The sequence below is a fragment of the Streptomyces sp. NPDC027189 genome (assembly GCF_055566975.1).
Genome location: NZ_JBVHRI010000011.1, coordinates 152,082 through 264,373, shown reverse-complemented (window position 1 = coordinate 264,373; position 112,292 = coordinate 152,082). Strand labels below are relative to the sequence as shown.

100 protein-coding genes, 1 tRNA gene, 1 pseudogene and 1 riboswitch are annotated in these 112,292 nt (G+C 70.6%); of the genes and pseudogenes, 44 read left to right on the top strand and 58 right to left on the bottom strand.

Annotation, left to right across the window (positions count from 1 at the left end; translation table 11 throughout):
- Positions 1-102: 102 nt before the first annotated feature.
- The gene (gene manB / locus ACZ4RZ_RS26605; protein ID WP_467748192.1) at positions 103-1,185 is read right to left on the bottom strand and encodes a mannose-1-phosphate guanylyltransferase; all 1,083 of its coding nucleotides are present in this window, start codon (positions 1,183-1,185) and stop codon (positions 103-105) included.
- Positions 1,186-1,345: 160 nt separating this feature from the next.
- Positions 1,346-2,947: a peptidoglycan recognition protein family protein gene (locus ACZ4RZ_RS26600; RefSeq protein WP_467748190.1), complete on the bottom strand. Its 1,602-nt coding sequence runs from the start codon at positions 2,945-2,947 to the stop codon at positions 1,346-1,348.
- A gap of 128 nt (positions 2,948-3,075) precedes the next feature.
- On the opposite strand from ACZ4RZ_RS26600, the gene ACZ4RZ_RS26595 reads away from it, so the two are divergent.
- The 4 genes from ACZ4RZ_RS26595 to ACZ4RZ_RS26580 all read left to right on the top strand — a co-directional run bounded on the left by ACZ4RZ_RS26595 (position 3,076) and on the right by ACZ4RZ_RS26580 (position 9,213).
- Positions 3,076-3,831, top strand: a complete 756-nt coding sequence (locus tag ACZ4RZ_RS26595) for a TIGR03089 family protein (protein ID WP_467748188.1) — start codon at positions 3,076-3,078, stop codon at positions 3,829-3,831.
- A 254-nt stretch (positions 3,832-4,085) separates the two neighbouring features.
- Positions 4,086-5,363, top strand: coding sequence for an LCP family protein (locus ACZ4RZ_RS26590; RefSeq protein ID WP_467748186.1), 1,278 nt, complete (start codon positions 4,086-4,088; stop codon positions 5,361-5,363).
- 245 nt (positions 5,364-5,608) lie between these two features.
- Positions 5,609-7,342: an LCP family protein gene (locus tag ACZ4RZ_RS26585; protein ID WP_467748185.1), complete on the top strand. Its 1,734-nt coding sequence runs from the start codon at positions 5,609-5,611 to the stop codon at positions 7,340-7,342.
- A 125-nt stretch (positions 7,343-7,467) separates the two neighbouring features.
- Complete coding sequence (locus ACZ4RZ_RS26580; RefSeq protein ID WP_467748184.1) at positions 7,468-9,213, top strand: LCP family protein; 1,746 nt, start codon at positions 7,468-7,470, stop codon at positions 9,211-9,213.
- A gap of 63 nt (positions 9,214-9,276) precedes the next feature.
- On the opposite strand, the gene ACZ4RZ_RS26575 is transcribed toward ACZ4RZ_RS26580, so the two are convergent.
- Positions 9,277-10,320 (bottom strand): glycosyltransferase family 2 protein, encoded by a 1,044-nt coding sequence (locus ACZ4RZ_RS26575; RefSeq protein ID WP_467748183.1) that lies wholly within the window; start codon positions 10,318-10,320, stop codon positions 9,277-9,279.
- A gap of 127 nt (positions 10,321-10,447) precedes the next feature.
- Between ACZ4RZ_RS26575 and ACZ4RZ_RS26570 the strand changes: the two genes are divergently transcribed.
- A complete protein-coding gene (locus ACZ4RZ_RS26570) occupies positions 10,448-11,920 on the top strand; it encodes an LCP family protein (protein WP_467748181.1) in 1,473 nt (490 codons plus the stop codon).
- A gap of 34 nt (positions 11,921-11,954) precedes the next feature.
- Here ACZ4RZ_RS26570 and ACZ4RZ_RS26565 read toward each other — a convergent pair whose 3' ends face one another.
- Positions 11,955-12,503, bottom strand: a complete 549-nt coding sequence (locus ACZ4RZ_RS26565) for an acyl-CoA thioesterase (protein ID WP_399087128.1) — start codon at positions 12,501-12,503, stop codon at positions 11,955-11,957.
- A gap of 119 nt (positions 12,504-12,622) precedes the next feature.
- Between ACZ4RZ_RS26565 and ACZ4RZ_RS26560 the strand changes: the two genes are divergently transcribed.
- Complete coding sequence (locus tag ACZ4RZ_RS26560) at positions 12,623-13,936, top strand: LCP family protein (protein ID WP_467748179.1); 1,314 nt, start codon at positions 12,623-12,625, stop codon at positions 13,934-13,936.
- Between the two features lie 97 nt (positions 13,937-14,033).
- On the opposite strand, the gene ACZ4RZ_RS26555 is transcribed toward ACZ4RZ_RS26560, so the two are convergent.
- Complete coding sequence (locus ACZ4RZ_RS26555) at positions 14,034-14,396, bottom strand: four-helix bundle copper-binding protein (protein ID WP_467748178.1); 363 nt, start codon at positions 14,394-14,396, stop codon at positions 14,034-14,036.
- Between the two features lie 244 nt (positions 14,397-14,640).
- Between ACZ4RZ_RS26555 and ACZ4RZ_RS26550 the strand changes: the two genes are divergently transcribed.
- On the top strand, positions 14,641-15,276 hold the full coding sequence (locus tag ACZ4RZ_RS26550; RefSeq protein WP_467748176.1) for an HAD family hydrolase: 636 nt from the start codon (positions 14,641-14,643) through the stop codon (positions 15,274-15,276).
- A gap of 79 nt (positions 15,277-15,355) precedes the next feature.
- Here ACZ4RZ_RS26550 and ACZ4RZ_RS26545 read toward each other — a convergent pair whose 3' ends face one another.
- Genes ACZ4RZ_RS26545 through ACZ4RZ_RS26520 form a run of 6 tightly spaced genes read right to left on the bottom strand, consistent with a single transcriptional unit; the run spans position 15,356 to position 20,741 of the window.
- Complete coding sequence (locus tag ACZ4RZ_RS26545) at positions 15,356-15,886, bottom strand: CbrC family protein (RefSeq protein ID WP_467748175.1); 531 nt, start codon at positions 15,884-15,886, stop codon at positions 15,356-15,358.
- Between the two features lie 41 nt (positions 15,887-15,927).
- Positions 15,928-16,875: a hypothetical protein gene (locus tag ACZ4RZ_RS26540; protein ID WP_467748173.1), complete on the bottom strand. Its 948-nt coding sequence runs from the start codon at positions 16,873-16,875 to the stop codon at positions 15,928-15,930.
- A complete protein-coding gene (locus ACZ4RZ_RS26535; protein ID WP_467748171.1) occupies positions 16,872-18,269 on the bottom strand; it encodes a PP2C family serine/threonine-protein phosphatase in 1,398 nt (465 codons plus the stop codon). The genes ACZ4RZ_RS26540 and ACZ4RZ_RS26535 overlap by 4 nt, the downstream gene beginning before the upstream one ends.
- 43 nt (positions 18,270-18,312) lie before the next feature.
- Positions 18,313-18,981 (bottom strand): vWA domain-containing protein, encoded by a 669-nt coding sequence (locus tag ACZ4RZ_RS26530; protein ID WP_467748170.1) that lies wholly within the window; start codon positions 18,979-18,981, stop codon positions 18,313-18,315.
- 21 nt (positions 18,982-19,002) lie between these two features.
- Positions 19,003-19,482, bottom strand: coding sequence for a hypothetical protein (locus ACZ4RZ_RS26525; protein ID WP_467748168.1), 480 nt, complete (start codon positions 19,480-19,482; stop codon positions 19,003-19,005).
- Positions 19,479-20,741 carry a hypothetical protein gene (locus tag ACZ4RZ_RS26520; RefSeq protein WP_467748166.1) on the bottom strand — a complete coding sequence of 421 codons (1,263 nt, stop codon included), beginning with the start codon at positions 20,739-20,741 and terminating at the stop codon, positions 19,479-19,481. The genes ACZ4RZ_RS26525 and ACZ4RZ_RS26520 overlap by 4 nt, the downstream gene beginning before the upstream one ends.
- 203 nt (positions 20,742-20,944) lie before the next feature.
- Between ACZ4RZ_RS26520 and ACZ4RZ_RS26515 the strand changes: the two genes are divergently transcribed.
- Positions 20,945-21,610, top strand: coding sequence for a tellurium resistance protein (locus tag ACZ4RZ_RS26515; RefSeq protein ID WP_467748164.1), 666 nt, complete (start codon positions 20,945-20,947; stop codon positions 21,608-21,610).
- Positions 21,611-21,717: 107 nt separating this feature from the next.
- Here the strand turns inward: ACZ4RZ_RS26515 and ACZ4RZ_RS26510 are convergent, their stop codons facing one another.
- Positions 21,718-22,875, bottom strand: coding sequence for an acyl-CoA dehydrogenase (locus ACZ4RZ_RS26510; protein WP_406169901.1), 1,158 nt, complete (start codon positions 22,873-22,875; stop codon positions 21,718-21,720).
- Positions 22,876-23,089: 214 nt separating this feature from the next.
- Between ACZ4RZ_RS26510 and ACZ4RZ_RS26505 the strand changes: the two genes are divergently transcribed.
- The 4 genes from ACZ4RZ_RS26505 (at position 23,090) to ACZ4RZ_RS26490 (ending at position 27,161) form a co-directional block, all read left to right on the top strand.
- On the top strand, positions 23,090-24,433 hold the full coding sequence (locus tag ACZ4RZ_RS26505) for a UDP-glucose dehydrogenase family protein (RefSeq protein ID WP_467748162.1): 1,344 nt from the start codon (positions 23,090-23,092) through the stop codon (positions 24,431-24,433).
- Between the two features lie 369 nt (positions 24,434-24,802).
- Entirely contained in the window at positions 24,803-25,918 is a 1,116-nt protein-coding gene (locus tag ACZ4RZ_RS26500; protein ID WP_467748161.1) for an AI-2E family transporter, read from the top strand.
- Between the two features lie 99 nt (positions 25,919-26,017).
- Complete coding sequence (locus ACZ4RZ_RS26495; protein ID WP_467748159.1) at positions 26,018-26,575, top strand: hypothetical protein; 558 nt, start codon at positions 26,018-26,020, stop codon at positions 26,573-26,575.
- A 31-nt stretch (positions 26,576-26,606) separates the two neighbouring features.
- A complete protein-coding gene (locus ACZ4RZ_RS26490; RefSeq protein WP_467748157.1) occupies positions 26,607-27,161 on the top strand; it encodes a hypothetical protein in 555 nt (184 codons plus the stop codon).
- A gap of 168 nt (positions 27,162-27,329) precedes the next feature.
- Here ACZ4RZ_RS26490 and ACZ4RZ_RS26485 read toward each other — a convergent pair whose 3' ends face one another.
- Positions 27,330-27,836 (bottom strand): CGNR zinc finger domain-containing protein, encoded by a 507-nt coding sequence (locus ACZ4RZ_RS26485; RefSeq protein ID WP_467748155.1) that lies wholly within the window; start codon positions 27,834-27,836, stop codon positions 27,330-27,332.
- Between the two features lie 94 nt (positions 27,837-27,930).
- Between ACZ4RZ_RS26485 and ACZ4RZ_RS26480 the strand changes: the two genes are divergently transcribed.
- Positions 27,931-28,290: a VOC family protein gene (locus ACZ4RZ_RS26480; RefSeq protein WP_467748153.1), complete on the top strand. Its 360-nt coding sequence runs from the start codon at positions 27,931-27,933 to the stop codon at positions 28,288-28,290.
- A gap of 13 nt (positions 28,291-28,303) precedes the next feature.
- Positions 28,304-28,696 carry a VOC family protein gene (locus ACZ4RZ_RS26475; protein ID WP_467748151.1) on the top strand — a complete coding sequence of 131 codons (393 nt, stop codon included), beginning with the start codon at positions 28,304-28,306 and terminating at the stop codon, positions 28,694-28,696.
- 82 nt (positions 28,697-28,778) lie between these two features.
- On the opposite strand, the gene ACZ4RZ_RS26470 is transcribed toward ACZ4RZ_RS26475, so the two are convergent.
- The 4 genes from ACZ4RZ_RS26470 to ACZ4RZ_RS26455 all read right to left on the bottom strand — a co-directional run bounded on the left by ACZ4RZ_RS26470 (position 28,779) and on the right by ACZ4RZ_RS26455 (position 32,893).
- Complete coding sequence (locus ACZ4RZ_RS26470; protein WP_467748149.1) at positions 28,779-29,897, bottom strand: dipeptidase; 1,119 nt, start codon at positions 29,895-29,897, stop codon at positions 28,779-28,781.
- A 130-nt stretch (positions 29,898-30,027) separates the two neighbouring features.
- A complete protein-coding gene (locus ACZ4RZ_RS26465) occupies positions 30,028-31,206 on the bottom strand; it encodes a dipeptidase (RefSeq protein ID WP_467748147.1) in 1,179 nt (392 codons plus the stop codon).
- 5 nt (positions 31,207-31,211) lie between these two features.
- Entirely contained in the window at positions 31,212-31,736 is a 525-nt protein-coding gene (gene purE, locus ACZ4RZ_RS26460; protein WP_467748145.1) for a 5-(carboxyamino)imidazole ribonucleotide mutase, read from the bottom strand.
- Positions 31,733-32,893 (bottom strand): 5-(carboxyamino)imidazole ribonucleotide synthase, encoded by a 1,161-nt coding sequence (locus tag ACZ4RZ_RS26455; protein WP_467748143.1) that lies wholly within the window; start codon positions 32,891-32,893, stop codon positions 31,733-31,735. The genes purE and ACZ4RZ_RS26455 overlap by 4 nt, the downstream gene beginning before the upstream one ends.
- Before the next feature lie 185 nt (positions 32,894-33,078).
- On the opposite strand from ACZ4RZ_RS26455, the gene ACZ4RZ_RS26450 reads away from it, so the two are divergent.
- The gene (locus ACZ4RZ_RS26450) at positions 33,079-33,615 is read left to right on the top strand and encodes a GtrA family protein (protein ID WP_467748142.1); all 537 of its coding nucleotides are present in this window, start codon (positions 33,079-33,081) and stop codon (positions 33,613-33,615) included.
- Positions 33,616-33,657: 42 nt separating this feature from the next.
- Here ACZ4RZ_RS26450 and ACZ4RZ_RS26445 read toward each other — a convergent pair whose 3' ends face one another.
- Positions 33,658-34,935: an ATP-binding protein gene (locus tag ACZ4RZ_RS26445; protein WP_467748140.1), complete on the bottom strand. Its 1,278-nt coding sequence runs from the start codon at positions 34,933-34,935 to the stop codon at positions 33,658-33,660.
- Between the two features lie 221 nt (positions 34,936-35,156).
- Positions 35,157-35,834, bottom strand: a complete 678-nt coding sequence (locus ACZ4RZ_RS26440; protein ID WP_018566970.1) for a response regulator transcription factor — start codon at positions 35,832-35,834, stop codon at positions 35,157-35,159.
- A 491-nt stretch (positions 35,835-36,325) separates the two neighbouring features.
- On the opposite strand from ACZ4RZ_RS26440, the gene ACZ4RZ_RS26435 reads away from it, so the two are divergent.
- Complete coding sequence (locus ACZ4RZ_RS26435; RefSeq protein WP_467748138.1) at positions 36,326-37,831, top strand: oligopeptide:H+ symporter; 1,506 nt, start codon at positions 36,326-36,328, stop codon at positions 37,829-37,831.
- Between the two features lie 198 nt (positions 37,832-38,029).
- Here ACZ4RZ_RS26435 and ACZ4RZ_RS26430 read toward each other — a convergent pair whose 3' ends face one another.
- From ACZ4RZ_RS26430 to ACZ4RZ_RS26405, 6 genes are all read right to left on the bottom strand, one after another.
- Complete coding sequence (locus ACZ4RZ_RS26430) at positions 38,030-39,352, bottom strand: hypothetical protein (protein ID WP_467748137.1); 1,323 nt, start codon at positions 39,350-39,352, stop codon at positions 38,030-38,032.
- A 38-nt stretch (positions 39,353-39,390) separates the two neighbouring features.
- Positions 39,391-40,467, bottom strand: coding sequence for a hypothetical protein (locus tag ACZ4RZ_RS26425; RefSeq protein ID WP_467748248.1), 1,077 nt, complete (start codon positions 40,465-40,467; stop codon positions 39,391-39,393).
- A gap of 14 nt (positions 40,468-40,481) precedes the next feature.
- Positions 40,482-41,447 carry a COG1470 family protein gene (locus ACZ4RZ_RS26420; RefSeq protein ID WP_467748135.1) on the bottom strand — a complete coding sequence of 322 codons (966 nt, stop codon included), beginning with the start codon at positions 41,445-41,447 and terminating at the stop codon, positions 40,482-40,484.
- Between the two features lie 81 nt (positions 41,448-41,528).
- Complete coding sequence (locus ACZ4RZ_RS26415; RefSeq protein ID WP_467748133.1) at positions 41,529-42,233, bottom strand: LPXTG cell wall anchor domain-containing protein; 705 nt, start codon at positions 42,231-42,233, stop codon at positions 41,529-41,531.
- A 173-nt stretch (positions 42,234-42,406) separates the two neighbouring features.
- Positions 42,407-42,952 carry an ATP-binding protein gene (locus ACZ4RZ_RS26410; RefSeq protein ID WP_467748131.1) on the bottom strand — a complete coding sequence of 182 codons (546 nt, stop codon included), beginning with the start codon at positions 42,950-42,952 and terminating at the stop codon, positions 42,407-42,409.
- 244 nt (positions 42,953-43,196) lie between these two features.
- Positions 43,197-43,565, bottom strand: a complete 369-nt coding sequence (locus ACZ4RZ_RS26405; protein ID WP_467748129.1) for an STAS domain-containing protein — start codon at positions 43,563-43,565, stop codon at positions 43,197-43,199.
- Between the two features lie 250 nt (positions 43,566-43,815).
- Between ACZ4RZ_RS26405 and ACZ4RZ_RS26400 the strand changes: the two genes are divergently transcribed.
- Together ACZ4RZ_RS26400 and ACZ4RZ_RS26395 are read left to right on the top strand one after the other, a co-directional pair.
- Positions 43,816-44,727, top strand: coding sequence for an RNA polymerase sigma factor SigF (locus ACZ4RZ_RS26400; protein WP_467748246.1), 912 nt, complete (start codon positions 43,816-43,818; stop codon positions 44,725-44,727).
- Positions 44,728-44,924: 197 nt separating this feature from the next.
- Positions 44,925-46,511 (top strand): ricin-type beta-trefoil lectin domain protein, encoded by a 1,587-nt coding sequence (locus ACZ4RZ_RS26395; protein ID WP_467748127.1) that lies wholly within the window; start codon positions 44,925-44,927, stop codon positions 46,509-46,511.
- Positions 46,512-46,526: 15 nt separating this feature from the next.
- On the opposite strand, the gene hutI is transcribed toward ACZ4RZ_RS26395, so the two are convergent.
- The 4 genes from hutI to hutU all read right to left on the bottom strand — a co-directional run bounded on the left by hutI (position 46,527) and on the right by hutU (position 52,151).
- Positions 46,527-47,738 (bottom strand): imidazolonepropionase, encoded by a 1,212-nt coding sequence (hutI, locus tag ACZ4RZ_RS26390; protein WP_467748125.1) that lies wholly within the window; start codon positions 47,736-47,738, stop codon positions 46,527-46,529.
- A gap of 44 nt (positions 47,739-47,782) precedes the next feature.
- Entirely contained in the window at positions 47,783-49,144 is a 1,362-nt protein-coding gene (locus ACZ4RZ_RS26385; protein WP_467748123.1) for a formimidoylglutamate deiminase, read from the bottom strand.
- On the bottom strand, positions 49,141-50,349 hold the full coding sequence (locus ACZ4RZ_RS26380) for an allantoate amidohydrolase (RefSeq protein WP_467748244.1): 1,209 nt from the start codon (positions 50,347-50,349) through the stop codon (positions 49,141-49,143). Before ACZ4RZ_RS26380 ends, ACZ4RZ_RS26385 begins: the two co-directional genes overlap by 4 nt.
- A gap of 137 nt (positions 50,350-50,486) precedes the next feature.
- Complete coding sequence (gene hutU, locus ACZ4RZ_RS26375) at positions 50,487-52,151, bottom strand: urocanate hydratase (RefSeq protein ID WP_467748121.1); 1,665 nt, start codon at positions 52,149-52,151, stop codon at positions 50,487-50,489.
- Positions 52,152-52,312: 161 nt separating this feature from the next.
- Here hutU and ACZ4RZ_RS26370 point away from each other — a divergent pair, with 161 nt between their 5' ends.
- From ACZ4RZ_RS26370 to ACZ4RZ_RS26350, 5 genes are all read left to right on the top strand, one after another.
- A complete protein-coding gene (locus tag ACZ4RZ_RS26370) occupies positions 52,313-53,767 on the top strand; it encodes a type III PLP-dependent enzyme domain-containing protein (protein WP_467748120.1) in 1,455 nt (484 codons plus the stop codon).
- A gap of 302 nt (positions 53,768-54,069) precedes the next feature.
- Complete coding sequence (locus ACZ4RZ_RS26365) at positions 54,070-54,468, top strand: hypothetical protein (RefSeq protein WP_467748119.1); 399 nt, start codon at positions 54,070-54,072, stop codon at positions 54,466-54,468.
- Positions 54,465-55,280 (top strand): hypothetical protein, encoded by an 816-nt coding sequence (locus ACZ4RZ_RS26360; protein WP_467748117.1) that lies wholly within the window; start codon positions 54,465-54,467, stop codon positions 55,278-55,280. The genes ACZ4RZ_RS26365 and ACZ4RZ_RS26360 overlap by 4 nt, the downstream gene beginning before the upstream one ends.
- 64 nt (positions 55,281-55,344) lie before the next feature.
- Positions 55,345-55,863, top strand: coding sequence for a roadblock/LC7 domain-containing protein (locus tag ACZ4RZ_RS26355; RefSeq protein WP_467748115.1), 519 nt, complete (start codon positions 55,345-55,347; stop codon positions 55,861-55,863).
- Between the two features lie 16 nt (positions 55,864-55,879).
- Positions 55,880-56,254, top strand: a complete 375-nt coding sequence (locus tag ACZ4RZ_RS26350; protein ID WP_467748113.1) for a roadblock/LC7 domain-containing protein — start codon at positions 55,880-55,882, stop codon at positions 56,252-56,254.
- Between the two features lie 18 nt (positions 56,255-56,272).
- On the opposite strand, the gene ACZ4RZ_RS26345 is transcribed toward ACZ4RZ_RS26350, so the two are convergent.
- The 3 genes from ACZ4RZ_RS26345 to ACZ4RZ_RS26335 form a co-directional block, all read right to left on the bottom strand.
- A complete protein-coding gene (locus ACZ4RZ_RS26345; RefSeq protein ID WP_467748112.1) occupies positions 56,273-56,842 on the bottom strand; it encodes a hypothetical protein in 570 nt (189 codons plus the stop codon).
- 102 nt (positions 56,843-56,944) lie between these two features.
- A complete protein-coding gene (locus ACZ4RZ_RS26340; protein WP_467748110.1) occupies positions 56,945-57,805 on the bottom strand; it encodes a MurR/RpiR family transcriptional regulator in 861 nt (286 codons plus the stop codon).
- Positions 57,802-59,367, bottom strand: a complete 1,566-nt coding sequence (locus ACZ4RZ_RS26335; protein WP_467748108.1) for an aromatic amino acid ammonia-lyase — start codon at positions 59,365-59,367, stop codon at positions 57,802-57,804. Before ACZ4RZ_RS26335 ends, ACZ4RZ_RS26340 begins: the two co-directional genes overlap by 4 nt.
- A gap of 142 nt (positions 59,368-59,509) precedes the next feature.
- On the opposite strand from ACZ4RZ_RS26335, the gene ACZ4RZ_RS26330 reads away from it, so the two are divergent.
- The 4 genes from ACZ4RZ_RS26330 to ACZ4RZ_RS26315 are packed head-to-tail and all read left to right on the top strand — an operon-like array spanning position 59,510 to position 62,809.
- On the top strand, positions 59,510-60,553 hold the full coding sequence (locus ACZ4RZ_RS26330) for an ABC transporter ATP-binding protein (protein ID WP_467748107.1): 1,044 nt from the start codon (positions 59,510-59,512) through the stop codon (positions 60,551-60,553).
- Positions 60,550-61,191 (top strand): ABC transporter permease, encoded by a 642-nt coding sequence (locus ACZ4RZ_RS26325; RefSeq protein WP_467748105.1) that lies wholly within the window; start codon positions 60,550-60,552, stop codon positions 61,189-61,191. The genes ACZ4RZ_RS26330 and ACZ4RZ_RS26325 overlap by 4 nt, the downstream gene beginning before the upstream one ends.
- Positions 61,191-61,862 carry an ABC transporter permease gene (locus tag ACZ4RZ_RS26320; protein WP_467748243.1) on the top strand — a complete coding sequence of 224 codons (672 nt, stop codon included), beginning with the start codon at positions 61,191-61,193 and terminating at the stop codon, positions 61,860-61,862. Before ACZ4RZ_RS26325 ends, ACZ4RZ_RS26320 begins: the two co-directional genes overlap by 1 nt.
- A 14-nt stretch (positions 61,863-61,876) precedes the next feature.
- Positions 61,877-62,809 (top strand): ABC transporter substrate-binding protein, encoded by a 933-nt coding sequence (locus ACZ4RZ_RS26315; RefSeq protein WP_467748103.1) that lies wholly within the window; start codon positions 61,877-61,879, stop codon positions 62,807-62,809.
- Positions 62,810-62,903: 94 nt separating this feature from the next.
- Here the strand turns inward: ACZ4RZ_RS26315 and ACZ4RZ_RS26310 are convergent, their stop codons facing one another.
- Both ACZ4RZ_RS26310 and ACZ4RZ_RS26305 read right to left on the bottom strand, forming a co-directional pair.
- Complete coding sequence (locus ACZ4RZ_RS26310; protein ID WP_467748102.1) at positions 62,904-63,254, bottom strand: DUF1330 domain-containing protein; 351 nt, start codon at positions 63,252-63,254, stop codon at positions 62,904-62,906.
- 125 nt (positions 63,255-63,379) lie between these two features.
- Positions 63,380-64,384, bottom strand: coding sequence for a LacI family DNA-binding transcriptional regulator (locus tag ACZ4RZ_RS26305; protein WP_467748100.1), 1,005 nt, complete (start codon positions 64,382-64,384; stop codon positions 63,380-63,382).
- 187 nt (positions 64,385-64,571) lie between these two features.
- Between ACZ4RZ_RS26305 and ACZ4RZ_RS26300 the strand changes: the two genes are divergently transcribed.
- The 6 genes and pseudogenes from ACZ4RZ_RS26300 to ACZ4RZ_RS26275 all read left to right on the top strand — a co-directional run bounded on the left by ACZ4RZ_RS26300 (position 64,572) and on the right by ACZ4RZ_RS26275 (position 69,555).
- Positions 64,572-65,462, top strand: coding sequence for an amidohydrolase family protein (locus ACZ4RZ_RS26300; protein ID WP_467748099.1), 891 nt, complete (start codon positions 64,572-64,574; stop codon positions 65,460-65,462).
- A gap of 43 nt (positions 65,463-65,505) precedes the next feature.
- The gene (locus ACZ4RZ_RS26295; RefSeq protein WP_467748098.1) at positions 65,506-66,006 is read left to right on the top strand and encodes a cysteine dioxygenase; all 501 of its coding nucleotides are present in this window, start codon (positions 65,506-65,508) and stop codon (positions 66,004-66,006) included.
- Positions 66,007-66,045: 39 nt separating this feature from the next.
- Positions 66,046-66,330: pseudogene (locus tag ACZ4RZ_RS26290) on the top strand (cytosine permease); the annotation flags it as partial.
- Between the two features lie 103 nt (positions 66,331-66,433).
- Positions 66,434-67,120: a carbonic anhydrase gene (locus tag ACZ4RZ_RS26285; RefSeq protein WP_467748096.1), complete on the top strand. Its 687-nt coding sequence runs from the start codon at positions 66,434-66,436 to the stop codon at positions 67,118-67,120.
- A 361-nt stretch (positions 67,121-67,481) separates the two neighbouring features.
- Positions 67,482-69,107 (top strand): SulP family inorganic anion transporter, encoded by a 1,626-nt coding sequence (locus ACZ4RZ_RS26280; RefSeq protein WP_467748094.1) that lies wholly within the window; start codon positions 67,482-67,484, stop codon positions 69,105-69,107.
- 10 nt (positions 69,108-69,117) lie between these two features.
- Positions 69,118-69,555, top strand: a complete 438-nt coding sequence (locus ACZ4RZ_RS26275) for a hypothetical protein (protein ID WP_467748093.1) — start codon at positions 69,118-69,120, stop codon at positions 69,553-69,555.
- Positions 69,556-69,945: 390 nt separating this feature from the next.
- On the opposite strand, the gene ACZ4RZ_RS26270 is transcribed toward ACZ4RZ_RS26275, so the two are convergent.
- Positions 69,946-71,340 carry a cystathionine beta-synthase gene (locus tag ACZ4RZ_RS26270; RefSeq protein WP_467748091.1) on the bottom strand — a complete coding sequence of 465 codons (1,395 nt, stop codon included), beginning with the start codon at positions 71,338-71,340 and terminating at the stop codon, positions 69,946-69,948.
- Between the two features lie 143 nt (positions 71,341-71,483).
- Here ACZ4RZ_RS26270 and ACZ4RZ_RS26265 point away from each other — a divergent pair, with 143 nt between their 5' ends.
- From ACZ4RZ_RS26265 to ACZ4RZ_RS26255, 3 genes are all read left to right on the top strand, one after another.
- Complete coding sequence (locus tag ACZ4RZ_RS26265; protein WP_467748089.1) at positions 71,484-72,503, top strand: SGNH/GDSL hydrolase family protein; 1,020 nt, start codon at positions 71,484-71,486, stop codon at positions 72,501-72,503.
- 380 nt (positions 72,504-72,883) lie between these two features.
- Complete coding sequence (locus ACZ4RZ_RS26260) at positions 72,884-74,104, top strand: acetyl-CoA C-acetyltransferase (protein WP_467748087.1); 1,221 nt, start codon at positions 72,884-72,886, stop codon at positions 74,102-74,104.
- A 285-nt stretch (positions 74,105-74,389) separates the two neighbouring features.
- Positions 74,390-75,172: a hypothetical protein gene (locus ACZ4RZ_RS26255; RefSeq protein ID WP_467748086.1), complete on the top strand. Its 783-nt coding sequence runs from the start codon at positions 74,390-74,392 to the stop codon at positions 75,170-75,172.
- A gap of 114 nt (positions 75,173-75,286) precedes the next feature.
- Here ACZ4RZ_RS26255 and ACZ4RZ_RS26250 read toward each other — a convergent pair whose 3' ends face one another.
- Positions 75,287-75,598 carry a hypothetical protein gene (locus ACZ4RZ_RS26250; protein ID WP_467748084.1) on the bottom strand — a complete coding sequence of 104 codons (312 nt, stop codon included), beginning with the start codon at positions 75,596-75,598 and terminating at the stop codon, positions 75,287-75,289.
- Positions 75,599-75,702: 104 nt separating this feature from the next.
- On the opposite strand from ACZ4RZ_RS26250, the gene ACZ4RZ_RS26245 reads away from it, so the two are divergent.
- Positions 75,703-75,933, top strand: a complete 231-nt coding sequence (locus ACZ4RZ_RS26245; RefSeq protein ID WP_033323288.1) for a DUF4287 domain-containing protein — start codon at positions 75,703-75,705, stop codon at positions 75,931-75,933.
- 168 nt (positions 75,934-76,101) lie between these two features.
- On the opposite strand, the gene ACZ4RZ_RS26240 is transcribed toward ACZ4RZ_RS26245, so the two are convergent.
- From ACZ4RZ_RS26240 to ACZ4RZ_RS26230, 3 genes are all read right to left on the bottom strand, one after another.
- Entirely contained in the window at positions 76,102-77,004 is a 903-nt protein-coding gene (locus tag ACZ4RZ_RS26240) for a Bax inhibitor-1/YccA family protein (RefSeq protein WP_467748082.1), read from the bottom strand.
- Between the two features lie 210 nt (positions 77,005-77,214).
- A complete protein-coding gene (locus ACZ4RZ_RS26235; protein WP_467748080.1) occupies positions 77,215-78,390 on the bottom strand; it encodes a 4-hydroxybenzoate 3-monooxygenase in 1,176 nt (391 codons plus the stop codon).
- 146 nt (positions 78,391-78,536) lie between these two features.
- Positions 78,537-78,619: transfer RNA gene (locus tag ACZ4RZ_RS26230), tRNA-Leu, on the bottom strand.
- 426 nt (positions 78,620-79,045) lie between these two features.
- On the opposite strand from ACZ4RZ_RS26230, the gene ACZ4RZ_RS26225 reads away from it, so the two are divergent.
- Positions 79,046-79,816: an ABC transporter ATP-binding protein gene (locus ACZ4RZ_RS26225; protein ID WP_467748078.1), complete on the top strand. Its 771-nt coding sequence runs from the start codon at positions 79,046-79,048 to the stop codon at positions 79,814-79,816.
- Between the two features lie 99 nt (positions 79,817-79,915).
- Positions 79,916-82,447, top strand: a complete 2,532-nt coding sequence (locus ACZ4RZ_RS26220) for an ABC transporter permease (protein WP_467748077.1) — start codon at positions 79,916-79,918, stop codon at positions 82,445-82,447.
- Between the two features lie 84 nt (positions 82,448-82,531).
- Here ACZ4RZ_RS26220 and ACZ4RZ_RS26215 read toward each other — a convergent pair whose 3' ends face one another.
- From ACZ4RZ_RS26215 to ACZ4RZ_RS26175, 9 genes are all read right to left on the bottom strand, one after another.
- Complete coding sequence (locus ACZ4RZ_RS26215; RefSeq protein WP_467748075.1) at positions 82,532-83,824, bottom strand: class I SAM-dependent methyltransferase; 1,293 nt, start codon at positions 83,822-83,824, stop codon at positions 82,532-82,534.
- 271 nt (positions 83,825-84,095) lie between these two features.
- Positions 84,096-85,496 (bottom strand): NAD(P)/FAD-dependent oxidoreductase, encoded by a 1,401-nt coding sequence (locus ACZ4RZ_RS26210; RefSeq protein ID WP_467748073.1) that lies wholly within the window; start codon positions 85,494-85,496, stop codon positions 84,096-84,098.
- Positions 85,497-85,964: 468 nt separating this feature from the next.
- Positions 85,965-86,915 (bottom strand): Ppx/GppA phosphatase family protein, encoded by a 951-nt coding sequence (locus ACZ4RZ_RS26205; protein WP_467748071.1) that lies wholly within the window; start codon positions 86,913-86,915, stop codon positions 85,965-85,967.
- Positions 86,916-87,109: 194 nt separating this feature from the next.
- The gene (locus ACZ4RZ_RS26200) at positions 87,110-87,634 is read right to left on the bottom strand and encodes a DUF501 domain-containing protein (RefSeq protein WP_467748069.1); all 525 of its coding nucleotides are present in this window, start codon (positions 87,632-87,634) and stop codon (positions 87,110-87,112) included.
- A 29-nt stretch (positions 87,635-87,663) separates the two neighbouring features.
- The gene (locus ACZ4RZ_RS26195) at positions 87,664-88,140 is read right to left on the bottom strand and encodes an FtsB family cell division protein (protein WP_467748067.1); all 477 of its coding nucleotides are present in this window, start codon (positions 88,138-88,140) and stop codon (positions 87,664-87,666) included.
- Between the two features lie 158 nt (positions 88,141-88,298).
- Positions 88,299-89,585: a phosphopyruvate hydratase gene (eno, locus tag ACZ4RZ_RS26190; protein WP_362016006.1), complete on the bottom strand. Its 1,287-nt coding sequence runs from the start codon at positions 89,583-89,585 to the stop codon at positions 88,299-88,301.
- Between the two features lie 395 nt (positions 89,586-89,980).
- Positions 89,981-90,664, bottom strand: a complete 684-nt coding sequence (locus ACZ4RZ_RS26185) for a transglycosylase family protein (RefSeq protein WP_467748065.1) — start codon at positions 90,662-90,664, stop codon at positions 89,981-89,983.
- Positions 90,665-90,668: 4 nt separating this feature from the next.
- A riboswitch (cyclic di-AMP (ydaO/yuaA leader) is annotated at positions 90,669-90,832 on the bottom strand.
- Between the two features lie 182 nt (positions 90,833-91,014).
- Positions 91,015-91,968, bottom strand: a complete 954-nt coding sequence (locus ACZ4RZ_RS26180; protein ID WP_467748064.1) for a LysM peptidoglycan-binding domain-containing protein — start codon at positions 91,966-91,968, stop codon at positions 91,015-91,017.
- 199 nt (positions 91,969-92,167) lie between these two features.
- Positions 92,168-93,454, bottom strand: a complete 1,287-nt coding sequence (locus ACZ4RZ_RS26175) for a cytochrome P450 family protein (protein ID WP_467748062.1) — start codon at positions 93,452-93,454, stop codon at positions 92,168-92,170.
- A gap of 272 nt (positions 93,455-93,726) precedes the next feature.
- Here ACZ4RZ_RS26175 and ACZ4RZ_RS26170 point away from each other — a divergent pair, with 272 nt between their 5' ends.
- Entirely contained in the window at positions 93,727-94,938 is a 1,212-nt protein-coding gene (locus ACZ4RZ_RS26170) for a globin domain-containing protein (protein WP_467748061.1), read from the top strand.
- Positions 94,939-95,031: 93 nt separating this feature from the next.
- On the opposite strand, the gene ACZ4RZ_RS26165 is transcribed toward ACZ4RZ_RS26170, so the two are convergent.
- The 6 genes from ACZ4RZ_RS26165 to ACZ4RZ_RS26140 form a co-directional block, all read right to left on the bottom strand.
- Positions 95,032-96,057: a nucleoside triphosphate pyrophosphohydrolase gene (locus tag ACZ4RZ_RS26165; RefSeq protein ID WP_467748059.1), complete on the bottom strand. Its 1,026-nt coding sequence runs from the start codon at positions 96,055-96,057 to the stop codon at positions 95,032-95,034.
- A gap of 238 nt (positions 96,058-96,295) precedes the next feature.
- Entirely contained in the window at positions 96,296-96,955 is a 660-nt protein-coding gene (locus tag ACZ4RZ_RS26160; RefSeq protein WP_467748057.1) for a SurA N-terminal domain-containing protein, read from the bottom strand.
- Positions 96,956-97,196: 241 nt separating this feature from the next.
- A complete protein-coding gene (locus ACZ4RZ_RS26155) occupies positions 97,197-98,024 on the bottom strand; it encodes a glycoside hydrolase domain-containing protein (protein ID WP_467748056.1) in 828 nt (275 codons plus the stop codon).
- Between the two features lie 244 nt (positions 98,025-98,268).
- Positions 98,269-99,771: a protein kinase domain-containing protein gene (locus ACZ4RZ_RS26150; protein ID WP_467748241.1), complete on the bottom strand. Its 1,503-nt coding sequence runs from the start codon at positions 99,769-99,771 to the stop codon at positions 98,269-98,271.
- 17 nt (positions 99,772-99,788) lie between these two features.
- Positions 99,789-100,403, bottom strand: coding sequence for a hypothetical protein (locus ACZ4RZ_RS26145; protein ID WP_467748054.1), 615 nt, complete (start codon positions 100,401-100,403; stop codon positions 99,789-99,791).
- Positions 100,404-100,566: 163 nt separating this feature from the next.
- A complete protein-coding gene (locus tag ACZ4RZ_RS26140; protein ID WP_467748053.1) occupies positions 100,567-102,597 on the bottom strand; it encodes an N-6 DNA methylase in 2,031 nt (676 codons plus the stop codon).
- Positions 102,598-102,814: 217 nt separating this feature from the next.
- Between ACZ4RZ_RS26140 and ACZ4RZ_RS26135 the strand changes: the two genes are divergently transcribed.
- A complete protein-coding gene (locus ACZ4RZ_RS26135) occupies positions 102,815-103,291 on the top strand; it encodes a hypothetical protein (protein ID WP_467748052.1) in 477 nt (158 codons plus the stop codon).
- 43 nt (positions 103,292-103,334) lie between these two features.
- Entirely contained in the window at positions 103,335-104,084 is a 750-nt protein-coding gene (locus ACZ4RZ_RS26130) for a hypothetical protein (RefSeq protein WP_467748051.1), read from the top strand.
- Between the two features lie 79 nt (positions 104,085-104,163).
- Here ACZ4RZ_RS26130 and ACZ4RZ_RS26125 read toward each other — a convergent pair whose 3' ends face one another.
- On the bottom strand, positions 104,164-104,907 hold the full coding sequence (locus tag ACZ4RZ_RS26125; protein WP_467748050.1) for a GNAT family N-acetyltransferase: 744 nt from the start codon (positions 104,905-104,907) through the stop codon (positions 104,164-104,166).
- 179 nt (positions 104,908-105,086) lie between these two features.
- Positions 105,087-105,812 (bottom strand): HNH endonuclease family protein, encoded by a 726-nt coding sequence (locus tag ACZ4RZ_RS26120; protein WP_467748048.1) that lies wholly within the window; start codon positions 105,810-105,812, stop codon positions 105,087-105,089.
- A gap of 161 nt (positions 105,813-105,973) precedes the next feature.
- On the opposite strand from ACZ4RZ_RS26120, the gene ACZ4RZ_RS26115 reads away from it, so the two are divergent.
- Positions 105,974-106,153 carry an antitoxin gene (locus tag ACZ4RZ_RS26115; protein ID WP_467748047.1) on the top strand — a complete coding sequence of 60 codons (180 nt, stop codon included), beginning with the start codon at positions 105,974-105,976 and terminating at the stop codon, positions 106,151-106,153.
- A gap of 141 nt (positions 106,154-106,294) precedes the next feature.
- Here ACZ4RZ_RS26115 and ACZ4RZ_RS26110 read toward each other — a convergent pair whose 3' ends face one another.
- Entirely contained in the window at positions 106,295-107,218 is a 924-nt protein-coding gene (locus tag ACZ4RZ_RS26110; RefSeq protein ID WP_467748046.1) for an SCO6745 family protein, read from the bottom strand.
- Positions 107,219-107,324: 106 nt separating this feature from the next.
- Here ACZ4RZ_RS26110 and ACZ4RZ_RS26105 point away from each other — a divergent pair, with 106 nt between their 5' ends.
- Complete coding sequence (locus ACZ4RZ_RS26105) at positions 107,325-107,909, top strand: TetR/AcrR family transcriptional regulator (protein WP_467748044.1); 585 nt, start codon at positions 107,325-107,327, stop codon at positions 107,907-107,909.
- 124 nt (positions 107,910-108,033) lie between these two features.
- Here the strand turns inward: ACZ4RZ_RS26105 and mfd are convergent, their stop codons facing one another.
- Positions 108,034-111,564, bottom strand: coding sequence for a transcription-repair coupling factor (mfd, locus tag ACZ4RZ_RS26100; protein ID WP_467748042.1), 3,531 nt, complete (start codon positions 111,562-111,564; stop codon positions 108,034-108,036).
- Positions 111,565-112,292 lie beyond the last annotated feature (728 nt).

The following is a 112,292-nucleotide window of genomic DNA, read 5'->3' as shown; positions in this document are numbered from 1 at the left end:
CCGTATCGCGCTTCGCGCTCGTCCTCAAACGCCGGACAGGCTGAAAGATTGCCGGCCGGGGCTGAGTTCTCAGCCCCGGCCGGAGCCGCCGTGCAGCCCTGCCTACTGATCCGACGAGAAGCGGATCGCGCCCCCGGGAATGCGGGCGTCGCACCACACTCGTACATCGGCGCGGAGTTCGTTGTCCGGGCCGATCGTCGCGCCGTCTCCGATGAACGCGCCGGTGAGGATGGAGCGCTCGCCGATGCGGGCGCGGGCGCCGATGAGGGAGTCGGTGATGACGGCGCCGGGTTCGACGACGGCGCCCTCGAGGATCGTGCTGCCCGAGATGCGGGCGCCCTCGCCGACGCAGGCGCCCTCGCCGACCACCGTGCCGCCGGTGAGTTTGGCGTCGGGGGCGACCCTGGCGGTGGGCAGGATCAGGCGGTCGCCGCAGCGGCCGGGGACGGCCGGGGAGGGGGCGCGGCCGAGGACGAGGTCCGCGGAGCCGCGCACGAAGGCCTGGGGGGTGCCCAGGTCCAGCCAGTAGGTGGAGTCCACCATGCCCTGCAGATGGGCGCCGGTGGCGAGCAGGTCGGGGAAGGTCTCGCGTTCCACCGAGACCGGACGGCCCTCGGGGATCGTGTCGATGACCGCGCGGCGAAAGACGTACGCCCCCGCGTTGATCTGGTCGGTGACGATCTCCTCGGGGGTCTGGGGCTTCTCCAGGAAGGCCGTTACGCGGCCGGTCGCGTCCGTGGGGACCAGGCCGTACGCGCGCGGGTCCTCGACACGGGTGAGGTGGAGGGAGACGTCCGCGCCCGTCGTCTCGTGGGTTGCCACCAGAGCCCGGATGTCCAGGCCGGTGAGAATGTCACCGTTGAAGATCAGTACCGGATCGTCGGGGCCCGAGTGGAGTCGCGACGCCACATTGCGGATCGCGCCGCCCGTGCCAAGGGGTTCCTCCTCGGTGACGTACTCGATGTGGAGGCCCAGCGAGGAGCCGTCGCCGAAGTACGGCTCGAAGACCTCGGCCAGGTAGGAGGTCGCCAGGACGATGTGCTCGACGCCCGCCGCTCTCGCTCGCGCCAGCTGGTGGGTGAGGAACGGGACCCCGGCCGCCGGGACCATGGGCTTCGGGGTGTGCACCGTGAGGGGGCGCAGCCGGGTGCCTCTGCCGCCGACCAGGAGGATCGCTTCTGTCACCTGTCGTCTCTGCTTCCTGCCGGGACCGGCCGAACTGTGTTTCGGCCGGCCAGTGTATGCAGACCGTTCGATGGCGCCTTCGATGGCCTTGCGGTGTCCCTCGATGGCCCTCTGTCGACCTCAGGTGATCTCTGCTGCCTCCGGTCGGATCCACCCGTTTCTACCTGCCCTGGTACTCGGCCGCCGCCTTGCGGGCTGAGCCGAGCTTTCCGTACAGGAGTTTTCCTGGGCACTCGGTGGCGAATCCGTCCCGATGGCCGGAGATCACATTCAGTCGTGCGTTCTTTCCCTTTGCGTAGAGATTGCCACCGCCCGACTTCAGGTATGTCTTGCCACGCGGATCCGCTCCGAAGAGGCCGAGCTTCCATGCGGTGAGCCGTGCGATGGCGGTGACTGCGTCGCCGGACGGCTTCGTCTTGGCGAAGCTGCCGAGGACGGCGATCCCCATGCTGTCGCTGTTGAAACCGAGAGTGTGGGCGCCCATGACGGGCTTCGCGACGCCCCCGGCGCGGCCTTCGTAGATGTTTCCGCACTTGTCGACGAGGAAGTTGTAGCCGATGTCGCGCCAGCCGCTGCTCACCACGTGGTAGCGGTAGATACTGCGGATGACCGAAGGGGCTTGGGAGCAGCTGTAGTTGTTGCCCGACGCCGTGTGGTGCACGAAGGCCGCCTTGACCTTCTTCGTGTAGACGAAGCCAGGTTCACGCAGGCTCTCGTCCGCACCCCAGCCGCTGCGCGTGATGATGCGCGGACGTGCACCGATGTACGGCTTCACGCGCTCGTCGCCCCCGCTCGCGGCGATGAATTCGCGCTCCGTCTCCTGCTGGGAGAGCTCGGGGATCTCCCAGGCGCCGAGGGGCGCGAGACCGGCGTTGGCGGAGGACGCGGCGGCGTCCTCGGCGGACATGGCGCCGGCGAGCGTGCCGTCAGCGGGTGTGCCCGTGCCCTCCGGGGGAGCGTCGGTGTCATACATGGGCGCGTTCGCGAGCGGGTCGTCTACGGAAGCGTCTGCGGTCGACTCGCCCCCGGAAGCGTCCGCGATCAGGTCGCCGACGGCAGCAACCGCGGACGACACGGCCATGGAAGCGAGCGCGGTCAGGTCGCCCACGGGCGTGACCGGGGCCGGATCCAGCGGCGGCGCGCCCTCGTGTGCGCTGCCCGTCGGTGCGCTCCCGCGCGCGTCGCTCATCTGCCCGCCGTCACGCGGGGCATCCGCGCCGGGGTCGACGAGTTCGAGGTGGAGCCCCCTGGGGAGCGGTGAGTCGCCCGGGGCCGTCGCCCGTTCGACCCCCTCCGCCCGTTCCGCCTGGACGCGCGCCTCGACGCCGTCCGAGTTCCCCACCCACAGCGGCGCCGTGGAGCCGTGCACCCGGCCCGATTCGCCCTCGGCGGTGTCCGGGTCGGCGGCGTGCTCGTGATTGTGCGTCTCGATGTCCTGCCAGTCGGACCAGTGGCCCGTCCCGACCGCGCGGGTACGGACCTGGACGCGGCCGTGCAGCTCACTGTCCGGGTTGTCCCAGATGACGCCGACCAGCGAGAATGGCCGCACGTCACGTGGGGTGAGCCCCTGTTCGGGCGCGGCGGGCCCGAGGGTGCGCTGGTCGTCGGGCGGGGCGAGCGGCAGGGACTGGGTGCTGCCGGGGACGGCCGGCTCGGACGTCCCCGTCGATGATCCGGCCTGCGCCGGGGCGGGCAGGGCCAGCGGAAGGGCGATTGCGGCCGCGCAGGTGACGCCGACCGAGGAAGCAAGAAATCCATGCATGCCCCTGATCGTGGACATAGCCACACATATCTGTCCATTGGGGATTTGACGGGCCGTCGGGCACGCTCGTCCGAACCGGTGGCGCGGGCAGACCGCCCCGCGCGCCGCCCCCGCGTACGCTTGCGCGCGTGAATGCCACCGACCGCACCCCCGCCGACCTGCTGGGATCCGCGCTCGCCGCGGACCCCGCGCGCCCCTTGGTGACCTTCTACGACGACGCCACGGGCGAACGTGTCGAATTGTCCGTGGCCACCTTCGCCAATTGGGTGGCCAAGACCGCCAATCTGCTCCAGGGCGAGCTGTCCGCCGAGCCCGGCGAACGGGTCGCGCTGCTGCTGCCCGCGCACTGGCAGACGGCGGTGTGGCTGCTCGCGTGTTCCTCGGTCGGCGTCGTCGCGGATGTCGGGGGCGACCCGGGCGCGGCGGACCACGTCGTCGCCGGGCCCGGGCAGTTCGAGGCCGGGCTCGCCTGCTCCGGGGAGCGGGTCGCCCTCTCGCTCGCGCCGCTGGGGCGTCGCTTCCCGACTCCGCCCGCCGGATACGCCGACTATGCCGTCGAGGTGCCGTCCCAGGGCGACCGCTTCGTGCCGTACGGGCCGGTGGACCCGGAGGAACCCGCGCTGATCGTCGCCGGGGCCGAGTACACGAGCGCGGAGGTCGTCGAGATGGCCCGTTCGGAAGCGCCCGCGCTCGACCTGACCGGGCCGGGGTCCCGAATTCTGTCGGCGCTTGCGTACGACACGTGGGAGGGGCTCAGCGCCGGGTTGTACGCGCCGCTCGCGACCGGGGGGTCCGTGGTGCTGTGCCGCCATCTGGAGCAGCTCGGCGAGGACGCGGTCGCCAAGCGGATCGAGAGTGAGCGGGTGACGGCCACCGCTCGCTGACGATTCTCCGGGGAGGCCGCCTGTTGAGTGCTGGCCGCCTCTGACTGGTCGCGCAGTTCCCCGCCCCCCCCCCAACAAGGCCGTCCGACGGCTGCGGGCCATTCGTGGCCGATCGCGCGGTTCCCCGCACCCCTGACGGGGCGCTCATCCCCCATTCGGCCCATCACCGTCCGCCCCCCTCCCCCGCCCCGAGCCATGGTCGTAAGAGCACCGCAGCGCGACATGTTCGTACGCCATGAGGGGTGGATCCGCTCGTGACCGATACCGCAGGCACGCCCCCCGGAGGCCCGGCAGGGCCGGGGCTGGGAGCGTCGCCCACCGGGACCGGTCTCATACGTCGCCGGCGGCGCTGGCTGCGCTGCACGGCGATAGCTGTCGCGGGTGTGGTGCTCGGCGTCGTGGGGGTGGGCTGGGCGGCGTACGAGAAGCTGAACGCGAACATCACGTCGGACGGCGCCGCCGCCGCCGAGCTGGCCCGGTACGAGAAGGAGCGGCCGACCTCGCTGGTCCGTGACGCGCAGAACATCCTGCTGATCGGATCGGACTCGCGCTCGGGGGACGGGAACCGGAAATACGGGCGGGACTCGGGGACCGAGCGGTCCGACACCACGATCCTGCTGCATCTCGCGGCGGACCGGCACAGCGCGACCGCCGTCTCGCTGCCCCGCGACCTGATGGTGAACGTGCCGAGCTGCCGGCGCCCGGACGGCACGCGCACCCGGCCGACGTTCACGATGTTCAACTCCGCCTTCCAGACGGGTGGTTCGGCCTGCACGATCCGGACCGTCGAGCAGCTCACGAACATCCGCGTCGACCACCACATGGTCGTCGACTTCCATGGCTTCAAGGACATGGTCGATGCCGTGGACGGCGTCGAGGTATGTCTGAAGGAACCCATCAACGACAAGGCCGCCAAGCTGAAGCTGCCCGCGGGCAAGGTCATGCTCAACGGCGAGCAGGCCCTCGGCTACGTCCGCGCCCGCAAGAGCATCGGCGACGGCAGCGACACCGACCGGATGGACCGTCAGCAGCGATTCCTCGGCGCGCTCGTCAACAAGGTGCAGAGCAACGACGTCCTGCTCAACCCGACGAAGCTGTATCCCGTGCTCGACGCGGCCACCTCGTCACTCACCACGGACCCGGATCTGGCGAGCCTGCGCGGGCTGTACGACCTGGTGCGCGGCATGCGCGACATCCCCACGGAACATGTGCAGTTCCTGACGGTGCCCCGGACGTCGTACGTCCACAACGCCAATCGCGACCAGCTCGTGGAGCCCGCGGCGACACGACTCTTCACGCGGCTGCGTTCGGACGAGCCGGTGGTGGTCTCGAAGGACCTTCCGGATGATTCAGCTCCAAAGCCGGAGAAATCACCCGTTAAGAGCGCCTCCAAGTCCTCCTCGCTCGACTACGGAGAGGAGTCGCCCAAGGACGGGAAGTCGAACGGAAAGCGCCCCGGCGCACCCGCCGGCACCCCTGATCCGGCGCCGACTTTCCGCGGGAACACCGCGGCCGAGGACGGCTGCGAGTAAAGCGCGCGCCAAGACGGGAACTGCTGCGCTAAGAAGTCTCTGAGAAATAGGGCGGATTGCCCAGTTGTAGGGACGTGGAATTTGTCACCGCCGTCGCCCCACGCTGAACTGGGCGGATAGTGTGAGCGATCCGGTGCACCCGGCCACGAGGTCAATCCTGGGGGTCGCGCACTGCTTGACCGAGACCCGAGCGCCTTCAGAGGGGGAAAGGCGCCGCGTGGCCCCGACGGAGGATTCAGACAACCGTGGACGCGCAAGGCCGTGGGCGGGCGGACAACATCGACCCCGCAGACCAGTGGGTGCTCAACCCGAACACCGGCGAATACGAACTGCGACTGACCCCTTCCGCACCGCAGTCGGGGGTGCCCAGGCCGCGAAGAGGCGCCGGCGCTTCCGCGGGACCGCGTGCCCGTACGGCGCCGGGCCGGGACCGTGCGGCGCCCGGCACCACCAGCGTGCCGGGTCCGCGCCGCCGCCGTACGGAACCGCCGGAGCCGGCTCCCGGGCGGCGCCGGGGGCGTACGAAGCCGAAGAAGTCGAAGGCGAAGAAGATACTGCTGTGGACCGGCGGCACCATGGCCTTCGTGCTGATCGCCGTCTCGGCCGCCGGGTACGCCTACCTCAAGCACCTCGAGGGCAACGTCAACACGACGGACATCGGCAGCGCGGGCAAGAACGGCTTCAGCAAGGACGAGGCCTTCAACATCCTGATCATCGGCACCGACAAGCGCACCGGCAAGGGCAACGAGGGCTACGGCGACAAGGGCAGCGTCGGGCACGCCGACACCAACATCCTGCTGCACGTCTCCAAGGACCGTACGAACGCGACCGCGATGAGCATCCCGCGTGACCTGATCGTCAACGTCCCGGACTGCCCGACCAAGCAGTCGGACGGCTCCGAACAGGTCATCGGGGGCACGCAGAACGTCCGCTTCAACACGAGCCTCGGTCAGGGCGGCCGCAACCCGGGCTGCACCATGCTCACGGTCAAGGAAGTCACCGGCATCGCACCGGACCACTTCATGATGGTCGACTTCAACGCGGTGAAGACGCTGACGTCCGCGGTGGGCGGCGTCGACGTCTGTCTCGCCAAGGACGTCAACGACCCCGACTCGCACCTCAAGCTCTCCAAGGGCAAGCACACGATCGAGGGCGAGCAGGCGCTGGCCTTCGTGCGCACCCGGCACAGCTTCGGCAACCAGGGCGACCTCGACCGCATCAAGGTGCAGCAGCAGTTCCTGGGCTCGCTGATGCGCAAAATGAGCTCCAGCAACACCCTCACCAGCCCCACCAAGCTGATCGATCTGGCCGAGGCCGCCACCAAGGCGCTGACCGTGGACAAGGGGATAGGGAAGGTCAGCACGCTCAAGGACATCGCCCTGGAGCTGAAGAAGGTGCCGCCGAAGAACATCTCCTTCACCACGGTGCCGGTCGTCGACAACCCGGCGGACGGTCTCGTCCACAAGACGGTCATCGTCAACAAGACACTGGGCCCCCAGGTCTTCGACGCGATCAAGAACGACGTCTCCTTCACCGCGGTGAAACAGAAGGAGAAGAAGGAGAAGGCGGCCGTGGCCGCCCGGCTCAAGGGTTCGCGTTCCGCCGCCTCCGAGATCCGCGTCGACATCTACAACGGCGGCGCCAAGTCCGGCTCCGCACAGGAAACTCTTAACTGGCTGCAGAATAGTGAGGGCGTGCTCAAGTCCAGCCAGCTCGGAAACGCTGACGAAACACTCGGCAAGACGACCCTGGAGTACTCTCCCGACCAGGCCGATCAGGCACGCAAGCTGGCGGACCTCATGGGGCTGCCCGCTTCTGCGATGAAGCCCGGCAAGAGCGAGACGAACTCACAGGGTCTGCCCGCGATCGTGCTGACCCTGGGCAAGGACTTCAAGGGCGCCGGGGTGTCGATGAGCACTCCGACGAAGGCGCCGGACGTCGACAAGTCCACGGCGGACAAGACGGTGTGCGCCAGCTGATGACCTAACGGGTCCGTCAGACGTCTGACAGGGCGTGAGGTGTGTCCGGTTCGGGCCGCGCGAGGCGTCCGGTCGGACGCGCGACGGACCCGTTTGTCAGGCGCAGGGTGGGGAGGGGCAGGGAGATGGCGCAGAGCAGTGTGCGTGGGGAGGGAGCACGACCACGCGTCCGGCGAGCCGGTGGGGCCGGTGAACTGGGCTGGGAGGGAGGTCTGTACGACGAGAACGGCGATCCGGTTCACCGGACCGACGACGGTTCCGTTCGGACGGCCGACAGCGAGGGCGTGCGCACGGCAGACGACACGATGCCGCTCAAGCCGCAGGGCCAGGGCCGGCACGGCGGTGGCGGTGGGCGGCGGCACGGGGGCGGGGGGCGCCCGCGTCGCAGACGCCGCATACTGCGCTGGTCGGCGACGGTCCTGGCGGTCCTGATACTCGGCACCGCAGGTGCCGGTTATCTCTACTACCAGCACCTGAACGGCAACATAAAGAAGGACGACTTGAACATCGGCGACGCGAAGGACCGTGCCGCCAAGTCCAAGCCGAACGCCGCGGGCCAGACCCCGCTGAACATCCTGCTGATCGGTTCGGACGCCCGGGACTCCGCGGAGAACCAGAAACTCGGCGGCGCCAAGGACACCTTCGACACGCCGGCGCGCGCGGACGTCCAGATGCTGCTGCACGTCTCGGCGGACCGCTCCAACATGTCGGTGGTCAGCATGCCGCGCGACACGCTGCTGCAGATACCCAAGTGCACCGACCCGGACACGGGGAAGACGTACGCGGCGAGCACCTCGCTCACGATGACGAACGACTCGCTGGGCCGCGGCGGTCCCGGCTGCACGGTCGCCACCTGGGAGAAGCTGACCGACATCCACATCGACCACTTCATCATGGTCGACTTCGCGGGTGTGGTGTCCATGGCGGACGCGATCGGCGGTGTCCCGGTCTGCGTGGACGCCAACATCTACTCGCACACCTCCACCGGCCACGGCTCCGGGCTGAAGCTCGAGGAGGGCACGACGTCCATCAAGGGCAAGCAGGCCCTGCAATGGCTGCGGACGCGGTACGGCTTCGAGGACGGCAGCGACATCGGCCGGACCAAGGCCCAGCACCAGTACATGAACTCGATGGTGCGCCAGCTGCGCGAGAACGCCACGCTCAGCAACCCCAACAAGCTGCGCAAGCTCGCCGAGACGGCCACCGACGCGCTGACCGTCGACGACGGCCTGGGCACGGTGACCAAGCTCTACGACCTCAGCAAAGAGCTGAAGAAGGTCCCGACGAAGCGCATCACCATGACCACGATGCCGTGGGTGTACTCCTCCGACGGCAACCGGGTGCTGCCCAAGCCGACGGACGCGGCGAAGGTCTGGCGGCTGCTGCGCGAGGACATCGCGCTGGACGGCAAGGACAAGAAGAAGACCACCGAGGAGAAGGCCTCGTCGGATCCGGCCGCGGCGGACGACAAGATCGCGGTGCAGGTGCAGAACGGCACGCGCACCAGCACGCTGGCGCCGGTGAGCGGGCGCGCGTCCACGGTGACGCAGCTGCTCGTGGGCAAGGGCTTCACCCAGGCGAGGGCCGACACGACGACGGCTACCGTCGAGGACACGACGGTCGTCCGCTACCCGAGCGCCGATCTGGAGGGCGACGCCCAGCGGGTCGCCAAGGCCCTCGGCATCCCGACGAGTGCGGTGGAGAAGTCGACGAACGTCTCCGGCATCACGCTGGTCGTCGGCGCCGACTGGCGGGACGGCACGACGTACAAGGCACCCGAGGAGGACGACAAGACGCCGAAGTCGGCGGACGCCCTGAACGGCTCGGACAAGTCGGCGTGCATGCATGTGGACCCGGACTACACCTGGTAGCCCGTACATAAGAGTTGGGCCCCTCTCGACTTCGAGAGGGGCCCAACTCTTATGCATGGAGACTCAGTTGGAGCTGAGCACCGCCGGACGCCGGGAGGCGATGACTTTCTTGGCCAGCGCCTTCGGGCTGGTGAGGAAGCCGAAGCCCCACGACATGTGCATCGTGGCGAGGGCGACGGGGATCTGGAGGCGTGCCTTCAGCGGCAGCCCCTTGCCCGCGGGCAGTGAGCCGAGCGCGATGGCCGCGAGGTAGCCGCCGGGGATCAGGAATCCCCAGGGCGTCAGCGCCGCGCCCACGACCACACCCGCCGCGATCGCGCAGACCGCGGTCGGGGGTGCGAGGTAGCGCAGGTTGATGGAGCCCTCGTGGTAGCGGGCGACGACGTGCCGCCAGCGCCCGTAGTTCTTGTACTGCTCGGCGAGAGCCTTGACGGAGGGCCGCGGCCGGTACGACACCCGCAGTTCGGGCGAGAACCAGATGAGCCCGCCCGCCTCCCGGATCCGAAAGTTCAGCTCCCAGTCCTGGGCGCGGATGAACTCCTCGTTGTAGCCGCCCTGCTGTTCCAGGGCCTCGCGCCGGAAGACACCGAGGTAGACGGTCTCGGCGGGTCCGGCCTCGCCGCCCGTGTGGAACGCGGCGTTCCCGACCCCGATCTTCGAGGTCATGGCGGCCGCGACCGCGTGTTCCCAGTCGTTCTCACCCTCGGCGTGCATGACGCCGCCGACGTTCTGCGCGCCGGTCTCCTCCAGGAGGCGTACGGCGGTCGCGATGTAGTTCGGCGAGAGCATGCCGTGCCCGTCGACGCGCACGACGATGGGGTGCCGGGACGCCTTGATCGCGGCGTTCAGCGCGGCCGGGGTGCGCCCGGTCGGGTTCGGGACCGTGTGCACGCGCTTGTTTTCATTGGACGCAGTTTCGCGGACGAGCTCGGCGGCGATCTCGTCCGTACGGTCCGTGGAGGGACCGATGGCGATCACGACCTCCATCTCGCCGTCGTACTGCTGCGCCAGGATCGCTTGGACGGCCCCGCGCAGATGCCGCTCCTCGTTGAGGACGGGCATGATCACAGAAACGGCGGGGGGCCGCACGTCAGACTTCTCGCTCATCGGACGTCACGTTACCGCGAATGGGGGACACGGGCGCGCGCCGCCCGGCCTACGGCCCGGGCCGCAGATCGTATCGGCCTACGGTGCTCAAGGATCCCCACGCCCGGCCTACGCGGAGGTGTCCCCCTTGCCCAGCCCGCCCCGCTCCCCGGCGCGCCCTCAGCGCCACCCGCAGCCGTCCCGCTCGCGGCGGCCCCCCGTACGACCGCCCGTACGGCGCAAGAAGCCGCGCTGGGCCATGCGGGTGGTGACGACCATCTCCGTGGTGGTCCTCGCCTCGGCGGGCATCGGGCACGCGGTGGTCACCAGCCTGGGCGCGGGCATCGCCCGGGTCGACCCCTTCAGGGACATGAAGAACCGCCCCGAGGCCGGCCACGGCATGAACGTGCTGCTGGTCGGCACCGACGGCCGGGACAAGATCACGGAGGCGGAGCGGCGGAAGTTCCGGCTGGGCGGAGCGCCCTGCCACTGCACCGACACGATCATGATCGTGCACATCTCGGAGGACCGGGAGCGGGCCAGCATCGTCAGCCTGCCGCGCGACTCGTACGCCGAGACGCCCGCGCACACCGACGAGACCACCGGCACGCGGCACGGCTCCCACCCGATCAAGCTCAACGCGGCGTACGCGGAGGGCGGCCCGAACCTGACCGTGCGCACCGTCGAGAACATGACCCACGTCAAGATCGACCACTATCTGGAGGTCGACTTCATCAGCTTCATGAAGACCGTGGACGTTCTCGGCGGCGTGGAGATCTGCACCACAAAGCCCCTGAAGGACTCCTACACCGGTCTCGATCTGGCGGCGGGCTCGCACCTGCTGGGCGGCGGACAGGCACTCCAGTACGTACGTGCCCGGCATGTCGACGGAGCCTCCGACCTCGGCCGGATGCAGCGCCAGCAGCGCTTCCTGGCGGCGCTGGTCGGGCGGGCCACCTCGTCCGGGGTGCTGATGAACCCGATGAAGTTCCGCGACGTGACCCGGGCCGTCCTCGGCTCGGTCCGCGCGGACGAGGGCTTCGGCACGGACGAGCTGCTGGACCTGGGGCGGGCCATGAGGAATTTCTCACCCTCCTCGTCCGAGTTCGCGACCGTGCCGATCGGGCAGATGGGATACGTCGTGAAAGGCATCGGTTCGACGCTGAAGTGGGACCCCGCCAAGTCGGCGAAGCTCTTCCAGGCGCTGCGCGACGACAGGCCGATCGCGGTGCACAAGGCGCGGCCCAAGTCCGTCCCCGTCGACGTGGCCCCGCAGCAGATCCAGGTCCAGGTCGAGAACGGGACGGCCACGGCGGGCCTCGGCAAGCGCGTCGACGGCGCACTGGCCGCCGTCGGATTCCGTACGACGCGCCGGCCCACCAGTGCGCCGGCCACGGCCCTCCGGCGCACCGTCATCTCGTACGACCCCCGCTGGGACCGCTCGGCGAAGTCCCTCGCGGCCGCGCTGCCCGGCGCGGAGCTGCGCGCGGTCAAGGGGCGGGGCCCGCTGCTGAAGGTGACCGCCGGGGCGGACTTCAAGCAGGTCAGGCGGGTGCAGCCGGAGGCCCCTCATCAGGGGGAGTTCGGGGCGGTGACGGGGGATCAGGTGATGTGTCCGTAGGACACCGAACCTTGGCCCCGAGCGCTCCGAATGGTCAGTCGTCGAGACCTTCCGCCGCGCGCTTCTCGCGCAGGTCCATGATCGCGCGGCGGCGGGCCAGCCGGTGGGTGCGGCGGATCTGTGCCTCCTGGTAGCGGCGCTTGTCGCGCTCGGTCTCCGGGAGGACCGGCGGAACGCGACGGGGCTTGCCGTCGGCGTCGACGGCGGCGAAGACGAGATAGGCCGAGCCGACCTGCTGGGGTGGCGTGGACTCGTTCCAACGCTCGGCGAGGACGCGGACGCCGACTTCCATGGAGGTACGTCCGGTCCAGTTGACCTGAGACTTCACATGGACGAGGTCGCCTACGCGGACGGGTTCCAGGAAGACCATCTCGTCCATGGAGGCGGTGACGGCGGGCCCGCCGGAGTGGCGCCCGGCCACCGCGCCCGCCGCGTCGTCGACGAGCTTCATGATCACTCCACCGTGCACCGTTCCCAGAAGGTTGGTGTCGTTGTGGGTCATGATGTGGCTGAGGGTGGTCCGGGACGCGGAGGTCGGCTTGCCCGGAATATCGGATTCCGGGTTGGGGGCCTGGTCTGTCATGGCGTCCACCATATGCCGGGCCGTGCAAGGCCTGCTTTGCATCAGCTCTGCAACAGGCGTGACCCAGATCTCCTGACTCTCTTGTAAGACACACAGTGGGGCCCTGCACACTGGTCGGCATGAGCGATTGGCCCGACGGATACGACAACCGCAACAACGGCGGCAACCGCTACGGACGCGGCAGCGCAGGCGCACAGCCTGAGAGCGCGCGCGTGATGCGGCAGGTCCGTCGCGGCCCGACCGCGCCCGGCCCGGGCCAGTCCGCGCCGCCGTACGGCAACGGTGTGCCCCGGCAGCCGTCGTACGTCGACGGCCAGGGGTACGACGACGATGGATATGACAACGGGTACGACTCCGGCTACAACACGGGCCAGGTCTACGGCGGCGGCCGCGGCGGCGGCTTCGTGCCCAACGACAACGATCCCGACCCGGACTACCAGAGCTACCGTGCACGCCCGAACTGGCGGCGGCGCCTCAAGTGGACCGCGATAACCCTGGTCACACTGCTGGTCGTGGTCTCCGTCGGCACGTACTTCTGGGCCGACTCCAAGCTCCACCGTGACGTGGATCTCTCCAAGGTGATCGACCGCCCCGAGACGGGCGCAGGCACGAACTACCTGATCGTCGGTTCCGACAGCCGCGCCGGCATGTCCGCCGAGGAGAAGAAGAAGCTGCACACCGGGTCCGCCGAGGGCAAGCGCACGGACTCGATGATGATCCTGCACGTCGGCGGCAACGGCGACACCCTGATATCACTGCCGCGTGACTCGAACGTCACGATCCCGACGTACCAGGGATCCGCGTCCGGCAAGACCTTCCCGGGCACGGGCCGTCAGGTGAAGCTGAACGCCGCGTACGCGGAGGACGGCCCGACGCTTCTCGTGCGCACCATCGAGTACAACACCGGTCTGCACATCGACCACTACGTGGAGATCGGCTTCGCGGGCTTCGCGAAGATCGTCGACTCGGTCGGCGGGGTCGAGATGACCCTCGACCAGGGCTTCAAGGACAAGTACTCCGGCGCGGACTTCAAGAAGGGCAAGCAGACCCTCAACGGCGAGCAGGCCCTCGCGTTCGTCCGCACACGGCACGCCTTCGCGGCCTCGGACCTCCAGCGCACGAAGAACCAGCAGAAGTTCCTGTCCGCCCTGGCGCACCAGGTCGCGACGCCCTCGACCGTCCTGAACCCCTTCAAGCTCTACCCGACCATGGGCGCGGGCCTCGACAGTCTCACCGTCGACAAGGACATGAGCCTGTGGGACCTGGCCCAGATGTTCTGGGCGATGAAGGGCGTCACCAGCGGCGACGGCAAGTCCATGAACATGCCGATCTCCGGCTCCACGGGCGGCAACCTCGTCTGGGACAAGGCCAAGGTGAAGACGCTGGTGAGCGAGTTGAAGAACGACGAGAAGGTGACGGTGAGCGGCAACTGACGCACCTGCCGCCTCCCGGAACACGGCACAGCCCCCGGAACTCTTCCGGGGGCTGTGCCGTGCCGACTGCTCGACGGGGCGGGCCGGGTCGGGCAGGTCACATCCGTGCGCCCGCCATCGTGCGACACATGTCCGCGCAGCGGCGACAGGACTCGGCGCAGCGCATCATCTGAGGGTCGTCCGGCATGGACATACACGCCTCGGCGCACATGTCGCACGCCTTGGCGCACAGAGCGCACATCTCGGCCGACATGGGCGACCTGCGCATCATCATGTCGGCGCACATGCGGGTCATCTCGGAGCAGTCCATGAGCGCGCGCATGATCTGCATCTGAGCCTGGCCGCCCATCTGCATGCAGGAGCTCATGGTCTCCTCGCACATGCTGTGGCAGGACATGCACGCCTCGACGCAGGCCTGCATCTCCTTGGTCATCGCGGTCATGGTTCCGGGCTGGGTCATGGCTCCTCCTGGGGGTGGTGGGACCCGGGTCGGGCCCCGCGTACGTGTCCTTCCGTGGTACGCCCCTCGGCCGCGCCGCGCCATCGAGCGGATGCCAACAATCCGCTTCATATGCCACACCCCCAAGGCGACAGAAGGACCCGAAATCCCTCCGGGGGGTCCGTCGCCGATACTCCGATCGGGGATCCCCGATCGGTGAGCCCCGGCCGGTGACCGGGCGCGGGCGGGTGTCAGGGTGTTCCCCATGACGCCCTCACCGCACCCGGCATCCGGCAGACCGCCCTTCGACGCGGTGCTCTGCGACATCGACAACGTGATCCGGATCTACGACCCGGCCCCCGTGACCGCGCTGGAACGCGCCGCCGGACTGGCCGAGGGCACCGTCATGAAGGTGGCCTTCGCGCCGGACACGGTGCTGCCGCTGCTGGTCGGCCGGATCACCCCGACCGAATGGGCGTGGTCGGTCGCGCGCGGACTGACCGGTCTCGTCCCCGAGGTCACGGCCTTCGAGCTGGCCAACGCCCTTGTCGACTCCCCCTTTCACGCCGACGAAACGGTCGTGGCCCTGCTTCGCGGGGCCCGCGCGCAGCACGTCCGCCTGATCCTCGTCTCCAACGCGTCCGTCCAACTGGAGGCGGACCTGGAGGTGTTGGGGCTGACGGACCTCGCCGACGACGTCGTCAGCAGCGCGCGGGTCAACATCGCCAAGCCCGACCCGCGCATCTTCGAGATCGCCGTCGAACGGGCCGGTGTCCCCGCCGCCCGGTGCCTGTTCGTGGACGACACCCTGGAGAACGTGGAGGCGGCGGCCGCGCTCGGCATGCGAGCGGTCCACTTCCGCGAACCGGAGGACCTGCGGCGCGCGCTGGGCGGCCGGTGACCACGTCCGGCAAGGCGTCGGCGGGCCACGGCGGCGACGTCACGGGTGCCGGTCCCGACGTCGAGGGGCGTCGGTTCCGTCAGGTGAAATCCGCGTAGGCGAGGTGTCGTTCACAGTGGCGGCAGCGGAAGAGATAGGCCGTCGGCCGGCCCTCGGCGTCCAGGGCGGCGAGGAAGGCCTCCGTGTCGCCGAGTGACCCGAGGTCCTGGCGCAGGGTCTCCATCGCGTCCGGGTAGGGCTCCAGTTCGGGGGCACCCGCGCGGCCGAGGAACAGCGCGGCGTCGCCGCAGTGGGTCAGCCGGCGTTCCTGCTGCCAGGCGGAGAAGCCGGGGGTGCGCTGTGCCACGGCGCGCACGACGTCCATCGGCACCTGGCCGTCCACCTCCGTGAAGAAGGCCTCGAACCGCTCGGCGGCGCTGCCGTCCGCGATGCACCACGGGCAGAGTTCGTCACCGATGTCCGCCACCGTGTACACGGGACCGGCGTAGACGTATCCGCGGCGGCGTCCACAGCTCAGGCACTCGGTGTCCGAGGGGACCACCGAGCCGGTGGCCAGGGGGTCCGGGTGGTAAGGGTAGGGCGGCAGGTCCGCTGTCGTGGGGTCGGTCATGGGGTCAGCCTGCCTCAGGCGCGGCCGCCGCGGTCCGTGGATCAGTCACGGAGGCTGATCCGTCCCCGGCTGCGCGGGCCGTCGAACTTGGTGCGGTCCACAGCCGGTTTCGGCGCCGGTTCGGCGGCGATGAGTTTGATCGTGTCCCGGCCGGCCAGCGCCGTACGCCACTGTCCCAGGTGCGGCCTGCTGCCCCGCGGACCGGCCGCCTGCTCCCACAGCGCAGTGACCGCGTTCTCCCGTCTGTCGTCGAGGACGCCGGGCAGCGGCCGCAGGGGATTGCCGGGGGCCACATAGGCGTCCTGGCTCAGGACGCGCCCCACGACCAGGGCCATTTTGTAGCGATCGCTGTCCACGGTGACCGCGCCCGGCGCCGCCAGCGGATCGTGCCAGTCCGGGGTGTCCGCCTGCTCCAGGACCGGCGGCCGCCCCACCAGACGTACCCCGTCGCAGTCCAGGAGGTAGGGAGCGGGCCCGGGTCGCACGGCCCACAGCACGTTCGCCTGCGACACGTCCCCGACGACGAGTCCCAGCGCGTGCAGCCACTGGAAGAGTTCGACGACGGCGACCACCAGCGCGTACCGCTCGGCCGGAGACGGCTGCGGAACGGCCTGCCAGGCGGCCTTGGGGGCCCGGAGAAGATACGACAGCTCGGTCAGCCGCGCTTCGCCGCGCGACGTCCGCCAGGTCATGGAGTCCGGGGCGCGATACATGAGGAAGCCGGTCACCCGCCCGCCGTTCACGACCCGGCACAGCGGCCACGCCGTCTCCCGGTCCAGGCGGTCCCGGTCGGCGAGGGCGAGCCCCTGACGAAGTGTCACGAGTGCCGCGAGTTGCCCGCCGTCGACCTTCTGCGGCTCGCGGTAGCTCTTGTACAGCAGTCGGCCCGGGCCGTCGACGTCGTACACCTCGCCCTGGCCGCCGTCGCCGACGCGGGCCCCGAGGGTGAGCGAGCCGAGCGGTACGTCGGCGCCGTCACTCGGGCTCATGGCATGGCCTCCCAGAGGACGACCGCGGTGCGGTCGTCGTCGTACGACTTCACCCGGTACTGCAGCTGCCAGAGGAAGTCGGCCGGAGCGGGAACGGCCCCGGTGCCCCATGCGGAACGCAGGAACTCCCGTATCCCGGCGTCCCCCGCCAGCGGCGTGGACAGACCGTCCGTGCACAGGACCAGTACGTCGCCGGGGAGGGCCGGGCCGAGGAGCGAGGCACGGGCACGGTGGCTGTGCGGCAGCGCCGCCGTGCGGGTGTCGATCATGCCGTCGCCGCCGTGCTCGGGATCCGTGAGGGACAGGTTCCACTCGGCGTCGCGCAGCCGGGCGGTGCCACCGTCGCCGACGGCCAGGAATCCGCGGGTACGGACCTCCGGGTCGAGGGGTACGAGCAGGGCGCGCAGCGTGGTGGCGTACGCGGCGGGGTCGTCGCCCCGCTCCTGCGCGTGGTGGGCCAGGAGCGTCGCGACACGCCCCACCTCGGCGTCCACCAGCGCGGCGAACCGGCTGCGGTCGCCCGCGCGCAGCGCCTCGGCGAGCTCCGCGGAGGCGCTGTCCAGCTGCATCGCGGCGAGCCGGCAGGCCTCCTGCGAGCCGACGTGCGAACGGGCCGCCGAACCCACGCCGTCCGCCACCATGAGCAGCAGCAACTCGTCCGGGCCGGGCGCGCCGAGGCGGACCACGGCCAGGGAGTCCTGGCGCGGCTCGCTCTGATAGCGGTGCGAGTCGCCGCGTACGGAGGCCGCCCGTACCGTCAGGGCGTCGTAGCCGGCACCGTCCACCACCATGTCCGGGATCAGCGCCGCGGTCGGGTCGCGCCGGACGGCTGGGACACCACGGGGTTCGGGCGGATACAGCGGCGGCTTCGGTCCGGAGTACGGCGGGACGCCCAAGGCCGGGACCGGGACCGGGACTTCCTGGAGCGCGGGGGGCGCCTCGGCGGGGCCGGGCGGCGGAGTCTGTGGATCGGCGGGCGCCGGGAGGCCCTCGGAGTGCGGTGGTACCTGGACGTACGGGATCGCCGGTGGTGCCGGCTCGTACGAGATCGCGGGTGGTGCCGGCTCGTACGAGATCACCGGCGGTGTCGGCTCGTACGAGATCGCGGGCGGAGCCGGCTCGTACGAGATCGCGGGCGGAGCCGGCTCGTACGAGATCACCGGCGGTGTCGGCTCGTACGAGATCGCGGGCGGAGCCGGCTCGTACGAGATCACCGGCGGTGTCGGCTCGTACGGCGCCACGGGCGGAGCCGGTGCCGGTGGCGGTGCCGGCTCCGGCCCGGTGGCGGGCGCGGTGGGCTCCGCGGGTTCGGCGAAGAACTGCCCGACGCTCTGCCACGTCGCGTCCAGCGGATCGGGCTGCCGCGGGTCGGCGTGGGACGGTCCGGCGTTCATGTGCTCGGCGCTCCTGCGCTGTTCCTGGCCCATCGGCGCGACCTCACAGCTTGTCGAGGGAGACGGTGGAGAACCCGGGCACGGTGTCGTCCACGGCCAGGGTGAATCCGTTGCCGCCGTCCGCCGCGATGCTCCCGGCGGAGCGGACGATCGACCGGGTGAGGCTGGACGCGAATTCGCGGAGCGCCTGGGCCGGTGACACCGTGGAGTCCTTCTGCATGAACGCCCGGAAGTTGGCGACCTGCGCGATCGTGCTCTCCTGCGCCTCGCCTATGCCGAAGGCGATGATCTTCGGGCAGAACCGGGACTGGGTGAGCTCCTTGTACGCCTGCTCCCAGTCCGGTTCGTCGGTGGGAATGCCGTCGGACAGGAAGAAGACCACCGGGCGGTACACCTCGTGGCCCTCCGACTTGAGCGCGGCCACATCGGCTTCGACGCAGCGCAGCAGCGTGCGGAACGCCTCGCCGTACGAGGTGAGCCCGCCGGCGGCCAGCGCGGGTACCGAGTCGATGTCGCTGAGGTCGACGAGCGGTTGCAGCACGGTGGCGCTGTCGGAGAAGCCGATGAGACAGAAACGCGTCTTGTCGGCGACGGTCGGGTTGGTACTGATCTCGTGGTGCAGGTCCGGTAGCGCGCCGTTGATGGCGTCGATCGGCTCACCGATCATCGACCCGGACTCGTCGCAGAGCAGGTAGAAGGGCAGGATCTGCACGGTGTCGTACCTCCGTGTGACTCAGTACGTGTAGAAGTAGATCTCGATGTCGGCGTGGCCCGAGGAGGCCCCGCCCTTCCAGAAGTCGCGTGTGGTGGCGCCGTGGAACATGTCCGGACGTGCCTTCTCCAGCAGGGTGTTGACCTCGTGGGCGTAGCGGCCTCCGGCGCCCGGGTCGGTGTGGCGTCCGAAGGTCAGCACGAATGCGGCCTGCCGCCCCTCGTAGCGTGCCGTCGCCTTGCGCAGGCCGCGCACGATCGCCTTCCTGTCCCCGGCCCGCGCGTCGACGGCCACCTTGACCGGTGTACGGACGACGGCCCGCGGACCTGTGTGCTTGGGCTTCTTGTGCTGCGCCGAGGCCGAGGGGGAGGGCGAGGAGCCGGGGGTCTTCGCGGCCTGCGGGTCTCCCTGGTCGCCCATGGCCACCAGCGCGAGGACGAGCAGCATGTCCGCGAACAGCCACCCCGCCAGGTGCAGTGGCTGGAGCCGGCGGCCCTTCATCGGGCCTCGGTGAGGGACGCCTCGGGCAGCTGCGGTGTCTCCCGTTCGCCGGCCGTCCGCTCCGCCGGATCCGGCCGGTCGGCCGTGTCGGCCCCCCGCCGCGCCCGCTCCACCGGGTCCACCCGCAGTGCGTCGGCGAGCCGCGAGAACTCCTCGGCCGCCACGCGCAACGCCCCCGTCTGGACGCTCAGTTCACGCACCGCCTGCTGGGACTCCTCGACCGCGCGGGCCGTGCCCTCGGCCACGTCGCCCAGCCTGCCGAGCAGTTGGACGGACACGTCCGAGGCCACCTCGATGCCCGTGGTGTAGGCGCGCTGGGACGCGGCCAGCACGGTGACCGAGTCCTCGACGCGGTCGCCGGCGCCCTCCACGGCGAGCCGTACCTCGCCGTTGGCGTCGCGAACGTCGTCGAGCGCCTTGCGGACCTGCGCTCCGCCGTCGCTGACCGCGGCCTCGATACGGCCCGCCGCCACCTCCAGCGGCTTGATGGACGTGTCCACCCCGGCCAGCCGACGCTCGGCGGCTTCCACCGCCCCGCCGACGACCGAGGCTGCAGTGGTCAGGTCCTTCTGGACCCGGACGGCCTTGTTGCCCAGCCGGTTGAGGGTCGTGGCGGCCCCGGTGAGCTCGGCGGCGAAGCGCTGGGGAGAGCTGAGCCGCTGCTGGTTCAGCACCAGTTGAGCGCGGGTCAGCGCCGGTACCAGCGCCGCCATCAGTTCCTCGGCGGTGCGCTCGGCGTCCTCTTCCCGGCGGGTGACGGCGGACCGTCGCAGCCCGTGCACGAGGACCAGGGCGAACAGCACCGCGATGGCGACGGTGGCGCTCATCGCCACGTGACCGAAGGTGAACGCGCCGGTGAGGTGCCCCTCGAAGCCGGACTGCCACAGTTGCAGGAAGGGCCGCGCGGCTGCCTTCGGATCCGCGCCGGTCAGCGCTCCGTACGCGCTCGACGCCCGGGTCAGGCCGTACCAGGTGACCATCAGCGGTACGAAGACCAGTGCGCCCAGCACCGCTTCGGCATAGGACCAGGCCTTGTGCTCCGCCCCCTGGTCTCTCGTCGCCCGGAGACTCTCCGGGCGGGCGTAGGCGGCGAGCAGATCGAGTTCGGACCACGGTTCGAGCGCGGTGACGTCCTGGTCCCGAAGCGCGTCCGCGAGGGCGGTCAGCTCTTCCTTCCGGGTCCCGAGCGCCGGCCGATCCGCCAGATCCTTGATGCTCTGAGCGACCACATGACGGTCCAACAGGGCGCCTGTCGGCATGCCCACCCCCACAACACGACGGACGCGGGGGCGTGTTGACGACACCCTTGGATCCCCACCCGTAGCAAGTGCCCCCGTGCCCCCGCCGGTTCACACGCACCAGACGTGAGACCGAAGGCACAGAGAGTACTCCAGAATCGATGCACCGCGCATAAACTCCCGGCACCCGCCGTTCGCCCGAACGGCGTTGCGAGGGGGCGCAGTTGAGCAACGACGACCGTCCACGCGGCACCATTCGCCTGAGGCCCACGGCCGGCCCGGAGCGCGCCGCCGCACGCGAGACACGGCCACCGTCCGCGCGCGCGGACACCGTGCTGACCAAGACGGTGCCGCAGGCCAGCATCGCGGGGCGCGGCGTTCTGCAGGTGAACCTCAACTGGTCGGCGGCGACCGAGGCCGACCTCGACCTCGGCTGCCTGGTCGCCTGCGCGGACGGTTCGGGCCTGGCCGTGCAGCCGTTGGGCAACGCCTTCGGTGCCCTGTCGCAGTGGCCGTACGTGGAGCTCGACCAGGACGACCGCACCGGGGCCTCGTCCGACGGGGAGACGCTCCGGGTCAACCTGGACCGGCGTGAACACTTTCGGCAGCTGCTCTTCTACGTCTATGTGTACGAGGGCGCGGTGGATTTCCGGCGCCTGGGCGCCACGGCCACGGTCACCGCTCCGGCCGGCGGCTTCCGCATCGCCCTGGACGACTCCCCCGACGGCGCGACGGGCTGCGCCATCGCGCTGGCGTCGCCCGGGCCTGGCGGGCTCACGGTCCGCCGCGAGGTCCGCTGGTACACCGGCACGCAACGGCGTTCGGTCCAGGAGCTGATGGACCGCGCGTACGGTTTCGGCTTCCCGTGGGTGTGGGGGACGAAGGACTGATCCGCACCGTCACCTCGTTGTCACGGGGTGGGAATGGGAAAACGGGGTGGGCAAGGGAAAGGGGCACTCCGGAGAGTGCCCCTCAAGTGCCCTGCCCGAGTGGTGAGTTACGGGAGGTTGCGGGCCATCACGATGCGCTGGACCTGGTTCGTGCCTTCATAAATCTGGGTGATCTTGGCGTCGCGCATCATGCGCTCGACCGGGTAGTCGCGGGTGTAGCCGTAGCCGCCGAGGAGTTGGACCGCGTCCGTCGTGACCTCCATGGCCACGTCCGAGGCGAAGCACTTGGCCGCCGCGCCCTGGAAGGTGAGGTCGGCGTCGCCGCGCTCGGACTTGGCCGCCGCCGCGTACGTCAGCTGGCGGGCCGCCTCGATCTTCATCGCCATGTCGGCGAGCATGAACTGGATGCCCTGGAAGTCGGCGATCGGCTTGCCGAACTGCTTGCGCTCCTGGACGTAGCCCTTGGCGTAGTCGAGGGCGCCCTGCGCGATGCCGAGGGCCTGCGCGGCGATCGTGATGCGGGTGTGGTCCAGGGTCTTCATCGCGGTGGCGAAGCCCGTGCCCTCCTCGCCGATCATGCGGTCAGCGGGTATGCGGACGTTGTCCAGGTAGACCTCGCGCGTGGGGCTGCCCTTGATGCCGAGCTTCTTCTCCGGGGCGCCGAAGGAGACACCCTCGTCCGACTTCTCGACGACGAACGCCGAGATGCCCTTCGAGCGCTTCGTCGGGTCCGTCACGGCCATGACGGTGTAGTACTCGGACACGCCGGCGTTCGTGATCCACCGCTTCACGCCGTTCAGGACGTAGGAGTCGCCGTCGCGGACCGCCTTCGTCTTCATGCCCGCCGCGTCGGAGCCCGCGTCCGGCTCGGAGAGGCAGTACGAGAACATCCCCTCGCCCTTGGCCAGGGGCGTCATGTACTTCTTCTTCAGGTCCTCGGAGCCCGAGAGGATCACGGGGAGCGAGCCCAGCTTGTTCACCGCGGGGATCAGGGAGGAGGACGCGCAGACCCGCGCCACCTCCTCGATCACGATCACCGTGGCCAGCGCGTCGGCGCCCGCGCCGCCGTACGTCTCCGGCACGTGCACCGCGTGCAGGTCGGAGGAGACCAGGGCGTCCAGGGCCTCCTGGGGGAAACGGGCTTCCTCGTCCACCGCTGCGGCGTACGGCGCGATTTTCGCCTCGGCCAGCGAACGGATCGCGTCCCGGAGCATGTCGTGCTCCTCGGACGGGCGGTACAGGTCGAAATCAGCCGATCCGGCCAAGGTCTCTCACGCTCCAAGGATGCTGTGATGGTGGCGCTAACTACCGTTAAGTAACCCAAATTTTAGGGGTACGCCCACCCGAGTGATACGTGAGCTTGGCGACAAAGGGAAAAGCACGGGAAAGACACGGCGAGATCTGCCCGGTGAGGACGCCCGACAGGCCCCGACTATGCTCGGGCACCGCACCCACGGCCGTAAACCTCAGGAGCACCCCATGGCCCTCAAGATCACCGTGATCGGCACCGGCTATCTCGGCGCCACGCACGCCGCCGCCATGGCCGAGCTCGGTTTCGAGGTGCTGGGGCTCGATGTCGTCCCCGAAAAGATCGAGATGCTCCAGCGGGGCGAAGTGCCGATGTACGAGCCCGGGCTCGAGGAGCTGCTGCGCAAGCATGTCGCGGGGATCGAGGGGTCCAGCGGGCGGCTTCGGTTCACCATGGACTGGGCCGAGGTCGGGGAATTCGGCGATGTCCACTTCGTCTGCGTGAACACGCCGCAGAAGCACGGCGAGTACGCCTGCGACATGTCGTACGTCGATGCGGCTTTCGAGTCGCTCGCGCCGCATCTGACGGGGCCCGCCCTCGTCGTCGGCAAGTCCACCGTGCCCGTCGGCTCGGCGGACCGGCTGGCCAGGACGCTCGTCGAGCTCTCGCCCGCCGGTGAGGACGCCGAGCTCGCCTGGAACCCCGAGTTCCTGCGCGAGGGCTTCGCCGTGAACGACACGCTGCACCCCGACCGGATCGTCGTGGGCGTGCGCAGCGAGCGCGCCGAGAAGCTGCTGCGCGAGGTGTACACGACACCGGTCGCCGAGGGCTCGCCCTTCGTGGTGACCGACTTCCCGACCGCCGAGCTGGTGAAGACCTCCGCGAACTCCTTCCTCGCCACCAAGATCTCCTTCATCAACGCCATGGCCGAGGTCTGCGAGGCCGCCGGCGGCGATGTCGCCAAGCTGGCCGAGGCCATCGGGCACGACGAGCGGATCGGGAAGAAGTTCCTGCGGGCCGGGATCGGGTTCGGCGGCGGGTGTCTGCCCAAGGACATCCGCGCCTTCATGGCCCGTGCCGGTGAGCTCGGTGCCGACCAGGCGCTCACCTTCCTGCGCGAGATCGACTCCATCAACATGCGGCGCCGCGGCCAGATGGTGGAGATGGCCCGGGAGGCACTGGGCGGCGGTTCCTTCCTCGGCAAGCGGGTCGCCGTGCTCGGCGCGACCTTCAAGCCGGACTCGGACGACGTAAGGGACTCACCGGCGCTGAACGTCGCCGGACAGATCCACCTCCAGGGCGGCCAGGTCACCGTCTACGACCCGAAGGGCATGGCGAACGCGCGGCGCCTGTTCCCGACGCTCGGGTACGCCGACTCCGCCGTCGAGGCCGCGCGCGGCGCCGACGTCGTACTGCACCTGACGGAGTGGCGCGAGTTCCGTGAGCTGGACCCGGCGGTGCTCGGCGAGGCGGCCTCGGTCCGGGTCATCCTGGACGGACGCAACGCCCTCGACCCCGAGGTGTGGCGCCGGGCCGGGTGGACCTACCGCGCGATGGGGCGACCCACCGCGTAGGTACCGGTCCCACCGCCGTTCCGTCACCGATCGCCATTCCGTCACCGATCGGCGTCCCGTCACCCATCGGCCGACTCCAGGGGGCCGGATGGCGTACGGCCGGGCGTCCCCGGCTCGCCCGGCTCCTCGTACCGACCCACGCTGTCCCTGACGCCCCTTGTGTTCGAAGGTGCCCCTTCGGGAACGCGTAGCAGCGTGGTCCCGCCGACGGGAGGCGGTGACACACAGGTGAGCGACGGATCGCGTCGTTCGCGCCGACGGCCGGACCCGCCCGGCGCGGGTCCCGGCGCGGACCCCGGCTCCCGTCGCGGCGGACGACGGATGCGGTTCGTCGTGCTGGGGAGCCGGCCCGCCCGCGGGGTGGGGGCGGTGGCACGGGCACGTACGGCCGGGGCGGCGATGCGGCGCTCCCGGGGCCGCGACAGCGTCGCCACGACCGTGGGCCACGGACTGCGGGTGGCCGCGGCGTACGCATGGCGGCTGCTGGTAATCGGGGCGGCCGTGTACGCGGGCTTCACGATCCTGGGGCGGTTGCAGCTGGTCGCCGTGGCGGTGTTCCTCGCGCTGGTGGTGACCTCGGTGCTGCGTCCGCTGGCCAATCTGCTGGCGCGGCGGCTGCCGAGGGCCGCAGCGGTCGCGGTGAGCGTCGTGGGGAGCCTGCTGCTGGTGCTGGGGCTGCTGACGCTGGTCGGCAGCCTGGTGGCGGGGGAATCGGGCCAGCTGGGAGAGCAGTTCTCCGGGGGCATCGGGCGGATCGAACGGTGGCTGGAGGGCTCCCCCTTCCATGTGAGCCATGCGGTGGTGTCCGATCTCCAGGGCAAGTTGGCCACGTACATCTCGGAGCACCGTTCCCTGCTGATCAGCAGTGCGCTCAGCGGCGCCGGGCGATTGGTGGAGGTGCTCACCACCGGGGTCCTCGCGCTGTTCTGCTCCCTGTTCTTCATTCATTCCGGAGACAAGTTCTGGTACTGGTTCCAGGAGTTGCTGCCGGCGGGCGCGCGGGACCCGTGGGCGCGCACGGGACGGGCGGCGTGGCGCACGTTCGCCGGGTACACGCGGGGCATCATCATCGTGGCGGCCACCAATGCCGTTCTGGTTGGCATCGCCCTGTTCGCGCTGCGCGTGCCACTGGCCCTGCCGCTGACGCTCCTGGAGTTCTTCCTCGCCTTCATCCCGCTGGTGGGCTCGCCCATCGCGCTGGCCGTGGCCACGGTGGTCGCCCTGGCCTCGCGGGGGCCGGTCGTCGCGATCGCGGTGCTCGCCCTGATCGTGGTCATCGGCCAGCTCGAAGGCCACGTGCTGCATCCGCTGGTGCTGAGTTGGGCGGTCCGGCTGCACCCCGTGGTGGTGGCCGTCTCCGTCATCGCCGGCGGCATCCTGGCCGGCGTGATCGGGGCGGTCGTGGCCGTCCCGATGGTGTCGGTCGCCTGGTCCGTGATCGGCGAGCTGCGCGCCCCGCCCGAGCCCGGGCGGCCGCCGGGATGACGGCGTTCCCCGCATTTCATTATTTCGTTTTAGTCGAAAAGACGGGGGAATTCGGCATCAATAAGGGCATATCAAGCCCCCGAGAGGAGGTTCTGCCCGATGTCAACAGGGACACTTCTGGCGATCATCATCCCCATCGTGGTGGTGATTGCCCTGGCCGCCGTGGCGGCTTCGCTGTTCGTACGCCGCCGGGAGCTGCGCGAGCGCTTCGGTCCGGAGTACGAGCGGACGGTGGAGGACGCCGACAGCCGCACGGCCGGTGAACGCGAGCTCAGGGCCCGCGAGAAGCGGCACGACTCGCTGGACATCAAGCCGCTGGACAGCAGCGTCAGGGATCGGTACGCCCGGGACTGGACCAGCGTGCAGGAGGACTTCGTGGACCATCCGGAGGGCGCCGTGCACGACGCGGACCGTCTGGTGACCTCCCTCATGGACGAACGCGGCTATCCGACCCAGGACTTCGAGCAGCAGCTCAAGGACCTCTCGGTCGAGCACGGCCGCACGCTGGAGCACTACCGGGCCGCCCATGAGGTGGACGAGCTCAGCATTCGGCACCGGGCGACCACGGAGCAACTGCGGGGCGCCATGGTGCACTACCGCGCCCTCTTCCAAGAACTGCTCTCCGATGGAGGCCAAGCCCGCCACGCCCGGGCCTGAGCGGCCCGGCGAACGCAGGAACGGAGAAGAAATGCAGCGCCACGACATACCGGACACCGCCACCGAGAGCGGCCTGTCCACCGACGACATCGCCCAGCCTCGCGACCGGAGGACGGACGACACGGATGACACGGACGACACGGCGAAGACGCGGTCCGAAGTGCCGACCTTCCCTGGCGAGGGCACGACCTCGGCAGGCGAATCCGCCGAACGCGGGGACGTGAAAGCCGAGTCCGGCCCCACGCCCGAGGACACCGCCACCGACTCCGGCACCCGGGACGAGGCCCGCGGCTCGGACGCGGGGGCCGAGGACGAGATTCCCCAACTCCTCAGCGAGGAGGACGAGGAAGGGTTCCGCGCGCGCTGGCAGGAGGTGCAGAGCAAGTTCGTCGACGATCCGCGCGACGCCGTGCACACCGCCGACGCCCTGGTCGCGGACGTGATGCAGAGGCTCGCCGCCACCTTCGCCGATCACAAACAGGAACTGGAGGGACAGTGGAACCGGGGCGAGCAGGCGGACACCGAGGACCTGCGCCTGGCACTGCGCCACTACCGTTCGTTCTTCAACCGCCTGCTGGTCGCGTGACGCGGCGCGGCGACGCGCACGGACGAGACAGGTCCGGCCGAGGCTCAGTCGGCCGAACACGCACGGACGACGCCGGTCCGGCCGAGGCTCAGTCGGCCGGACCGGCGCCAATTGCATTCTGCCCCACTTCGCCGTGCGTGGAGCGGTGACCGCCCGACTCCCGCTGCCCTACGACTCCTTGGCGCGGTACCGCCGCATCTTCGCGCGCGCGCCGCACACCGCCATCGAGCACCAGCGACCCCGGCCGGCCGGGCTGCGGTCGTAGTACGCCCAGTGGCACTCGGGCAGTTCGCAGGCCTTGAGGCGGAGCCAGGTGCCCGCCGTGAGCGCCTCCGCCACGGCCGCGGCGACGCGGGAGAGCAGCGGGCCCGCGTCGGCCGGGGCGAGGGCCGCCGAGCCGTCCCGCTCGTCGACCGCCACGTACAGCGGCGCCCGCGCCAGCAGCTCGCCCAGGGGCGTCACCTCGCGGTGCGGGGCGTGACCGGCGTGCGCCAGACACACGGCCCGCAAGGACTCGCGCAGCTCTCGTACATCGGCCACGTCCCGCTCCGCGACACCGAACGCGGCACGCCCCTCGGCCGTGTCCAGCGTGTCGGCGCCCGACTCCAGGTCCACGGTGTTCACCAGGGCCTCCACGAGGGCCAGTCCCCCGGGTGCGGGCGATCTCTCACTCATGCTTGCGACGTTACCTCCAATGCGAGAGCATGCAGTAACCATAGTTACCGCATAAGGCCTTCTACAGGTAACAAGTGCCGATCAGGAGGAAGTCATGGCTCTCGCCAAACTGGGCGTCGTCGTCCTGGACTGTCCCGACCCGCGTGCGCTCGCCGGGTTCTACGCCGAGGTGCTGGGCGGCACCGTCGAGGGCGACGGAGACTGGGTGGACCTGACGGTGCCCGGCGGGCAGTCGCTGGCCTTCCAGGCGGCACCGGGGCACGTACCGCCGAAGTGGCCCGCGCCCGCCGAATCGCAGCAGTTCCATCTGGACCTGACCGTCGACGATCTGGACACGGCGGAGCTGGGCGTGCTCACCCTCGGCGCGAAGCCGCTGGACGCCGACGACCGGTCGCGCTCCTGGCGTGTGTACGCCGACCCGGCGGGGCATCCGTTCTGTCTCTGCGCCTGCTGACCCTGGAGGACTCATGCCGGCTGTGGCACGTTTTCGTTCCGTCGTGATCGACTGCCCCGACCCGCGCGCGCTCGCCGACTTCTACGCCCAGGTGGGCGGCGGCACACCCCAGGCCGAGGACGACGACTGGGTCGTACTCCGGATTCCGGACGGGCCGCGGCTGGCCTTCCAGCGGGCGGACGGCCACACCCCGCCGGAGTGGCCGCGGGCCGACCGGAACTCGCAGCAGTTCCACATCGACTTCGACGCCGGGTCCACCTGGGCGGAGGTCGACGCGGCCCACGAGAAGGTGCTGGCGCTGGGGGCGCGGCCGCTGGACCTGGAGGACCGGGAGAAGAAGGACTTCCAGGTGTACGCCGATCCGGCGGGGCATCCGTTCTGCCTCTGCAGGATCGAGCACCCGTGATCGGCCACTCCTGATCGACCACCCGTCATGGGCCACCCGTAATCGACCACCGGTACCGGGCCACTCGTGACGGTACGGTCGGCTATCCGTCCAGCTCGGCGATCTTCGACGTCGACGGCTCGCGGCGCTGCTGGGCGGCGCGGGCCGTGAAGTCCGCGCTGCGCAGCACCCGCTGGACATTGCCCCGGGTGAGCAGCGCGAGATCGGTCTCTGACCAGCCGCGGGAGAGCAGCTCGGCGATCAGGTACGGGTAGCAGGACGCGTCGGCCAGATCCTGCGGGTGAGCGGCTCCGGAGTCGTACGTCCCCGAGAGGCCGACGCACTCCGCTCCGGCGAGGGCGCGGACGTGGTCGAGGTGATCGGCGACGTCCCGTACGGACGGGCCGGTCTGCTCGGCCGTGAGCGGGACGAGGCACAGGCCCTTGGCGACGCCCAGTGCGACGAGAACGTCGTCGGGGAGGTTGGCCGGATGGGGGCGCAGCGCCCAGGCCGCGGAGCGGGTGAACAGGACCGGGGACTTGGAGGCCGCGAGGGCACGGCTGATCGTGGCCTCCGAGGTGTCGGAGAGGTCGGCGAGCACGCCCAGGCGGTTCATCTCGCGAAGCACCTCCTCGCCGAACCGGGTCAGGCCCGCCTCGCTCGCCCAGGAGGCACCCGACAGCGTGAGGATGCGCAGGCCGAGCGTGTGCAGGGAACGCAGGATGCCGAGCGAGTCGCCGAGCGCGTCGGCGCGGGCGGGGCCGAGCACGACGGCCACCCGGCCGCAGTGCTGGGCGTCGCTGATCTCGGCGGCGCTGTGCGCCATGCGCAGGCCATCGGGGTGCGCACGGACCACCGTCTTCACCAGGTCCAGCTGCTCCAGGGTGGCGCCGAGGGCCCGCTCCCCGGCGAGCCCCTCGGGCAGGTGCAGCGACCAGAACAGCGCGCCCACGTGCCCTTCCCGCATCCTCGGCACATCCGTGTCCACGGCGCTCTCGCCCAGCTCCAGATCGAACCACGGCAGGTGTCGAAGCGCCCAGGGCAGACCGCTGTAACCGTCGGCGACGGGGTGGCCCGCCAGGAAGGCGTGGGCCCGCTCCAGCGGGTCCGTCCCCGGGGCGGTCTCCGTGGTGTCCAGGCACTCCGCCTCCGGCCAGGCAACGGTCCGGTCGAGCTCTCCCACCTCGGCGGTGGCGTGCAGTTCGTCCTGCAGTTCTGCCATGACAGGCTCCGTGGGGTGGAGTGGACGGTGATCGCAGTACCGCCACCGTTGCACGGAGCCCGCGGGGCTTCCTGGTGGGCGGGGCGTTTGGGGGTACGTCCCGCCCACCAGGTATGCGGCCCTGGGGTACTCAGCCGTCCAGTTGCTCCAGCGTCGCGTTCGACGGGCCCCGCTTCGCCCGGAGATCGCGGGCCACGGCCTCGGCCGCGCCCAGCACTCGTACGGCGTTCTGCCAGGTCAGCTTGGCAACATCGGTGGACGACCAGCCGCGGTCCAGCAGCTCGGCGATCAGGTTCGGATAGCCGGAGACGTCGCCCAGGCCGTCCGGGGTGAACGCCGTGCCGTCGTAGTCGCCGCCGATGCCGACGTGGTCGATCCCGGCGACCTCGCGCATGTGGTCGAGGTGGTCGGCGACCGTCGCCACCGTCGCGACGGGGCGCGGGTACGACTCCTCGAAGGCGCGGTGGACCTTCATGGCCTCGGGGGTGGTGTCGAGGTGGTGGAAACCGTTCGCGCGCATGTTCTCGTCGGCCGCGGCCGTCCAGTCGACCGCCGCCTGGAGGACGAACTTCGGTACGAACGTCACCATCGCCACTCCCCCGTTGGCGGGCAGCCGCTCCAGGACGTCGTCCGGGATGTTGCGCGGGTGGTCGCACACCGCGCGCGAGGAGGAGTGGGAGAAGATAACCGGCGCGACGGAAGTGTCCAGCGCGTCGCGCATCGTCGTCGCGGCCACGTGCGAGAGGTCCACGAGCATGCCCTCGCGGTTCATCTCCCGTACGACCTCACGGCCGAAGGCCGACAGACCGCCCACGGCGGGGACGTCGGTGGCCGAGTCCGCCCACGCGATGTTGTCGTTGTGGGTGAGCGTCATGTAGCGGACACCCAGCGCGTACAGCCCCCGCAGTGCGCCGAGGGAGTTGTCTATGGAGTGCCCGCCCTCCGCGCCCATCAGCGAGGCGATACGGCCCTCCGCGCGCGCCGCCTCCATGTCGGCGGCCGTCAGCGCGGCGCGCAGGTCCGACGGGTGGCGGTCGATCAACTGCCGTACGCAGTCGATCTGTTCGAGGGTGGCCGTGACCGCGCCGGGCAGGTCCGAGCGGACGTACACCGACCAGTACTGGGCGCCCACGCCGCCCGCGCGCAGGCGCGCCAGGTCCGTGTGCAGGTGCGCGCTCTGGTCGGCGGCGATGTCGCGGGCGGCGAGGTTGTAGCGGACCTGCTCGCGCAGTGCCCAGGGGAGGTCGTTGTGGCCGTCGACGACCGGAAAGTCGGCCAGGAGTGCGCGGGCCTCATCGAGGGACGACATCCGCGTCACTTCCCGAAGCCGAAGCCGTTGCCCGCGCCCTCGACCTTGGAGCGCAGCCGCTTTCCCTTCTCGGTGGCCTGGTCGTTCAGTTCCTGCTGGAACTCCCGCATACGGCCGAGGAGCTCCTCGTCGTGCGCGGCGAGCATCCGGGCGGCCAGCAGGCCCGCGTTGCGCGCGCCGCCGACCGAGACGGTCGCGACCGGGACACCGGCCGGCATCTGCACGATCGACAGCAGGCTGTCCATGCCGTCGAGGTACTTCAGCGGGACGGGCACGCCGATGACGGGCAGCGGGGTGACCGACGCGAGCATGCCGGGCAGATGGGCGGCGCCGCCCGCGCCGGCGATGATCGCCTTGAGCCCGCGCTCGGCGGCCTGCTCGCCGTACGCGATCATCTCGTGCGGCATGCGGTGCGCGGAGACGACATCCACCTCGTACGGGATCTCGAACTCGTCCAGCGCCTGCGCGGCCGCTTCCATGACGGGCCAGTCGGAGTCCGACCCCATGACGATGCCTACAACTGGGCTCATTCGGTGATCGTGCCTCTCAGGTAACCGGCTGCGTGGCGGGCACGCTCAAGGACGTCTTCCAGGTCGTCGCCGTAGGTGTTGACGTGGCCGACCTTGCGGCCGGGCTTCACGTCCTTGCCGTACATGTGGATCTTCAGCTGGGGGTCGCGGGCCATGCAGTGCAGGTACGCGGAGTACATGTCCGGGTAGTCGCCGCCGAGGACGTTCGCCATGACCGTCCACTTGGTGCGCGGGCGCGGGTCGCCGAGGGGGAGGTCGAGCACCGCGCGGACGTGGTTGGCGAACTGGGAGGTGATCGCCCCGTCCTGGGTCCAGTGGCCCGAGTTGTGCGGGCGCATGGCCAGTTCGTTGACGAGGATGCGGCCGTCCGCCGTCTCGAAGAGCTCGACGGCCAGGTGGCCGACCACGCCGAGTTCCTTGGCGATGCGCAGGGCGAGTTCCTCGGCCTGGAGGGCGAGCTCCTGCGCTATGCCGGGGGCGGGGGCGATCACCGTGTCGCAGACGCCGTCGACCTGCTGGGACTCGACGACGGGGTACGCGACCGCCTGGCCGTGCGGGGAGCGGACGACGTTCGCCGCGAGTTCCCGTACGAAGTCGACCTTCTCCTCGGCGAGGACGGGGACGCCGGCGCGGAAGGGGTCGGCCGCCTCCTCGATCGACCGGACGAACCAGACGCCCTTGCCGTCGTAGCCGCCGCGGACCGTCTTCAGGATGATCGGGAAGCCGTCGCCCTCGTCGCCTTCGGCGAGGCCTTCCGCCGCGAACGCGGCGACGTCGTCGACGTCGCTCACGATGCGGTGCCGTGGGCACGGCACACCGATCTCGTCGAGCCTCGCGCGCATCACGCCCTTGTCCTGGGCGTGCACGAGCGCGTCGGGCCCCGGGCGGACGGGGATGCCGTCCGCCTCCAGGGCGCGCAGGTGCTCGGTGGGTACGTGTTCGTGATCGAAGGTGATCACGTCGCAGCCCCGCGCGAAGTCACGCAGCGTGTCGAGGTCGCGATAGTCGCCGATGACGACATCGCTGACGACCTGCGCCGCGGATTCCTGAGGGGTGTCACTGAGGAGCTTGAACTTGATGCCGAGCGGGATGCCCGCCTCGTGTGTCATACGAGCGAGCTGGCCCCCGCCGACCATGCCGACTACCGGGAACGTCACGCTCCAAGAGTATCGGCCGCGCCACGGTGGCCGATTTCCGCGCCGGTACGCCACGCCTTCCGAGCCTGTGACCGCCTGTTTTCTTACCTATGAGCCAGTGCACAGGCGTCGGAGAGAGCCGCTGGTTAGCATGGCGGGGTTGACGTATTCGACCGACGTATCCACCGACGGGGGCTGGCGACACCATGGGCAGTGCTTCATCGGGGTCTCATGCGACGTCTCGCAGCGCGGTTCGCCGCCGGTTCGACCAGCTTTTCCGGGAGGTCGCGAAGTTCGGCGCGGTCGGTGGGGCGGGGCTGCTCGTCAACCTGCTCGTGTTCAACCTGGTACGCCATGTCACCGGGCTCCAGGTCGTGCGGGCCAGTGTCATCGCCACCGTCGTCGCGATCATCTTCAACTACATCGGGTTCCGCTACTTCACGTACCGGGACCGCGACAAGGGTGGCCGCACCAAGGAGCTGACGCTCTTCCTGCTGTTCAGCGTGGTGGGGCTGGTCATCGAGAACGGCGTGCTGTACGCCGCGACGTACGGGTTCGGCTGGGACACCCCGCTGCAGAGCAACGTCTTCAAGTTCCTCGGCATCGGGGTCGCGACGCTGTTCCGGTTCTGGTCGTACCGCACATGGGTGTTCCGGGCGCTGCCGGCGCGGGAGGCCGTGGCCAGTGCGGAATCGTTCCTCGACGCGGGGTCGCAGCCTCGGCCGCGAGCCAAGGTGAACTGAAGCGATTTGGCGGCTTCGCGGCCGGCGGCTCTCCACCCGCCGCTACCTGACCGTGTGCTCGTCTTCCTCGGTTGTCGGGGGCCTCTTCAGTGGGGTGCGGGAGAGGAACAGGCCGAAGACCGGCGGCTGGGCCTGGAGCATCTCGAGGCGGCCCCCGTCGGCCTCCGCCAGGTCGCGGGCGACGGCGAGCCCGATCCCCGTGGAGTTGCGGCCGCTGATCGTGCGCTCGAAGATCCGGGCGCCCAGGTCGGTGGGGACGCCGGGGCCCTCGTCGGTGACCTCGACGACGGCCTGGTTGCCGGTCACGCGGGTACGCAGGGCGACGGTGCCGCCGCCGTGCATGAGGGAGTTCTCGATCAGCGCCGCCAGGACCTGCGCGACCGCGCCGGGCGTGCCGACCGCCTGCAGGTGCCGCTTGCCCGAGCTGACGATGGCGCGGCCCGCGCTGCGGTAGGCCGGGCGCCACTCCTCCAGCTGCTGCTTGATGACCTCGTCGAGGTCGAAGGAGACGGCGGAGCCGGTGCGCGGGTCGCGGGCATTGGTGAGCAGGCGCTCGACTACGTCCGTGAGGCGCTCCACCTGCGCCAACGCGATCGTCGCCTCCTCCTTCACCGTGTCCGGGTCATCGGTGAGCGTGATCTCCTCCAGACGCATCGAGAGCGCCGTGAGGGGCGTACGGAGCTGGTGGGAGGCGTCGGCGGCGAGGCGGCGCTCGGCGGTGAGCATCCGCGCGATGCGCTCCGCGCTGCCGTCCAGGACGTCGGCGACGCGGTCCAGCTCCGGGACGCCGTACCGCTTGTGGCGCGGGCGGGGGTCGCCGGAGCCGAGCCGTTCCGCGGTCTCGGCGAGGTCGGTGAGCGGGGAGGCCAGGCGGTTGGCCTGGCGCACCGCGAGCAGGACGGCGGCGACGATCGCGAGCAGGGCGACGGCGCCGATGATCAGGAGCGTGCGGCCGACTTCGCGGGTCACCGACGAGCGCGGCTCCTCGACGGTGACGGTCTCGCCCTCCTCGCCCTTGGCGGTGGAGTGGATGACGTCGCCGATGGGCTCGGTGCCGACCTCGATGGGCGGGCGGCCGGGGATCCTGATCACGGCGTAGCGCTGGTCCGCGACCTGGTTCTTGAAGACCGCCGCGGTGATGTTCTCGTCGCCGAGGATGCGGCTGTCCACGATGCTGGCCAGGCGCAGGGCCTCGGAGTCCACCCGCTCCTGGGCGCTGTTGCTGATCGTGCGGGTCTCGACGATGACGAGGGATACGCCGAAGACGGCGATCACCACGAGCACGACGGCGAGCGTGGACTGGATGAGACGGCGACGCACGGGGTCCTCCGGGCGGGTTGCTTACGGTGACCTAGTGTGCCCCCGGTTGGCACCGCGCCCGGCAATCGGGCTGGTCGGGGGTGGGGTGGCGAGCCCGGCGCCCACGGGGTGCCACTGCGCGCACCCTCCCCCAAGCTCTCGGCTCCGCTCGAGCAGGGGACCCCCATCGCCCCAGCGGCACGACTGCCCGCGGCTGGGACCGTCGGCAGCCCCGGTCGGCCTCAGCTCTTCTCGAAGCGGAAGCCCACGCCTCGTACCGTCGCGATGTAGCGAGGATTCGCCGCGTCGTCGCCCAGCTTCTTGCGGAGCCAGGAGATGTGCATGTCGAGGGTCTTGGTGGACGACCACCACGTGGTGTCCCAGACCTCGCGCATGAGCTGGTCACGGGTGACGACGCGTCCGGCGTCACGGACGAGGACCCGCAGCAGGTCGAACTCCTTGGCCGTGAGCTGGAGTTCCTCGTCGCCCATCCACGCGCGGTGCGACTCCACGTCGATGCGCACTCCGTGCGTGGCGGGCGGCTGCTGCGGCTCGGCGGCGCCGCGCCGCAGCAGCGCCCGTACCCGGGCGAGGAGTTCGGCGAGCCGGAACGGCTTGGTGACGTAGTCGTCGGCGCCCGCGTCGAGGCCGACGACGGTGTCCACCTCGTCGGCGCGCGCGGTCAGGATGAGGATCGGGACGGTGTGGCCCTCGGCACGCAGCCTGCGGGCCACCTCCAGGCCGTCCATGCCGGGCAGGCCCAGGTCCAGAACGACCAGGTCGACGCCGCCCTGCATTCCGGCGTCGAGCGCGGTGGGTCCGTCCTCGCGCACCTCGACCTCGTAGCCTTCCCGGCGCAGTGCGCGGGCCAGCGGCTCCGAGATGGACGCGTCGTCCTCGGCGAGCAGTACACGGGTCATGGGGTGATGGTAGTCCGCCGCGGACGACTGCCGTGGGGTGATCTGCCTCCGTGATTCACACCCGCCACCAGTGTGATTCTTACCTGCGGCTGTGGGATGCGATGCTGTTGAGCACCTTCGAATGGGCGCCCGCGGTTCCATGATCGCCTGTGATCCATATCTCAAGTCCTTCCATATGCGGCATTGACATGTCGTATGGTGACCAGACGCCTGTAGCACCACACCGGGACCTTTGGCGAGTGTTTGACGCTGAAGGTCTCTTTTGTGTGCGGGCTGGTGTTCGCCAGCCTCGAAAGGAATGACCTGTGGCCGGGCCCGAGCGCGCTGACGCGTGAAGGGCGTGGATCCCGGTGGTCGCCGTCCGCCGCTTCGCAATCCGGAGCGGACCTCCCCGTGGGCGTGGGGGCGGACGTCGAATCCGCCGGTGCCGGCCGCCCCCACCGGGCGCGCAACCCCCTCTTTCAGCGCGTCCCGAGCAGCAAGGAACGACCATGGCGTCCAGCCTGACGAAGGACTCGGTTCCCCCGGCCCCTGCGGGTACCTCCGGTTCCGAGAAGACCTTCTTCGGCCACCCCCGCGGACTGGCCACTCTCTTCATGACCGAGATGTGGGAGCGTTTCTCCTACTACGGCATGAAGGCACTGCTCCCGCTGTACCTGGTGGCACCGGGCGGCCTGCACCTGAGCGCGGCCACCGCGACCGCGATCTACTCGGTGTACCTCTCGCTCGTGTATCTGCTCGCCCTGCCGGGCGGCTGGTTCGCCGACCGTGTTCTCGGCCCCCGCAAGACGGTCGCCGTCGCGGGTCTGATCATCATGCTGGGCCACCTCACGCTGGCTCTGCCCACCTCCGGCACCTTCTACGGCGGCCTCGGCCTCGTCGCGATCGGTTCCGGTCTGCTCAAGGCCAACATTTCCACGATGGTCGGCCACCTCTACGACGGCCCGGACGACCCGCGCCGCGACGGTGGCTTCACGCTCTTCTACATCGGCATCAACCTCGGTGCCTTCGCCGCGCCGCTGATCATCGGCACTGTCGGTGAGAACGTGAACTGGCACCTGGGCTTCGCGCTCGCCGCGCTCGGCATGGCCCTCGGCCTCGCCCAGTACCTGCTCGGCGGCCGTCACCTCAGCGCCCGCTCGCACGAGGTCCCCACGCCGCTGTCCGCCGAGGAGAAGGCCGCGACGCTGCGCAAGTCCGCGCTGTGGGCCGCCGTCGCCGTCGTCTTCTACGCGATCGTCGGCTTCTCCGGTCACTACACGCTGAACTGGCTGCTGGTCCCGATCACGCTCGCCGGTCTGATCATCCCGATCATGGTCATCGGCCGCATCAAGCGGGACAAGGACCTGAACCGCGCCGATCAGTCGAAGATGTCCGCGTACATCTGGTTCTTCGTCGCCGCGGCCGTCTTCTGGATGATCTACGACCAGGGCGGCTCGACGATGTCGATCTTCGCCGACTCGTCCGCCGAGAACACCGTCTTCGGCTGGGAGTTCCCGGTCTCCTGGTACCAGTCCGTCAACCCGGTCATGATCATGGCGCTCGCCCCGGTCTTCGCCTGGGCGTGGCTGGCGCTGAACAAGCGCGGCAAGGAGCCGAGCACGGCCACGAAGTTCGCGTCGGGTCTGATCCTGATCGGTGCGTCGTTCTTCCTCTTCCTGGCTCCGCTGACGATCGCCGAGGGCGGTCACAAGGCCGCCGCGATGTGGCTGGTCGCGATCTACTTCGTGCAGACCGTCGGTGAGCTGACGCTCTCTCCGGTCGGCCTCTCCGTCACCACGAAGATGGCCCCCGCGAAGTACGCCTCCCAGATGATGGGTGTCTGGTTCCTGGCCGTCACCGCCGGTGACGCCACGACCGGCCTCCTCTCCATCGCCGAGGTCGACCTCAACAAGACGGGCATCGTCGCCCTGGAGGCCACGCTCGCCGTGATCGCCGGTGTCGCGGTCTGGATGTACCGCAAGAAGGTCAAGCAGCTCATGGGCGACGTCCACTGACGTACGCGTGACACTTGCCCATACGAAGGGCCCCGCACCACTCGGTGCGGGGCCCTTCGGCTCCTGGGGTGGAGATTGCTTCGCCCCCTCCGCCCCTGCCCGTCCCGTACCTGGGCCTGCGCCCCCAGCCCCCCTAAAGGATCGCGCAGTTCCCCGCGCCCCTTTCAGGGGGCGGAGGGGGCGAATAAACCCCCGGGCTCAGCGCAGGCGCCGTCCCGGCAGGAACGTGAAGACCGCTCCGCCGAGCAGGATCACGGTCCCGGAGACCAGCCCGAGCGCCTTGAGCGCGCCGTGGCTGTCGGAGCCCGTCTCGGCCAGACCCCCGCTGGACGACGTACCGCCGGAGCCGGACGAGCCGCCCCCCGACGCGCCGCTCGCCTGTTCCGTGGTGTCCAGGGTCAGGGAGACCTCCGTCTTGGACGGCGTGCACGTCGTGGTCGTACCCAGGGCCTGCACGGTCAGGACGCCCGGGGAGAGGGTCGAACTGCCGCTCGCGCCGGGCTTGTAGGTGCCCGTGAGGTCGGGGATCTCGATCGGGTCGCCCGACTTGATCTCCTTGGCGTTGGTCGGGCCCTCGACATGGACCGTGCCCTTGTCGGAGCCGCCCAGCACGACCTCCATCGACGGCTTGACCGAGTCCGCGGGGATGTCGGCCGGGCTGTCCATCACGGACTTCTTGAACTGGACGGTGAGGTCGAAACTCCCGCCGTTCTTCTTGGCGTTGATCTGCACGGGGGACGTGGCGCTCTTGTCGCCGATGGGCGTCTTGCACTCGTAGGGGATGGAGACTTCCTTGCCGGTGAAGTCCGTCTGCCCGCCGTCGTCGCCTCCGGCCGAGCCGCCCGTGTCACTGCCTCCGGTGTCGCTCGCGCTCGGCGCCGGCGTCGAGGTGCCCGTGGGCAGCTCCGTCGGCAGCGTCGGCAGCCCCGTCGGCAGGGTCGGTGCCCCCGTCGGAAGCCCACCCGTCGTGCCGCCCGAACTCCCTCCGCTTCCCGTCACCTTGATCGTCGCCGCGGACTGCACCGTCTCCTTGGGCGTGCACTTCGTGTCGGTGGACACCGGCTTGCTGACGTTGATGTTGTACGCGTCCGGGGTCAGCGTGACGTCACCCGCCGCCGTCAGCTTCAGCTTGCCCGTCATGTCGGACAGTTTCATGTCGCTGTTCTTGGGGATCGCCGGGTTCGACCGGGGCCCTTCCATGGCGATGTCCGCCGTCTGCGCACCGCCCGCCTTCAGCGTGCCGGTCGGCTTGACCGTGTCCTTCTCCAGGTCGATGACGTCGGGATTCTTCGACGCCGCCTGGACGAACTTCCAGGTGATGGTGACCTCGTCGCCCACCTTCGCCTCGGCGGGCGCGGTGATCTCCACCTTCGTCGTGCCCTCGACCGGGGGGAGCCCGGAGATCGAGGGCGGAACGCACTCCGTCTTGTACGACACCTCGGCGGCCTGCGCCGGGGCGGCGGCCACACCCACCAGGATGCCCGCACCGCCCAGCATCAGCGCGACGCCGGCCGCGCTCACTCTCCGTCCGGCCGCCGGTACCACTCTCCGTTGCGTGCTCACGTATTTCCCTTCGTCGTCGGGCTGTTCTCTTGCGGTGCGGAGAGCTGACCGTTCGCCGTGGTGCCCGGATCACTGTCCGGCGTGAACCACGGCAGGGTCGGGGTCGTGGAGGTCTTCGACGACACCGGCGCGGAGGCCGGTGACGGGCTCAACTTCGGCATGCGCAGGGCGAGTTCGGGCAGGCGCAGACCCCGGTGACGGCCCCCGCGCCCGTTCGACCTGCGCGGCCGCACCCGGTCCACGACGGCCATCCCGATGCGGAACACCGCGCCCGGCACGACCACGCAGAGCAGGATCCAGAAGAGGGTCACGCCCCACGGGCGGCCCACGCCCCACGGCTGCTCGGCGAGCACCTTGCCGCCGTACTTCAGGGAGACCGTGTAGTCGCCGTGCGCACCGGCCGACAGTTCGACCGGGAGTTTGATCTGCGCCTTCCGGCCGGGCGCGATCGTGCCGCGCCACTGCTGTTCCTCCCACTGCGGGGCGAACACCCCGTGGGAGGTGCCGACCCGGAAGACCGGGTTCTTCACGGGAGCGGTGCCGACATTGCCGACGGTGAAGACGAGCTTGCGGGAGGGCGGCGAGCCGAACCAGGTCAGCAGGCCGCTCGACCCGTCGAGCCGGGTGTCCGTCAGCACCGAGAGCCGCCCGCCGCTCTCCTCCTTCGGCAGCGGCTCGACCGAGTGCCCGGCCACCATGAAGATGGCGTCCGCCTCCGCCTTCTCCCCCGTGACCGTAGCGATGTGCACCACGCACGGACACGGCTTGGGCGGCTCGGCGACCGGCAGCCGCTTGCTGAAATTGCCCTTCGCGTCGGTGGTGACGGCCCGGCCGTCCGCGTTGGCACAGGAGTTGGTGCCGCCGATCACGCCCCGGGACGGCACGGACTGCCCGCAGATCAGCATCATCAGCAAGGTCTTGGGCCGCCATCCGCTGCCGGTCACCGTGATCGAACCGCCCGTCCCCGCCTGGGACTTGGACAGCTTCACACTCGGCTTCCCGTCGGCGGACACAGCGGCCGTCCCCGTCAGCGGGACCAGGACGAGCGCGAGCACCGCCCCCAGCGCCGCCATCCGCACCTTGACGCTCACGACACCGCTCCCGTCAACTCGACTTCCGTACGCGGCTCTTCCTCACGCGCCTCGCCGCCCGGCCCACGGCGCCTGTGTCGCCGTACCACCAGCCAGGCACCCACCAGCGCCGCGAGTCCGCCCCCGGCGCCCGCGACCGCGCCCCACGGCACGAACCGCGTCGACGCGGACGCCGTGTCGCGCGCCCCGTCCGCCGCCGTCACCGTCAGCCGCACGTCGACCGCGTCCAGCGCCGGGGTGTCGTGCCACGGTTCGCTGAGCGTGACGCGGCGGCCCGGCAGGAGTTCGAGGGGCAGCGTGCGCGGGGCGCGGTCGAGGAGCTCGCCGAAGACGCCGTCGGCGTGCACCGCGAGCCTCGGGGTGAGGACGGTGGTGCCGCGATTGACCAGCTCGTACGAGATCCGGCCGGCGCGAACGGCGACATGCTCGACGGTGAGCGCCGACAACGTCGGTCCGCTCACCCGCAGTTGGATCCGGACCGCCGAGGAGCGGCCGCCGCCGCTCGCGACGATCGCGCCGGGGTGGTCGCCGGGCGCCGCGCCCGCCGGGACGCTCAGGGTGAACGGCACGTCGGCGCGGGTGTGCGCGGGAACCCGTACGGACACCTCGCGCACCGCCGTCCGGTGGCCGTCCGTCTCCCGCGCGAAGCCGATCCACGCGCCGGTGTCCGTCGGCTTCTTCCGTACGGTGAAGCCGCCGCCCTTGGTGTTGTCGGCGTCCGCGCCGCGCAGCCGGACGGTGAGCGGCTTCGCGTCCGGGTTGAGCACGGAGACGGCGTCCTGCAGAACCGTGCCGGGCGCGCCCTCCGCGTAGACGTACGGCCGACCGTCCGCCGTATCAGCTGTACTGGCGGACGGCACCACGGACCAGCCGTCGTCGGCCAGGGCCCGGGGCACCGGTGCCGTGATCGACAACACCAAGGTCAGGCCCAGCACGCGGGCAGCGGAGAGTGCGTACGGCATCGAGCGGCTCCCAGGTACAGGGGCGGCGCGCAGCGCCTCGTTGAGGGGCGGTGGTCGGGAGACGGGTGGGCACACCAGACCTCAGCGGCGTACCGCCTGATGCCTCCGCGTCAGCCACAGCACGCCCGCCGCGCCCGCGAGCAGCACCGTGCCGCCGAGCGTGCCGAGGGCGATCGCCGAGTCCTCGGGGCCGGTCTGCGGGAGCTGGCCGCCCGAGTCGGAGCCGGTCTGGGTCTGGCCGGAACTCGACGATCCCGAACCGCCGCTCGCGGCCGTGACGTCGAGGGTCAGCGAGGGCTTCGGGTTGTTCGAGGGCGTGCAGGTGGTCGTCGTGCCCAGCGCCTTGATGGTGAGCACGCCCGCGGTGAAGGTCACCTTGCCGGTCTTCTTCGGCGTGTACGTGCCGCTCAAGTCGCTGATCTTGATGGGGGTGTTGGCGGGAATCGCGGCGGCGTTGGCCGGGCCGCTCACGGGCACCGTGCCGCTGTCCGCGCCGCCCAGCTTGATCACGGCGCTCGGCTTCATCGCGCCCTTGCCCAGCTCCACCGGGCTGGAGGAGACGCCCTTCTGCCAGGACATGGTGAGCTTGTAGCCGCTGCCGCTCTTGACGCTCTTGATGTCGATGGGCGAGACGGCGCTCTTGTCGCCGATCGGCGTCTTGCACTGGTAGTTGACGTCCACCACGTCGGCCTGGGCGGCGGGGGCGGCCATCAGCACCGCCGAGCCGGCCAGGGCCGCGGCGAACGCGAGCGCGGCGGTTCGTTTCTGGTACGTCCGGTACGACACCTCGAAGTCCCCTCGTCGCCGAAATTTACTGACGGCACATCAGATTGGGCGCTCAAAGTACGCCCGGGGACTTATGGAGGGAAGACAAAGTGCGCGCCGGATCTGAGGAGATCCGGCGCGCATACGGCGACGTACGAAGAGGGGGTCGAACCCTGGGTAACCCCTGATGACGGTTACGCGGGCGCCCCGAGCTCCGCCCACACGGTCTTGCCGGCGACCCCCGGAGTCCGCACGACCCCCCAGTCGAGGCACAGCCGCTGCACGATGAACATCCCGTGGCCGCCGGGGCGTCCGGCGCGGTGCGGGGTGCGCGGGGCGGGCTGGCCGGTGCCCCGGTCGGAGACCTCGACGCGCAGCACCTTGCTGTCGCAGGCGATCCAGAGTTCGTCCGGGCCCTCGGCATGCAGACAGGCGTTGGTGACGAGCTCGGAGACGACCAGCAGGACGTCCTCGGCGGCGGCCCGCCGGTCGGCGCTCGCGGCGGGCAGCCAGCCCCAGGCGTAGAGCGCCTGACGGGTGAAGTCGCGGGCGAGCGGCACGACTCCGCTCTCGCCGTCGAAGTTCAGCCTGCGGGCCTGACGGCCGGCGGAGGGGACGGCCGCGCCGCCCCGGGACGCGCCGTCTCCGGGCGTCACGCCGTCCGCGGACGCCCCGGAAGCGCCGCCGTCACCCGACTCCGGGCCGCGGTCGCCCGGCGAGTAAGGCCGGGTGGTGCTCATCAGCGCTTCACCTCACCGATTCACCGGTTCACGATTCAAGACTCAGTACTCAGTACGTAGGGATCAACGACGCGTTCGCCGCTTTGGCTGCCGACATATGCGGTGCCGACGTGTTCAGGATGTCTCCTGCCCGACCGAACCGTCCGAACACCCACTTATTCGACACGGAAGATGTGACGCACGTAACGCGGCGATCACACAGGGACAACTGAGTCACGACTTCGACGCCGTCGGGCCGGGCTGATCAGTCGGCCAGGGCCGCGTCGAGCGTCTCGTGGACGGTGAAGACGGCCTCCGCCCCGGTGATCTCGAAGACCCGGGCCACGACTGGCTGCATCCCGGCGAGATGGACCCCGCCGCCCGCGGCCTCGGCCTTCAGCCGGGCGCCGAGCAGCACATTGAGCCCGGTGGAATCACAGAATTCGAGGCGTGAGCAGTCGACCACCAGGCGGGCGTACCCCTTTTCGAGGCAGCCCTCGAGTGGCTTACGCAACAAATCGGCCGTGTGGTGATCCAACTCACCCGCGGGGGTCACGACGGCGTTTGAGCCCTCTTCCCGCACCTCGACAAGAAGCCGGCCCGACTGTGCGCTGCCGACCGTCCCGCGGTCCATGCCGTCTCTCTCCCGAGCGTCGCGACTGCTGATGTACGCCCTCGAACACTACGCCTTCCCTACGACCCCCGACACCCGAACAACCCCTCTAAAACGGACATTTACCAATGAAACGCACTTGCGACAACCTCACGAAACCGGGTAGGGCTAGTAGTGACAGCTATTCGACACGGCCGGCTTTGGAGGCGCCGCACACCGCAGTGCACGGATTGGCATCGGCGGCCATATGCCGAGAACGATGGAGGACACCATGTCACCCCGGCTCGACGCATCGCAGACCCAGACGGCGACGTCGGCACCCCCTCTGGGACGCCCGGAGCACCTTGACGAAGCCGATGGAACCATCGGATTCGACGGACTCGACGGACTCCCGGAGATCCCCCCTTACGACGAGGTGGGGCCGGTGGACGCACGGGCCCTGTCCAAGACACTCTTCGAGCGTCTGGAGTCCCTCGAAGAGGGCACGCACGAGTACTCGTACGTTCGCAACACGCTGGTCGAACTCAACCTCGCGCTGGTGAAGTTCGCCGCCTCCCGCTTCCGCTCCCGCAGCGAGCCGATGGAGGACATCATCCAGGTCGGCACGATCGGCCTGATCAAGGCGATCGACCGCTTCGAAGTGAGCCGCGGCGTCGAGTTCCCCACCTTCGCGATGCCGACCATCATCGGCGAGATCAAGCGCTTCTTCCGCGACACCTCGTGGTCCGTGCGCGTACCGCGCAGGCTGCAGGAACTCCGCCTGGACCTGGCCAAGGCGGGCGACGAACTCGCCCAGCAACTCGATCGCGCTCCGACGGTGGGAGAGCTGGCGGAGCGCCTCGGCCTCAGCAACGACGAGGTCGTCGAGGGCATGGCGGCCTCGAACGCCTACACGGCCAGTTCGCTCGACGCCCAGCCCGAGGAGGACGACTCCGAGGGCGCGCTCGCGCACCGTATCGGCTACGAGGACCACGGACTCGAAGGCATCGAGTACGTGGAGTCCTTGAAGCCGCTGATAGCCGAACTCCCGGCACGTGACCGCCAGATCCTCTCGCTGCGCTTCGTCGCCAATATGACCCAGTCCGAGATCGGCGACGAACTCGGCATCTCCCAGATGCACGTCTCCCGGCTGCTGTCGCGCACCTTGGTGCGGCTGCGGAAGGGGTTGACGGTCGAGGACTGACGTCCCGCAGTCGTCTTGTGCGCCCGGCGCCCCAAATGAGGGGGCGCCGGGCGCAGTTACAGCTTGGCATCGGGCGCTGTTACCCAGGGGAACCCCTTTCCCCAAAGGTTCACCTCCATCACTATGGGCACCCCCATACCCGCCGGTAGGTCAGGGCTACGGCGGACAGAGCACCGGGGATGCGAGGAGGCACGGGAATGGCTGGGGTCGGCCGGACCGACGCTGAGGACGACGGGTACGAGGGCGAGCACGAAGCCGACGCCGAGGGCGGCGGCATGTTCGCCACCGTCTCGGACGCGCGGCTCACCGAACTGCTGCGTGCCGAGACCGCGACCGCGTATCCGGCGCTGCGCGAACTGCGCCGACGCCACCGGCCCGCGGTCCTCTCGTACGCCCGGCTGTGCACGGTGGGCGAGTCCGCCGCCCGGCAGCTCACGGCCCAGGCGTTCGCCCTCGCGGCCCGCGACACCGCGCGCGGGATCGATCCCCGGGGGCCCTGGCGCCACCAGCTGCTGCTCCTGACAGGGCGGGTGGCCGCGTCCTGGGCCGTGGACGAGCGCGGGAGCCGCCTCGACCCCGGCCTGCTCGTCCACTTCCGCGAGGCGGGCCCGGACGGACCCGTGCCGCCGATGCTCGACGCGTTCCAGGCGCTGCCGACCCGCGTCCAGGGACTCGTCTGGTACGGCGTCGTCGACGAGGAGCCCGACGCCAGGACCGCGACGCTCCTCGGGGCCACGCTTCCGGACGTGACGTACGGCAAGGAGTCCGCGTTCCAGACGCTGCGCCAGGCCTGCCTCAAGACCCGCCTCGCCCGCTCCGGCAACCCCCGCTGTCAGGACTTCCGCCGGCTGATCGAGGAGGCCGCGCACCCCGAGAACCCGCGCTACAGCGCCGACCTGCAGGCCCACATGGTGCACTGCGCGCACTGCGCCGCCGGGTACGAGGAGCTGGGCGCCCTGCGGGACACCCCGCGCGAGGCGCTGGCGGAGGGGCTGCTGCCGTGGGGCGGGGCGGCGTACGTGATGGGTGATACGGGCGCGACGCCGACCCGCTCGAAGGCGAAGGCTGGTTGGGCCTGGCTGCCCTCCCGGCGCGTCGTCCTCGCCTCGGCCGCGCTCGGCGTCGCGGTGGCGCCGCTGCTGCTGTTCCTGCTGACGTCGGGCGGATCGGAGCCCGCGGAGACGGCCGGTTCGGTACGGACTCCTCAGGCACCGCCTCCGGTGACGGTGACCGCGACGGTTTCGCCGACTCCGTCGCCGTCTGCCACTCACAGGACCAAGTCCCCTTCACCCACGCCGACTTCGCGGCCCCCGAAGGCACCTTCACCGTCCCCTTCGTCCCCGAAGCCCTCTCCCACGCGCATCGCGTCCCACCCCCCGAACGGCACCTTCGCCCAGGTGGTGAACGCCGACTCGGGCCTCTGCCTGGACATCCGCGACGGCGACATCGACGAGGGCAACGACGTCATCACGGCGCGTTGCACCTCGTCCCGCACCCAGATGTGGCGCGTCGACACCGACCGCGACGTCCTCCAGTCGTACGCCGACCCCGACTTCTGCCTCGACAGCCGCGGCTCCACGGACAGGGGTGTCGGCATCTGGGAGTGCCGGTCGGTCTACGGCCGCAACGGCGTGAACCTCCGCTTCACGGTCGACGGCAACGGCGTGATCCGCCCGGACATCGCCCCGGACCACGCGGTCACGCCGTACGGCGACGGTCTGGTGCTGTCCTCGGATCAGGGGCGGGACGACCAGCGGTGGCGGGCGGGTTCCGCCGCCGCGTGACCGGGACCCCGACCGCTATGCGACGGGAGCCCCGCGCCGCCAGACCTCCGACACGAGCGGTACGCCCGGCCGGTACGCCAGGTGCACATGGCTCGGGGCGTCGAGGAAGGCCAGGTCGGCGTAGGCGCCGGGCGTCAGCCGGCCGATGTCGTCACGGCGCAGTGCCGCCGCGCCGCCTGCCGTGGCGGACCACAGGGCCTCGTCGGGCGTCATCCTCATGTCCCGCACCGCCAGCGCGATACAGAACGGGACGGACGAGGTGAAGGACGAACCCGGGTTGCAGTCCGTGGAGAGGGCGACGGTGGCGCCCGCGTCCAGCAGGCGGCGCGCGTCCGGCCACTCGGCGCGGGTGGAGAACTCGGCGCCGGGAAGCAGCGTGGCGACGGTGTTGCCGCTCGCCAGCGCGTCCACGTCCGCGTCCGTCAGGTGGGTGCAGTGGTCGGCGCTGGCCGCGTCCAGTTCGACGGCGAGCTGGACGCCGGGGCCGTACGAGAGCTGGTTGGCATGGACGCGCGGGTGCAGGCCCTTCGCCTTGCCCGCCGTGAGGATCGCGCGGGCCTGGTCGCCGTCGAAGGCGCCCTTCTCACAGAAGACGTCGATCCAACGGGCGTACGGAGCACAGGCGTCGAGCATCTCGCCGGTCACCAGGGCCACGTACGCCGCCGGGTCGTCGGCGTAGTCCGGCGAGACGATGTGCGCGCCGAGGTAGGTGACCTCGTCGGTGTGCGCGGCCGCGATGCGCAGGGCTCGTGCCTCGTCCTCGACGGTGAGGCCGTAGCCCGACTTCGTCTCGAAGGTGGTGGTGCCCTGGCGCAGGGCCTCGCGGAGGTAGTGCGTGAGGTTCCGCTCCAGGTCCTCGTCGCTTGCGGCGCGGGTCGCGGCGACCGTGGTGCGGATGCCGCCCGCACTGTAGCTGCGGCCCGACATGCGGGCGTTGAACTCCTGGGTGCGGTCGCCCGCGAAGACCAGGTGCGAGTGGGAGTCGACGAAACCCGGGATCACCGCGCGGCCACCGGCGTCGACGCGATTGTCGGTGGCGGGTGCTTTGCTTGATTCACCGGTCCACGCGACGCGGTCGCCGTCGATGACGACGGCCGCGTCCTGGATCAGACCGAGGGGGGACTCTCCCCCACTCTCGAATTTGCTCGAGCGGGGGGACCCCCATCCGAGGGAGGGGTCGTTGGTGACCAGGCTGGCGATGTTGGTGATGACGGTCGTGCTGCTCATGGCGTCCTTGTCGTCCTTTTCGGCGGTGAGGCTGTGGACGGTGGTCAGGCGCGCAGGGCGTCGATGGCGTCCGCGAGGGCTGTCGGCACATCCGGTACGAGGTTGTGCACACCGTCTCGTACGACGTGCCGGCCGCCCACGACCGTGTGGCGTACGTCGGCCGCCGTCGCGGCGAATACGGCCGTCTCGGCACCGAGGCGCGGCAGCGGTCCCGCTGTTCTGACCGAGTCGAGGGCGATCGTCGTGAAGTCGGCGAGCGCACCCGCCTCCAGGATGCCCGCGCCGTCCCAGCCCAGGGCCGCGTGGCCGTCCGCGGAGGCGGCGCGCAGCAGGGCGGCCGCCGTCCAGTGACCGCGGGTACGGGTGCGCAGGCGCTCGTTCAGCTCCATCGCGCGGGCCTCTTCGAGGAGGTCGATGACGGCGTGGCTGTCGGAGCCCAGGGAGAGGGGCGAGCCCGCTCGCTGGAGGGCCACGGCGGGTCCGATGCCGTCGGCGAGGTCGCGCTCGGTGGTGGGACACATGCAGGTGCCGGTCCCGGAGCCGCCGATCAGGGCGATGTCCTCGTCCGTGAGGTGCGTGTTGTGGACACCGGTGGTGCGCGGGCCGAGGACACCGTGGTCGGCGAGCAGCCGAGTGGGCGTGCAGCCGTACGCCTCCTGGCAGGCGTCGTTCTCCGCCGTCTGCTCGGACAGGTGCACATGCAGCGGGGCCCGCCGCTCCTCGGCCCATCGCGCGACCGTCGCCAGCTGCCCGGCGGGCACGGCCCGTACCGAGTGAATGGCCGCACCGATCCGTGCGTGAACCCGGTCCTTGAGAACTGAACAGCGTTCCGCCCAGGCGTCGGCCGTGCCGTCGGAGAAGCGGAGTTGGTTCTGGTTCGGGGGCTGCCCGAACCCGGAGGAGAGGTAGGCGGTGTCGAGGAGGGTGATCCGGATCCCGGCTTCGGCGGCGGCGGCGATGAGCGCCTCGCCCATCGCGTTCGGGTCGGCGTACGGGGTGCCGCCCGGAGCGTGGTGCACGTAGTGGAATTCGCCGACGGCCGTGACGCCCGCGAGCGCCATCTCCGCGTATACCGCGCGGGCGAGCGCGTGGTAGGTGTCCGGGGTCAGCCGATCCGCGAAGGAGTACATGATCTCGCGCCACGTCCAGAAGGTGCCGGAGCCGACCTGGACGGTGCCGCGCAGGGCGCGGTGGAAGGCGTGTGAGTGGGCATTGGCGAGCCCGGGAAGGGTGAGTCCGCGGAGGATCTCGGCGCCGGGGGGCGGGCCCTCGAGCCCCGTACGGACGGCGGTGATGCGGCCGTCCTCCCCCGCGGCGGAGCCGCCTGTCGACACGGTCAGGGCCACGCCCGGCTCGACGTGGGTGTCGAGCCAGGCGTGCTCCAGCCAGTACGTGTCCGTCGTCACCTGCAGGCCAGCCCTTCGAGTACGTCGGCGAGTGCGGTCACCCCGGCCACGCAGTCGTCCTCGGCGGCGTACTCGGCCGGGGAGTGCGAGACACCCGTGGGGTTGCGTACGAACAGCATGGCGGTCGGGACGGTGCCGGAGAGGATTCCGGCGTCGTGTCCCGCACCGGTGCCCAGGACGGGGACCGTGAGTCCCGCGTCCTTCTCCCGGCCCAGGATGCGGGCGAGCTCGTCGCGCAGGGCGTGCTCGAACTCCACGACGGGGGTGAACGACTCACGGACGACGTCGAGTTCGACGCCGTGCGCCTCCGCGTACTCGCGGGCCGCCTTCTCGACGCCGGTGACGACCGTGTCGAGGGTCGCCTGGTCGGCCGCGCGGGAGTCGAGCCAGCCACGGACGAGGGAGGGGATGGCGTTCACGCCGTTCGGCTCGACGGAGATCTTGCCGAAGGTGGCGACGGCGCCCGCGAGCTGGGCTTCGCGGCGGGCGGCGAGCACGGTCTCGGCGTACGACAGCATCGGATCCCGGCGGTCCACCAGTCGGGTGGTGCCCGCGTGGTTGGCCTCGCCCCGGAAGTCGAACCGCCAGCGGCCGTGCGGCCAGATGGCACTGGCGATGCCGACCTGGTCGCCGCTGAGGTCGAGGGCGCGCCCCTGCTCGACGTGCAGCTCGACGAAGGCGCCGATGCGGGCGAGCCGCTCGGGGTCCGGCCCGATGGTGTCGGGGTCGTACCCGGCCCGCTCCATGGCCTGCGGCAGCGTGATCCCGTCCGCGTCGGTCAGCCGGTGCGCCTGCTCGACGGTGAGCTGCCCCGCGGCGAGCCGCGACCCGACGCACGCCAGCCCGAACCGGGCGCCCTCCTCGTCACCGAAGTTCACGATGGCGAGGGGCCTGGTGAACTTCACATGCCGGGCGCGCAGTTCGTCCAGCGCGGCGAAGGACGACACGACCCCGAGGGGTCCGTCGAACGCCCCGCCGTCCGGCACGGAGTCCAGATGCGACCCGGTGACTACGGCGTCCCCCTCGGCGGGGTCCCCCAGCCAGGCCCACTGATTCCCGTTCCGGTCCACCTCGTAGGTGAGCCCCCGGGCCTCGGCCTGCGCCCGGAACCACGCCCGGCACTCGTCATCGGCCCCGGTCCAGGCGAAGCGACGGTATCCGCCGGAGTCGGGGTGCCGCCCGATGGGCTTCAGGTCACGCCACATCTCGTGAAAGGAGACAGCGACCGTTCCCGGCTGCGGGCCGCCGCCGCCAGCCGCAGCCACACCCGCGGACGGCGACGAGACATCAGCCCCCACCGGGGAGTTGTCGCCACGCGCCGCAGGCGCGGAATCGTGCTGGGTCACGCGTCGCCACCCTCGCGCATCGGCACACGCACGCCGCGCTCGTCGGCGACGGACTCGGCGATGTCGTACCCGGCGTCCACGTGGCGGATGACACCCATGCCGGGGTCATTCGTGAGCACGCGACGGATCTTCTCGCCGGCGAGCTTGGTTCCGTCGGCGACGGAGACCTGACCGGCGTGGATGGACCGGCCCATGCCGACCCCGCCACCGTGGTGGATGGACACCCAGGACGCGCCCGAGGCCACGTTCACCATGGCGTTCAGCAGCGGCCAGTCGGCGATCGCGTCGGACCCGTCAAGCATGGCCTCCGTCTCGCGGTACGGCGAGGCGACGGACCCGCAGTCGAGGTGGTCGCGACCGATGGCAAGGGGGGCCGCCAGTTCGCCGGAGGCCACCATGTCGTTGAAGCGCTCGCCGGCCTTGTCTCGCTCGCCGTAACCGAGCCAGCAGATACGGGCGGGCAGGCCCTGGAAGTGGACGCGCTCACCCGCCATCTTGATCCAGCGGTGCAGGGACTCGTTCTCCGGGAAGAGGTCGAGGATCGCCTTGTCGGTCTTGGCGATGTCGGATGCCTCGCCGGACAGCGCCGCCCAGCGGAAGGGGCCCTTGCCCTCGCAGAAGAGGGGGCGGATGTAGGCGGGGACGAAGCCGGGGAAGGCGAACGCCCGCTCGTACCCGGCGAGCTGGGCCTCACCGCGGATCGAGTTGCCGTAGTCGAAGACCTCGGCACCGGCGTCCATGAAGCCGACCATCGCCTCGACGTGCTTGGCCATGGACTCACGGGCGCGGGTGGTGAAGCCCGCCGGGTCCTTGGCCGCGTAGGAGGCCATGTCGTCGAAGTCGACGCCGACGGGGAGATAGGCCAGCGGGTCGTGGGCCGAGGTCTGGTCGGTCACGATGTCGATGGGGGCGCCCTCCGCGAGCATGCGCGGGAGCAGGTCGGCGGCGTTGCCGAGGAGACCGATGGAGAGCGGCTTCCGCTGGTCACGGGCCTCGACGGCGAGCTGGAGCGCGTGCTCGAGCGAATCCGCGCGAACGTCCAGGTAGCGGTGCTCGATGCGGCGCTCGATGGCGCGCGGGTCGCAGTCGATACAGATCGCGACGCCGTCGTTCATCGTCACGGCGAGCGGCTGGGCGCCGCCCATGCCGCCGAGACCGGCGGTCAGCGTGATCGTGCCCGCGAGCGTGCCGTTGAACTTCTTGGCGGCGACGGCGGAGAAGGTCTCGTAGGTGCCCTGGAGGATGCCCTGCGTGCCGATGTAGATCCAGGAACCGGCGGTCATCTGGCCGTACATGGTGAGGCCGAGGGCCTCCAGGCGGCGGAACTCCTCCCAGTTCGCCCAGTCGCCGACCAGGTTGGAGTTGGCGATGAGAACGCGCGGGGCCCACTCGTGGGTCTGCATGACGCCGACGGGGCGGCCGGACTGGACGAGCATCGTCTCGTCCTGCTTCAGGGTCTGCAGCGTGCGGACCATGGCGTCGAAGGAGCGCCAGTCGCGGGCGGCCTTGCCGGTGCCGCCGTAGACGACGAGCTTGTCGGGGTGCTCGGCGACCTCGGGGTCGAGGTTGTTCTGCAGCATCCGCAGGGCGGCTTCCTGCTGCCATCCCAGGGCACTCAGTTCCGTACCGCGCGGCGCTCGTACGGGGCGGGGTCCTGACATGGTCTGCCTCCTATGCGGACTGTTCCGGCTCTGCGGACTGCTCCAGCGAACTGCTCCAGCGGACTGTTGCAGTAGATATTCACATCCTGACTTCTTGAATAGAGCTAGTCAATAGGCGCATAGGCCAGCGCGGGCACGTCGGGGATGTTTGGCTGGGATGTATGGGCGCAGACAGGGACAGGACGGGGGATCCGGTGGGCGACGAGGCGGACGGGACTGCGGCGTTTTCCGGCGGCGGACTCGGCCATGGGTCCGGCAGAGCATCCGACGCCGGCGGTGAGCCGGACCCCCACCGCGCCGTCCGGCGTGACGAAGCCGTCCGGGCCGCCGTGGAGCAGGGACTCCTCGGGCCCGGAACCCCCATCGTCGCGCTCCTCGACGTCCCCGGCATCCGGGCCTCGGCGGCAGCGCTGCGGGCAGCCTTCGACTCGGCGGCCGCTCCCGGCACCCCGGTGCTGCACGCCTTCGCGGTGAAGGCGACCCCGCTCGTGCCCGTGCTGCGGCTGCTGCACGAGCAGGGCATCGGCGCGGAGGTGGCCAGCCCCGGAGAGCTCGCGCTCGCGCGGACGGCCGGAGTACCGCCGACGCGCACCGTGCTCGACTCCCCCGCCAAGACGTCCGCCGAGCTGCGCGAGGCGCTGGCACTGGGCATCGCGGTCAACGCGGACAATCCGCAGGAGCTGGATCGCATCGACGGCCTGATGCGGTCCGCGAGCACCCGCTCCCCCATCGGAATCCGGGTGAACCCGCAGGTCGGCGGGGGTTCCATCGAGGCACTGTCCACCGCCACGGCGACCTCCAAATTCGGGGTCGCGCTGCGGGACGAGGGTGCCCGCGAGTGGATCGTCGGGGCCTACGCCGACCGGCCGTGGCTGACCCGCCTGCACGCGCACACCGGGTCGCAGGGCATCCCGCTGTCACTGATGGCGCAGGGCGTGGCGGAGACGTACGCGCTGGCCGAGGAGATCAACCGGCGCATCGGGCGTCGGCAGATCGACACGATCGACATCGGCGGCGGGCTGCCGGTGAACTTCGGCTCCGACGCGGCGGCCCCGACGTACGCGCAGTACGCACGGCTGCTCGCCGAGGTGGTGCCGGGGCTCTTCGACGGGCGGTACGGACTGGTCACCGAGTTCGGGCGGTCACTGCTCGCCAAGCACGGGACAGTGCTCGCGCGGGTCGAGTACACGAAGTCCGCCGGCGGCCGGGCTGTCGCGGTCACGCACGCCGGGGTGCAGGTGGCGGCCCGTACGGTGTACGCGCCCGCGTCCTGGCCGCTGCGGATCGCCGCGTACGACGCCAAGGGCCGCCCCAAGGCGGGACCGGACGTCGTTCAGGACATCGCGGGCCCCGCCTGCTTCGCGGGCGACCTCCTCGCCGAGGGGCGCGCGCTGCCGCTGCTCGAACAGGGCGACTACGCGGCCGCGCTGGACACCGGCGCGTACTACTTCGCCCACCACTACGCGTACAACTCCCTTGCCCGGCCGGGGATTTACGGATTCGCGCCGGACGGGGAGGGCGGGGTGCGCTTCGCGGTCGTACGGGAGCCGCAGACCCTCGACGAGATCGTCGCGGAGTCGGGCGGGGCGCAGCCGTCGGCGCTCACGGGGCTTTAGGTCACGGGGCTTGGGCTTTGACTCACGGAACTTTGGCCAACCGGGCTTTGACCCCGCGGCCGGGAGGGCGCTCGCACCCTCGCCGGGCGCGGCGACACGCCACCGCACGCCCTGGCGCATCCGCGCGCGCCCTCTGAAAGGCCTCCGGGATGGACCCAACCGGCCGGAAAATATGGTCAGTTGACCCACCATAGTCACCCCGGGCATGTTCCACAGGAAAATGCCAGAAGCCTCACCCCCCGCGCACACGTTGCGTAACTTCGGCGTCACTCGGCCGAACCCTTGGCGGGAGGGGAGACACGGTGCCCGGAATCGACGAGTGCCTACTGGAAGCCATGACACTGCCCGGTGCCCGGGGTGCCGCGGTGGTCGACTGGACCAGCGGCCTGGCCCTGGGCACCGTCGGGGACGCGCCGGGCGGTGACCACGAGACGACCGCGGCGGAGGCCGCGGAGCTGGCCCGGCTGGCCGCGGAGCACCGGGCGTTCGCCCCGGCCGACGGCTCCGACTGGTCCGAGCGGGAGACGCCCGTCGAGGACCTGATCATCAGCAATCGCGACAGCTACCACCTGCTGCGGTTCGTGCGGACCACCTTCGACAGCAGTGTGTTCCTGCACCTGTGGCTGGCCCGCGCGGAGGGCAATCTCGCGCTGGCCCGCATCCGGCTCGGCGAGATGGCCGGACGGCTGGTGCTGGAATGACGACGGTCAGGACCCCTCCCCCGCCCCGGCTGCCCGTGCGGGACAGAGCGGCGGACGCACCCGGTGCCGGCGTCTCGCCGATGCTCAGCCGGCTCGCCGCCGAACGGGCCACCGGCGTCCTCATCCGCGAGCGCGGCACGCTCTACCTCGCCGACGGCGACGTGGTGCACGCCGAGAGCCCGGCCACACCAGGGATCGACGTGCTGTTCGCCGCCCGCGGGGTGCTGGACGCCGAGGAGTGGCGGGAGGCGGTCGCCACCGCCGGGGCACGCCGCCGGGTCGGCCGCTTCCTCGTCGACAGCGGCCGGATCGCCAAGGGCGCGCTGGAGCTGTGCCATCTCGGCTCGCTGTACGACGCGGCCTACTTCGCGCTCGGGCCGAGCAGCGCCCCGACCCGCTTCCGGTACGGGGCCGCGCACTGGCTCGGCCCCGTCCGCCCCGTGCCGGTGGCCGCGCTGGAGCGCGAGACCGTGCGCCGTCGCGAGCTGCTGCACCGCATCTGGCCCGACCCGGCGACGGACACCGCGCCGCTGGTGCGCTCCCGCCTGGCCGCCGGGCCGTCGGTCCCGCTGCGCCAGGAAGCCGTGCTCGGCCGGGTGGACGGCGTGCGCACCGCGGCGGACGTCTCGCTCGCGCTGGGACGGCCCGCGTTCCACACCCTGGTCGACCTGCGCCGACTGGCCGCCGCCGGGCTCGTGACGGCGGCGGCCCCGACGCTGCCGCCTCCCGTGCCCAGTGTGCTCACGCAGCCCTCCGACGATCCCGACGTGGCTCTGCTGCGGCGGCTGCGAGACGCGCTGGAGGCCCTGTGAGCCCCGACCCGCGGGAGGCCTTGTGATCCGCGCGCTGCGACAGCGTGCCGAGAGGAGACTGCTGATGGCGGCGGAGCCCGAAGTGCTCGACGAACTCCACCGGTTGAGGGCCCGAGTGCCCCAGCTGACCGGGGCACTCGCGGCCAGCGTCGACGGTCTCGTCCTCGCCCAGGACACCCCCGGCGTCGAGCCGGAGGGCCTGGCTGCGCTCACCGCGGCCGCGCTCGGGGTCGCCGTGCGGATGGCGGACGCCACCGGGCAGGGCGACTTCCGCGAGCTGCTGGTGCGCGGCGTCCACGGCTATGTGGCGACGTACGCGGCGGGCGCCTCCGCCGTGCTCACCCTGCTCGCCCAGGACCGTGTCAACGTCGGCCGGCTGCATCTGGAGGGGCGCCGCTCCGGCACCCGGATCGGGGAGCTCGTGGACGCCGCGACGGCGCGCGGCGAACCGGCCGCACAGGCCGCACCGGCCAAGGCATCCGCGAAGACCGCCTCCAGCACCTCGCGGACCCGTACCGCGCGCGGCACAGCATCCGCGCGCACGACCCCTACCCCCAACACCCCGACGACGTCGGAAAGCTGAAAGGAATCACAGCACCATGGCCAACACCGAAACCGCGCTGAAAGAGGCGCTCGCATCCATCGAGGGCGCGACCGGAGCCGCCCTCGTCGACTACACCAGCGGAATGGCGCTGGGCACGATCGGCGGCAGCAAGAGCTTCGACCTCACCGTCGCGGCGGCCGGCAACACCGACGTCGTACGGGCCAAGCTCCGCACCATGGAGCACCTCGGCCTGAAGGGCGAAATCGAGGACATCCTGATCACACTGACCGACCAGTACCACCTGATCCGGCTGATCAAGGGGCGCGGCGGCAACGGCCTCTTCCTGTACGTGGTGCTCGACGCCAAGCGGTCCAATCTGGCGATGGCCCGGCATCAGCTGAAGAAGATCGAGGCGGACCTGGAGGTGTAGCGGTCCGCCTCGACACGGTCAGCGGCGCCGCGCTCCGCCGGGCGCGGCGTCGCCCGCCGCGACGCCGGTGGCCCGGCAGGCCTTGACCGGCTTGCCCGCGGGGGCGCCCGCGCCCCTGCCGAGCCAGTCGACGCGCACCCAGATCAAGGCCTGCTCGGCGCGTTCGCGGCGCCCGAGCCAGCCGGCCTTCAGCCACAGGCCGATGCCCGCGCCGGCGAGCAGCATGCCGCCCGCGGCGGGCACCGCGAACGAGCTGACCAGCGCGGCCACGAAGGCGACCAGGAGCCACCAGCGGTGTCCCCGGCGCCAGTTGCGTACCGTCACGGCGCGGTCCTGAAGGACGTCGTGCTTGCCGGCCCGGGCGGCGGAGCGGACCAGGGCGGCGTACCGCTTGCGGCGCCAGTACGCCACCACGGCGGCCGCGACGATGAACAGCGCCGCCCCGGCCATGACCCCGATCCGGCGCCCGGTCAGCCCCGGCACCAGCACCCCGATCCCGGCTGCGAACACCCCGCACCACCACAGCGGTGCGGCTCCCGCCCGCACGACGACCGCCACCCGAGCCAGCCCCTGCCCTCCGCGCGCCACGATCTGCCTCCTCAGCTCACCGTTCAGCCCTTTTGGCCGGGCAGGCTAGTCAGGGAAGGTGAGACGAATCTGAGAAGGCACGGGTACTCCACCAAACCGTGACTACTCCACGAACAGCCCCCGCGCCGCGGCCCGCGTGTCGAACTCCTCGAGGCGGGCCTGCGCGTCCGGCAGGTCGTCGCACATCGCCTCCAGGAGAACACGGCCCAGCAGCATCGGGGCGCAGGCCGTGTCGAAGGCGAGGCCGGTGCCGACGGCGGCGGGGAGCAGCACGTCCGACACCTTCGCCACCGGCGCGAAGGCGGAGTCGGCGACCGTGACAACGCTCAGCCCGGCCTCCTTCGCGTAGGCGAGGGAGTCCACGACCTCGCGCGGATGCCGGGGCAGCGCGAAGCACAGCAGCGCCGTGGCACCGGCCTTGACCGCCGCGTCGATGCGGTCGTGGAGCATCGTGCCGCCCTCGTGCAGCAGCCGTACGTCGGGGTGGACCTTGGCGGCGAAGTACGCGAAGCCGTACGCCTGGGAGGCGGCGGCGCGCAGGCCCAGTACCGGGAGCGGGCGGGAGGCGGCGAGCAGGCGGCCCGCCTTCGCGACCGGGCGCGGGTCGGCGAGCACTTCCGCGAGACGCTTCAGGTTCTCGATCTCGGCCTCGACGGCCTGCTGGTACTCGTTGTACGACCCCGAATCCACCGTCTGCTCCGCCGGCGCGACCTCGCGCAGGTGCTTGCGCAGCGCCGGGTAGCCGTCGAAGCCGAGCGCGACCGCGAAGCGGGTGACCGACGGCTGGCTGACCCCGGCGAGCTCGGCCAGCTCGACGCTGGACAGGAACGGCACGTCGGCGGCGCTGCGCACCATGCTGTGTGCGATGCGCCGCTGGGTCGGCGTCAGCCGGTGCCCCTCGAAGAGTGCCTGCAGCCGTGCGGCAGGACTGTCCGTCACGTTCATATCCCTGTCCACGCTCATGACGTGCTCCCCCTCCAGATCTCCGTGAAACGGTCCAGCAGTGCGGCCGCCGCCGTCACATCGTCCGTGAGCGGCCTGTCGGCCTGGTCCGGTTCGAGCACCGACTCGGCCAGCTCCAGCGCGCGGCCCACCGGCAGCTCCGGCTCTGGCCGCAGGTCGCGCTGGCGCAGCGCCCGTACGGCGGCGACCAGCTCACAGCCGACGACGAGACGGTACGCACCGCACGCCCGCAGTGTCTGACGTGCCGCGAGCGAGGCGAAACTCGCCTGCTCCTCGACGCCCCGGGAGAGTACAGCGTGGCCGAGCGAGGCGGGCGCGGAGAAGGCCCGCAGGTCGCCGAGGGCGGCCCCGGCGGCGTACTCCAGGATCATCACGCCGGAGGACGCGGGCTCGTGGTCGGCGAGGAAGGGGCGCAGCCGGGTGTAGGCGGGCTCGTTCAGGGTGGAGAGCCGGGAGGTCGACAGGCGGGCGACCTGGGTGACGGCGAGCCTGAAGTGGTCCAGAGCCAGGGCGAGTTGGGCCTGGTAGAAGCCGCCGTGGTGGTACGCGGCCATGTCCTCGGGTGAGATGAGGGGGTTCTCGGCGGCGGCGTTGATCTCCACCGTGAGGACCGCCTCCAGCGCGTCCGCCGCGTCGTGCGCGGGTCCGTGGATCTGCGGGACGCACCGGAAGCCGTACGGGTCCTGGATCCGGCCGAGCGGCGGCGTCGGCCGGTCCGCCGCGCCGATCAACTCCCGCATCCGCCGCGCCACTTCGACCGATCCCTTGTGCGGGCGGGCGGCGTGCACGGGCGCCGCGTACGCCTCGTGCGACCCGTCGACGGCCAGCAGCGACAGCGCGGCCACGACCTGGGTGGCCCCGATCAGCCCGCGCAGCTCGTGCAGCGCGAGCGCGGCCTGTCCGAGCGTGAGCGCGTTGCTGCTGATGAGCGCGAGGGCGTCGTTGTTGTCGAGGGGCTGGGGGGCGGGGGCGAGGTCCTGCGGGGAGCGCCCGCCCTCCAGGACGAGGTCCTCGATGGAGTGTCCGCCCTCCGGGCGCCGCCAGGGATGCTCGCCCACCAGCGCGAGCCCCAGCTGCGCGAGCGCCGCGATGTCGCCCGTGCCCACGGACCCGAACTCGTTCACGACGGGATACGCGCCGCTCTCCAGCGCCTCGCACAGCGCCGTGACGACGGTGGGCCGCAGCCCCGCTCCGCCGGCGAGGAGCTGGTTGGCGCGGACGGCTAGCATGGCGCGGACCTGGCGGGCGGGGAGTTCCTCGCCGATGGCGCCGGCGTGGCTGCGCAGCAGGCGCAGACCGTGCTCGGCGGCGGCCTCGGTCGGCACGTCCTCGTTCCGGTTGGCGCCGACGCCGGTGGAGCGGCCGTAGACGCGGCCGGTCGCGGCGATCTGCCGGGCAGCGTCCCAGGATTCCTCGACGCGCTTCATCGCGTCGGTGCCGGGAACCGGCCGCGCGGTCCCGTCGGCGAGGCGCACGACATCGGTGACGCCGGTGCTGACCCCGTCCAGAACCACGAGGCCCGCCGACACCGCACGCGGCGTATCCACATCCTGAGACGACATAAAGCCCAAACTCCCCTCAATATGGACATTGGATCTTGCCTGGTGGTCATAAGTAACGAGCGATTAACGCCGGACCGTTGACAACCTATTCAGATACAGAGAACTCTGCATGACGATATGCAGACCGGGCAAGGGACACCTCATGATCCAGTTCGACACGGTCCACAAGCGCTTCCCCAACGGCACCACCGCAGTCCACGACCTCTCCCTGGAGATGCCCGAGGGCGGTGTGACCGTCCTCGTCGGATCTTCCGGTTGCGGTAAGACGACCAGCCTTCGGATGATCAACCGGATGGTCGATCCGACCTCCGGAACCATCCGCGTCGGCGGCAAGGACGTCCTGGAGCAGGACGCCGCCGAACTGCGCCGCTCGATCGGTTACGTCATCCAGCAGTCGGGGCTCTTCCCGCACCGCACGGTGCTCGACAACATCGCCACCGTGCCGCTCCTCCTCGGCTGGGGCCGCAAGAAGGCGCGGGCCAGGGCGGCCGAGCTCCTGGAGACCGTCGGCCTCGCCGCCGACGCCGGCAAGCGGTACCCGCACCAGCTCTCCGGCGGCCAGCAGCAGCGCGTCGGCGTCGCCCGCGCGCTCGCCGCCGACCCGCCCGTCCTCCTCATGGACGAGCCCTTCGGCGCGGTCGACCCGGTGGTGCGCACCCAGCTCCAGGACGAACTGCTCCGGCTCCAGAAGGAGCTGAGCAAGACCATCGTCTTCGTCACGCACGACATCGACGAGGCGGTACGGCTCGGCGACCAGATCGCCATCTTCCGCACCGGCGGCCATCTGGTGCAGTGCGCGACGCCCGCGGAGCTGCTGGCCCACCCGGCGGACGACTTCGTGGCGGACTTCCTCGGCGCCGAGCGCGGCCTCAAGCTGCTCTCGCTGAAGTCCCTCGCGGACCTCCCGCAGGGCCCGGCCCCCGAGGGCGGCGCCTGGACCCTCGTCCTCGACGAGGCCCGCAAGCCGCTGCACTGGGCGTCGACGTCCTCGAAGAGCACAGAACTCCCCGTACGGCCGCTGAAGGACACCGACTCCCTGCTGGCGGCCCTCAACGAGTCGATCGCCTCGCCCACCGGCCTGGTGGCCCGGGTCGACGCGGCCGGAGTGCTCACCGGTGTCTCGTCCCGGGACGACATCCACGAGCACGCGGGCCGCGCCCACACGGAAGCGAGCGTGCCCGCATGACCATCGACTGGTCGTGGATAGGCGACCACACGGACGACCTCACCACGCTCACCCTCTCCCACCTCCAGGCCGCGCTCTCGGCGGTCTTCTTCGGCCTGCTGATCTCCCTCCCGCTGGCCGTCGTCGCCCACCGGGTCCGCCCGCTGCGCGGCTTCCTCCTCGGCCTCTCGAACGTCCTGTTCACGATCCCGTCGATCGCGATCTTCGTTCTCCTGCTGCCGGTGTCCGGCCTGACCCGCACCACCACGGTCATCGGCCTGACGGTCTACTCCCTGGTCGTCCTCCTGCGGAACACGGTCGAGGGCCTCGACTCCGTCCCCGCGAAGACCAAGGAGGCGGCGAAGGCGATGGGCACCCGCCCCCTGCGCACCCTCCTGACCGTCGAACTCCCCCTCGCCCTCCCGGTGATCATGGCGGGAGTCCGGATCGCCACGGTCATGTCGATCTCTCTGGTCTCCGTAGCGACTTACATCGGTGACGGCGGCCTAGGCCAGCTCTTCACCGACGGCTTCCAGCGCAACTTCCCGACCCCGGTCATCGCCGGTGTCGTACTGACCCTGCTGCTGGCCCTGGTCGCGGACGCGCTGCTGGTCGCGATCCAGTACGTACTCACCCCGTGGACGAGGCGGCGAGCCTGATGTACGAACTCTTCAAGAACCTCGGCAGCTGGCTGATCAGCGGCGACCAGTGGTCCGGCGCGGACGGCATAGCGCACCGCATAGCCGAGCACCTGGAGTACTCCCTCTTCGCCACCCTCATAGCGGCCGCCATCGCGCTCCCGCTGGGCCTGCTGATCGGCCACACCGGCAAGGGCGCGTTCCTGGCCATCAACCTCTCGTCGTTCGGCCGCGCGCTCCCCACGGTCGGTCTGGTGGTCCTGGTCTTCCTGATCAGCGGCCTGTCCCTGTGGTCGGTGTACGTGGCCCTCGTCGTCCTCGCCGTACCGGCCATCGTCACCAACACGTACGCGGGCATGAGCGCCGTGGACCCCGAGGTGAAGGACGCGGCGCGCGGCCAGGGCATGCGAGGCCACCAGGTCCTGTTCCAGGTGGAGATCCCGCTGGCCCTCCCCTTGATCATGACGGGCCTGCGCCTCTCCCTGATCCAGGTGGTGTCCACCGCCACGATCGCCGCGTACGTCAGTTTCGGCGGCCTGGGCCGGTACGTCTTCGACGGCCTGGCCCAGCGCGACCTGGTCCAGGTCCTCGGCGGCGCGGCCCTGGTCGCGATCGTCGCCGTCGTACTCGACCTGGCGCTGGCCGGACTCCAGCGCTACCTGTTCCGCCACCGCCGTACCGCAGCCCACTGAGGAGCCGAAGAACCATGAACCGTAGGACTCTGCTCGGCGGCCTCTTCGCCGCCGCCTCCGTCCCCGCCCTCGCCGCCTGCGGCAGCGGCATCACCTCGCTCGACGGCTCCGGCAACGCGGGCAGCGGCGGCTCCGGATCGAGCGCCGGCGGCGTGACCATCGGCACCGCCAACTTCACCGAGAACCAGATACTCGGCTATCTGTACGCCGGCGTACTGGAGGCCGCGGGCGTCAAGACGAAGGTCCGCCCCAACCTCGGCTCGCGCGAGATCGTCGTCCCCGCGCTCAAGGGCGGCGACATCGACCTGCTTCCCGAGTACCAGGGCAGCCTCCTCCTCTACCTGGACGAGAAGGCCACGGACACGGAGGCGGGCGCGATGCAGAACACGCTGACCACCGTCCTCCCCGGCGGCCTGGAAGTCCTCCCGTACGCCGCCGCCGAGGACCGCGACAGCTTCGCCGTCACCAAGGAGACCGCCGACAAGTACGGCCTCACCTCCCTCGCCGACCTGCGCAAGGCCAACGGCAAGCTGATCCTCGGCGCCGCGGCCGAGATGAAGAAGCGCGTCGTCGGCGTCGTGGGCCTCAAGGACCGCTACGGCGTGGAGTTCAAGGAGTTCAAGTCCCTCGACTCCTCCGGCCCGCTGGTCAAGGGCGCCCTCAAGAAGGGCGACATCGACGTCGCCAACGTCTTCACCACGGACGTCGACGTCATCGAGAACGGCTGGGTGGTCCTGACGGACCCCCTGAACCTGATCCCGTCGCAGCACATCGTCCCCCTCATCGCCTCCCGCAAGGCCGACGCCAAGGTCCGCAAGGCCCTCGCGACCCTCGGCAACGTCCTCACCTCCGAGGAACTCACCAAGCTCAACCGCCTGGTGGACAAGGAGAAGAAGGACCCGGACGAGGTCGCGAGCGCTTGGCTGAAGGGGAAGAAGCTGGCGTGAGCGTCGAACTGCCGGGCGGTTCAAGGTGTTTCAGCCCGTCCGGCATTTCCTCGAGGACAAGACCGTGGGACTTCGGGGGCGGCGCCGGGGTGAGTCAGCGGCCCGGCGCCATCGCGGCCCTGAGCTCCGCAGCTGTCTTCCGCACGTCATAGTCGGCCGCGACGCCGTCCACGAACAACAGGTTGCCCTCGATGTGGTCTTTGCGCAGCGGCAGGATCTCCCGATACGCGGGAGACGCGTACCACGCCTTGAGGCTGTCCATGTCGGGGAACTCGACGACGATGATGTCGCCCGGCCATTCCCCCTCCACCACTTCGGCGCGGGTGCCGTGGACGAGGAACCGGCCGCCGAACGCGGCGAAGGTGTCCTGGACCTGTTCGATGTAGGTCAGGATGTCCTCGTTCAGGCCGGTCGGGAACAGGTTGCATATGGCGTACGCGGACATGGGCCCTCCTTCGGTGGGTGACATCCCGGGGTCGGCGGTGCCGGAACGGTTGCCATGAAGCCTGCCGTCCCGAGGGAGCGCGGTCGATTACCTCCGGGGTAAGCCCCGGCCGAGTCGGCGGGCCCCTACACCCGCACCGCCGACCCCCGCTCACTCATCCGAGGCGCGCAGAGAATCCGCTTCTTCCGTACCCGCTTCCCCTCGATCGCCGCGACGGTCAGCCGAGCCGCCTCCGCGGCGATCTCGGCCAGCCCCCAGTCGACGGTGGTCAGCGGCGGCGTGAGCACCCGGGAGACGGGGTGGTCGTCGAAGCCGACCACGGAGACGTCGCGGCCGACTTCGAGGGAGGCCTCGGCCGCGGCCGCGTACACCCCGTACGCGAGGGAGTCGGAGAAGCAGAAGACGGCCGTCGCGGGGCGCGCGCCGTCCAGGACGCGCCGTGCCACCAGGGTCGCCTCGCCCAACTCCTGCGGGCAGGGGACCAGTTCGGCCCGGAGGCCGAGGCGGTCGGCGGCCTCGCGGACGTATACGTCGGCGGGCCGGTCCGGCGTGCTCGGGCGGGTCGGCGTCAGCACGGTGACCCGGCGGTGGCCGAGGCCGTGCAGGTACTCCAGTACGGCGTCGATGCCGGCCCTGTTGTCGAAGATGACCTGCCCGGCGGTGCGGGCGGCGCTCAGCGAGTCCCCGACGGCCACCACCGGCAGGGCGTCGGCGATCGCGGCCCAGCCCTCCGCCGAGGGGTTGACGGGGGACACCAGCAGCGCGTCGACCCGCTGGTCGCGCAGCTGCTTGGCGAGGGCCAGCTCGCGGTCGGGGTCGCCGCCCGCGTCCAGGATCAGCGCGTAGCGGTCGCCGGCAAGGAGCTCCCGGCCGATCGCGGCCATGAGCTGCTGCTGCCACAGGTCCTGGAGGTCGCCCGCGAGAACGCCGACCATGCTGGTGCGGCCGCTGGCGAGGGCGCGGGCGATGGGGTCGGCCTCGTAGCCGAGCTCGGCGGCGGCCCTGCGTACCCGCTCCTCGGTCTCCTTCGAGACATGCTTGCCGCGCAGGGCATAGGAGACGGCGGCGGTGGAGAGGCCCGTGGCCTCGGCCACCTCCCGGAGGGTGGTGCGCTTGTTGGGCCTGGCCATGCCGGGAAGCCTACCGGGCCCGTCCGCATTGTGGGCATGCGGCGCCGTCCGCTCCATGGAGCACGGTTGACAGGAGGGCTTGTTAACCGCTTAAGTTAACCGCATAAGTGAAGCGGTTAACCACGCTCAGACCAGTCAGACCACCCCTCCCCGAAGACCGAGGACCCGAAGACCCGAGGACCACCGCGTGCCCACCGACGTCCACCAGCACATCTGGCCGCCCGCCTTCATCGAGCTGCTGCGCGCCCGCACCACGCCGCCGTACCTCGACGGCTGGACCCTGCACCTGCAGGGCGAGCCGCCCTACGAGGTCGACCCGGCCGACCACGACATCGCGGCCCGCACCGAGCTCGCCCGCACCGACGGCCTCGACCTGGCCCTGGTCTCCCTGTCCAGCCCGCTCGGCATCGAATACCTGCCGCCCACCGAGGCCGGGGAACTCCTGACCGCCTTCCACGACGGCGCCCTGACCCTCCCCGCGCCCTTCGGCGTCTGGGCCTCGCCCTGTCTGACGGCACCGGACCCGGACGCGGTCGCCGGCGAGCTGAGCCGCGGCTGCGCGGGTCTCCAACTCCCCGCCACGGCGCTCCTCGACGCGACCGGCTGGGACCGCTGCGCCCCCCTCCTCGACGTCCTCACCCGCCACGACAAACCCCTCTTCGTCCACCCGGGCGCCGCCCCGCCCACCCCCGACGCCCCGCCGTGGTGGCCCGCCCTGGTCCCCTACCTCCACCAGATGCACGCATCCTGGTTCGCCTTCCGCGCCTTCGGCCGTGCCCGGCACCCGCGCCTGCGGGTCTGTTTCGCCGCGCTCGCGGGCCTGGCCCCACTGCACGGCGAGCGGTTCGCGGCCCGTGGCGGAGGACGCGGCGAGGTCGACTTCGACGCCTTCTACGAGACCTCGTCCTACGGAACGCGCGCCGTGGACGCGCTCGTCCGGGCCGTCGGCATCGACGTGGTCGTCAGCGGCAGCGACCGCCCCTACGCACCCCCCGTCATCCCCGACCTCGGCGCGGACGCCGCCGTCCACGCCCTGCGCACCGCCAACCCCGCCCGTCTGCTGCACGGCCACCCCTGACAGCCCACGCCACGCTGCCGACACGACACGAGAGGAGCCATCCATGACGTACGAGGCCCTGCCGGACCGCACGCTCGACAAGCGCGAACTCCAGGCACTCGTCGACGATCTCGCCGTGCGCCCCGACCTCTGGCGCGAACAGGTCGCCTTCTCCGACGAGGAGCGGCACTACGCGTCCCTGTACCGCGACGAGTACGTCGACGTCTGGCTGCTGTGCTGGACCCGGCAGAACGACACCGGCTGGCACGACCACGACATCTCCTCCGGCGCGGTCGCCGTCGTCCAGGGCACGCTGAACGAGTCCAACCCGCGCATAGGCGGCAGCCACCTGTCCGTCACCGTCGGCGCGGGCGACTCGTTCTGCTTCGGCCCCGAGCACATCCACCGCCTCACCGGCGCCACCGACGACACGGTCTCGATCCACGCGTACTCGCCGCCGCTGTGGCGCCTCGGCCAGTACGACATCACCGACGACGGCCTGATGCGCCGGATCTCCGTCTCGTACGCCGACGAACTGCGGCCGCTGGACACTCCGGTCGCCTGAAATGCTTCATGCACCCCACTCGGCAACCGCCTTTTGACTGTCCCGGCGCTCTCCGACCCCAACGGCCGCTACGGAGCGTGGCGCTGGGACGCGCTCGGGGTGTACGCGGCGGGGCCGCTCGCCCAGTTTCCGTTCCTCGCGACGAGCCTCTGCACGGGCCCGTTGGTGGAGCCGCTGGGCGGTGCGGATGTGTCGTGGATCATGGGTCTCGCCGTACCGGCACTGCTGTATTGGCTGGTCGCACGGCGCAACACGGCGCACATCCCGGAGCGGACGGCGTATGCGCCGGATCCCGATCAAGAACCGGTATCGCCGCGGCGATGATCTGACGACGAATCAACCAAGTGTCGTTAAACGGACACTCAGGGTGAATGTTCATGTGCGTACGGTGAATGAGCGCTACACGAACAACTCCTGAGGGAGCGTCATGCCCTCGAACCGCAGGGCCTTTCTTGCGGCGACCACCGCCGCGCTCACCGCGACCCCGGCCGCTTCGGCCGCCGCCGCGCCGGATCCACATCCACACCTACCTCCGCATCCGCATCCGACGACCGCCCGTGGGGCCCTCGCCGAACTGCTCGCGGGCAACCGGCGGTACGCCGCCGGGCGCCCGCGTCATCCGCACGAAGGGAGCGCGCGGCGGCATGTCCTCGCCGCCGAGCAGCATCCGTTCGCGGTCGTCGTCGGGTGCGTCGACTCCCGTGTGCCGCCCGAGTTGGTCTTCGACCAGGGGCTCGGGGACCTGCTCTGCATAAGGACCGCCGGCCAGGTGCTGGACGAGGCGGTGCTCGGGTCCGTCCAGTACGGGGTCGAGGTGCTGCACATTCCGTTGGTGCTCGTGCTGGGGCACGAGCGGTGCGGGGCCGTCGCGGCGACGCTCGCGCATCTCCGCGACGGGGCGCCCGTGCCGGGGCATCTCCGGCTTTTGGTGGAAGAGATCACGCCTGCGGCTCGGCGGACCTGCGGTCTGCCCGGGGACTGGGCCGATCTCACCGTGCGGGCCCATGCGGGGTGGGTGCGGGACGCCATCCGGGCGGACCCTGCCTTTGCCTCGGCCACGGTGGCCGCCGCGCGGTTCGATCTCGACAGCGGGCGGGTTGCCGTGCTGCCGTGAGCCCTTGCTGCGGGGTGCCCATGTTGCGGGGTGCCCATGTTGCGGGGTGCCCTTGCTGCCATGAGCCCTTGTTTCAGCGGCACCCGGCGCTGCCGGCTGTGCCCACCCGTTCCGCCCTGCGGAACGACTGCCCACAGCCGGTAGCGGGGTGGCTGCCACGTCCGCGCCCACAGCGGTAGCCGTCGCGGATGCCACCGGCCGCGCCGAAACCCGCGCCGTCGCGGAAACCGCGCCCACAACCGAAACGCGCGCCGTCGCGGAAACCGCGCCTACAGCCGAAACCCGGTGGCTGCCGCTTCCGGTGTCGGCGCGGTGTGTCCCTCAACTCACCCACTCCCCACGCGAAGAAGCCACACCCCCCATGAAGCAATCCCCCGCACTCGCCCCCGCCCTCGCCCGGGCCCTCTCCGTCCTCCCCGCTCCCGCCGACTTCCTCTCCATGACTCGCGCCCCGCGGCGCGACCTCCTCTGCGGGCTCACGGTCGCCGTGGTCGCCCTTCCGCTCGCGCTCGGGTTCGGGGTGACCTCCGGGCTCGGGGCCGCGTCCGGGCTGGCCACCGCGATCGTCGCGGGGGCGCTGGCCGCGCTGTTCGGTGGTTCGGCGAGACAGGTCAGTGGGCCCACGGGGGCGATGACCGTCGTGCTCGTGCCGATCGTGCACGAGTACGGCGCCGACGAGGTGCTGACCGTCGGGCTGATCGCCGGAGTGATGCTGCTGACGCTCGCGTTCGCGCGGGCCGGGGCCGCGATGGCGTACGTGCCCGCTCCCGTGATCGCGGGATTCACCGTCGGCATCGCGTGTGTGATCGCGTTGCAGCAGGTGCCCTCGGCGCTGGGCGTGCCCGTGCCGGGCGGCGACCAGGTCGCCGCGGTCGCGGCGCGGGCGGCGGAGGAGTTCGGGCGGGCCCCGCAGTGGGCGGCGCTCGCGCTGTCGCTGGGGGCCGCGGCGGTGATGCTGGCCGGCGCCCGCTGGAAGCCCGGCGTGCCCTTCTCCCTCGTCGCCGTGGCCGCCGCGACCCTCGTCGCGGAGGGGTTCGGGCTGCGTGTGACCCGGATCGGCAGTCTGCCCGCCTCCCTCCCCGCTCCCTCCCTCGCCTTCTTCGACGTCTACCGTGTGCCGTCCCTTCTCGCGCCCGCCGCCGCGGTCGCGGCCCTCGCCGCATTGGAGTCCCTCCTCTCCGCCTCCGTGGCGGACGGCATGCGCCCGGGTGAGCGCCACGACCCCGGCAAGGAACTCTTCGGCCAGGGCATCGCCAACCTCGCGGCCCCGCTGTTCGGCGGCGTACCGGCGACGGGAGCGATCGCGCGTACGGCGGTGAACGTCCGTACCGGCGCGGCCTCCCGTCTCGCGGCGCTCACGCACGCGGTGATCCTGGCCGGAATCGTCGCGGCGGCGGCCCCGCTGGTCGCACGGATCCCGCTGGCCGCGCTGGCGGGCGTGCTGCTGGCCACCGCCGTACGGATGGTGGAGACGGACGCCGTACGGGCGATGGCGCGCGCCACCCGCGGGGACGCCCTCGTGCTGGCGCTCACCGCGTTCGCGACGCTCGCCCTCGACCTGGTGCGGGCGGTGCTGCTGGGCCTTGCGGTGTCCGTGCTGCTCGCCCTGCGCGCGGCGGTACGGGGCAGCCGGCTCACCCCCGCCGCCGCCGACGAGGGGCCGGGGTGCGCGGAGGTCACGTACCGCTTCGACGGGCCGCTGCTCTTCGCCGCGGCGCACCGTTTCCGGCGCAGCCTCGCGGATGTGCACGGGGTGTCGGCGGTCGACCTGCGGATGTCGGGGCTGACGGCGGTCGACGCGACCGGCGCGCTGGCGCTGAAGGACGCGGTGGGGGATCTGCGGGGCCGGGGCATCGAGGTCCGCATCACCGGAGTCGAACGGGGTCACCGCAGGGTCCTGGAGTCACTCGGGGTGCTGCCGTCGGGGGCGCAGCCCAGTTCCAACAGGGGGGCTATCCCCAGTGCCTCGGGGGCCTCGGCTCCCTAACGTAAGCACCATGACCGGTATGGAAGCCCGCGGCGACGCCGAACTGAAGAAGGAACTCGACGCCACCCTGCACGCGCGCAGGGAGCTGGGCGACGAGTACGAGTCCGCGCTGGTCGACTCGTTCCTGGAGAAGGTCGAGCAGCGCCTCGACGGCGCGGTCGACCGCCGGGTGCGGCGCCAGCTCGCCGAGCAGCAGATGGTGGTGGCCCGGGGCTCGCGGTCACCCCAGTCGTCCGACTCCTTCGGCGAGCGCTTCGGCTTCGGGATCGTCTCGCTCGTCCTCGCGATCCCGCTGTCCGCGATCGGCGGCGGTGTCGCGCACCTGCCCGGCCTGCTGGTCGCCTGGGGCGGCATCGTCGGGGTCAACGTGGTGCAGGCCGCGCGGCAGTCCCCCAACATCTTCGGCCGCCGCAAAGACCGGTCACCCGCCTCAGACTGGGAAGAGTAGGACACGTGAAATGGGCCCGGCACCTTCACAGGTGCCGGGCCCATTTCACGTGTTGCGCGGGGACCGCCGCACCCCCGTTGCCGGGGGGCGGGACGACGGCGGTCCCCGCGAGGGACGCGGGCCGGGTCAGGGCCGGGCTTGCGCGCCCTTGGCGTCATGGAGGTCCGGGAGCCGCTCCGGAGGTCCTTGGCGCCGTTTTCGGTGTCGGCCGGGGCGGGGAGCCGCTCCCGCCCTGCCGACACCCACTAATGTGCCGGACCCGTGTTAAGCGTGTGCTGCGCGGACGTGACGCGCTCGTACCACTTCCGCGAAGTTCCCCGCCGAAACAGCCGGAAGATCCCTGTCCATGGCGGTACTTCAGGAGATTTCTTCCTGCCTCCCGGCGTATCGCTAGTGCTTGGCGCCACCCTTGGCGAGGAAGGACAGCAGGTCCTGGCGGCTGACGACGCCGGTGGGCTTGCCCTCGACGAGGACGATCGCGGCGTCGGCGCTGCCGAGCACGGACATCAGGTCGCCGACCGGCTCGCCGGAGCCGACCTGCGGCAGCGGCGCCGACATGTGCTTCTCCAGCGGGTCCTCGAGGGAAGCCCTCTTGGTGAACAGCGCGTCGAGCAGCTCGCGTTCGACGACGGACCCGACGACCTCGGCGGCCATCACGTCCGGGTGTCCGGCGCCCGGCTTGACGATCGGCATCTGCGAGACGCCGTACTCGCGCAGCACCTCGATGGCCTGGCCGACGGTCTCGTCCGGGTGCATGTGGACAAGGGAGGGGATGGCGCCGGGGGCCTTGTCGTTGAGTACGTCGGCGACGCGCGCGCTCGGGCCGGAGTCCTCCAGGAACCCGTAGTCGGCCATCCACTCGTCGTTGAAGATCTTGCTCAGGTAGCCGCGCCCGCTGTCGGGGAGCAGGACGACCACGACGTCGTCCGGGCCCAGCCGCTCCGCGACCCGCAGCGCGGCGACGACGGCCATGCCGCAGGAGCCGCCGACCAGCAGCCCCTCTTCCTTCGCGAGCCGCCGCGTCATCTGGAAGGAGTCCTTGTCGGACACGGCGACGATCTCGTCGGCGACGGTCCGGTCGTAGGCGGTCGGCCAGAAGTCCTCGCCGACGCCCTCGACGAGATACGGCCGCCCGGAGCCGCCGGAGTACACCGACCCCTCGGGGTCGGCGCCGATGACCTGGACCTTTCCGTCACTGGCGTCCTTGAGGTACCGCCCGGTGCCGGAGATGGTCCCGCCGGTCCCCACACCCGCCACGAAGTGGGTGATCTTCCCCTCCGTCTGCTCCCACAGCTCGGGGCCGGTGGAGTGATAGTGCGAGAGGGGGTTGTTGGGGTTGGAGTACTGGTCGGGCTTCCAGGCGCCGGGCGTCTCGCGCACGAGCCGGTCGGAGACGTTGTAGTACGAGTCCGGGTGCTCGGGGTCGACGGCGGTCGGGCAGACGACGACCTCGGCGCCGTACGCGCGCAGCACATTGATCTTGTCGGTGCTCACCTTGTCGGGGCACACGAAGATGCACTTGTACCCCTTCTGCTGCGCCACGATGGCCAGACCGACGCCGGTGTTTCCGCTGGTCGGCTCGACGATCGTGCCCCCCGGCTTGAGGGCGCCGCTCTCCTCCGCGGCCTCGATCATGCGCAGGGCGATGCGGTCCTTCACGGAGCCGCCGGGGTTGAAGTACTCAACCTTCGCCAGGACGGTCGCCTGGATGCCCCCGGTCACGTTGTTGAGCCTCACCAGCGGGGTGTTGCCGACGAGACTGATCATCGAGTCGTGGAATTGCACCGTTGTCTCCGGAGCTGCGTTTCAACAGGAATGGTCCCGTCAGCCTAAGGCCCTGGAGGACCGTTCACGCGCCGTTGAGATTGGCTGACCTGGTCGACGGGGCAAGCAGTGGTTGTACGGCTACGAGGAGGTGGCGGCGACGGATGTCGAGCTTGTCGAGAGCGAGGGTGGCCCGGCGCATCGCGGCGGGCGCGGCGTACGGCGGCGGCGGTATCGGCCTGGTCGGGGCGGCCGCCGTCGGGCTGCTGCTGGCCGAGGTACAGCTGGCGAAACGCCATGTGGGCAACGGACACAGTCACGCGCCCCGCGCGGACGGCCTGTACGGCTACGCGTACACGGGTCCTGACGAGCCACCGCTCCGCCTGACCATGCTCGGCGACTCCACAGCCGCGGGCCAGGGCGTGCACCGGGCCCGCCAGACGCCGGGCGCGCTGCTGGCCTCCGGGCTCGCCGCGGTGGCCGAGCGGCCGGTGGAGCTGTGCAACGTGGCGCTGCCCGGGGCCCAGTCGGACGACCTGGACCGCCAGGTGGCGCTCGCCCTCGCGGACACCTCGCGAGTGCCCGACGTCTGCGTGATCATGATCGGCGCGAACGATGTGACGCACCGGATGCCGCCGACGCGGTCGGTGCGTCATCTGTCCTCGGCGGTACGGCGGCTGCGCACCGCCGGTGCGGAGGTGGTGGTCGGCACCTGTCCCGACCTGGGCACGGTCGAGCAGGTCCAGCAGCCGTTGCGGTGGCTGGCGCGGCGGGCGTCCCGCCAGCTGGCCGCCGCGCAGACGATCGGCACGGTCGAACAGGGGGGCCGCACGGTGTCGCTGGGCGACCTGCTGGGCCCCGAGTTCGAGGCCAACCCTCGCGAACTCTTCGGGCCCGACAACTACCACCCCTCGGCGGAGGGGTACGCCACGGCGGCGATGGCGGTGCTCCCGACGGTCTGCGCGGCGCTGGGTCTCTGGCCGGCGGAGGAGGAGCGCCCGGACGTCTCGCGTCACGAGGGCTTCCTGCCGGTCGCCCGGGCGGCCGCCGAGGCCGCGGCGGAGCCCGGCACCGAGGTCACCGCCGCCATGCCCACGGGCCCGCGCGGCCCCTGGGCCCTCCTGAAGCGCCGCCGGCGCCGCCGTCTCCCGGCCACGGACCCGGCTCCGGCCCCGTCCACGTGACCGCCGGGGGCTTCGCCGGACGGGTTGGTTTCAGCCCGTCCGGCGTTTGAGGACGAGGCCGTCAAGGCCGATGGGGGTCCAGGGGGCACAGCCCCTTGGCGGGGGTTTGGGGGCGGAGCCCCCAAGGAACGGGACGGGTAGGGGCGAAGGTGGCGAAAACCACACCCCCGCCCCCCAGCCCCCCAGTGGCGCCCCTGTCAGAGAAAAGCAAGCGCTTAGAAAAGTGCGGCCGGAGTCACACACCGATAGCGGTGACCTCGCGGGTACGTCCGGGTAACTTCCCACTCAGCCCAGCGATTCCTCCCCGTACTCCCACCCGTCGCCCGACCGTCACCCCTCAACGAGGCGCTCCGCGCCGCCCCTTCTTACCTGGAGCCGTGATGCCCGAAGCCGTGATCGTCTCAGCCGCCCGCTCCCCGATCGGCCGCGCCTTCAAGGGCTCCCTGAAGGACGTACGCCCCGACGACCTGACCGCCACGATCATCCAGGCCGCCCTCGCCAAGGTCCCCGAGCTGGACCCGAAGGACATCGACGACCTGATGCTCGGCTGCGGCCTCCCCGGCGGCGAGCAGGGCCACAACCTCGGCCGCATCGTGGCCGTACAGATGGGCATGGACCACCTCCCGGGGTGCACCATCACCCGTTACTGCTCCTCCTCCCTCCAGACCTCCCGCATGGCCCTGCACGCCATCAAGGCGGGCGAGGGCGACGTCTTCATCTCGGCCGGCGTGGAGATGGTGTCGCGGTCCGTCAAGGGCACCTCCGACGGGCTCCCGGACACCCACAACCCTCTCTTCGCCGAGGCGGAGGCCCGCACCGCCGCCGTGGCGCAGACCGAGGGCTCGACCTGGCACGACCCGCGCGAGGACGGCCTCGTCCCGGACGCGTACATCGCGATGGGCCAGACCGCCGAGAACCTGGCCCGCCTGAAGGGCGTCACCCGCCAGGACATGGACGAGTTCGGTGTCCGCTCGCAGAACCTCGCCGAGGAAGCCATCAAGAACGGCTTCTGGGAGCGCGAGATCACCCCGATCACCACCCCCGACGGCACGGTCGTCAGCAAGGACGACGGCCCGCGCGCCGGCGTCACCCTGGAGGGCGTCCAGGGCCTGAAGCCGGTCTTCCGCCCGGACGGCATGGTCACGGCCGCCAACTGCTGCCCGCTCAACGACGGCGCCGCCGCGCTCGTCATCATGAGCGACACCAAGGCCCGCGAGCTGGGCCTCACCCCGCTCGCCCGCATAGTCTCGACCGGCGTCACCGGCCTCTCCCCCGAGATCATGGGCCTCGGCCCGGTGGAGGCCAGCAAGCAGGCCCTCCAGCGCGCCGGTCTCACCGTCGACGACATCGACCTGTTCGAGATCAACGAGGCGTTCGCCGCCCAGGTGATCCCGAGCTACCGCGACCTGAACATCCCGCTGGACAAGCTGAACGTGAACGGCGGCGCCATCGCCGTCGGCCACCCCTTCGGCATGACCGGCGCCCGCATCACCGGCACGCTCATCAACAGCCTCCAGTTCCACGACAAGCAGTTCGGCCTGGAGACGATGTGCGTCGGCGGCGGCCAGGGCATGGCGATGGTCATCGAGCGCCTCAGCTAGTCCCGTACGGGTAACCGCAGTTGAACCCAGCGTGACCGAATCGGCCCAGGGCCCAGTAACCACCGGGACTCTGGGCCGATTTGTGATCCAATCCCCCCCAAGATGTGACCTATCTCCCTCCAGAGAGGGGTTTTCGCAGGTCAGAGGCGTTGCGCGGCTAAACATCAGGGCCAACGTCCTGTCCCTTTCGTGACATTACGCACTGACAGCTCGATAGTCCGCCCTTCAAGCTGATGTAGGAAGTCGGGGGTCGACTTTGGAACCGGGAGTACGTCAGTGAGCGTCATGCCGATTGCTTTCCTGCTCACCACCGCCGCGACCGCGGCTGTGGGCGTCGCCGTTCTGCGCACCCTGCAGGGACTGCGCCGGCAGGTCGCGGCCCTGCACACCGAACTCGCCGCGAGCCGCGTCGGCGCCGCGCGAGGCCTCGTGCCCGCGGCCCGCGCAGCCGCCGACACGGACGAGATACGCGCTGCCGTCGCCGAGGCGCTCGCCGAGGAGCGGGAGCGGGAGCTCGCCGAGGCCCGGGCGTTCTGGGCCGCCCAGGAGGCGCGTGACGCCTCGGACATGCCCTCGCTGCTCGGGCTGCCCGACAGTGAACTGTTTCTGCCGCGCTCGTCGGACTTCCTGGGCCTGGAGCCCCTGGAGCCGGTGACGGAGGCCGGCCTGGACGCCGAGGAGTTCGCCGGGGACTCCCCCGAACTCGCCGCGGCCCGCCGCCGCCACCCCTCACACCCCGACTTCGTACCGGCCCAGTCACCCGTCGTGAACGACCATGAGCGCACGGTGGCCTGCCTGGAGGAACTCGCCCAGTCCCGCACGGAGCTGGCGGACGTCCGCCCCGGCCCTCTCGGCACCCTCGACGTCTACGTCTTCGCGGACGGTACGACCCTGTGCATGACCCCGGGCCACCGCGAGACCGCGGAGCAGCTGGCCGCGGCCCTGCGCGCCGGCGAGAGCCCGGTCCTGCTCGGCGGCTCCGGGGTCTCGGGCGCCTACGCCCTGACCTTCGCGTGCGGCGAGGAGAACGTGTACATCCTGGCGGACCGCGTCATCGCTTCCCTGTAGGAGCGCCTCGTAGGGGACGCGGGGAACCGCGCGAGCAACCACGACCAACCCACGGTCAACCAGCCGCCCACAGTTACCCGGCACCACCCGTCGGAGCGCCCCGCCGGAGTCGATTCAGACTCCGGCGCGTTTCTGTGCCTCCGCCACGAGAGTCACCGCCTCCGCCAGCTCCCCCTCGTCTTTCAGTACGACCGCCAAGTCGTGCGCGGCGACAGTGATCTGATCCGCCGCCGCGAACATCCCCGCGTCGGGCATCTCGCGGGGCTCGCCCGAAGGATCCTCCAGACGCTGGGCACGCCGTGCCAACTCCCTGGCCAGCCCCAGTGCCTCGGCAGCGGCCGACCGCTGCAGCCTGCTCTGCGGCGCGGCCCTCAACCGGTCGGCGAAGTGATCCACGGCACGGGTCAAAGGCGTCGTATCAAGCACGCGGCGAGCGTACGCGTCGTAGCAGGACTGTTGCCAACAACCCAACCCTCAGGCACGGTGGCGTGAAGGACCGGCTTACATCCCCTTTGCGTCCGGAGGCGCCGATGTCCCAAGTCTTCTCCGAGGAGACCCATCGCAACATGCTCGCCCGCATCCCCCACTGCACCGGTCGTGAAGTCTCCGACTGGCTTCGCACCGTCGACGAAGGCCCCGCTCTCTTCCGCTTCGAGGAGAAGGTCAGCTGGCTCCGCGCCGAACACAATCTCGCGTACGGCCACGCCAAGGCGATCATTCACGAGTACGACCTGAGGAGGGCCGCGCGCAAACTGCTCTGAGCGCGCACCACCGAGATGACAGGCATCCGACGACAGAACGACGAAGGGCCCGCGAACCAGTGGTTCGCGGGCCCTTCGGTCACGTACTGACGACCCGTACTGGGTACGCACTTACCGGTCGTGACCGGCCTGTTCCGTCGTCTTGGTCGTCACCGCTGAAGCTGCGACTCAGTCGTCGCCGCTGAAGATGGCGACCAGACGCAGCATCTCGACGTAGATCCACACGAGGGTCAGCGTCAGGCCGAACGCGGCCAGCCACGCCTCCTTCTTGGGAGCGCCGTACGCGATGCCGTCCTCGATCTGCTTGAAGTCGAGGGTCAGGAAGAACGCGCCGATGAGGATCGCCAGGATGCCGACGATCGCGCCGAGCGGGCCCATGCTGCGCAGTCCGCCGTCCTCGGCGACGCCGAAGGCGACCAGCAGCAGGTTGACCGCCATGACCACGATGAAGGCGATGGCGATGGCCATGCCGATGCGCGCGTACCGCGCGGTCACGCGGATCCAGCCCGCCTTGTAGACGAGCAGGGTCGCGCCGGCGACCGCCATGGTGCCCAGGACCGCCTGGAAGGGCGCGCCCGACCACTGGCTGTTGTACATCTCGCTGATGACCCCGAGGAAGACGCCCTCGAAGGCGGCGTAACCGAGGATCAGCGCGGGCGCGGCGGTGCGCTTGAAGGACTGCACCATGGCCAGCACGAAGGCGACCAGGGCGGAGCCGATGGCCAGGCCGTAGCTGGTGGTCGACACCGGCAGCAGCGCCCAGGCCAGGATGGCGCCGACGGCGACGGTGCCGAGCGTCATGGCCGAGCGCATGACGACGTCGTCCATCGTCATACGGCCGGTGGTGGTGACCGGGGCCTGCGGCGGAGCGCCGTGCTGCAGGTCCTGCTGGGCGTACGGGTTCTGCGCGTAGGGGTTGCCGCCCTGCTGGGCGTACGGGTTGCCCTGGGCGTACGGGTTGCCCTGGGTGCCGACAGCGGGTCCCCCGGCCTGCGGCGCCGCGTTGAAGCCCGCGTAGCCGTTGTCGCGGCTGAACCCCCGTCGCGAGAAGACCGGGTTACTGCTCCTCATTTCACTCCTCCATGGCCACCCTGCGTGGCCTTGGCTCAAGAGTAATAGGTAGGCAAAGGATTGACCCTAGTGCTTGGGGAGGATCTTTCCCTTGTGGTGCCACGGTACGCGTGTGTCTCATGCCCTGCGCGCACTGGTACGAAGCCGTGACACCAGCTCTTCGTGCCCTCTCAAGCCACCGCCACCCCCTCTTATTCCGGCTTGTTCCGGTTACTCCAGGGGAAAACCCGTGTAGCCCTCCGCGAGGTCGGTCTCGGCCGCCCGGGTGCTCGCGACCCGCTCCAGGCGGGCCAGCTGGATGCGGTCCTCGAAGGGGGTCGCGTCGGGGTCGCGGTGCAGCAGGGTCGTCATGTCGTACGAGAACCGCTCGGCCTGCCAGACACGGCGCAGGCAGGTCTCGGAGTAGGCGTCGAGCAGCTCGCTCGAACCGGTCTCCTTCTCGTACGCCAGTGCCCGCGCGAAGGTGACGACGTCGCCGACGGCGAGGTTGAGCCCCTTCGCGCCGGTCGGCGGCACGATGTGCGCGGCGTCCCCGGCGAGGAAGACCCGCCCGTGCCGCATGGGCTCGTGGACGTAACTCCGCATCGGGGTGACGGACTTGGAGGTGATGGGCCCCCGCTGGAGCCGCCAGTCGTCGTCCGTCGCGAAGCGCCGCTCCAGCTCGTCCCAGATCTCCTCGTCGCTCCACGTCTGGGCGTCCGTGCCCTGCGGCACCTGGAGGTAGAGCCGGGAGACGGCGGGCGAGCGCATGCTGAGCAGAGCGAAGCCGCGGTCGTGGCGGGCGTAGACCAGCTCGTCGTGCGAGGGCGGGACATCGGCGAGGATGCCGAGCCAGCCGAAGGGGTACGTCCGTTCGAAGACACGGGAGAGCTCCGCCGGCACGGCCTTTCGGGCTACGCCCCAGAATCCGTCGCACCCGACGACGTAGTCGCACTCGAGCACGTCCTCGCGTCCCTCGTAGGTGAACCGGACCCGTGGCCGCGTGCTCTCGGCGTCCTCCACGGCGAGCGCCTCGGCCCCGAAGAGCAGCGGACCGCCCTCCTTGAGGTGCAGGGCTATGAGGTCCTTGCACACCTCGGTCTGCGCGTACACCATCACGGAACGCCCGCCGGTGAGCGCGGGAAAGTCGACGCGGTGCCGCTTGCCCGCGAACCGCAGCTCGATCCCGTCGTGCCGCAGCCCCTCCCGGTCCATCCGCTCCGCGGCCCCGGCGGCCCGCAGCACATCCACGGTCCCCTGCTCCAGGATCCCGGCCCGCTGCCGCTGCTCCACATACGCCCGGTCCCGGCTCTCCAGCACCACGGTCTCGATCCCCGCGTTGTGCAGCAACCGCGCCAGCAGCAACCCGGCCGGCCCGGCCCCGATGATCCCGACGGTGGTACGCATCGACACGCCCCTTCGCGTTCGCCTGTTCGCCCAGTGAAATTTCCTTCACCATTTCCTGAAGGGAGTTTCCGACCGCACGCGCTTGCTGTCAACGGTCGGCGGCGAAGTGTTCCCCGAAGGCCGCGGCCGAGGTGAGAGGTCGGAGGTGCCCGGAACCGGACTTGAACCGGTACGCCCGCGAGGGGCAGCGAGGTTTAAGCTCGCCGTGTCTGCATTCCACCATCCGGGCAGGCCATGGGCTCCGCATCGAGGTTCCGAGCCTATCGGGGCGCATCCCCCGAACAGCGGACGGGCGGCCTGATGTTGTCTTATTTTATTGACGTCTGAGGGTGCATCAGCCCTCGGTACGGGCCATCCGCACTTGCCAATAGCCTTTCGGACGCCCCGGGACGCCGTATGCGGAATGACGGAATTTCACCGTCCGAACGCACCGTCCGAACGCGCGGCCTCCACGAGGTCGCCCCTGCGGGTGCCGTGGCCGTACCCGGAGACCGCTCAGGGGAGCCCCGTCATCCCCAGGTATGACACAACCGCTCCCGGTCCGACCGCAGTCTGCCCCCGGAACCAGAACAGCGGCTGACTACATGTCGCGGATCGCATCCGACGATGGAACACGTCCCCAGAAACGTCGTCGTCCTGACAGGAGCACCCTCCCGTGACCACCACTCCCCTCGCCGGCCGAACCACCGCTGTGGCAGCCCGTGCCACGGAACTGTCGAAGGTCTACGGACAGGGCGAGACCCAGGTGGTCGCCCTCGACCGGGTCACCGTCGACTTCCGTCAGGCCGAGTTCACCGCGATCATGGGCCCCTCCGGGTCCGGCAAGTCCACGCTGATGCACTGCGTGGCGGGCCTGGACAGCTTCAGCAGCGGCTCCGCACGCATCGGGGAGACCGAGCTCGGCTCACTCAAGGACAAGCAGCTCACCAAGCTCCGCCGGGACAAGATCGGCTTCATCTTCCAGGCGTTCAACCTGCTGCCGACCCTGACGGCCCTGGAGAACATCACGCTCCCCATGGACATCGCGGGCCGCAAGGCGGACAAGGAGTGGCTGGACACGGTCATCAAGATGATCGGCCTCGCCGACCGTCTCGGCCACCGCCCCTCCCAGCTCTCCGGCGGCCAGCAGCAGCGCGTCGCCGTGGCCCGCGCCCTCGCCTCCCGCCCGGACATCATCTTCGGCGACGAGCCGACCGGAAACCTCGACTCCCGCTCCGGCGCGGAGGTGCTGGGCTTCCTTCGCAACTCCGTACGGGAGTTGGGGCAGACCGTGGTGATGGTGACCCACGACCCGGTGGCGGCGGCCTACGCGGACCGTGTCGTCTTCCTCGCGGACGGGCGGATCGTCGACGAGGTCTACGAGCCGACCGCGGACTCCGTCCTGGACCGCATGAAGCAGTTCGACGGCAAGGGCCGCACGAGCTGACCCACCGGTCCCGGTCCCAGCCCCCGTCCCGCAACGGCCGACCGGGGCCCGATCGCCCGCGCCCACCCGCCGACGCAACCCTCCTGGACTGAGAAACCCATGTTCCGTACCGCCTTGCGCAACGTACTCGCGCACAAGGCCAGGCTCCTGATGACCGTGCTCGCCGTGATGCTCGGCGTGGCGTTCGTGTCGGGCACCCTGGTCTTCACCAACACCATCTCGGACGCCTACCAGAAGAGCTCCGCCAAGGGCTTCGACCAGGTCGACGTCGCCATCCAGCCGGAGAGCCGGGCGGACGAGGGCGACACCGTCGGCAAGACGGCGAAGCTCACGCAGCCGCTGCTCGACAAGGCCGCCGAGGTCCCGGGCGCGGCCTCCGCCATCGGCGTCGTGAACGGCTTCACCGCCATCGCCGACAAGGACGGCAAGCTGATCGGCGGCGGCTTCCAGTCGCAGGGCGGGAACTACGGGGGGGCCAAGGACCCCCGGTATCCGCTGACGAGCGGTCACGCGCCCAAGGGGACGGGCGAGGTGGCGATCGACTCGGAGACCGCGAAGCGTGCGGGCTACAAGGTCGGCGACACCGTACGGCTGTCCGTCGACGGGCCCGTCCTCACGCCCACCGTCACCGGCATCTTCACCACGGACGACGGAAACGTCGCCGCGGGCGGCAGCCTCGCGCTGTTCGACACGGCGACCGCGCAGAAGCTCTTCCACTCGGTCGGCTCGTACGACGAGATCGACGTCAAGGCGGCGCCCGGCACCAGCCAGACCGCGCTGCGCAACGCCCTGGACGACGTCGTACCGAAGGACGTCGCCTCCACCACCACCGGTCAGCGGCTCGCCGACGACCAGGCCGAGCAGATCTCCTCCGCGATGAGCGGTATGAAGACGGGCCTGCTGGTCTTCGCCGGCATCGCGCTCTTCGTCGGCACGTTCATCATCGCCAACACCTTCACCATGCTGGTCGCCCAGCGCACCAAGGAGCTGGCCCTGCTGCGCGCCGTCGGCGCCTCCCGCAAGCAGGTCACCCGGTCCGTCCTCATCGAGGCGTTCGTCGTCGGCGCGGTCGCCGCCGTCGCGGGTCTGGCCGCGGGCATCGGCATCGGGGCCGGGATGCGCTCCCTGATGGGCACGCTCGGCGCCACCGTGCCGGACGGGCCGCTGGTCATCTCGCCGGGTACGGTCGCGACGGCCCTGCTCGTCGGCATCCTCATCACCATGCTGGCCGCCTGGCTGCCGGGCCGCCGCGCCGCGAAGATCCCGCCGGTCGCCGCGATGAGCAGCGTGCACGCGAAGGCGACGACGAAGTCCCTGGTCCTGCGGAACACGATCGGTGCCCTGTTCGCCGCCGCGGGCGTCGCCGTGGTCCTCTACGCGACGACCATGGACGGCTCGGACGGCCAGGCCCCGATGGGCTTCGGCGCGGTCCTGCTGATCATCGGCGTCTTCGTCCTCACCCCGCTGCTGTCCCGCCCGCTGATCGCGGCGGCGGCCCCGGTGCTCCGCGTCTTCGGGGTCTCCGGCAAGCTGGCCCGCCAGAACTCGGTCCGCAACCCGCGCCGTACGGCCGCCACCGCCTCCGCCCTGATGATCGGCCTCACCCTGATCACCGGTATGACGGTGATGGCGGGCAGCCTGCAGAAGTCGATCGACAAGATGGCCAGCTCCGCGCTCAAGGCGGACTACGTCGTCTCCATGGCGAACGGCAACTCCCTCTCGCCGGACGTCGAGAAGAAGCTCGCCGGGGTCGACGGGGTCACGGACATCAGCTCCCTGCGCGACGCACCCTCACGCATCGACCAGCAGACGGAGTTCCTGACCGGCGTCAACGGCGCGGCGATCGCCAAGCTCACCGACCTCACGATCAGCGACGGCTCCTTCAAGGTCGGCGGCGGGCGGATCGTCGTCGACCAGGACACCGCCAAGTCGCACGGCTGGAAGGCCGGTTCGGACTTCACGGTGTCGTACGAGGACGGGAAGAAGGGGCAGCTGTCCGTCGCCGGTGTCTACGAGGGCAACGAGATGATCCACGGCATCATCGTGGACAACGCGGCGCTGTCGCCCCACCAGACCGACACCGCCTCCGACATGCAGGTCATGCTGAAGACGTCCAACGGCACGTCGGACGCGGCCAAGGACAAGCTGGAGAAGGCCCTCGGCGACAACCCGGCCATCAAGGTCCAGGACAAGCGGGACATCTCCGACGGCATCGCGCAGATGTTCACGCTGATGCTGAACATGCTCTACGGCCTGCTCGCGATGGCGGTCATCGTCGCCGTCCTCGGCGTCATCAACACCCTCGCCATGTCGGTCTTCGAGCGCTCGCAGGAGATCGGGATGCTGCGCGCGATCGGCCTCGACCGCAAGGGCATCAAGCGCATGGTCCGCCTGGAGTCCCTGGTCATCTCGCTCTTCGGCGGTGTCCTCGGCATCGGCCTGGGTGTCTTCTTCGGCTGGGCGGCCGGTGAGCTGCTGGGCAGCAAGATGGCGACGTACGAACTGGTCCTGCCCTGGGCCCGGATGGGGATCTTCCTCCTCCTGGCTGCGACGGTCGGCGTCCTGGCGGCGCTGTGGCCGGCCCGGCGGGCGGCTCGCCTGAACATGCTGACGGCGATCAAGTCGGAGTAGCGCTGCACGGCGGTACGCGAGAAAGGGGCCCCGTTCCGGACGGAACGGGGCCCCTTTCTCGCACGGACGACTCTCCCGCGTAGGTCACGCCCCCCAGGTACGCGCCCGCAGCGGCATCCCGGAGGCACCGGACGCCTCCGGTGTCCTGACCGCCAGTACCTGGTTGACGCCGATGCGGTTGCGCTCGAAGGCGACCGCGCTGGCCGCCATGTACAGCCGCCAGACGCGGGCCCGCGCGGGGCTGGTGAGCTTGACGGCCCGCGCCCACTGGGCCTCCAGGTTGGCGACCCAGCGGCGCAGGGTGAGCGCGTAGTGCTCGCGGATGGACTCGACGTCGCGCACCTCGAACCCGGCACGCTCCAGCTGTGTCACGGTCGTGCCGATGGGCGCGAGCTCGCCGTCCGGGAAGACGTACGCGTCGATGAACTCGTCCACGGAGTACGCCGATTCATCGCGCCGCGGCGGCCGCGCGATCTGATGGTTGAGCAACCGCCCGCCGGGCTTGAGGAGTTGGTACAACACCTCGGCGTACTCCAAGTAGCGCTCGGCGCCGACGTGTTCGGCCATCCCGATGGAGGAGATGGCGTCGTAGGGCCCGTCGGCGACGTCCCGGTAGTCCTGCACGCGGATCTCGACCTTGTCGGTCAGCCCCTCGTCGGCGACCCGCTTGCGGGCGTACGCCGCCTGCTCCTGCGACAGGGTCACCCCGACGACGCTCACGCCGTGCTCGCGGGCCGCGTGGATGGCCATCGAACCCCAGCCGCAGCCGACGTCGAGCAGCCGCTGACCGGGCTTCAGGTCGAGCTTGCGGGCGATGAGTTCGAGCTTGTCGCGCTGGGCCTCCTCGAGTGTGCCGCCGTCCTCCCAGTAGGCGCACGAGTAGACCATGGACGGCCCGAGGACGATCTCGTAGAAGTCGTTCCCCACGTCGTAGTGGTGGCTGATGGCCCGCTTGTCGCTGCGCTTGGTGTGCAGGTGGCGGCGTCTTCGGACCTCCTCGCGGGGCGGGGAGGGCGGCAGCGGGGGCCCGGCCATCTTCACCAGCCCCCGTACGGCGGCGCGCACCTCGGGGTCGCGCAGCGCCTCCCCGACTCCCCTGGCGTCCTCGCCCCGGTCCCACACCAGGCCGGACATCAGGTCCAGGGCGGTGTACAAGTCGCCCTCCACCCCGAGGTCTCCGGCAACCCAGGCCCGGGCGAGCCCCAACTCGCCGGGCTTCCACAGCAGCCTGCGCAGGGCCCGTCGGTTGCGTACGACGAGGGCGGGGGCGCCGGGGGGGCCTGCTTCCGAGCCGTCCCAGGCGCGGATGCGCACCGGGAGCGGGATCCCCAGCAACTGTTCGAAAAGGCTGTTCAGCCGCAGCGCGGCGTCCTGCATGGCGTACACCTCCGAGACGACACTCCCGAACGCTCCAACACCACGTAAACACCAACGGGCCTGCTGCGCAGTCCCCCTTCCGCGTTACAGCTGAGCAAAATAGTTGTAGCGGCCACGCGTTTTCGCCCCCGCCGCCCCCTGAAGGGGCGCGGGGAACTGCGCGACAAGCCCCCACCGGGCTGCAGCAAAAGAACCACCCCGGGGGACGCCGAAGGGGCCGCCCGCACCACGGATGGCGGGCGGCCCCTTCGGGGCGTTCAGTGACCGGAGGTCAGGAGGCCTTGGCCTTCTCCTCGGTCTTGGCGGCGGGCGCAGCCGCGGCGGGCGCAGGCGCCGGCGCCGGCTTGGCGGCCTCGTAGAACTCCTCGCGAGGAGACTCGATGGCACCGAGCGAGACGACCTCACGCTTGAGGAACATCGCGAGCGTCCAGTCCGCGAAGACTCGGATCTTCCGGTTCCAGGTCGGCATGGCCAGCCCGTGGTAGCCACGGTGCATGTACCACGCCAGGCGGCCCTTGAGCTTGATCTTCATCTTGCCCATGACGATCATCGCGACGCCCTTGTGGAGGCCGAGACCGGCCACCGCACCCTTGTTGGAGTGCGAGTACTCCTTCTGCGGGAAGCCCCGCATACCGGAGACCACGTTGTCGCCGAGGACCTTCGCCTGACGCAGCGCGTGCTGCGCGTTCGGCGGGCACCAGGCGTTCTCGACACCGGCCTTGCGGGCGGCGACGTCCGGCACCTGGGCGTTGTCGCCGGCGGCCCAGATGTAGTCCGTGCCCTGCACCTGGAGGGTGGTCTGGGTGTCCACGTGACCGCGCGGGCCGAGCGGCAGACCGAAGCGGGAGAGAACGGGGTTCGGCTTGACGCCGGCCGTCCACACGATGGTGTTGGAGTCGACCTCGAGACCGTTCTTGAGGACCACGTGGCCGTCGACGCAGGAGTCCATGGACGTCGAGAGGTAGATCTCGACCCCGCGGCTCTCCAGGTGCTCCTTGCCGTACTGGCCGAGCTTCGGGCCGACCTCGGGAAGGATCTTGTCCGCGGCGTCGACGAGGATGAAGCGCATGTCCTCGCGGGACACGCTGGTGTAGTACTTCGACGCGTCGCGGGCCATGTCCTCGACCTCGCCGATGGTCTCCGCACCCGCGAAGCCACCGCCGACGAAGACGAACGTGAGCGCCTTGCGCCGGACGTCCTCGTCGGTCGTGGAGTCGGCCTTGTCGAGCTGCTCAAGTACGTGGTTGCGCAGGCCGATAGACTCCTCGATGCCCTTCATACCGATGCCCTGCTCGGCGAGGCCGGGGATCGGGAAGGTGCGGGAGACCGCGCCCATCGCGATGACGAGGTAGTCGAAAGGCAGCTCGTACGCCTCACCCACGAGGGGGGCGACCGTGGCGACCTTGCGGTCCTGATCGATGGTGGTGACCCGGCCGGTGAGGACCTCCGCCTTGGGGAGCACGCGTCGCAGCGGGACGACGACATGCCGCGGGGAGATGCTGCCGGCGGCGGCTTCGGGGAGGAAGGGCTGGTAGGTCATGTACGACCGGGGGTCGACGACCGTGACGGTCGCCTCTCCATAGCGCATCTTCTTGAGAATGCGCCGAGCTGCGTACAGGCCTACGTACCCACCGCCTACTACGAGGATCCTGGGACGCTCCGTGGTGCTCATGCCATCGAGTATCCACCCGGTCCTGGGGGGTCGCTCGTGCGCCCCTTCACAAGCTTGGGCAGGGGCTCTGCTACACTGCGCGACCCACGTGACCCAGGTCATGGCGACAGCGGGGAACCACCGTGCAGTGCGGACCGTTGTCAACACCGCGTGAGCTGCCGCTCCGGCCTTTCGAACCGACCGGACCAGGTCCCCGTTTCACCCTCCGGCGACACCCTCGAAACACTGCCGTGAGCACGTTCCCAGGCCGCCCGAGCCCTCCACGGTGACCCCGGAGGCCCAATCCTCGCCCAGCAGGGCCTTTTTCCTTGTGAAGAACTTCACGAAGTTTCCCGACGGCTCGTCGCCGAGGGGCATTTCAGTGCCCCTCGGGCGCGCTCATACGCTATCCGACCCGCTCAGCCGAGGCTACCGACAAGTAGCCAAAGGAGACCCAGGCCACGGCCGGGCCATGGCCCACGCCACAGTTCAGAAGCCCTGGGCGATGGACCAGGCGATCCCGTCGAGGATGTCGTGCTCGCTGACGACGACCTCATGGGCGTCGTTCCGCTCCATGATCGCGAGGAGGACGAGGGCGCCCGCGCCGATCACGTCGACGCGCCCCGGGTGCATCACCGGATGCGCGGCGCGCTGTTCATGAGTGGCCTTCAGAAGGGCGTCGGTGATGCCCTTGACCCGCTCGTACGTGATCCGGGAGTGGTGGATCTTCGTGGAGTCGTATGCGTCGAGCCCCAGCGCGATCGCCGCGACCGTGGTGACGGAGCCGGCGAGGCCCACCAGCGTGTGTGCCTCGCGCAGCGGGACCGTCTCCTCGGCGAGGTCGAGCGCGGCCTCGATGTCGGCGCGCATCGCCGCTATCTGCTCCTCGGTGGGCGGGTCGGTGACGACCCCGTCCCGTACGAGGTGCCGCTCGGTCATCCGTACGCAGCCGACGTCGACGGAGCGCGCCGCGCGCACGTGGTCGTCGCCGACGACGAACTCGGTCGACCCGCCGCCGATGTCCACGACGAGGAAGGGCTTGGCCAGGTCGTGCCGGCCCGTCAGCTCCTTGGTCGCGCCGGTGAAGGAGAACTCCGCCTCCTGGTCCCCGGTGATGACCTCCGGCTCGACCCCGAGGATGTCCAGCACCCCGCGTACGAACTCGTCCCGGTTCTCGGCGTCCCGGGAGGCCGAGGTCGCCACGAAACGCAGCCGCTCCGCGCCGTGCTCCTTGATGATCGCCGCGTACTCCCGGCAGGCGGCGAACGTCCGCTCCAGCGCCTCCGGCGCGAGCCGTCCGGTCCGGTCTACGCCCTGGCCGAGCCGCACGATCGTCATCCTGCGGTCCAGCTCGACGAGTTCGTCCGTCCGCGGGTTCGCGTCGGCGACGAGCAGCCTGATGGAGTTGGTGCCGCAGTCGATGGCAGCGACCCTGGTCATGGTGTCCGGTCTCCTGTCGTGATGGTTCTCGCCCCCTCCGCCCCTACCCGTTCCCGTACCCGGGGGGCTTTGCCCCCCCAGCCCCCGGGCTGCTCTTTTGGTGCGGGTCGGTGCGGGCTTGTCGCGCAGTTCCCCGCGCTCCTGAGAGAGGCGCCGGGGGGCGAAGAAAGCCCTGCCTCAAGTGAGGCGGAGGGTCAGGTCCCGTCCACGGGGACCACGCACGCCCCCTTGCGCCACCACTCCGGCAGCATCGCGATGGCCTCGTCCCCGAGGGGGTTCACTCCGGGCCCCGCGGCCAGGGAGTGGGCCACCAGGACATGGAGGCACTTCACCCGGTCCGGCATGCCGCCCGCGCTCGGGAAGCCCTCCAGGACCTCGATGGTGTCGCGGCGCGCGATGTAGTCCTCGTGGGCGGCGCGGTACGCGGCGGCCAGCTCGGGATCGGTCGCCAGCCGGTCCGTCATCTCCTTCATGACACCGTTGGCCTCGAGCGTGCCGATCGCGGACGCGGCCCGCGGACACGTCAGGTAGTACGTCGTCGGGAACGGCGTCCCGTCGGGAAGACGCGGCGCCGTCTCGACGACGTCCGGCTGCCCGCAAGGGCACCGGTGCGCGATCGCGCGCAATCCGCGGGGCGGCCGGCCCAGCTGCTGCTTGAAGGCCTCGACGTCCGCGTCGGTCGGCTCGGTGCGCGGGGTGGGCGGCGGTGGCGTTTCCATGCCGTGAGTCACTTGTCTTTCTGGTCAGTTCACTGGTCGGCGGCGTCGGACTTGTCCACGCCGTCCCAGACATTGGCGTACCAGGGACGGGCGGCCGACCCCTTGTCGGCGCGGGCCTGCTTCGACGCGTCCGGGTCGATCACGACGTAGCCGGTCTCGCCCGGCATCACATAGTGCAGCCGCTGCCGGATCTGCTGCTCGGCGTACGCGTCGTCCTGCCAGCGCGCCTTGAGATCGCGCAGCTGCTCGACCCGCTCGCGGGCCTGCTCCCGCTGGCGCTCCACATCGGCGATCTCGGCCCGCTGGGACACGTACTGCCTTATCGGATACGCGAGGGCCACGATCAGGGAGCACAGGACGAGAGCCAGGAGCGCGGCCCGGCCCGTCAGCCGCGAGCGGCGGGCCTGCCGCTTGGTCTGGGAACGGTAGACACGGGCCGCCGTCTGCTCGCCGAGCAGCCGCAGCCTGGTCGCGGTGGAGAACCGGTCCCGGTCCTTCACGGCCATGAGTCCCGCCTCCCCAGTGCAAGCCCGTCACGTGCGTACGTCCCCGCACACGGTACGGGACCGAATACGGGGACGTACGTACGACTGGCTAAGGCTTGGCCCTGTGCGGGTCAGCCCTTGCCGCTCCGACGGTGCGCGGAGCGGACGTGCGGGAACACTCAGCCCTTGAAGCGCGGGAAGGCCGAGCGGCCGGCGTACACCGCGGCGTCGTCGAGGATCTCCTCGATGCGCAGCAGCTGGTTGTACTTGGCGACGCGGTCCGAGCGGGCCGGGGCGCCGGTCTTGATCTGGCCGCAGTTCACCGCGACGGCGAGGTCGGCGATGGTGACGTCCTCGGTCTCGCCGGAGCGGTGCGACATCATGCACTTGAAGCCGTTGCGCTGGGCCAGCTCGACGGCGTCCAGGGTCTCGGTCAGCGAGCCGATCTGGTTGACCTTGACGAGCAGGGCGTTGGCGGAGCCCTCCTCGATGCCGCGGGCCAGGCGCTCCGGGTTGGTGACGAAGAGGTCGTCGCCGACGATCTGGACCTTGTCGCCCAGCTTGTCGGTGATGACCTTCCAGCCGGCCCAGTCGTCCTCGTACAGCGGGTCCTCGATGGAGACCAGCGGGTACGCGGAGACGAGCTCCTCGTAGTACTCGGTCATCTCGGCGGCCGAGCGGGACTTGCCCTCGAACTCGTACTTGCCGTCCTTGTAGAACTCGGACGCGGCGACGTCGAGGGCGAGCGCGATCTGCTCGCCGGGGATGTAACCGGCCTGCTTGATGGCCTCGACGATGAGGTCGAGCGCGGCGCGGTTGGACTCCAGGTTCGGGGCGAAGCCGCCCTCGTCGCCGAGGCCGGTGGACAGGCCCTTGGTCTTCAGCACCTTCTTGAGGGTGTGGTAGACCTCGGCGCCCCAGCGCAGGGCCTCGGAGAAGGACTCCGCGCCGATCGGGGCGATCATGAACTCCTGGATGTCCACGTTCGAGTCGGCGTGCGAGCCGCCGTTCAGGATGTTCATCATCGGAACGGGCAGCAGGTGCGCGTTCGGACCGCCGAGGTAGCGGAAGAGGGGGAGGTCGCTGGCCTCGGAGGCGGCGTGCGCGACGGCGAGCGAGACGCCGAGGATGGCGTTGGCGCCGAGCGAGCCCTTGTTGTCGGTGGCGTCCAGGTCGAACATCGCCTGGTCGATCAGGCGCTGCTCGGTGGCGTCGTAACCGACGAGCTCCGGGCCGATCTGCTCGATGACGGCGAGGACGGCCTTCTCGACACCCTTGCCCTGGTAGCGGTTGGGGTCACCGTCGCGGAGCTCGATGGCCTCGAAGGCGCCGGTGGAGGCGCCGGACGGGACGGCGGCACGACCCGTGCTGCCGTCGTCGAGGCCGACCTCGACCTCGACCGTGGGGTTGCCTCGGGAGTCCAGGATTTCCCGGGCTACGACGACGTCGATGGACGGCACGAGCATCTCCTTCTGGGATGTGACGCGGGTACGCGGGGCCGCGGGGCCCGTAGTGCACGGAGCCGCGGTCGGCTCCGCGAGATGAGCCTAACCGCCTCGGAGGGATCGGCCAGCCGGTCGACCACCCCTTGGGCAGAACCGAGAGTAAATTGTTTCCGAACGGAACAAAAACCTGCCCCGTACACGAAACCCCCGCGCGCGAGAGCCGCATATGAAAGCGCACGAGAGCCACGCACAAAAAGCCCCGCTCCGGCGCGTGCGGGGGAACACGCACCGGAGCGGGGAGCCCGTGGGGACGGGGGACCCTCACGAGGTCTCCAGTATGGAGGCCTCCTCGATGAGGGAGCTCTTACTCCGCCGGGCAATCCGCCGAATGCCCGGCTGAGCTGTCAGCCGCGCACTCAGCCGAGGTGAAGCTGCTGACCCGGGTAGATGAAGTCGGCGTCGTCGATGATGTCCTTGTTCAGCTTGAACAGCTGCTGCCAGCCACCCTTGACGTGCTTCTTCTCGGCGATCGAGCTGAGGGTGTCACCCTTGACGACCTTGTACTCGCCGTCACCCTTCTTGACCTTCTTGCCGGTCGGGGTGGTGACGGTCTTGGCGGCCGGGCGCTCGGCCGAACGCGAGGCGGGCTGCTCCGTCGTCCGGGTGGTGGTGCTCGGGGTCGTGCTCTGCGAGCTGCTGGAGGTCCCACCGGTGTACGCGGCGCCCGACAGGCCCGTGCCGCAGGTCGGCCAGGCACCCTTGCCCTGCGCGGCGAGGACCTTCTCGCCGATGGCGATCTGCTCGGACTTGGACGCCTGGTCGGCGGTGGCGGCGTAGGCGGTACCGCCGTACGCGGCCCAGGTGGAGGGCGAGAACTGCAGGCCGCCGTAGTAGCCGTTGCCGGTGTTGATGGACCAGTTGCCGCCGGACTCGCACTGGGCGACGACGTCCCACTCGGAGGCGGTGGCGGCGGAGGCGTTGCCGGCCGCCATCAGCGGGGCGGCGATGGCGACACCGGTGACGCCGGCGAGCGTTGCGAGACGGGTAGTCCGATTGAGGACGGCCGGGCGGCGGTGCTTGCCCTTGCTGGAAAACAGCATGGAGAGATCCCCTCACCGACGCCTGCGAGGTGAGCTGTCGGGTTCGGGCGGGTGAGTGCCCGGTCGTACGCCACTGGCGCACGGCTTCACCCCAAGCCACTCCCGGTCAACTACCGGGCGCGGCGCTTACCTTGGGTCCCCCGCTCCTGCCTACGGCGCTGACGCGTCGACTGTTCCCGTACGGCCGTTGGCAGGATTCGGCGTTGCGACCGTCGGGGCCCGCTGTGGCGAGCGGTCATGACCGTAGACATGCAATCGGCGGAATTTCAAAGACGATCAGGGCTTCTGAGACTCATATCTCACTCGCGCCAAACCGGACATTCCACGGCGAACCGGGACGCGAACTCCCGCTACTTTTCGCCCGATTCAGCACCAACTGCAAGCGTCTGACCGGGAAGGATGAGGTCGGGATCGGTGCCGACCGCTTCCTTGTTCTCTGCGTACAGCTCGGCCCATCCACCCTTGAGGTCAAGGGAGTCGGCGATGGCCCAGAGACTGTCCCCGGCGCGCACGACATAGGAGCCGTCGGCGGCGTCACGGGAGGCGCCGGAGCCGCGCGAGGCGTGCCGCCCGGAAGCGCCGTCCGTACGACCGTCGGTCGCGCCCTCCGTCCCGTCCTCGTCGGCGCTGTCGCCACGGTGGCGCCCGGCGCCGGACGACGCACTGTCGGACGCGGCCGAAGAGTCGTCGTTCTGGCCGGACTTGTCCGACTCGTCACTCTTGGGCTTTTCTGTATCCGAGCTGTCGGAATCCTGTGAGGTGTCGGACTTCGTCGAGTTCTCGGTCGCATCCGAGGAGGCGTCGGACGAGGAGTCGGAGCCGGACGAGTCGGATGAACCAGACTCAGCAGACGAACCGGACGAGTCAGATGAATCGGAAGAACTCGATGAGTCGCCCGCCACACCCGTGTCGACCTCGACCGAGCCCGAGCTCTTGCTGAGCCCGGAGAGCGGTCCGCAGGTGGGCCAGGCGGCGAGGCCCTGGCCGTCGAGGACCTTCTCGGCAATGGCTATCTGCTGCGAGCGGCTGGCCTGGTCGGCGCTCGGGGCGTACTCGAGGCCGCCGTACGACTCCCAGTTCTCCTGGGTCAACTGCAGCCCGCCGTAGTACCCGTTGCCGTCGTTCGCGCTCCAGGCGCCGCCGCTCTCGCACTCCGCGACCCGGTCCCAGGTGGTGCCGTCGGCCGCGCTCGCGCTGGTGGCGCCGAGCAACGGGATCGCGATGGCCGATCCGGTCACTCCTGCGGCGACGATGAGGGCCGGGGCCTGACGGGGGCGACGATGACGGCCGTTCCCGGAGAGCATGCGGAAGCCTTTCGCGTGACAGCAGGTGACGACAGCCGCTACCGCGACTGCAGCGACGGATGGGCCGCGTTGATGGGTGAACGTATCCGCACTCGAACGCTTGTCACAAGTCGATACAGCGTAGATCACGTGAAGATCACAGAGTTGATGAAGTGTCACTTTTTCGCTGCTGAGAGGCTGTCCCCTGCGTGTCCGCTCATTACGGACGGGACAAGTCAAGCGGAGGCGTGAACTCCACGGGAAGTGTGCGCAATCCACGCATAATGAGCCCGCCGCGCCAGCGCAAATCAGCCGAATCTCCCGCGAGTTGGAGATCGGGAAGACGGGTGAGCAGGGTGGCCAGCGCGGTCTGGCCCTCCAGTCGGGCGAGCGGCGCGCCGAGACAGTAGTGGATGCCGTGGCCGTACCCGAGGTGTTGGTTGTCACGCCGCGAGAGGTCGAGCGTGTCCGGATGCTGGAACCGCTCGGGGTCACGGTCCGCTGCCGCCAGTACGACGAGGACGGGGTCGCCGGGCGCGATGTCCTGCCCGCCGATCCGGACCGCCTCGGTCGCGAACCGCCACGTGGCCAGTTCGACGGGGCCGTCGTAGCGCAGGAGCTCCTCGACGCCGGTTTCGAGGAGTCCGGTCTCCTTGGCGGCAAGGGAGGCCTGCAGTCGCCGGCGCTGCTCGGGGTGGGTGAGGAGGGCGTAGGTGCCGTTCCCGATGAGATTGACGGTCGTCTCGAAGCCGGCGAACAGCAGGATGAAGGCCATGGCGGCGGCCTCGTTCTCGGTGAGGTGCTCGCCGTGGTCGGAGGCGCGGATGAGCCCGGAGATGAGGTCCTCACCGGGGGCGGGCCGGTCGGGCAGGAGCCGGCGCTTGCGGTGGATCAGCTCGGCGAGATACCCCCGCATCTTCTTGACGGACCGCGCCACACCGCCCCTCGGCCCTCCCCCGTGCCGGATCATCATCCCGGCCCAGTCCCGGAAGTCGTCCTGGTCCTCACGGGGGACGCCGAGCAGGTCGCAGATGGCGTAGATGGGGAGCGGGAAGGCGAACTCGTGGATGAGATCGGCGGAGCCCTTGTCGGCGAACTGGTCGATCAGGTGGTCCGTGAGCTCCTGCACTCGCGGCGCGAACTCGGCTACGCGCCGGGGCGTGAACGCCTTGCTGACCAGCCGCCGCAGCCGGGTGTGGTCCGGCGGGTCGATGTTCAGCAGATGCGTCATCAACTCGGCCTTGCGCTCACCGGGGATACCGGTCTTCCCCTTCGCATGCGCGGGCTCGTCGTGATGGGCGGGGTTCTTGGACAGCCGCGCGTCCGCGAGCGCCTGCTTGGCATCCACGTACCGGGTGACCAGCCAGGCCTCCACCCCACTGGGCAACCGGGTCCTGTGCACAGGGGCGTGCTCCCTGAGCCAGGCGTACGCCGGGTAGGGGTTGGTGGCGAACTCCCAGGTGAAGAGTTCGGGGGCGGTGCTGGGGGGCTGGGGCTGGTCGGTCACTCCCTGACGGTATCGGCACGGGCTCGGCGGCAGCCCGACCGTCGCACCTGGGCCGGCGAGGCCGGAGCCTGCCGGCGGCCCGGGCCGGCAGCCCTGCGGTGCCCGGACCAGAGCCGCCAACTCCCCGTCCATCCAAACGCGTTGATCCCCGACGGGCTGGACCAACGGTACTCATCCCCGCCCTCCACGAAACCCCACCCACTTTGAGTCCGGCTGTCCGCAAATCACCTGCTGTTTGACTACGCGGCTCGACAACTCCCTACATTCGCGCCGTGGACCCCGAAATACTCAGATCCAGCTTCGCGATCGTCGAGAGACGGGCCGAGTTCGCGGTCAAGTACTTCTACTCGCACCTGTTTCGACACCACCCGGAGATCCGCGAGCTGTTTCCACTGGGCTTCCCGGAGGACATGGAGCGGCAGCGGGACAGACTGTTCGCGGCGCTCACGTATGTCATCGAACGGCTGGAGGATCCGGGGCTGCCGAGGTACTTACGGGAGCTCGGGAGGGACCACCGGAAATATCTGGCGGAGCCGGAGCACTACGCCGCCGTGGGGGCGAGTCTGATCGCCGCGTTCGCCGTCGTCGCGGGGTCGGCGTGGAACGCGGAGGTCGAGAAGGCCTGGGGCGAGGCGTACGGGGTGATCACGAATGTGATGCTGCAGGGCGCGTGGGAGGCACAGCAGCGCGGCGAACCGCCTTGGTGGGACGCCGAGGTGACCGCACGGACGCGGCACGGAGACGACCTCGTCGTCCTGACCCTGCGACCGCACCGCCGGCTGCGCTACTCCCCCGGCCAGTACGTCAGCGTCAACGTCCCCCATCTGCCCGGCATTTGGCGGCCGTATTCGCTGGCCAACGCACCCCGCGCCGACCACACCGTCGACCTGCACATCAGCCGGGTCGAGGACGGCCTCCTCTCCACCGCGCTCGTCCGGCAGACCCGGAAGGGCGACGTCCTGCGGCTGGGCGCGCCCGGCGGCAGGCTGACCCTGCGCACGCCCGTCGAACGCCCCCTCACCCTCATCGCGGCCGGCACGGGATGGGCGCCCGTGAAGGCGCTGCTGGAACAGCTCGACGACACACACGAGGCCCGGCTGTTCCTCGTCGCCCGCGACACCTCGTACCTGTACGACCGGGGCGCCGTCGAGCGCCTGCGGGCCCGGCTTCCCCGGCTCGCCGTCACCTTCATCACCCCCGCGCCCGGCCGGCCCAAGGCCCAGGCGACCGAACGGCTGCTGACCGCGCTGGGCAACCGCGCCGGCTGGACCCGGCACGACGTCTATCTCGCCGGTCCGCCCAAGCTCGTCGAAGAGATCGGCGAGACCCTGCCCTCCTTCGGCACGCCGACGGAGCGGATCTTCCACGACGTCCTGGCGCCGACCGGCCAGGGAGGCCCTCGGCCGGTGGGCTCGGCTGAGTGGCTCCTCGACCGCCCACAGCCGAGCTGGCACAACCCGTCGAGCCGGGCACCGCAGGCGTAACTCCGGCGCGGCCGCCACGGCCCGCTCGATCGTCAGGCTTCCGGCCCTCAGCCCCACCCCTTCTTTCCGTCCGGCCACTCGCGCACCCGGCCTTCAGTCCTCCGCGTCCGCCCCCGAAGACCCTTCTGCCGCCCGGATCGCGTCCCGGTAGGCCCGTGCCGCCGCCCGCAGCGCCGCCTCCGGGTCCACGCCCTCGGCCTCGGCGCGCGCGGCTGTCCGCAGCAACGCGTACCCGACGCCCTCGCCCCGTGGCAGCTCGACGTCAAGTCCCGCCGTACGCACCCGGGATGCCAGCTTCGCCGCCAGCGCCAGGCCCGGCTGGCCCAGCGGGACACCCTCCGTCACGGACGCGCGCTGCTTCTCCACGGCCTTCGTGCGCAGCCAGTGCTCCTTGACCTCCTCGGGGGTGGTGGCCGTCTCGTCCCCGAAGACGTGCGGATGGCGGTGGATGAGCTTGGCCACGATGCCGCCCGCGACGTCGTCTATGGAGAAGGGAGCGTCCTCGTCCTCCTCGGCGATACGGGCGTGGAAGACGACCTGCAGCAGGACATCCCCGAGCTCCTCGCGCAGCTCGTCCCGGTCACCCTCCTCGATCGCCTCGACCAGTTCGTACGCCTCCTCGATGCCGTACTTCGCCAGGCCCTTGTGGGTCTGCTGGGACGACCAGGGGCACTCGGCGCGGATGCGGTCCATGACCTGGACGAGGTCGAGGAGGCGGGCGCCCGGCAGGTCGTACGAGGCGGGGAGCAGCTCCAGGTCCGGCATCTGTATACGGCCGGAGCCGGCCAGGCGGGCCAGGCCGTCGGTGAGCCTCGGCTCGCCCTCGCCGGTGGCGACGACGACCAGGGTGCGGCCGCCCGCGCACGCGTCGACCAGCTCCTGAGCGGTCGGGGACGCCTCGTCGACGGTGATGCCCGCCTCGCGCAGATAAGGCAGCTGCGGGTGCGCGCCGTCCGCGCACAGGACCTGGTCGGCACCGCGGAGCGCCTGCCAGGCGGGCCAGGACAGCAGCCCGGGCGCCACCCGGTGGCTGGTGGTGAGCAGCACGATACGGCCGGGGTCGGTGGAGGTGGCGGGGCCGGTCGCGTCCGGGGCGTCGTCGAAGCTGGTTGCGTTCACCCCTCGAACGTAACCCACACCACCGACAGCCCCAGCCGTTATCCACAGGCCGGGCGGCCGACCGTCGGTCCACGAGGTGGATGGACGAGGAGCGCCGTACGACTGCCCGGCGAGGAGCGCCGTACGGCTGCCGGACGGGGACGGCCGTAGCACTGCCGGGACGGGGAGCGCCGTACGACTCTATCCGCGAACCGCCCGGCCGAACCGCTTATCCACAGCCCCCGCGCCCCGCAGGCCGTTACGCCGTCTGCTGGGTTCCCGCCGCGGTGACCTCCCGCAGCCACGGCGTCTTCGCGTCGACGCGGCTGCTCTTCCGGACGTCCCAGGCGCCGTAGCGCGGGTTCAGGTCGACGTGGAGTTCCTCGGAGGCGACGGACATCGCCTTCCAGAAGGTGGCCTTGCCCTCGGTGGTGTTCATGTCGACGCCGAGCGTGGCGGCCAGCTTCTGCGCCTCGATCTCGGTGCGCAGGCTGTCGTCGAGGTATCTCGGCGCCACTCCGTAGTTCTGCAGCCAGGCCGTCTCCAGCGCCTGGGCGCCGCCCGCCTGCTGTTCGAGGGAGGCCCGCAGCTGCTGGCTGTCCTTGCGGGTCACGCTGACGCCCGCGTTCTTCGCGGCCCGGTCCAGGACCCGGTCGAGGACCATGCCGTGCAGGGTGTCGCGGGTGAGCGTGCCTGTCTTGGCGATGGTCTGCTCGTACTCGGCCTCGTCCTTGGTGGCGGCCTTCTGCGCCGCGCGCACCTCGTTCACCCGGTTCTCCAGCTGCGCGACCGTGATCCGCTGACCGCCGACGACGGCCGCGGCGCCTGGATGCGCGTCGCTGCCGCACGCGGCGAGAAGAGGGGCCGCGGCGACGAGCGCGGCGGAGAGGACGAGCGCGGTGCGACGGCGGCGGTGCAAGGAAGCCTCCCGAGGAGATTGTGCGACGGTGCACAAAGTCTTGCGGTGATCGATGGTAGGCAGTGGCCCAGCTCTCGGCCACCCTTTCGACCAACGATTCGCCCAGCCTTCAGGCACCGTCGCACCATCACACCGGCGTCAGCCGCGTCACACGGGCATCAGCCGCGTGACACGGGCGTCATCCGCGTCACGCGGGCGTCAGCCGCCTCACCACACGGGCGTCAGCCGCGTCACACGGGCATCAGCCCGTGATCGCCACCGGCGCATCCCACGCGTCCCGGTCCACGGTGATCGTGTAACCGCCGCGCGACTCCTTGCTGTTCACCAGGTACTGGTGCGCCCGGCTGTGGTTCGTGAACTGGGTGGCGCCGAACGGCCAGTCCGCGGTCGTGGTGTTCTGCTTGTCCCACAGCGCGTACCAGAGGTTGCCCGGCAGGTCGGTCTTGTCGGTCGCGTTCGCGATGGCCTTGGCGCTGGAGCTGGTGAAGCCGTAGTAGCCGGTGCGGTACGTCTTGGCGTGCAGCGCCTTGTCGAAGGCGCGGACGTATGTCAGCACGGCGTTGTTGCAGGCCGTGTTCGTTATGTCGTACGCCTCCATGTCCAGGTAGATCGGGCTGCCGGCCTTCATTCCGAGGGCGGCGGCCTTGGCGACCGCGTCCGCGCCGTCGGCGGCACCGAGCGAGGCGGCGGTGGAGGCGGTGAGCTTCTCGGGGCTGGACCCGGACTGGCAGGACGGCTGGGCGCCGACGTACAGGGGGATGAGCTTCCAGCCTGCCGCGCTGACCGACTTCACCCAGGACGCCGTCAGATTGGGCTGGCTGCAGCCACGGTTCTTGCCGCCGACGTAAACGGCCGCGGCGCCGTAGAAGCCGGTGTTCCAGGCCTTCATCGCGGACAGCGAGGGCGCGGCGCAGGTGTCGAAGGCGCGCCCGGTGAAGGTCCGCTGCGCGGGCCACGTGGTGGCGGCCATCGAGGTCTGCGCGGCGATCCCGGCTCCGGCGACCACGGCGGCACCGGCCGCGGCCCATGCCACGTATCTGCGCTTCTTCGAATACCGATGGCTGGACATGAAATTCCCACCCCATGGTTCAAGTGACGAGTGCGCGGGGCACGCGCGCGTGCGGGACGAAGTGGACGGCCTTCTATGGCCCTCGATGGCCATCGATGGACATGGACGTCGTGCACGCGTGCGCGTGGCGCACGAAAACGGATCGCAACGTACCGGGCGCGCCCCCACCGTTCGGGAAACCCCGCACCTTGATCACCACAAGCTTCGGCCAAGGTGGCGCAAAGCCTGCGGTCCGGTGCCGCGATCAGCCCCGCACCTGTCCCAGCCACTGCAACGTCCGCCGGATCTCCGCGGCCATCGGGTGCCCGGGTCCGCGCAGCCGCTCCACGTCGTGCAGCAGTCTGGCCAGCGTGTCGTGGGCGGCGCCCCGGTCGCCGAGCGCGAGCAGCAAGTGACCGATGCGGCGGCGGACTTCGAGGGAGAGCTCGGGATCCCCGGCGACGTACTGGTTCTCGTAGTACGGCAGCAGCGCGCGGTACTCCGCCAGCGCCGCGGCGGGTTCGCCGAGCTGCTCCAGGCACTGGGCGGCCTCGTAGCGGAAGCGCAGGGACTGCGGGTCGGCCTGGCCGGCCTCGGCGGCGCGCTCGTCGGCGAGACGGCGCAGTTCGGGCAGCGCGCGCCGGTACTGGCCGTCGTCCATCAGCGTGGCCGCGTACTGCTTGCGCAGGGTGCGTACGACGGGCGAGTGCTCGCCGTGTTCGGCGGCGGCCGCCGGAAGGATCGAACCCAGGATGTCGACGGCCTGCGTGATGCGCCCCTCGCCGAGCAGCCGCTTGACCTCGTCGACGGCGCCCGCGACATCGGCCTTCTCCACGGCGGGCGCGGCCTGCGGCTGGGGCGCGGGCGTGCGCGCCCGGTCCGGCCACGGGGCGTGCGGGCGCAGGAAGGGGCGCGTGGGGTCGAGCGGGGCACCGGTGGGCATGCCGCGCGCGGGCAGCAGCGGAAGCAGTTGCTCGTACGTCTCCTGCGCGGAGCCCGGCCGGTGCTGCGGGTCCTTGGAGAGCAGGCGCAGCACGAGACCCTCCAGCGCGGGCGGCACCTCGGGGCGCAGCCGGCGCACCGGGAGCGGCGGCTCGTAGAGATGACGGTGCAGCACACCGAGCACGGTCGAGCCGGAGAACGGCACGTCTCCGCTGAGGAGTTCATGCAGCAGTACGCCGAGTGCGTACAGGTCGGTGTACGGGCCGACCGCGCCGCCCATCGCCTGCTCGGGGGCCATGTAGGCGGGCGAGCCGATGGGCGAGCCGGTGTGGGTGAGCCGGGTCGTGTCGGTGTCCATGACGGAGGCGACGCCGAGGTCGAGGACGGTGACCGTGCCGTCCTGCTTGACCATCACGTTCCGCGGTTTCAGGTCGCGGTGCACGATCGGCACGGCGTGTACGGCGCTCAGCACGGCGCACAGTTGCGCGGCGACCGCGACCGCCCACTGCCATGGGTACGGGTCGTGTTCGGCGAGGTGGTCGGAGAGGTCGGCCCCGTCGACGTACTGCATGACGAGGAACAGCTCCTCGCCCTCGCTGCCCGCGTCGTGAACCGTGACCAGGCCGGGGTGGTCGACCTGTGCGGTGACCCGGCACTCGCGCACGAAGCGGCGGCGCAGCTCGTCGGCCTCCTGGCCCGCGACCTTGTCGGGGCGCAGCAGCTTGACGGCGACACGCCGGTCGAGGCGCTGGTCGTACGCCGTCCAGACCTGGCCCATGCCGCCCTGCCCGATCAGGGTGGACAGTTCGTAGCGGTTCGCGACCATGCGCCCCGTCGCCACGCTCACCTGCCGTCCCTGCCGCCGTCGTGATGGCCGTCGCGCTTGCGGAGATAGTCACTGAGCTCGTCGAGCTCGGCACGCACCTGGTCGATCCGCGCGGGCGCGGGCCGCTGCGGGGGCGGCGGAACCGGGGTGTGCGGCACGGGGGTGTGCGGCACGGGAGCGGGCACGGGTGTCACCGGCGTCTGCGGGTGCGTGGCCGCGTACGGCGACGAGGGCTGCGGGTAGCCGTAGTTCACGGCCGGGGCCTGGGGCGGCAGATAGCCGGTGGGGTACAGCCGGTGGTAGTGACGTATGTCGGCGTACAGGTAGTAGCCGACGCAGGCCGCGGCGTTCAACAGCAGGATGATCATGCCCACGTTGCCGTTCGGGCTGCTGAAGTCGTCGGTGTGGTCGGTGCTGAGGAAGGCGAAGCTGGTCCCGAGGACCACGAGCGATCCCCCGAAGATCCACCAGTCCGCAGGCCGATGGGTCACGATCGCCGCCCTGAGCGGCGCCACCCACGCCAGGAATCCGATGCTGAGGATCGGCACTGCCACGAAGATCACGCGCAGCACGACCAACACCCCGGTCGAGGGTCGCTTCGGCGGAGGCGGCGCGTAGCCGTGGCCTTGCATGGCTGCTCCTGGAGGCCTGATGGGGACGGACGTACGAGTTCGGAGTCCGAGCGTATAGGCCGACAAGGACAACCGGTCCCGGGTTGTACCGAACCGTTGTCGTGCTGATCACTTCGCGCGCCCCGGCGGGTTTTCGAGGGCTTCCCTGGAAGCACCCGTTCCGTCAGTCCGCCGCGACCGTCCCGTCCGTCAGACCGTCGTACATGCCGCGCACCAACCGCTCGCCGAGCCGGCCCGCACGCCGGAGCGCGTCCTCGAACTCGGCCAGCGCGCGGAAGCGCTCGCCGTACCGGCGCTGCTCGTCGAGCGGGAGCCGGGGCAGCTGGAGGCGGCGCACGTCGAGTCGGGTGGCGGTGGACGCGTAGCTGCTGGCCTGGCGGTTGTTGGCGGTACCGCGCAGGAAGCCGGCCAGGAACCACGGGTCGAGGGCGGTCGGGACGGGACGCAGCAGCGTCAGGTTGCGCCCCAGGGCGGCGCCCGCCGTGTTCTCGTCGACCACGCGCGCGATGGAGCCGCCGCCGACCACGGGGACGACGACATCGCCCGTCTCGACCAGCACGGCTTCGTCCTCCCCTTCGGGCAGGGTCCCGGACGGCGCGGTTCCGGCGAGCACATCGTGGTCGGTGAGGACGGGCACGCGCGCGGGGGCCCCGTTTCCGCCCGTACGCAGCAGGAGCGCGCCCCCGCGCGCGAGTTCGCCGACGGTGATGAGCGGCCAGCGCGCGGGTTGCGTCGGCCGCGTCTCGGGGGGCGTGAGGTCGGAGGTCAGGCGCAGGGTCTCGCCGAGCCGTTCGCGTACGTCCGCGAGCTGCTCGGTGCCGCCCCCCGCGGCGGCCGGCGGCAGATGCCGGGCGGGGGCCAGGTCGACGTCGTCGTCGAGGAGTTCGATGACCGGCACCGCGCGGCTGAACCCCGGCTCCTCCCGCGCGCTGCCGGTGCGCTCGAAGGGCCGCCAGGCGTCGAGAACCGCGGTCCGCACGGCCTGCCAGTCCAGGCCTCCGCGGCCCTCCGCGGCCAGCGCCCCGGTGTCGACGAGCAGCAACTCGGGCTGCGCGGGCGCCTTTTCGGGGCGGCGCAGCACCCAGATGTGCAGCGGGATGTTGTACGGGGGTGCCGCGCCGATCGGCAGGGCGATCACGGCACGCAGCGCGCCGCGGCGCAGCAGGTCGGCGCGGATACGGCGGCCCGAGCGACGGGAGGCGGCCGCCGGGGGCATCAGCATGACGGCGCTGCCGCCGTCCTTGAGATGGGCCAACGCGTGCTGCACCCACGCCAGTTCGGATTCCGTGCGGGCCGGGAAGCCGTACTCCCAGCGGGCGTCGTAGGCGAGTTCGTCGTGGCCCCAGTTGCGCTCGTTGAACGGCGGGTGGCACAGGACGACGTCGGCCTGGAGCGTGGGATGCGCGTCGGCGCGCAGGGTGTCACCGGCGGCGGTGCGGACGGCGGCCTTCCCCTGGAGGGCGAGCCGCAGCGCGGAGAGGGCCGCCAGCTCGGGGGCGCTGTCCTGGCCGTACAACTCCTGGTCCGGCTTGGGCCCCACGGCCCGCAGGAGCGCACCGGTGCCGCACGCCGGATCGAGCGCCGTGCGCGCCGGCCCCGCGAGCTCGGCCATCAACGCGGCCAGGTCACCCGGGGTGAGCGTGTACTGCCGCGGGTTGTTGTCGAGGTGCCGCCCCAGCAGGAACTCGTACGTCTGCCGCGCGCCCAATTCGGCGGCGAGCTCGGCGGCGCCACGCAGGAGCGGGGCGGAGGGCAGGAGCTCGGGGCCGGTCGGGGTGTTCACAGCGCGCTCGCGGGGCGCGCCGAAGCGGGGAGTGATCACCTGGTCGAGCGCGGCGGGCAGCAGGGCGGCCAGGCGCTCGTCCGAACCCGCGCTCAACTCCAGCCAGTCGGTGGGGCGGTCATGGATGAGCAGGAGCGCGCAGCCGGCGTGCACGAGGGCGGTGACGGGACCCTCGGGGTGTCCGGCGAGCTGCTGCCAGACGCGTTCGCGCAGCGGGACCTCGGCGAGTTTGCCCTGGTCGCGCAGCCAGGCCTCGACTTCGGCGAGCGCGAAGGAGGGGCTGGTCTCGGTGCCCCCGACCGGCTTGGGGAAGTCGGCGTGGCGGCGGCGCCAGTTGCTGACGGCGGCGCGGCCGACCCCGGCGAGCCGCGCGATCCCGGCAGCGGTCACCTCTGTCGCGTTGTCCTGCACCGCCCGGCTCCCCTCGTCCTGGCCTGTGACGCCTGATGGCGCCGCCCTGGTCTGTGACGTCGAGCATACCGACGTACGCAAGATCTACCCCTTCACAGTCGTGTACACAACCTTCTCCGTGAATCGTGTTGACTCGGTTCACAAGCTCTGCTGTTATTGACCCATCGAACGGGCGGCCGCCGGTAGCGGCGGTCGCCACCTTGGGGAGGGGACAGACATGGGCATGAAGGCCAAGGTTGCACTGGGCGCTGTGGTGGGGATCGTCGTCATCGGCGTGGTGTCGGCGAACGCCGGCAACGGTGCGGACGGCAAGGGTTCCGGCGACAAGCAAAACTCCGCCAGAGCCGACGAGAAGTCGGGCGGAGGCGCGAAGTCCGACACGAAGCCCGCCGAGGACAAGGGAACCGAAAAGGCGTCCCAAGCAGAGCAGTTCAAGGCCTTCGTGAACAAGAACGGCAGCCCGAAGGAGAAGGCTGCCGTCTCCCACGTCACCAAGGTCCAGGGCGCCGACGAACAGAACGACCTGCTCGACTCCGCCGACGTCTACACCGACTTCACCGGCGGCCTGATGGGGAAGGGGATGGCCCCGGCCAAGCTCATCGCCTCCGCCTTCGCCGACTGGAAGGACAGCGCGAACGGCCTCGTCACGGTCTACGACGCCGACGGCGAGCTGCTCGGCAACGGCAACTTCTGATCCACGTACACCTCACCGCTCACTGAAATCCTGGGGAACTCTCATGCGTCGCACCGCACTTGCCGCCCTCTGTCTCGCCGCCGCGGCCACCGCGGGCCTCACCGGCTGTCTGCCCGGCGAGAACAAGGCGGACAGCAAGCCGAAGGGCCCGTTCGCCGGACTGACCGGAGGCGAAATCGCCGACCGCGCCGTGAAGGCCACCACGGGGGCCACCTCGCTCCGGATGAAGGGCGACATCCCCGACGACGAGGACGGCGGCACCATCGGGATCGACATGGCCCTCAACAAGAAGGGCGAGTGCGCCGGCACGATGAGCATGGCCGGCCAGGGCAAGGCCGATCTCATCAAGACCGGCGACACCGTCTACATGAAGTACGACGAGGCGTTCCTGCGCGCCCAGAGCAAGGGCGAGTCCAAGGCCGACACCGACGCGGCCGTGGCCATGCTGGCCGGCAAGTGGACCAAGATGTCCGCGACCGGCTCCGACGCCAAGGACATCGCGAGCTTCTGCGACCTCGACACCGTGCTCGGCGGCGCGGAGGACGTGAACTCCGATGCCACCCGCGGCAAGACCACCACCGTCGACGGCACCCCGGCGATCGTCCTTCGCGAGAAGGACGGCAAGGACCGCTACACCCTCTACGTCGCCACCGAGGGCAAGCCCTATCTGCTGCGGGTCGACAGCAGCTCCGCCAAGGACCCCGGCACGCTCACCTTCAGTGAGTACGACAAGCCGGTCCCGGCCAAGACCCCCACGGGCAAGATCCTCGACCTGGACAAGCTGGGCGCCTGAGGGCCCACCTGCAACCGGCCGTACGCCTCACGGGCCATACGCCTCACAGGGCCTACGTCTCACACGCCATACGTCGAGCTCACAGGGTGTGCCGCACCCACACGTTGGGCTCGACGTATACGGCGTATCCGCGCCTGGCTTCGCAGTGCACCGGCACCAGCGCGCCGGGCACGTCGACGAAGCCCTCCATGTCGAAGGGCAGCCCCGTCCAGGCGCGCCACTCCTCCAGCGAAGCCGCGACCGTCATGGACGCCGGTGCCACCGCCTCGACGACGCCGCCCGCCCGGACGTGGACGCGTAGCCACGGGTCGTGCGGCAGCCCGTCGGCGCGCTCCCGGAACGCGTACTCCTCCATCGGGGTGCGCGGTTCCAGGTGCTTGGCGCTGGGGCGGACGGGGGCGACGACCTCGGCGAAGCCGTGCGCCCGGGCGTTGTCCCGCATCGCGGAGAGCATCCGGGCCGACAGCCCACCGCCCTGGGCGTGCGGGGCGACGACGATCGAGATGGCGCTCACCGTGTCGGCCGGTGTGCCGCGGCGCCGGTCGGCGAATGCCCAGGCCAGCACCTGGTCCCAGCCCCGCGCGGGCAGTTCGCCCCGGTCCTCGTCCGCGAGGGCGAACGGCACGCTGTAGGCGTGGGCGACCACGCGGCCGTGCTCGTCCTCGGCGAACAGCACGTACTCCGGAAGTTCGGTGGCGATCCGGCCGTAGTGTGTGTCACCCACCAGGTCGTGGAGCAGGAACTCCGGCCAGCTGTTGGCCATCCGGACCACGTGCCCGAGCATCTCGGGACGCTCGGCGAGACTTGACACCTTCAGCTGCATGTCGCACACGGTAGGCGTCGACTCGCCCCGGGTGAAACGGTTTTGCCGTGTCGGCCTCCATGAGGCAGCGACATGGGTTCGCGCTCAGTCGGTGGCATGTCGATGTCGGCGGCCGAGCGGGCGGACGCAGCGTGGGTGAACGCGGGCGGCCCGTGGCGGCCCATTGCAGCCCCTGGCGGCTAGTTCGCGTGGAACCGCTTCGGCGCCTGTGTCGGGTTGCCGTCCGAGGGGAGTTTCTGGCCGGGGCAGCCGGAGAGCACCTTCTTCATGGCCGCCTTCTCGGCGGCGGTGACCCACAGCCCGTACTTCTTCTTCACGGCCACCTGCGCGGCGACATACGTGCAGCGGTACGCCTTGTTGGGCGGGAGCCAGGTCGCCGTGTCGCCGTCGCCCTTGCTGCGGTTGGCGCTGGCGCCGACGGCACGGAGGTTGAGCGGGTCGTTGGCCAGGGCTATTCGCTTGCTCGCGTCCCAGTACTTGGCACCCTTCTGCCAGGCGTCCGAGAGCGCGACGAGGTGGTCTATGTCCACCAGACTGCGGCCGCGCGCGAAGGTCACGTCCTGACCCCCGTACGGATCCGGGGAGAGGATCCCGGAGCTCACCTTGCACTCTCCGTCGCTGAACTTCACGTCCCTCAGGTCCCGTTTGAGGATGTCGTCACGGGTGTCGCACCGGTTCGAGTCCGTGTCGGCCCAGGCCGTGCCGAACCGCTCCCGGCTGTAACCCGTCTTGGGCGCGCGCCCCTTGACGGTCAGCGAGTCCACGGCGGTGAGGGCCGCGCCGCCGGCCGCCGTCTTCTGCGGGCCCGCGGAACCCGTGGTCTCCTTCTTGCAGCCGCTGACACCGGCACCGACGACGAACACCACCAGCGCGGCCGCGGCCGCCCCACCCCTCAGACGCAGCACGGCGTCCCTCCCCTTGCCTCCCCGGGTCCGCCCTGCACGGGCGCGTTTCCCCTGGTCCCAAGGTACCGGCCAGGGCCCCTCGGCCATACCCGCACCCAACGGGCAATCGGCGCACGCCGGGCGTATCGTCGGTGGTGAGTCACCTCCGGAAGGAGCTCTGGATGGGCATCTTCGACAGGTTCAAGAGCCACGGGCAGGACAAGGCCAAGCAGATGTCCGACGCCGCGGAGCAAGAGGTCAACGAAAAGACGGGCAACAAGTACACGGACCAGGTCGACGACGCGCAGCAGAAGACCGAAGGCGCGATGGGCATGGACCGCGACCGGCCCGAGCAGCCATAACCCGGAGACATACGGAGGCTTGCGTCGACTGAATCACCCTGAACCCCAGGCAACAGAGACCGTCCGCGGAGACCCGGTCCCGCGGGCGGTTCTACGCTGCCCCAGCCGGAGTTGACCTACCGGGCGCCTCGTCACATCGCCTCACACCTTCCCGATGCCCAGCGTCGTCTCCGAAGGCAGCAGCCCCGAGCTCAGCACCGCGACCCAGAACTCGCCGAGCAGGTCGGCGAGGCGGGCGATGCCGTCCGGGCCCAGGGCGCGCCAAGGGGCGGCGGCGAGTTCGTCCGTGTGCTGTTCGACCTGGCGGCGCAGCTCGTGGCCGGCGGGGGTGGCGGTGCCGTCCTCGTCCACCAGGCCGCGGGTGGCGAGGCGTTGACGGGCGGCGGTCCATTCCTCGGGGCTCCAGCCGCGGCTCTCGAAGCGCTCCACGGAGGCCGCGCCTATCGCCGCGAAGGAGACGAGTGACTCGACGGGGTCGAGCCCGGCGATGAGCAGTGCGGCGAGGTGGCCGTCGCCCCGGTGCTCGCGGAGGATCGTCGCCGCGTGCCACAGCTGGAGATGGGGAGCCTCGGGCCAGACCAACTCCGCGTTGGCGGCGGCGAGGGGACGGCCCGCCGTATTCGCGGCCTCGGCGGCACCGCGGGCCAGGGCGGCGGCCTCGGCGAGTTCGGGACTGGTGACGCGGTCCCCGAATATCGCGCGGTAGGCCCGGTCGACAGCACGCTCCCGCGCCTTCAGCACCTGCTCCGGGCTCGCCGTCCGCCACGCGGACTTCATGTGTTCGGCGACCATGCGCGGGCTGAAGCTGTAGAAGGCGGAGGTCACGCGCTCGCTGCCGACCGCCCCCAACGGCGCGGCGCGGTACGGAAAGTAGCTCGGCCAGCGCTCCTGTTCGCCGTAGCCGAGCGCGGCCGCTTCCTCGAAGGCCTCCGGTGCGTAGTAGAGGACGGCATGCAGGGGCTCCAGCAGATGCCAGAGCTGGCGCACCCGGCCGAGCTCGACACCCGCCCCGACTCCGGCTTCCGTCTTGTTCGTGGCGCTCGTCCCACTGACGTTCTCCGACATGACTCCACCCCTCGTCGCGTCCCACTCACTCAACAACTTGACACTGACTAGATTGCCCGCGCCCACCGAACTTGTCAATGCCTAGATTCGGCGTACGCTGCTGACCATGAACCCCGCGAAGACCGGCGACTCGGCGCGCCCCTACCACCACGGCGACCTGCGCCGCGCGATCCTCACCGCCGCGCTGGACGTCATCACCGTCGACGGCCCGTCCGCGCTGAGCCTGCGCGACCTGGCCCGCCGCGCGGGCGTCTCGCACGCGGCGCCGGCCCACCACTTCAAGGACCGCACCGGCCTGCTCACCGCGATCGCCGCCGAGGGGTACGAGCTGCTGGCGGGCGCGCTCGCGCAGGCCGAGGACCTGAGGGAGGCGGGCGTGCGCTACGTACGGTTCGCGCGTGAGCATCCCGCGCACTTCCAGGTGATGTTCACACCGGGACTGCTGCGCCAGAACGACCTGGAGCTGACGACCGCCAGGACCCTCGCGGGCGAGCGCCTGCGCACCGCGGTCACCTCCGTACCGGCCGAGGGCCGCGGCCCCGATGCCCGCCTCGCCGGGGTCGCCGCCTGGTCCCTCGCCCACGGCTTCGCCACGCTGCTCCTGAGCCACAATCTGGACGGTCCGGTGGGCGAGCAGGACCCCGAGGAGGTCTTCCGCGCCCTCACGGGAATGCTGTTCCGCTCCCACTGACCAGGGCGCGGCTCCCGCCCGGACCGCGCCCGGCAGAGCCCCATGACGAGCTCGCGCGCCGGGCGATCGCCGGCGCCACTTCCCCGTACGCGCGCCAGGCCGCGCCCAGAGGAAGGGCCAGGTCCTACGACCCCAGAACCGACGCCAAGAGCTCCCCGGTCCACCCCAGCAACTCCCGCCCCACCAACGGCTTCCCGCCCACCTTCGCCGTCTTCGGGCGGGGCACCAGGATCTGATGGACGGCCGGCTTGATGACGGTGCCCGGGTACAGGCGCTTCAGGCGCAGTTCCTGGGACTCCCTCAGCTCCACCGGGGCGAAGCGGATGTTGTTGCCCTGGAGGACGATCTCGCCGACGCCGCACGCGCGCGCGAGCATCCGAAGACCGGCCACCAGCAGCAGGTTCTCGACCGGCTCGGGCAACTTGCCGTAGCGGTCGACGAGTTCCTCGCGTACGGACTTGATGTCCTGCTCCGTGTTGGCGGAGGCGATGGAACGGTAGGCCTGGAGGCGGAGCCGCTCGCCGGGGGCGTAGTCGTGCGGGACGTGCGCGTCGACCGGGAGCTCGATCTTGACCTCCAGGGGCGGCTCCTCCTCGACGCCGCCTTCCAGCGAGGCGCGGTAGTCCGCGACCGCCTCGCCGACCATGCGCACGTAGAGGTCGAAGCCGACGCCCGCGATGTGACCGGACTGCTCGCCGCCGAGCAGATTGCCCGCGCCGCGGATCTCCAGGTCCTTCATCGCGACGTACATGCCCGCGCCCATCTCGGTGTGCTGGGCGATGGTCGCGAGCCGCTCGTGCGCGGTCTCCGTCAGCGGCTTCTCCGGGGGGTAGAGGAAGTACGCGTAGCCGCGTTCCCGTCCACGCCCGACTCGGCCTCGCAGCTGGTGCAGCTGGCTGAGGCCGAAGTTGTCGCCGCGCTCCACGATCAGCGTGTTGGCGTTGGAGATGTCGATGCCGGATTCGACGATCGTGGTCGACACGAGCACGTCGAACCTCTTCTCCCAGAAGTCGACGACCACCTGCTCCAGGGACTGCTCCCCCATCTGGCCGTGCGCCGTCGCGATGCGTGCCTCCGGGACGATCTCCCTGAGCCGCGCGGCCGCACGGTCGATGGACTCGACACGGTTGTGGATGTAGAAGACCTGACCCTCGCGCAGCAGTTCGCGGCGGATCGCCGCGCCGATCTGCTTCTCCTCGTACGGGCCGACGAAGGTCAGGACCGGGTGCCGCTCCTCCGGGGGCGTGGTGATCGTCGACATCTCGCGGATGCCCGTGACCGCCATCTCCAGGGTGCGGGGGATCGGAGTCGCGGACATCGTCAGTACGTCGACGTTGGCGCGCAGCTTCTTCAGCTGCTCCTTGTGCTCGACGCCGAAGCGCTGCTCCTCGTCGACGATGACCAGGCCCAGGTCCTTGAACTTCGTCTCCGACGAGAACAGCCGGTGGGTGCCGATGACGATGTCCACCCCGCCGTCGTTCAGGCCCTCCAGGACCGCCTTGGCCTCCGTGTCGGTCTGGAAGCGGCTCAACGCCCTTACGTTCACCGGGAATTGCGAATAGCGCTCGGAGAACGTGCCGAAGTGCTGCTGCACAAGGAGGGTCGTGGGGACGAGCACGGCCACCTGCTTGCCGTCCTGCACCGCCTTGAAGGCCGCGCGGACCGCAATCTCCGTCTTGCCGTAACCCACGTCGCCGCAGATCAGCCGGTCCATCGGGACCGTCTTCTCCATGTCCTCCTTGACCTCGGCGATCGTCGTCAGCTGGTCGGGGGTCTCCGCGTACGGGAACGCGTCCTCCAACTCGCGCTGCCACGGGGTGTCGGAGCCGAACGCGTGCCCGGGGGCCGCCATCCGCGCCGAGTACAGCTTGATCAGATCCGCGGCGATCTCCTTGACCGCCTTCTTGGCGCGCGCCTTGGTCTTCGTCCAGTCGGCGCCGCCCAGGCGATGCAGCGTGGGGGCCTCACCACCGACGTACTTGGTGATCTGCTCCAGCTGGTCGGTGGGGATGTAGAGGCGGTCGCCGGGCTGGCCGCGCTTGGCGGGGGCGTACTCCACGACCAGATACTCGCGGGTCGCGCCCTGGACCGTGCGCTGCACCATCTCGATGTAGCGGCCGACACCGTGCTGCTCGTGCACGATGTAGTCGCCCGCTTCGAGGCTCAGCGGGTCGATGGTCTTGCGGCGGCGGGCCGGCATGCGGGCGCCGTCCTTGCCGGCCGCCTTCTGGCCGGAGAGGTCGGTCTCGGTGAGGACGGCGAGCTTCAGCGCGGGGTCGACGAAGCCGTAGTCGATGGAGCCGCACGCCACATGGACGACGGAGGGGGCGATGTCCGCGAGGTCCGTGTCGAGGCGGGCCGCGATGCCCTCGCCGCCGAGGACCTCGACGCTACGGGCGGCGGGGCCGTGCGCCTCGGTGACGTACACCGTGCGCCAGCCGTCGGCGAGCCAGCCCTTGGTGTCGGCGAGGGCCCGGGCGGTGTCGCCGCGGTAGGTCTCGGGGGCGTGCATGCCCAGCTTGAGGGTGTCCGAGTCGAGTTCTTCGTCGGCCGCGAACGGCGACACCGACCACCACATCATGTCCAGCTCGCGCGCCCGGTCCCGTACGTCCGCGATGGACCACAGGGAGGCCGCGTCCACGTCGATGGGGGCCTCGCCGCCGCCGGCGGTCGCCGCCCAGGACGCCTGCAGGAACTCCTGCGAGGTCGCCACCAGGTCCGCGGCGCGCGTCCGCACCCGCTCCGGATCGCACACGACGGCCATCGAACCCTTGGGCAGGACGTCGAGCAGCAGCTCCATGTCGTCGACCAGGACCGGTGCCAGGGATTCCATGCCCTCTACGGCGATGCCCTCGGCGATCTTGCCGAGCAGCTCGCCCAGTTCCGGGTGCTCCTCGGCCAGCTGGGCCGCCCGCTCGCGTACGTCGTCCGTGAGCAGCAGCTCGCGGCAGGGCGGCGCCCACAGGCCGTGCTCGGCGACTTCGAGGGACCGCTGGTCGGCGACCTTGAAGTAACGGATCTCCTCGACGTCGTCACCCCAGAACTCCACCCGCAGCGGGTGCTCCTCGGTGGGCGGGAAGACGTCCAGGATGCCGCCGCGGACCGCGAACTCGCCGCGCTTCTCGACGAGCTCGACCCGGGAGTACGCGGCTGCCGCGAGCGCCTCGACGATCTCGCCCAGGTCGGCGCTCTGGCCCGTGCGCAACGCCACCGGTTCCAGGTCGCCGAGGCCCTTGACCTGCGGCTGCAGCACGGAGCGGACCGGAGCGACGACGACCGAGACCGGGCCGGTCTCCGGGTCGTCGGGGCGCGGGTGGGCCAGCCGCCGCAGGACGGCGAGGCGGCGGCCCACGGTGTCGCTGCGCGGGGACAGCCGCTCGTGCGGGAGCGTCTCCCACGACGGGTACTCGACGACGCCCTCCGGCGGGAGGAGGGACCTCAGCGCCGCTGCCAGGTCCTCGGCCTCGCGGCCCGTCGCCGTCACCGCCAGTACGGGGCGGCCGGCCTCGCGGGCCAGGGCCGCCACCGCGAAGGGGCGGGCCGCGGGTGGGCCGACCAGGTCGACGTGCATACGGTTGCCGTCGGTGGCGGCCCTCACCGCTTCCGCGAGGGCGGCGTCCTTGACGACGGCGTCGAGCAGACCGTGCAGGCTCATGAAGGGCTTCCATCCCGGGGAGTGGGCAACGCGAACCGCCCGACACGTGTGACGGGCCGGGGGCCTCAAGCGTACGACGCCGGGGTGCGGGGCGCCGGGCCTGTGGACAACGCCCCGCCTCCGTGCCCGGCACGTGTGGCCGCGCCCTGTCAGGGGCGCGGGGAACTGCGCGACCGGCCCCCGCCCACCCCCAGCCGGAAAACAACCCGGTGGTCCGGGTGGCGAAGCCCCCGGCGGGGTCCAGGGGCGAAGCCCTGGAAGATGGTCGAGTAGGGGCGGCGGGGGCAAACCCACCCACGCCCGCCCCCACCACCCCCGCAGCCGCAACCCCCGCCCAAGGAACACCCGGGCACACAGCCCAGGCCGCCCCACCGGGCCGAACAGCCGCCTCACCTCGCGCTGCCGGGTCTTCTGGGTCGGCACCACCCACGGAATCACCCCGGACTTCATCGCCCTGGACGACACCGACCGCTCCCTGCACGACGTCCAGGCGTACGCCCGTCAGCTGCACCCGCACGCCGAGTACGCCGTGATCGGCGCCGCCTACGGCTACGTACTCCTCAAACGGCGGTAGCTCCGACACACGCCGCAGGCCCGGGGCGAAGGGAGGGGACCTTCTCATGAAGGGGCCGGGCCCCTAAAACCCCCTTCGCGGGGGGTGTGTGGGGGGACCCCCGCCACTAGGGGGTGGCGAGCCAGTTCCAACCACTCCCCCCGCCAACCCAAAA

Excerpts from the sequence above, each read along its gene's own strand:
- hutU (WP_467748121.1), bottom strand. The coding sequence starts at position 52,151 with ATGTCAGGACCCCGCCCCGTACGAGCGCCGCGCGGTACGGAACTGAGT.
- ACZ4RZ_RS26315 (WP_467748103.1), top strand. The coding sequence starts at position 61,877 with ATGAACCGTAGGACTCTGCTCGGCGGCCTCTTCGCCGCCGCCTCCGTC.
- ACZ4RZ_RS26215 (WP_467748075.1), bottom strand. The coding sequence starts at position 83,824 with ATGCAGGACGCCGCGCTGCGGCTGAACAGCCTTTTCGAACAGTTGCTG.
- mfd (WP_467748042.1), bottom strand. The coding sequence starts at position 111,564 with ATGAGCCTGCACGGTCTGCTCGACGCCGTCGTCAAGGACGCCGCCCTC.
- ACZ4RZ_RS26505 (WP_467748162.1), top strand. The coding sequence starts at position 23,090 with ATGGCCCTCAAGATCACCGTGATCGGCACCGGCTATCTCGGCGCCACG.
- ACZ4RZ_RS26425 (WP_467748248.1), bottom strand. The coding sequence starts at position 40,467 with ATGGCGGCGCTGGGGGCGGTGCTCGCGCTCGTCCTGGTCCCGCTGACG.
- ACZ4RZ_RS26470 (WP_467748149.1), bottom strand. The coding sequence starts at position 29,897 with ATGGCAGAACTGCAGGACGAACTGCACGCCACCGCCGAGGTGGGAGAG.
- ACZ4RZ_RS26370 (WP_467748120.1), top strand. The coding sequence starts at position 52,313 with ATGGGCGCAGACAGGGACAGGACGGGGGATCCGGTGGGCGACGAGGCG.
- ACZ4RZ_RS26440 (WP_018566970.1), bottom strand. The coding sequence starts at position 35,834 with ATGACCCGTGTACTGCTCGCCGAGGACGACGCGTCCATCTCGGAGCCG.
- ACZ4RZ_RS26305 (WP_467748100.1), bottom strand. The coding sequence starts at position 64,384 with ATGGCCAGGCCCAACAAGCGCACCACCCTCCGGGAGGTGGCCGAGGCC.
- ACZ4RZ_RS26535 (WP_467748171.1), bottom strand. The coding sequence starts at position 18,269 with ATGAACGCCGGACCGTCCCACGCCGACCCGCGGCAGCCCGATCCGCTG.
- ACZ4RZ_RS26335 (WP_467748108.1), bottom strand. The coding sequence starts at position 59,367 with ATGTCGTCTCAGGATGTGGATACGCCGCGTGCGGTGTCGGCGGGCCTC.
- ACZ4RZ_RS26295 (WP_467748098.1), top strand. The coding sequence starts at position 65,506 with ATGACGTACGAGGCCCTGCCGGACCGCACGCTCGACAAGCGCGAACTC.
- ACZ4RZ_RS26340 (WP_467748110.1), bottom strand. The coding sequence starts at position 57,805 with ATGAGCGTGGACAGGGATATGAACGTGACGGACAGTCCTGCCGCACGG.
- ACZ4RZ_RS26210 (WP_467748073.1), bottom strand. The coding sequence starts at position 85,496 with ATGAGCACCACGGAGCGTCCCAGGATCCTCGTAGTAGGCGGTGGGTAC.
- ACZ4RZ_RS26180 (WP_467748064.1), bottom strand. The coding sequence starts at position 91,968 with ATGCTCTCCGGGAACGGCCGTCATCGTCGCCCCCGTCAGGCCCCGGCC.
- ACZ4RZ_RS26265 (WP_467748089.1), top strand. The coding sequence starts at position 71,484 with ATGTCGAGCTTGTCGAGAGCGAGGGTGGCCCGGCGCATCGCGGCGGGC.
- ACZ4RZ_RS26450 (WP_467748142.1), top strand. The coding sequence starts at position 33,079 with ATGGGCAGTGCTTCATCGGGGTCTCATGCGACGTCTCGCAGCGCGGTT.
- ACZ4RZ_RS26580 (WP_467748184.1), top strand. The coding sequence starts at position 7,468 with ATGGCGCAGAGCAGTGTGCGTGGGGAGGGAGCACGACCACGCGTCCGG.
- ACZ4RZ_RS26380 (WP_467748244.1), bottom strand. The coding sequence starts at position 50,349 with ATGTGGCGTGACCTGAAGCCCATCGGGCGGCACCCCGACTCCGGCGGA.
- ACZ4RZ_RS26490 (WP_467748157.1), top strand. The coding sequence starts at position 26,607 with ATGCAGCGCCACGACATACCGGACACCGCCACCGAGAGCGGCCTGTCC.
- ACZ4RZ_RS26400 (WP_467748246.1), top strand. The coding sequence starts at position 43,816 with ATGTCACCCCGGCTCGACGCATCGCAGACCCAGACGGCGACGTCGGCA.
- ACZ4RZ_RS26135 (WP_467748052.1), top strand. The coding sequence starts at position 102,815 with ATGGGCATGAAGGCCAAGGTTGCACTGGGCGCTGTGGTGGGGATCGTC.
- ACZ4RZ_RS26110 (WP_467748046.1), bottom strand. The coding sequence starts at position 107,218 with ATGTCGGAGAACGTCAGTGGGACGAGCGCCACGAACAAGACGGAAGCC.
- ACZ4RZ_RS26325 (WP_467748105.1), top strand. The coding sequence starts at position 60,550 with ATGACCATCGACTGGTCGTGGATAGGCGACCACACGGACGACCTCACC.
- ACZ4RZ_RS26240 (WP_467748082.1), bottom strand. The coding sequence starts at position 77,004 with ATGAGGAGCAGTAACCCGGTCTTCTCGCGACGGGGGTTCAGCCGCGAC.
- ACZ4RZ_RS26565 (WP_399087128.1), bottom strand. The coding sequence starts at position 12,503 with ATGACAGACCAGGCCCCCAACCCGGAATCCGATATTCCGGGCAAGCCG.
- ACZ4RZ_RS26520 (WP_467748166.1), bottom strand. The coding sequence starts at position 20,741 with ATGCCGACAGGCGCCCTGTTGGACCGTCATGTGGTCGCTCAGAGCATC.
- ACZ4RZ_RS26410 (WP_467748131.1), bottom strand. The coding sequence starts at position 42,952 with ATGAGCACCACCCGGCCTTACTCGCCGGGCGACCGCGGCCCGGAGTCG.
- ACZ4RZ_RS26330 (WP_467748107.1), top strand. The coding sequence starts at position 59,510 with ATGATCCAGTTCGACACGGTCCACAAGCGCTTCCCCAACGGCACCACC.
- hutI (WP_467748125.1), bottom strand. The coding sequence starts at position 47,738 with ATGAGCAGCACGACCGTCATCACCAACATCGCCAGCCTGGTCACCAAC.
- ACZ4RZ_RS26405 (WP_467748129.1), bottom strand. The coding sequence starts at position 43,565 with ATGGACCGCGGGACGGTCGGCAGCGCACAGTCGGGCCGGCTTCTTGTC.
- ACZ4RZ_RS26115 (WP_467748047.1), top strand. The coding sequence starts at position 105,974 with ATGGGCATCTTCGACAGGTTCAAGAGCCACGGGCAGGACAAGGCCAAG.
- ACZ4RZ_RS26130 (WP_467748051.1), top strand. The coding sequence starts at position 103,335 with ATGCGTCGCACCGCACTTGCCGCCCTCTGTCTCGCCGCCGCGGCCACC.
- ACZ4RZ_RS26355 (WP_467748115.1), top strand. The coding sequence starts at position 55,345 with ATGGCGGCGGAGCCCGAAGTGCTCGACGAACTCCACCGGTTGAGGGCC.
- ACZ4RZ_RS26555 (WP_467748178.1), bottom strand. The coding sequence starts at position 14,396 with ATGACCCAGCCCGGAACCATGACCGCGATGACCAAGGAGATGCAGGCC.
- ACZ4RZ_RS26150 (WP_467748241.1), bottom strand. The coding sequence starts at position 99,771 with ATGGTCGCGAACCGCTACGAACTGTCCACCCTGATCGGGCAGGGCGGC.
- ACZ4RZ_RS26275 (WP_467748093.1), top strand. The coding sequence starts at position 69,118 with ATGACCGGTATGGAAGCCCGCGGCGACGCCGAACTGAAGAAGGAACTC.
- ACZ4RZ_RS26350 (WP_467748113.1), top strand. The coding sequence starts at position 55,880 with ATGGCCAACACCGAAACCGCGCTGAAAGAGGCGCTCGCATCCATCGAG.
- ACZ4RZ_RS26185 (WP_467748065.1), bottom strand. The coding sequence starts at position 90,664 with ATGCTGTTTTCCAGCAAGGGCAAGCACCGCCGCCCGGCCGTCCTCAAT.
- ACZ4RZ_RS26285 (WP_467748096.1), top strand. The coding sequence starts at position 66,434 with ATGCCCTCGAACCGCAGGGCCTTTCTTGCGGCGACCACCGCCGCGCTC.
- ACZ4RZ_RS26395 (WP_467748127.1), top strand. The coding sequence starts at position 44,925 with ATGGCTGGGGTCGGCCGGACCGACGCTGAGGACGACGGGTACGAGGGC.
- eno (WP_362016006.1), bottom strand. The coding sequence starts at position 89,585 with ATGCTCGTGCCGTCCATCGACGTCGTCGTAGCCCGGGAAATCCTGGAC.
- ACZ4RZ_RS26260 (WP_467748087.1), top strand. The coding sequence starts at position 72,884 with ATGCCCGAAGCCGTGATCGTCTCAGCCGCCCGCTCCCCGATCGGCCGC.
- ACZ4RZ_RS26600 (WP_467748190.1), bottom strand. The coding sequence starts at position 2,947 with ATGCATGGATTTCTTGCTTCCTCGGTCGGCGTCACCTGCGCGGCCGCA.
- ACZ4RZ_RS26205 (WP_467748071.1), bottom strand. The coding sequence starts at position 86,915 with ATGACCAGGGTCGCTGCCATCGACTGCGGCACCAACTCCATCAGGCTG.
- ACZ4RZ_RS26525 (WP_467748168.1), bottom strand. The coding sequence starts at position 19,482 with ATGAAGGGCCGCCGGCTCCAGCCACTGCACCTGGCGGGGTGGCTGTTC.
- ACZ4RZ_RS26320 (WP_467748243.1), top strand. The coding sequence starts at position 61,191 with ATGTACGAACTCTTCAAGAACCTCGGCAGCTGGCTGATCAGCGGCGAC.
- ACZ4RZ_RS26245 (WP_033323288.1), top strand. The coding sequence starts at position 75,703 with ATGTCCCAAGTCTTCTCCGAGGAGACCCATCGCAACATGCTCGCCCGC.
- ACZ4RZ_RS26540 (WP_467748173.1), bottom strand. The coding sequence starts at position 16,875 with ATGAGCCCGAGTGACGGCGCCGACGTACCGCTCGGCTCGCTCACCCTC.
- ACZ4RZ_RS26280 (WP_467748094.1), top strand. The coding sequence starts at position 67,482 with ATGAAGCAATCCCCCGCACTCGCCCCCGCCCTCGCCCGGGCCCTCTCC.
- ACZ4RZ_RS26220 (WP_467748077.1), top strand. The coding sequence starts at position 79,916 with ATGTTCCGTACCGCCTTGCGCAACGTACTCGCGCACAAGGCCAGGCTC.
- ACZ4RZ_RS26545 (WP_467748175.1), bottom strand. The coding sequence starts at position 15,886 with ATGACCGACCCCACGACAGCGGACCTGCCGCCCTACCCTTACCACCCG.
- ACZ4RZ_RS26195 (WP_467748067.1), bottom strand. The coding sequence starts at position 88,140 with ATGGCCGTGAAGGACCGGGACCGGTTCTCCACCGCGACCAGGCTGCGG.
- ACZ4RZ_RS26475 (WP_467748151.1), top strand. The coding sequence starts at position 28,304 with ATGCCGGCTGTGGCACGTTTTCGTTCCGTCGTGATCGACTGCCCCGAC.
- ACZ4RZ_RS26495 (WP_467748159.1), top strand. The coding sequence starts at position 26,018 with ATGTCAACAGGGACACTTCTGGCGATCATCATCCCCATCGTGGTGGTG.
- ACZ4RZ_RS26155 (WP_467748056.1), bottom strand. The coding sequence starts at position 98,024 with ATGTCCAGCCATCGGTATTCGAAGAAGCGCAGATACGTGGCATGGGCC.
- ACZ4RZ_RS26125 (WP_467748050.1), bottom strand. The coding sequence starts at position 104,907 with ATGCAGCTGAAGGTGTCAAGTCTCGCCGAGCGTCCCGAGATGCTCGGG.
- ACZ4RZ_RS26465 (WP_467748147.1), bottom strand. The coding sequence starts at position 31,206 with ATGTCGTCCCTCGATGAGGCCCGCGCACTCCTGGCCGACTTTCCGGTC.
- ACZ4RZ_RS26310 (WP_467748102.1), bottom strand. The coding sequence starts at position 63,254 with ATGTCCGCGTACGCCATATGCAACCTGTTCCCGACCGGCCTGAACGAG.
- ACZ4RZ_RS26435 (WP_467748138.1), top strand. The coding sequence starts at position 36,326 with ATGGCGTCCAGCCTGACGAAGGACTCGGTTCCCCCGGCCCCTGCGGGT.
- ACZ4RZ_RS26480 (WP_467748153.1), top strand. The coding sequence starts at position 27,931 with ATGGCTCTCGCCAAACTGGGCGTCGTCGTCCTGGACTGTCCCGACCCG.
- ACZ4RZ_RS26105 (WP_467748044.1), top strand. The coding sequence starts at position 107,325 with ATGAACCCCGCGAAGACCGGCGACTCGGCGCGCCCCTACCACCACGGC.
- ACZ4RZ_RS26255 (WP_467748086.1), top strand. The coding sequence starts at position 74,390 with ATGCCGATTGCTTTCCTGCTCACCACCGCCGCGACCGCGGCTGTGGGC.
- ACZ4RZ_RS26145 (WP_467748054.1), bottom strand. The coding sequence starts at position 100,403 with ATGCAAGGCCACGGCTACGCGCCGCCTCCGCCGAAGCGACCCTCGACC.
- ACZ4RZ_RS26560 (WP_467748179.1), top strand. The coding sequence starts at position 12,623 with ATGAGCGATTGGCCCGACGGATACGACAACCGCAACAACGGCGGCAAC.
- purE (WP_467748145.1), bottom strand. The coding sequence starts at position 31,736 with ATGAGCCCAGTTGTAGGCATCGTCATGGGGTCGGACTCCGACTGGCCC.
- ACZ4RZ_RS26200 (WP_467748069.1), bottom strand. The coding sequence starts at position 87,634 with ATGGAAACGCCACCGCCGCCCACCCCGCGCACCGAGCCGACCGACGCG.
- ACZ4RZ_RS26420 (WP_467748135.1), bottom strand. The coding sequence starts at position 41,447 with ATGCCGTACGCACTCTCCGCTGCCCGCGTGCTGGGCCTGACCTTGGTG.
- ACZ4RZ_RS26360 (WP_467748117.1), top strand. The coding sequence starts at position 54,465 with ATGACGACGGTCAGGACCCCTCCCCCGCCCCGGCTGCCCGTGCGGGAC.
- ACZ4RZ_RS26550 (WP_467748176.1), top strand. The coding sequence starts at position 14,641 with ATGACGCCCTCACCGCACCCGGCATCCGGCAGACCGCCCTTCGACGCG.
- ACZ4RZ_RS26235 (WP_467748080.1), bottom strand. The coding sequence starts at position 78,390 with ATGCGTACCACCGTCGGGATCATCGGGGCCGGGCCGGCCGGGTTGCTG.
- ACZ4RZ_RS26575 (WP_467748183.1), bottom strand. The coding sequence starts at position 10,320 with ATGAGCGAGAAGTCTGACGTGCGGCCCCCCGCCGTTTCTGTGATCATG.
- ACZ4RZ_RS26485 (WP_467748155.1), bottom strand. The coding sequence starts at position 27,836 with ATGAGTGAGAGATCGCCCGCACCCGGGGGACTGGCCCTCGTGGAGGCC.